83 protein-coding genes and 3 pseudogenes (2 of these 86 cut by a window edge) are annotated in these 115343 nt (G+C 69.8%); 46 read left to right on the top strand and 40 right to left on the bottom strand.

Annotated features, from left to right (window positions below):
- The 6 genes in view from CLV68_RS26125 to CLV68_RS26100 are tightly spaced (at most 35 nt apart) and all read right to left on the bottom strand, a layout consistent with a single transcriptional unit that may run on beyond the window.
- Nucleotides 1-518, bottom strand: partial view of a dipeptide ABC transporter ATP-binding protein gene (locus CLV68_RS26125; protein ID WP_121393549.1) — the start only. 1066 nt of this gene lie to the left of the window's left edge; the window shows 518 of its 1584 coding nt (coding positions 1-518); it begins with the start codon at nucleotides 516-518; its stop codon lies beyond the left edge, outside the window.
- Nucleotides 505-2793, bottom strand: coding sequence for an arylsulfatase (locus CLV68_RS26120; protein ID WP_121393548.1), 2289 nt, complete (start codon nucleotides 2791-2793; stop codon nucleotides 505-507). Before CLV68_RS26120 ends, CLV68_RS26125 begins: the two co-directional genes overlap by 14 nt.
- Before the next feature lie 16 nt (nucleotides 2794-2809).
- A complete protein-coding gene (locus CLV68_RS26115) occupies nucleotides 2810-3664 on the bottom strand; it encodes an ABC transporter permease (protein WP_121393547.1) in 855 nt (284 codons plus the stop codon).
- Nucleotides 3661-4620, bottom strand: coding sequence for an ABC transporter permease (locus CLV68_RS26110; protein ID WP_121393546.1), 960 nt, complete (start codon nucleotides 4618-4620; stop codon nucleotides 3661-3663). Before CLV68_RS26110 ends, CLV68_RS26115 begins: the two co-directional genes overlap by 4 nt.
- Nucleotides 4617-6185 (bottom strand): ABC transporter substrate-binding protein, encoded by a 1569-nt coding sequence (locus tag CLV68_RS26105; protein WP_121393545.1) that lies wholly within the window; start codon nucleotides 6183-6185, stop codon nucleotides 4617-4619. Before CLV68_RS26105 ends, CLV68_RS26110 begins: the two co-directional genes overlap by 4 nt.
- 35 nt (nucleotides 6186-6220) lie before the next feature.
- Nucleotides 6221-7420, bottom strand: a complete 1200-nt coding sequence (locus CLV68_RS26100) for an ROK family transcriptional regulator (protein ID WP_121393544.1) — start codon at nucleotides 7418-7420, stop codon at nucleotides 6221-6223.
- A 354-nt stretch (nucleotides 7421-7774) separates the two neighbouring features.
- Between CLV68_RS26100 and CLV68_RS26095 the strand changes: the two genes are divergently transcribed.
- Nucleotides 7775-8692, top strand: coding sequence for a TauD/TfdA dioxygenase family protein (locus CLV68_RS26095; protein WP_281274696.1), 918 nt, complete (start codon nucleotides 7775-7777; stop codon nucleotides 8690-8692).
- A gap of 19 nt (nucleotides 8693-8711) precedes the next feature.
- Here CLV68_RS26095 and CLV68_RS26090 read toward each other — a convergent pair whose 3' ends face one another.
- From CLV68_RS26090 to CLV68_RS26050, 10 genes are all read right to left on the bottom strand, one after another.
- A complete protein-coding gene (locus tag CLV68_RS26090; protein ID WP_121393542.1) occupies nucleotides 8712-8936 on the bottom strand; it encodes a hypothetical protein in 225 nt (74 codons plus the stop codon).
- A 478-nt stretch (nucleotides 8937-9414) separates the two neighbouring features.
- Entirely contained in the window at nucleotides 9415-9885 is a 471-nt protein-coding gene (locus CLV68_RS26085; RefSeq protein WP_121393541.1) for an RICIN domain-containing protein, read from the bottom strand.
- A gap of 90 nt (nucleotides 9886-9975) precedes the next feature.
- A complete protein-coding gene (locus CLV68_RS33515) occupies nucleotides 9976-10212 on the bottom strand; it encodes a hypothetical protein (RefSeq protein WP_147460172.1) in 237 nt (78 codons plus the stop codon).
- Nucleotides 10213-10287: 75 nt separating this feature from the next.
- The gene (locus CLV68_RS26080) at nucleotides 10288-10500 is read right to left on the bottom strand and encodes a phosphopantetheine-binding protein (protein WP_121393540.1); all 213 of its coding nucleotides are present in this window, start codon (nucleotides 10498-10500) and stop codon (nucleotides 10288-10290) included.
- On the bottom strand, nucleotides 10497-11138 hold the full coding sequence (locus CLV68_RS26075; protein ID WP_121393539.1) for an isochorismatase family protein: 642 nt from the start codon (nucleotides 11136-11138) through the stop codon (nucleotides 10497-10499). Before CLV68_RS26075 ends, CLV68_RS26080 begins: the two co-directional genes overlap by 4 nt.
- 2 nt (nucleotides 11139-11140) lie before the next feature.
- A complete protein-coding gene (locus CLV68_RS26070) occupies nucleotides 11141-12724 on the bottom strand; it encodes a (2,3-dihydroxybenzoyl)adenylate synthase (RefSeq protein ID WP_121393538.1) in 1584 nt (527 codons plus the stop codon).
- Nucleotides 12721-13845: an isochorismate synthase gene (locus CLV68_RS26065; RefSeq protein WP_246010113.1), complete on the bottom strand. Its 1125-nt coding sequence runs from the start codon at nucleotides 13843-13845 to the stop codon at nucleotides 12721-12723. The genes CLV68_RS26070 and CLV68_RS26065 overlap by 4 nt, the downstream gene beginning before the upstream one ends.
- A 68-nt stretch (nucleotides 13846-13913) precedes the next feature.
- Entirely contained in the window at nucleotides 13914-14750 is an 837-nt protein-coding gene (locus CLV68_RS26060; RefSeq protein ID WP_121393536.1) for a 2,3-dihydro-2,3-dihydroxybenzoate dehydrogenase, read from the bottom strand.
- Nucleotides 14751-14963: 213 nt separating this feature from the next.
- The gene (locus CLV68_RS26055) at nucleotides 14964-15767 is read right to left on the bottom strand and encodes an ABC transporter ATP-binding protein (RefSeq protein ID WP_121393535.1); all 804 of its coding nucleotides are present in this window, start codon (nucleotides 15765-15767) and stop codon (nucleotides 14964-14966) included.
- Complete coding sequence (locus tag CLV68_RS26050; RefSeq protein ID WP_121393534.1) at nucleotides 15764-16567, bottom strand: siderophore-interacting protein; 804 nt, start codon at nucleotides 16565-16567, stop codon at nucleotides 15764-15766. Before CLV68_RS26050 ends, CLV68_RS26055 begins: the two co-directional genes overlap by 4 nt.
- Nucleotides 16568-16683: 116 nt before the next feature.
- Between CLV68_RS26050 and CLV68_RS26045 the strand changes: the two genes are divergently transcribed.
- The 3 genes from CLV68_RS26045 (at nucleotide 16684) to CLV68_RS26035 (ending at nucleotide 18602) form a co-directional block, all read left to right on the top strand.
- Nucleotides 16684-17643: an ABC transporter substrate-binding protein gene (locus CLV68_RS26045; protein WP_121393533.1), complete on the top strand. Its 960-nt coding sequence runs from the start codon at nucleotides 16684-16686 to the stop codon at nucleotides 17641-17643.
- Between the two features lie 108 nt (nucleotides 17644-17751).
- Nucleotides 17752-18210 (top strand): MarR family winged helix-turn-helix transcriptional regulator, encoded by a 459-nt coding sequence (locus tag CLV68_RS26040; protein ID WP_121393532.1) that lies wholly within the window; start codon nucleotides 17752-17754, stop codon nucleotides 18208-18210.
- Complete coding sequence (locus CLV68_RS26035; RefSeq protein WP_121393531.1) at nucleotides 18207-18602, top strand: DUF5313 family protein; 396 nt, start codon at nucleotides 18207-18209, stop codon at nucleotides 18600-18602. The genes CLV68_RS26040 and CLV68_RS26035 overlap by 4 nt, the downstream gene beginning before the upstream one ends.
- Before the next feature lie 636 nt (nucleotides 18603-19238).
- Here CLV68_RS26035 and CLV68_RS26030 read toward each other — a convergent pair.
- From CLV68_RS26030 to CLV68_RS25955, 15 genes are all read right to left on the bottom strand, one after another.
- Complete coding sequence (locus CLV68_RS26030) at nucleotides 19239-20285, bottom strand: sporulation protein (protein WP_121393530.1); 1047 nt, start codon at nucleotides 20283-20285, stop codon at nucleotides 19239-19241.
- Between the two features lie 122 nt (nucleotides 20286-20407).
- Nucleotides 20408-34558: a non-ribosomal peptide synthetase gene (locus tag CLV68_RS26025; protein WP_147460171.1), complete on the bottom strand. Its 14151-nt coding sequence runs from the start codon at nucleotides 34556-34558 to the stop codon at nucleotides 20408-20410.
- Nucleotides 34559-34766: 208 nt separating this feature from the next.
- On the bottom strand, nucleotides 34767-43445 hold the full coding sequence (locus CLV68_RS26020; protein WP_170224587.1) for a non-ribosomal peptide synthetase: 8679 nt from the start codon (nucleotides 43443-43445) through the stop codon (nucleotides 34767-34769).
- Nucleotides 43442-62323 (bottom strand): non-ribosomal peptide synthetase, encoded by an 18882-nt coding sequence (locus tag CLV68_RS26015; RefSeq protein ID WP_121393527.1) that lies wholly within the window; start codon nucleotides 62321-62323, stop codon nucleotides 43442-43444. Before CLV68_RS26015 ends, CLV68_RS26020 begins: the two co-directional genes overlap by 4 nt.
- An 87-nt stretch (nucleotides 62324-62410) precedes the next feature.
- A complete protein-coding gene (locus CLV68_RS26010) occupies nucleotides 62411-63220 on the bottom strand; it encodes a siderophore-interacting protein (RefSeq protein WP_170224586.1) in 810 nt (269 codons plus the stop codon).
- Between the two features lie 2 nt (nucleotides 63221-63222).
- Nucleotides 63223-63450, bottom strand: a complete 228-nt coding sequence (locus CLV68_RS26005; protein WP_092774689.1) for an MbtH family protein — start codon at nucleotides 63448-63450, stop codon at nucleotides 63223-63225.
- Between the two features lie 109 nt (nucleotides 63451-63559).
- Nucleotides 63560-64297 carry an alpha/beta fold hydrolase gene (locus CLV68_RS26000; protein WP_342772811.1) on the bottom strand — a complete coding sequence of 246 codons (738 nt, stop codon included), beginning with the start codon at nucleotides 64295-64297 and terminating at the stop codon, nucleotides 63560-63562.
- Nucleotides 64298-64365: 68 nt separating this feature from the next.
- On the bottom strand, nucleotides 64366-66063 hold the full coding sequence (locus CLV68_RS25995) for an ABC transporter ATP-binding protein (protein ID WP_121393524.1): 1698 nt from the start codon (nucleotides 66061-66063) through the stop codon (nucleotides 64366-64368).
- Nucleotides 66056-67699 carry an ABC transporter ATP-binding protein gene (locus tag CLV68_RS25990; protein ID WP_121393523.1) on the bottom strand — a complete coding sequence of 548 codons (1644 nt, stop codon included), beginning with the start codon at nucleotides 67697-67699 and terminating at the stop codon, nucleotides 66056-66058. The genes CLV68_RS25995 and CLV68_RS25990 overlap by 8 nt, the downstream gene beginning before the upstream one ends.
- A gap of 142 nt (nucleotides 67700-67841) precedes the next feature.
- Complete coding sequence (locus tag CLV68_RS25985) at nucleotides 67842-68051, bottom strand: hypothetical protein (RefSeq protein WP_121393522.1); 210 nt, start codon at nucleotides 68049-68051, stop codon at nucleotides 67842-67844.
- 220 nt (nucleotides 68052-68271) lie between these two features.
- Nucleotides 68272-69312 (bottom strand): FecCD family ABC transporter permease, encoded by a 1041-nt coding sequence (locus CLV68_RS25980; protein WP_121393521.1) that lies wholly within the window; start codon nucleotides 69310-69312, stop codon nucleotides 68272-68274.
- Nucleotides 69309-70286, bottom strand: coding sequence for a FecCD family ABC transporter permease (locus CLV68_RS25975; RefSeq protein ID WP_121393520.1), 978 nt, complete (start codon nucleotides 70284-70286; stop codon nucleotides 69309-69311). The genes CLV68_RS25980 and CLV68_RS25975 overlap by 4 nt, the downstream gene beginning before the upstream one ends.
- A 25-nt stretch (nucleotides 70287-70311) precedes the next feature.
- Nucleotides 70312-70935, bottom strand: coding sequence for an HAD family hydrolase (locus tag CLV68_RS25970; protein ID WP_170224585.1), 624 nt, complete (start codon nucleotides 70933-70935; stop codon nucleotides 70312-70314).
- Nucleotides 70936-71437: 502 nt separating this feature from the next.
- On the bottom strand, nucleotides 71438-72655 hold the full coding sequence (locus tag CLV68_RS25960; protein WP_170224584.1) for a helix-turn-helix domain-containing protein: 1218 nt from the start codon (nucleotides 72653-72655) through the stop codon (nucleotides 71438-71440).
- Nucleotides 72656-72695: 40 nt separating this feature from the next.
- A complete protein-coding gene (locus CLV68_RS25955; protein WP_121393516.1) occupies nucleotides 72696-73157 on the bottom strand; it encodes a MarR family winged helix-turn-helix transcriptional regulator in 462 nt (153 codons plus the stop codon).
- Nucleotides 73158-73208: 51 nt separating this feature from the next.
- Here CLV68_RS25955 and CLV68_RS25950 point away from each other — a divergent pair.
- Nucleotides 73209-73490 (top strand): annotated as a pseudogene (locus CLV68_RS25950) (LLM class flavin-dependent oxidoreductase); the annotation flags it as partial.
- Nucleotides 73491-73736: 246 nt separating this feature from the next.
- Here the strand turns inward: CLV68_RS25950 and metG are convergent.
- Together metG and CLV68_RS25940 are read right to left on the bottom strand one after the other, a co-directional pair.
- Nucleotides 73737-75263: a methionine--tRNA ligase gene (gene metG, locus CLV68_RS25945; RefSeq protein ID WP_121393515.1), complete on the bottom strand. Its 1527-nt coding sequence runs from the start codon at nucleotides 75261-75263 to the stop codon at nucleotides 73737-73739.
- A 133-nt stretch (nucleotides 75264-75396) separates the two neighbouring features.
- Nucleotides 75397-76119, bottom strand: a complete 723-nt coding sequence (locus tag CLV68_RS25940) for a hypothetical protein (protein ID WP_121393514.1) — start codon at nucleotides 76117-76119, stop codon at nucleotides 75397-75399.
- A gap of 1064 nt (nucleotides 76120-77183) precedes the next feature.
- Here CLV68_RS25940 and CLV68_RS36045 point away from each other — a divergent pair.
- Together CLV68_RS36045 and CLV68_RS25930 are read left to right on the top strand one after the other, a co-directional pair.
- Nucleotides 77184-78061, top strand: a pseudogene (locus tag CLV68_RS36045) (helix-turn-helix domain-containing protein).
- A gap of 27 nt (nucleotides 78062-78088) precedes the next feature.
- Nucleotides 78089-78301 (top strand): DUF397 domain-containing protein, encoded by a 213-nt coding sequence (locus CLV68_RS25930; protein ID WP_121393513.1) that lies wholly within the window; start codon nucleotides 78089-78091, stop codon nucleotides 78299-78301.
- A 646-nt stretch (nucleotides 78302-78947) separates the two neighbouring features.
- Here CLV68_RS25930 and CLV68_RS25925 read toward each other — a convergent pair.
- Nucleotides 78948-79466: a hypothetical protein gene (locus CLV68_RS25925; protein WP_121393512.1), complete on the bottom strand. Its 519-nt coding sequence runs from the start codon at nucleotides 79464-79466 to the stop codon at nucleotides 78948-78950.
- 383 nt (nucleotides 79467-79849) lie between these two features.
- Between CLV68_RS25925 and CLV68_RS25920 the strand changes: the two genes are divergently transcribed.
- The 16 genes from CLV68_RS25920 (at nucleotide 79850) to CLV68_RS25850 (ending at nucleotide 90593) form a co-directional block, all read left to right on the top strand.
- The gene (locus tag CLV68_RS25920) at nucleotides 79850-80194 is read left to right on the top strand and encodes a hypothetical protein (RefSeq protein ID WP_147460170.1); all 345 of its coding nucleotides are present in this window, start codon (nucleotides 79850-79852) and stop codon (nucleotides 80192-80194) included.
- Nucleotides 80191-80649, top strand: a complete 459-nt coding sequence (locus CLV68_RS25915; protein WP_121393510.1) for a hypothetical protein — start codon at nucleotides 80191-80193, stop codon at nucleotides 80647-80649. The genes CLV68_RS25920 and CLV68_RS25915 overlap by 4 nt, the downstream gene beginning before the upstream one ends.
- Complete coding sequence (locus CLV68_RS25910) at nucleotides 80646-80897, top strand: hypothetical protein (RefSeq protein ID WP_121393509.1); 252 nt, start codon at nucleotides 80646-80648, stop codon at nucleotides 80895-80897. The genes CLV68_RS25915 and CLV68_RS25910 overlap by 4 nt, the downstream gene beginning before the upstream one ends.
- Nucleotides 80887-81930, top strand: a complete 1044-nt coding sequence (locus tag CLV68_RS25905; RefSeq protein ID WP_121393508.1) for a hypothetical protein — start codon at nucleotides 80887-80889, stop codon at nucleotides 81928-81930. Before CLV68_RS25910 ends, CLV68_RS25905 begins: the two co-directional genes overlap by 11 nt.
- Nucleotides 81927-82475: a zinc finger domain-containing protein gene (locus CLV68_RS25900; protein WP_121393507.1), complete on the top strand. Its 549-nt coding sequence runs from the start codon at nucleotides 81927-81929 to the stop codon at nucleotides 82473-82475. Before CLV68_RS25905 ends, CLV68_RS25900 begins: the two co-directional genes overlap by 4 nt.
- Nucleotides 82472-83344, top strand: coding sequence for a hypothetical protein (locus CLV68_RS25895; RefSeq protein ID WP_121393506.1), 873 nt, complete (start codon nucleotides 82472-82474; stop codon nucleotides 83342-83344). The genes CLV68_RS25900 and CLV68_RS25895 overlap by 4 nt, the downstream gene beginning before the upstream one ends.
- Nucleotides 83345-83602: 258 nt before the next feature.
- On the top strand, nucleotides 83603-83968 hold the full coding sequence (locus tag CLV68_RS25890) for a hypothetical protein (RefSeq protein WP_121393505.1): 366 nt from the start codon (nucleotides 83603-83605) through the stop codon (nucleotides 83966-83968).
- 170 nt (nucleotides 83969-84138) lie between these two features.
- Complete coding sequence (locus tag CLV68_RS25885) at nucleotides 84139-84936, top strand: DUF2786 domain-containing protein (RefSeq protein ID WP_121393504.1); 798 nt, start codon at nucleotides 84139-84141, stop codon at nucleotides 84934-84936.
- 240 nt (nucleotides 84937-85176) lie between these two features.
- Nucleotides 85177-85659 carry a hypothetical protein gene (locus CLV68_RS25880; RefSeq protein WP_147460169.1) on the top strand — a complete coding sequence of 161 codons (483 nt, stop codon included), beginning with the start codon at nucleotides 85177-85179 and terminating at the stop codon, nucleotides 85657-85659.
- Between the two features lie 95 nt (nucleotides 85660-85754).
- Entirely contained in the window at nucleotides 85755-86396 is a 642-nt protein-coding gene (locus CLV68_RS25875; RefSeq protein WP_121393502.1) for a hypothetical protein, read from the top strand.
- A 91-nt stretch (nucleotides 86397-86487) separates the two neighbouring features.
- Nucleotides 86488-87102: a hypothetical protein gene (locus CLV68_RS33510; protein ID WP_147460168.1), complete on the top strand. Its 615-nt coding sequence runs from the start codon at nucleotides 86488-86490 to the stop codon at nucleotides 87100-87102.
- A 665-nt stretch (nucleotides 87103-87767) separates the two neighbouring features.
- The gene (locus CLV68_RS34235) at nucleotides 87768-87923 is read left to right on the top strand and encodes a hypothetical protein (protein ID WP_170224583.1); all 156 of its coding nucleotides are present in this window, start codon (nucleotides 87768-87770) and stop codon (nucleotides 87921-87923) included.
- Between the two features lie 13 nt (nucleotides 87924-87936).
- Entirely contained in the window at nucleotides 87937-88575 is a 639-nt protein-coding gene (locus CLV68_RS25860) for a Mom family adenine methylcarbamoylation protein (RefSeq protein WP_483902896.1), read from the top strand.
- On the top strand, nucleotides 88568-88738 hold the full coding sequence (locus CLV68_RS34230; RefSeq protein WP_170224582.1) for a hypothetical protein: 171 nt from the start codon (nucleotides 88568-88570) through the stop codon (nucleotides 88736-88738). The genes CLV68_RS25860 and CLV68_RS34230 overlap by 8 nt, the downstream gene beginning before the upstream one ends.
- Nucleotides 88738-89886, top strand: a complete 1149-nt coding sequence (locus CLV68_RS25855) for a GNAT family N-acetyltransferase (protein ID WP_121393498.1) — start codon at nucleotides 88738-88740, stop codon at nucleotides 89884-89886. Before CLV68_RS34230 ends, CLV68_RS25855 begins: the two co-directional genes overlap by 1 nt.
- A gap of 11 nt (nucleotides 89887-89897) precedes the next feature.
- Entirely contained in the window at nucleotides 89898-90593 is a 696-nt protein-coding gene (locus tag CLV68_RS25850) for a formyltransferase family protein (protein ID WP_121393497.1), read from the top strand.
- 67 nt (nucleotides 90594-90660) lie between these two features.
- On the opposite strand, the gene CLV68_RS25845 is transcribed toward CLV68_RS25850, so the two are convergent.
- Complete coding sequence (locus CLV68_RS25845; RefSeq protein WP_147460166.1) at nucleotides 90661-91746, bottom strand: ATP-binding protein; 1086 nt, start codon at nucleotides 91744-91746, stop codon at nucleotides 90661-90663.
- Between the two features lie 85 nt (nucleotides 91747-91831).
- On the opposite strand from CLV68_RS25845, the gene CLV68_RS25840 reads away from it, so the two are divergent.
- The 22 genes from CLV68_RS25840 (at nucleotide 91832) to CLV68_RS25740 (ending at nucleotide 109618) form a co-directional block, all read left to right on the top strand.
- Nucleotides 91832-92344 (top strand): phage terminase small subunit, encoded by a 513-nt coding sequence (locus CLV68_RS25840; protein WP_121393495.1) that lies wholly within the window; start codon nucleotides 91832-91834, stop codon nucleotides 92342-92344.
- Nucleotides 92334-94010: a Terminase gene (locus CLV68_RS25835; RefSeq protein ID WP_121393494.1), complete on the top strand. Its 1677-nt coding sequence runs from the start codon at nucleotides 92334-92336 to the stop codon at nucleotides 94008-94010. Before CLV68_RS25840 ends, CLV68_RS25835 begins: the two co-directional genes overlap by 11 nt.
- 24 nt (nucleotides 94011-94034) lie before the next feature.
- A complete protein-coding gene (locus CLV68_RS25830) occupies nucleotides 94035-95396 on the top strand; it encodes a phage portal protein (RefSeq protein ID WP_121393493.1) in 1362 nt (453 codons plus the stop codon).
- On the top strand, nucleotides 95393-96085 hold the full coding sequence (locus CLV68_RS25825) for a VG15 protein (RefSeq protein WP_483902895.1): 693 nt from the start codon (nucleotides 95393-95395) through the stop codon (nucleotides 96083-96085). The genes CLV68_RS25830 and CLV68_RS25825 overlap by 4 nt, the downstream gene beginning before the upstream one ends.
- Before the next feature lie 77 nt (nucleotides 96086-96162).
- The gene (locus CLV68_RS25820) at nucleotides 96163-96693 is read left to right on the top strand and encodes a hypothetical protein (RefSeq protein WP_121393491.1); all 531 of its coding nucleotides are present in this window, start codon (nucleotides 96163-96165) and stop codon (nucleotides 96691-96693) included.
- A 20-nt stretch (nucleotides 96694-96713) separates the two neighbouring features.
- The gene (locus CLV68_RS25815) at nucleotides 96714-97640 is read left to right on the top strand and encodes a phage major capsid protein (protein ID WP_121393490.1); all 927 of its coding nucleotides are present in this window, start codon (nucleotides 96714-96716) and stop codon (nucleotides 97638-97640) included.
- 14 nt (nucleotides 97641-97654) lie between these two features.
- Nucleotides 97655-98638 carry a glycosyltransferase family 4 protein gene (locus CLV68_RS25810; RefSeq protein WP_121393489.1) on the top strand — a complete coding sequence of 328 codons (984 nt, stop codon included), beginning with the start codon at nucleotides 97655-97657 and terminating at the stop codon, nucleotides 98636-98638.
- A gap of 3 nt (nucleotides 98639-98641) precedes the next feature.
- The gene (locus CLV68_RS34225; protein WP_170224581.1) at nucleotides 98642-98803 is read left to right on the top strand and encodes a DUF7302 family protein; all 162 of its coding nucleotides are present in this window, start codon (nucleotides 98642-98644) and stop codon (nucleotides 98801-98803) included.
- On the top strand, nucleotides 98800-99207 hold the full coding sequence (locus tag CLV68_RS34220; RefSeq protein ID WP_170224580.1) for a Gp19/Gp15/Gp42 family protein: 408 nt from the start codon (nucleotides 98800-98802) through the stop codon (nucleotides 99205-99207). The genes CLV68_RS34225 and CLV68_RS34220 overlap by 4 nt, the downstream gene beginning before the upstream one ends.
- Nucleotides 99204-99542: a hypothetical protein gene (locus tag CLV68_RS25800; RefSeq protein WP_121393488.1), complete on the top strand. Its 339-nt coding sequence runs from the start codon at nucleotides 99204-99206 to the stop codon at nucleotides 99540-99542. Before CLV68_RS34220 ends, CLV68_RS25800 begins: the two co-directional genes overlap by 4 nt.
- The gene (locus CLV68_RS34215) at nucleotides 99535-99816 is read left to right on the top strand and encodes a DUF5403 family protein (protein WP_170224579.1); all 282 of its coding nucleotides are present in this window, start codon (nucleotides 99535-99537) and stop codon (nucleotides 99814-99816) included. The genes CLV68_RS25800 and CLV68_RS34215 overlap by 8 nt, the downstream gene beginning before the upstream one ends.
- Entirely contained in the window at nucleotides 99764-100243 is a 480-nt protein-coding gene (locus CLV68_RS25790; RefSeq protein WP_147460164.1) for a hypothetical protein, read from the top strand. Before CLV68_RS34215 ends, CLV68_RS25790 begins: the two co-directional genes overlap by 53 nt.
- A gap of 84 nt (nucleotides 100244-100327) precedes the next feature.
- Entirely contained in the window at nucleotides 100328-100873 is a 546-nt protein-coding gene (locus CLV68_RS25785) for a phage tail tube protein (protein WP_121393485.1), read from the top strand.
- A 35-nt stretch (nucleotides 100874-100908) separates the two neighbouring features.
- Complete coding sequence (locus tag CLV68_RS25780; protein ID WP_121393484.1) at nucleotides 100909-101271, top strand: phage tail assembly protein; 363 nt, start codon at nucleotides 100909-100911, stop codon at nucleotides 101269-101271.
- On the top strand, nucleotides 101235-101645 hold the full coding sequence (locus tag CLV68_RS25775; protein WP_121393483.1) for a hypothetical protein: 411 nt from the start codon (nucleotides 101235-101237) through the stop codon (nucleotides 101643-101645). Before CLV68_RS25780 ends, CLV68_RS25775 begins: the two co-directional genes overlap by 37 nt.
- 27 nt (nucleotides 101646-101672) lie before the next feature.
- Complete coding sequence (locus CLV68_RS25770; RefSeq protein WP_121393482.1) at nucleotides 101673-103967, top strand: phage tail protein; 2295 nt, start codon at nucleotides 101673-101675, stop codon at nucleotides 103965-103967.
- 37 nt (nucleotides 103968-104004) lie between these two features.
- Nucleotides 104005-104904 (top strand): phage tail family protein, encoded by a 900-nt coding sequence (locus CLV68_RS25765; RefSeq protein ID WP_121393481.1) that lies wholly within the window; start codon nucleotides 104005-104007, stop codon nucleotides 104902-104904.
- 19 nt (nucleotides 104905-104923) lie between these two features.
- Nucleotides 104924-105964 carry a carbohydrate-binding protein gene (locus CLV68_RS25760; protein WP_121393480.1) on the top strand — a complete coding sequence of 347 codons (1041 nt, stop codon included), beginning with the start codon at nucleotides 104924-104926 and terminating at the stop codon, nucleotides 105962-105964.
- Nucleotides 105965-106440: 476 nt separating this feature from the next.
- Entirely contained in the window at nucleotides 106441-107544 is a 1104-nt protein-coding gene (locus tag CLV68_RS25755) for a hypothetical protein (RefSeq protein ID WP_121393479.1), read from the top strand.
- Between the two features lie 15 nt (nucleotides 107545-107559).
- Entirely contained in the window at nucleotides 107560-108303 is a 744-nt protein-coding gene (locus CLV68_RS25750) for a hypothetical protein (protein ID WP_147460163.1), read from the top strand.
- 80 nt (nucleotides 108304-108383) lie between these two features.
- Nucleotides 108384-109340, top strand: a complete 957-nt coding sequence (locus CLV68_RS25745; protein WP_121393477.1) for a LysM peptidoglycan-binding domain-containing protein — start codon at nucleotides 108384-108386, stop codon at nucleotides 109338-109340.
- Nucleotides 109341-109360: 20 nt separating this feature from the next.
- Complete coding sequence (locus CLV68_RS25740) at nucleotides 109361-109618, top strand: hypothetical protein (protein ID WP_121393476.1); 258 nt, start codon at nucleotides 109361-109363, stop codon at nucleotides 109616-109618.
- Nucleotides 109619-109813: 195 nt separating this feature from the next.
- Here the strand turns inward: CLV68_RS25740 and CLV68_RS33505 are convergent, their stop codons facing one another.
- The gene (locus CLV68_RS33505) at nucleotides 109814-111379 is read right to left on the bottom strand and encodes a recombinase family protein (protein WP_170224578.1); all 1566 of its coding nucleotides are present in this window, start codon (nucleotides 111377-111379) and stop codon (nucleotides 109814-109816) included.
- A gap of 7 nt (nucleotides 111380-111386) precedes the next feature.
- On the opposite strand from CLV68_RS33505, the pseudogene CLV68_RS25725 reads away from it, so the two are divergent.
- Nucleotides 111387-112142 (top strand): annotated as a pseudogene (locus tag CLV68_RS25725) (LLM class flavin-dependent oxidoreductase); the annotation flags it as partial.
- A gap of 23 nt (nucleotides 112143-112165) precedes the next feature.
- On the opposite strand, the gene CLV68_RS25720 reads toward CLV68_RS25725, so the two are convergent.
- The 4 genes from CLV68_RS25720 to CLV68_RS35415 all read right to left on the bottom strand — a co-directional run.
- Nucleotides 112166-113194, bottom strand: coding sequence for a zinc-dependent alcohol dehydrogenase family protein (locus CLV68_RS25720; protein WP_121393475.1), 1029 nt, complete (start codon nucleotides 113192-113194; stop codon nucleotides 112166-112168).
- A gap of 364 nt (nucleotides 113195-113558) precedes the next feature.
- Nucleotides 113559-114545 (bottom strand): SGNH/GDSL hydrolase family protein, encoded by a 987-nt coding sequence (locus CLV68_RS25715; RefSeq protein ID WP_121393474.1) that lies wholly within the window; start codon nucleotides 114543-114545, stop codon nucleotides 113559-113561.
- Nucleotides 114546-114661: 116 nt separating this feature from the next.
- A complete protein-coding gene (locus CLV68_RS25710) occupies nucleotides 114662-115102 on the bottom strand; it encodes a DUF1501 domain-containing protein (protein WP_246010110.1) in 441 nt (146 codons plus the stop codon).
- Nucleotides 115033-115343, bottom strand: the end of a protein-coding gene (locus CLV68_RS35415) for a DUF1501 domain-containing protein (protein WP_246010109.1). The gene runs 664 nt beyond the window's last position; the window shows 311 of its 975 coding nt (coding positions 665-975); the start codon falls outside the window, past its right edge; the stop codon is at nucleotides 115033-115035. Before CLV68_RS35415 ends, CLV68_RS25710 begins: the two co-directional genes overlap by 70 nt.

The following is a 115343-nucleotide window of genomic DNA, read 5'->3' as shown; positions in this document are numbered from 1 at the left end:
ATCAACCGGGGGTTGTTGGCCAGTGCCAGGGCGATGACGACGCGTTGCTTCTGGCCGCCGGAGAGCTGGTGCGGGTAGTGCCGGACCCGCGTGCCGGGATCGGGGATGCCGACCAGGTCCAGCAGCCGCACGGCTTCCTTCAGGGCCTGAGCCTTGGACAACGGCTGGTGCGCGCGCAGAACGGCGGCGATCTGCCACCCCACGGTGTGCACGGGGTTCAGCGCGGTCGCGGGCTCCTGGAACACCATCGCGACCTGCCTGCCCCGCACCTGCCGCAGACTTTCCTCATCCGCGCCGACCAACTCCCGATCCCCGAGCCGCGCGCTCCCGCTGACAGAAGCCGTCCCCGGCAACAAACCCAGCACCGCGCGCGCCGTCACCGACTTGCCCGAGCCGGATTCCCCCACCAGCGCCAGGATCTCACCCTGGCCGACGGTGAAGTCGATGCCGCGCACCGCCTCCACCGCGCCGAAGGTGACCCGGAGACCCGCCACAGTCAACACATCAGTCGTAGACACGTTCGGCCTCCGCCCAGAGACGCGCGATGAGCTTGGGGTCGTAGTCGGCCTGCGGGCCCGGCTCGTACCGGACGTGCCGCAGGGTCCCGCTGTAGGGGAACGTCCCGGCGCGCTGGTGCAGGTCCCAGTCCACCGGGCCGCCCCGGTCGGCGCCGACGCTGATGCCGGTGAACGGGGCGAGGCCGATCAGCTGGGCGACCGGACCGACCTCGGCCGACCCCGCGCCGGTGTCCAGCACGAACGACCACTGGAAGTCCGGCAACGCCCTGGCGGACAACCGAATCACACCCGAACCCAGCGGTACGGCCCCGGACCGGTGCACGACGCCGTAAGCGTTGTAGCTCAGGTGCGCGGCGCCGTCCTCGACGTACACGACATAACCGCCGCCCTGGTCACCGTGCGCGAACAGCACACCATGACCACCACCGTCCACACCGGCCTCGACGACGAAGTCCCTGAACTGCACCAGCTGCGCCGACCGGTACCGCTCCAGCAGCGGCGTACCCGGGTACAGCGTGACCGGCTGCTCCAGGCGGTCGTCAGCGGGACGGCGGAGGTCGTTGGCCGGGCCGTGGTCGTTGAGCGGGAAGACGGCGTTGTTCCAGGCCGCGCTCTCCCACGCCGCCGCCAGTTCGGCCAGCTTCTCCGGGTGCTCGGCGGCCACGTTCGTCGTCTCGGCGGGGTCCGTGGCGACGTGGTACAGCTCCCACTCGCTGTCGTCGTACGGCTTGCCCGGGATGTGCCGGGTGACGATCTTCCACCCGTCGGCGTAGTACCCGCGGTTGCCGCCGGTCTCGGTGTACTGGCTCGTGTGTGGACTCTCCGCGGCCGAGTCGCGCAACACCGGGACCGCGCTGACCCCGTCCTCGTCGGCCGACGCCACCCCGTGCCTGGCGTCCAGCCTGGGCACCCCGGCCAACTCCAGCAGGGTCGGCGTCACGTCCGTCACGTACACGTACTGGTGCCGCAGACCCGCGTCCAGACCAGCGGGCCAGTGCACGATGAACGGCGTACGAACCCCGCCTGCGTAGGTGTCGAACTTGTAGAGCCGGAACGGCGTGTTCGACGCCTGCGCCCACCCGCGCGGGTAGTGGATCGTGGTCTGCGGTCCGCCAAGCAGGTCCAGCTCGCGGGCGACATCACGCTCCCAAGTGGACGGCACGCCGGGCACGTGCACGAACTGGCTGAAGTAGCTGCGCGTCCCCTCCGGCCCGCCCTCGGCCGTGGCGCCGTTGTCGGAGGTGAAGACGATGATCGTGTTGTCCAGCTCCCCGTGCTTGCGCAGGGTCTCCACGATCCGGCCGACGCTCTGGTCCACATTGTCCAATGACGCCGCGTAGACCTCCATGTACCGGGCGAACAGCTCCTGCTGCGCCACCGACAGCTCGTCCCACGGCGGCACGTCCTTGCCGGGCTCGCTGTTGCGCGGCGGCAGCGCGGTGTCGGCGGGGAACAGCCCCTCGGCGAGCTGCTTGGCGAAGCGCTGCTCCCGGATCGCGTCCCAGCCCTCGGCGTACCGGCCGCGGTAGCGCTGGAGGTCGGAGTCCTTGGCGCCCAGCGGTCCGTGCATGGCGTGGTGGGCGAAGTAGAGGAAGAACGGCTTGTCCGGGTCGTTCGCGCGCAGGGTGTCGATCATCCGGGTGGCGCGGTCGGTGAGGTCGTCGGTGAGGTAGTAGCCCTCGGGGAAGTCGCCGTCGTACGGGCTGTTGTCCCAGACCAGCCGGTGCGGGTGGTGCAGGTTGGTCAGGCCCTCCAGGCTGCCGAAGTACCGGTCGAACCCGCGTTGCAGCGGCCACGACGACCGGTCCGCGGCGTCGTGGCTGGCCGCGTCCCTGGTCAGGTGCCACTTGCCGACGGCGAAGGTGGCGTACCCGGCGGCGCGCAGCGACTCGGCCAGCGACGGCGCGTTGTCGGGCAGCTGGAACGAGTACGCCGGGTAGCCGGGGTCGGAGTTGGCCGGGAACGCGAACCCGGCGCGGTGCGGGTTGAGCCCGGTCAGCAGCGCCGCGCGCGAGGGCGAGCACAGCGGTGTCGTGTGGTAGTTGGTCAACCGCAGGCCACCGGCGGCGAGCGCGTCCAACGCGGGCGTGGCGATCTCGCCGCCGAACGGGCCGATGTCGGCGTACCCGAGGTCGTCGACGAGGACGACGACGACGTTGGGCCCCTTGGCGCGCCGCTCGACCGGCCACCCCGGGCGCGACTCGGCGAAGACCCGGCCGACGCGGCCGGTGAAACCCTCGTACCCGCGGGCGTTGTCAGGGAGAGATGGGGGCATGGTCTGGTCCTTCGGGTCAGGCGCCGCGTGCGGCGTTCGCGGCTTGGGCGATCAGCTGGAAGCCCAGCACGAGCACGGCTGTCACCGCTAGGGGGCCGATGGCGAAGAGCGGGTTGAGGTCGAGGTAGCGCAAGGAGGTCGTCAGCACCGATCCGATGGACGGGTGCGGTGGGCTCACGCCGATGCCGAGCACGCTCATGGCGCCCTCGATGAACACCGCGACCGAGAGCGACAGTGCCAATTGGACCAGGATCGGTTCCAGCGAGTTCGGCAACACGTGGTGACGCAAGACGTGGGCCTTGCCCGCGCCGATCACCTCGGACGCGGTGACGAACTGCGATTCCCGCACCCGCAGCACCGCCGCGCGCAGCAACCGGCCGAACACCGGGATCTCGACGCAGACGATCACGATGACCACCGAGGTGGTGCCCGGCCCGATCACCGCGGCCAATCCGATGGCCAGGATCAGCTGCGGGAAGGCCAGCAGCACGTCGAAGAGCCGCTGCACCGCGACGTCGAGCACGTTGTTGACCGTGGCCAGTGCCCCGACCGCGCAGCCGACCAGCGCGCCGATCGGCACCGCGGTGAACGCGATCAGCACGTCCACCCGGATGCCGGTGAGCAGGCGGGCGAGGATGTCGCGGTTGAGGTCGTCGGTGCCCAGCGGGTGCCCGGCGGTGGGGCCGAGCAGGTTGGCGCCGGGGATCTGCTGGTACGGGTCCCACGAGACCAGCAGCGGCCCGAGCAGCCCGGCGGCGATGACCAGGCCGACCAGCACCAACCCGACCAGGCCCTTGCCGCGCAGGAAGGTCCGCGGCCTGCTCGGGACGGCCACCTCGATCGGCTCGGGGGTCTCCAGGGTGGCGGTCATGCCTGCGCTCCCAGCCGGACCCGCGGGTCCAGGTAGGCGTGTACGACGTCGGTCAGCAGCTGGACCAGCACGAACACCGTGACCGAGAGCATCAGCAGCACCTGCACGACCGGGTAGTCGCGGCGGGTGATGCCCTGCTCGATCAGCAGGCCGAGCCCGGGCCAGGAGAAGATCGACTCGACCAGGACGGCGCCGCCGAGCAGGGCGCCGGTCTGCAGGCCGAGGGTGGTGATGGCCACCGGCAGCGCGCCGCGCATGGCGTGCCGCACGACGACCTCGCGCCGCCGCACCCCGGCCGCGCGGACCGTGGTCACGTAGTCCTGCCGCAGTTCCGAGCGCAGCGTCTCGGCGAGGAACCCGGTGAGCACCCCCGCCACCGGCAGCGCCAGGCACACCGCGGGCAGCACCAGGTACTGGGCGGTGATGTCGAGCCGGTCGAACATGCCCTTGGGCGGGACGCCGCCGGTGGGCAGCAACCGGAAGAACACCCCGAACACGATGATCAGCACCACGCCGGTGACGAACGGGGGCAGCGCCACCGCCGCGGTGTGGAAGCCGGTGAGCGCCCGGTCGACCCAGCGGTTGGTCGTCGCCGCCCAGATCGGGCCGAGCAGCAGCGCCACCAGCACCGCGACCACCAGCGCGGCCAGGGTGAGGGTCAGCGTGTTCGAGAAGCCCTCGGCCACCAGGTCGGCGATGTCGCCACCGACCAGGTACGAGCGGCCGAGGTCCCCGCTGAACAGCCCGCCGAGCCAGCGCAGGTACTGGGTGAGCACCGGCAGGTCGAGCCCGAGGTCGTGCCGGATGGCCGCGACGGCCTCCGGGGAGGCGTCCGGACCTGCCAACGCCGCGGCCGCGTCACCCGGGATCGCCCGGATGACCAGGAAGATCAGCACCGAGGCGAGCCAGAGCACGACCAGCGCCGACGGCGCGCGGCGCAGCAGGTACCTGGTCATGCCAGGAACGCCTTGGACAGGTCCAGCTCCCGCCTGCGCGACCAGTCGAGCCCGTGCAGGGTGTCGCGGGTGGCCGCCAGCTCGAACACGACGCCGATCTCGGCGAGGAACGCGCCGTCGAGCAGCTGGGTGGACAGCTCCTGGTAGGCGGCGGTGGCCTCGGGGCCGGTCGCCGATTGCAGTGTCCACGCCTTCTCCGCGGCGGCGGTGTAGGCGGGCGAGCTGTACTTGGAGGCGTTGCGGCGGGCGTTGAACGGGTAGGCGCTGACCGTCAGCGTCGCGGGCGAGAACTGCGCCCACGAGTGGTTGGTCGTCCACAGGCCGGGGAACTGGGCGCCGATCAGCTGCTTGACGAACTGGGTGGAGTCGACCGGGGTGAGGGCGACCTCGATGCCCACCTCGGCGAGGTTGTTCTGGATGATCTGGGCGATCGCGGTGTAGACGCCGTCGTTGCCGACGTAGGACAGCGGGATCTCCGGCAGCTGCTTGCCCGACTCGGCGATCAGCGCCTTGGCCTTGGTGAGGTCGCGCTTGTAGCGGCCGTCGAGCTCCTGGTCGTAGGCCGGGCTGGTGCGCGGCCACGGCAGCGACGTCGGGTAGCCCTTGTCCCGGAAGACCTCCTTGATGATCCGCTCCTTGTCCAGCGCGTAGGCGATGGCCTGGCGGACCTTCGGGTCCTCGAGCCCCGGCGCGGTGACGTTGAGGCCGACGTACGCCTGCAGCTCGGCGCCCTCCAGCGAGGTGACGTTGATGCCAGGGGTGGCGGCGAGGGACTCGGCGTCGCGGTAGCCGACCGCGCGGGCGAGTTGCACCTGGCCGGACTTCGCGGCGGCGGCCAGCGACTGGGCGTCGGGGATGACCCGCACGTGCACGCCGTCGAGGTAGGGCGCGCCGCCCCAGTAGTCGGGGTTCTTGCTGAAGGTGAGGTCGGTGTTGGGGCGCCACGAGTCGAACTTGAACGCGCCGGTGCCGACGAACTTCGTGCCGGTGGCGATGTCGGCGGCGGTCTCGGAGTCGACCAGCGGGACGGTGTCGAGCAGGTCGAACAGGTTGCTGACCGGGTGCTCCAGGCGCAGCACGACCTCGTCGGCCGCCGGGGTCTGCACGGCGGTGATGGTCTTGGCGGTGGAGAGCAGTTGGCCGTTCCACTTGGCGTCGGCGTAGTTGGCCAGCGCGAACTTCACGTCGGCGGAGGTGAGCGTGCGGCCGGTGTGGTACTTGACGTCCTTGCGCAGCTTGAGGGTGACCGTCTTGCCGCCGTCGGTCTGCTTCCACTCGGTGGCGACCCGCGGCTTGGGCTCCAGGGTCTTGTTGTCGTAGCGGACGAGGGTGTCGTAGACGAGCCCGACGACGGTGGTGATGGAGACGTTGCTGTTGGTGAACAGGTTGGCGGGCACCAGGTCGAGCGCGACGCCGATCTCGGCCACCCCACCCGGCTTCGGGGCGGCGGAGGTGCCTGCGGTGCTGGTCTGCGCGTCCACGGCCGACTGGCAGGCGGTCGCGGCGAGCAGCAGCGCGGCGGCCGCGATGGCCTTGAGCGTCTGGCGTCTGGACGGAGCGTTCATCGGGGTGGGGCCTTTCTGGCGGTCCGGGGTCGGGGTCAGGGGGCGCCGACCGGGGACCGGTCGGCGGCGGGGGCCTGGTCGAGCAGGTCGAGCGGGTGGTCGAACAGGCGGTTCAGCAGGCCCGTACAGGCGGCGGTGGCCTGGAGCGTGGGGCCGAACCTGGTGACCGACACGATGTCGGTGCCCGGCAGGGTCGTGGTGGTGGCGAAGGCCCTGAGCAGATCGGGCAGCCGCTCGGCCGGGTCGGTGATGGCCTGGCCGCCGAGGACGACGCGGTCGGGGTTGAGGGCGTCGCGCAGCAGGCCGACGGCCCGGCCGAGTGCGGCGGCGCGGTCGGCGAGCAGGGCGTTGGCGGTGGGGTCGCCCGCGGTGGCGGTGGCGCGCACGAGCCGGATGTCCGGCTCGGGGACGACGCCGGCGGCCACCGCCCGGTCGGCGACGGTGCGGTCGGCGACGGTGGCCTCCAGGCAGCCGGTGGCCCCGCATGGGCAGCGGGTGTCGCCGCCGATGGGCAGGTGGGCGATGCTGCCGCCCCCGCCGGGGCCGCGGTGCAGCACGCCGTCGACCGACAGCGCGATGCCGACGACCTCGCGGGCGTAGAAGTACAGCAGGCTCGACACCCGCGGCCCCCAGCCGAAGAGCAGCTCGGCGTTGGCCATGGCGGTGACGTGACCGTCCAGGTGCACGGGGTAACCGGTGGCGCGGCGCAGCAGGTCGGCGGCGGGCACCCGGTGCCAGCCGAGGCGGTCGTGGTCGAGCACCCCGCGCTCGGTGTCCACCAGGCCACCGCTGGCCAGGCCGATGCCGACCACCCGGCGGCGCGGCCGGCGGCGCAGGAACGCGCGGACCTTGCCCGCGATGTGCGCGAGGGCGTCCTCGGCGCTGCCCTGCGGCGTAGGGATCTCCTCGGAGTCGAGCAGGGTGCCACGCAGGTCAGCCAGCCCGTAGGTGGTGGTGCTCACGCCGATGTGCACCCCGCAGGCGGCGAAGGTGGTGTCGTCGAGGTGGATGGGCACCCTGGGGCGGCCGATCGCGCCGACCGGCACCAATTCGGGGAACTCGCGCAGCAGGCCCAGCTCGATGAGCACCCCGACCTGCCTGCTGACCGTGGGCATGCTCAACCCGGTGTGCTCGCCGATGGCGGCGCGGGAGAGCGGGCCCTCGCGGCGGATCACGGCCAACACCGCGGCAGCGTTGGCCGCGCGCACGCTGGGTCGGCGCGGGGAATCGGGCACGGGTGGGTTCCCCCTCAGGCGGGTGGGTAGGGCAGGTGGGGTCGCGGGTGGGCTGGGCAGGCGGGGGCGACCCGCTTTTGTTCGCGCGGGTAAAGAACTCAGGCGGAGACGAACCGGCCCGGCAGGCGGTGGCGGGCAGGCGGAAGTGGTCAACGACAGCGGCGCACCAGGGAAGAATCCGTTTGTCCACAGGGGATGTCAACGGCGTCCGGGATATGGAACCGGTGGTGCCCGGTTAATTTCAGTGCTTTCCGGAAGCTTGTTGGCGCGGCGGTGCCGTTCGTAGGTTCGGGGTGCGGGGCAGCCCGCCTCTCGCCGCGGTCGCGGCATCCGCAGCAGAAAGGAACCCCTACCGTGAGCCAGTCCGTGCAGACCGGGGTGTCGGTCGTCAAGCTCGGTTCGAACATCGGCGCGCGCGTCGACGGCGTGCGGCTCGGCGGTGACCTGTCCGAGGCGTCGGTCGCCGCGGTCCGCGCCGCGCTGCTGGCCAACAAGGTCATCTTCTTCCGCGGGCAAGACCACCTCGACGACGAGGGGCAGCTGGCGTTCGGCTCGTTGCTCGGCGAGGTGACCCTGGCGCACCCGACCGTGCGCGGGGTGAAGAACCCGAACGTGCTGCCGATCGACTCGGAGTACGGCAAGGCCAACAGCTGGCACACCGACGTGACGTTCGTCGACCGGATCCCGTCGGTGAGCATCCTGCGCGCGGTGCACCTGCCGCCGTACGGCGGGAACACGGTGTGGGCCAACACCGTCGCCGCGTACGAGTCGCTGCCGCTGTCACTGAAGACGCTTGTGGACGGTCTGTGGGCCGTGCACACCAACGCTTACGACTACGCGGCCAACATCGACGAGCTGCGCATCGGTGGCGTGGACGTCAAGACCGAGCAGTACCGCTCGGAGTTCCAGTCGGACCTGTACGAGACCGAGCACCCGGTGGTCCGCGTGCACCCGGAGACCGGCGAGCGCTCGCTGCTGCTGGGCCACTTCGTCAAGCGGCTCATCGGTGTGACCTCGGTCGAGTCGCAGACGCTGTTCCAGCTCCTGCAGGCCAGGGTGACCCGCCTGGAGAACACCGTCCGCTGGCACTGGCAGGACGGCGACGTCGCCATCTGGGACAACCGCGCCACCCAGCACTACGCCATCGCCGACTACGACGACCAGGCCCGCCGCCTGCACCGCATCACCCTGGCCGGGGACGTCCCGGTCAGCATCGACGGGACCCCGAGCGCCGTGCGCACAGGGGACGCGTCGCACTTCTCCGCCGTATGAGCTCCTGCCAGCCCTAGGTCTATTGTGGACCTGGGGCTGGCAGGCGTTCGCGGTCCCGGTGGGCACGCCGGAGGAGGTGCAGGGTTCCCAGGGACAGCCTGGGTTCGAGCTCGGCGATGGCCTGCTCGGTGAAGGGGATTCCTTTGAGGACTCTTCCTTCGTCGTTGGTGGTCGCGATGTCCTGGGGCAGCTCGTCGAGCACGGCTACGGTGAGATGGCCGACTCCCAGGGTCAGTGGGTCCATTGTGGTGCCGTAGTAGTAGAGACAACCACTCGAAACACCCGCTTCGCGCGCGCACGCCAGTCCTGCCCCAGCCCCCACCCTCTCCGGGGGGCGTCCCAGTGCCAGTCTATCGGTACCCCCCGACAGGCGATCTTGGAACAGGGGCCTGCAAGATCCAGATGTGGATAACTTCTGTCGCTGAACCGGGTGAAGAATCCGGTCCCCGTCAGTCAGGTTTCGCAGGCCCAGCCACCCTCGGCGTCTTGGACGCCTGCCGCGTGGAGCAGGTGGGCGACTTGGTGAACCTTCCCGGCGCCGCAAGCCCTTCCCGACGCAGCAGCCCATGCCCCCAAGCACATCAACGCCCCCAGCGCAGCCTCCCCAAGCAGCGCACCCGAATCCAGGACCTCGACCGCGTCAACACCCTGGGCCGCGACCTCTGTCCAAGCGCGCCCGAAACCGGGACGCCGACCGCGTCGACGCCCCGGCCAAGCAGAAGTCAGCCGCCGAACACGGGGAGTTGCCAGCGCTCCCCCGCGACCGCCCCGTCGCACGGTTGCAGTCCCACGTACTGGCCCTCGTCCGCGTGCCACAGGCACCACGGCACGCCCGCGTCGTCCTTGGCGGCCTTGACCCAGTAGCCGCCGTCCTGTTCCTGCAGGGTCCAGGCTTGCGGCTCGTCCAGTTCGTCGCACGCCTTGGTGACGACGTCCAGGTCGATGTGCGCCAGGCACAGGTCCGTCCCGGCGGCCGTGATCGCCACGCTCCGGTCCTCGTGCTCCGTCAACTGCCACGCCTGCCGGTCCAGCGGCGCGCACGCGTCGCCGAACACCACCCCCGGCACCTCCGGCCGGGTGAGGCACTGGTCGGTCGCCACCGACCGCACCCACACCTCCCCCTCCGCCGCCTCGGCCGCCGCCACCGCAGGGCTCAACACCAGCATCCCGACCGCCAGCACCAACGCACGCATCTGATCCTCCTGAGCCACACCACTGGTCCACTCAGGACATTGCCGCGCCCGGCCCGCCACCACCGGACGGGCCACCCGATCGAGTGGCGGTCAGCGGTGCGCGGCCCAGTGCGCCCCGACCCATTCCCGCTGCTGCGCCGTCAGCTCGACCTGCAACACAGCACCGTGCAGAGCCTTGTACGTCTCATACCCATGCAGCGCGTCGACCACATCGGCTCGCACCTCAGCACCCGCCCCATCCACTACGACACGGTCCGGGCGTTGCTCCGGCGACCTGTCCGACTTGCCGCAGCTCGGCCTGGTCGAAGCGAGGGTGCGGACGGTCACCGGCGGGCCTTTGTTCGACTGCGGATACCCGGCGGATTGGCCATCGAGTTCGCTGGGTGACGTGATCACCCAGAGCTACCGGACCAGGGTGGACCAGGCCGCGATGGTGGGGGTTTCGGCGAGGTCGGCGAAGGACAGGGCGGTGCCGGTGGTGCGCCAGGACTCGAGGAGGGTCATGACGCGGATGGAGTCGAGGCCGTGGTCGAGGAGGTTGTCGTCGTCGGCGATGGTGGTGGGGGGGACTTCGAGGAGGGCGGCTACCTGGGTGCGGATGTCGTCGGGGGTCATGGCCTGCCCTGGGTGAGGTGGGTGATGAGTCGGGACGTCGTCATCGTGGTGGCGCAGCGGGTGGCGGCGTAGCGCAGGGCCATGGCGTGGTCCTCGGCGGAGAAGTCGGCGACCGCGTCGGCGACCAGGAAGGTCTGGATGTCGCGCATGAAGGCGTCGGTCGCGGTCATCAGGCAGCCGATGTGGGCGTAGACCCCGGTGACGATGAGCTGGTCGCGGTCGCCCATGAGCGCGGTCAGCTCGGTGCGGTGGAAGGCGTTGTAGCGCCACTTGGTCATCAGCTGGTCGCTGCCGCCCGGGCGCAGGTCGGCGATGATCTGCTCGTCGGCCGGGTCGGTGCCGATGCCGCGGCCCCACATGTCCAGCTGCAGGCCGCGCTGCTGGGCGGTCTGGCCACCGGGCTGCGCCGAGAACACGACCGGCACCCCCAGCCGCCTGCACACCTCGCGCAGCTCCCGCAGGTTCGCGACCAGGTCGAGCATCGGCTGCGCCCCCGACGGGAACGCGCGCAAGAAGTGGTTCTGCATGTCGTGCACCAGCAGCACGGCGCGGTCCGGGTCGGGCGTCCACTCGACCCGGTTCTTGGGCAGTTCCGGCTCGGTCGGCATCGGGTACGGCGCGATGGCGGGCAGTCCCATGGTCAGACCTCCCTGGCGGCGAGCAGGGCCCGCAGGTCGCGGCGGCTGGTCTTGCCGACGCCGGTGTGCGGGAACTCGTCGACGAACTCGACCCGGTCGGGGATCTTGTAGGCGGCCAGGCCGCGCTCGCGCAGGAAGGCGCGCAGTTGGGGGCCGGTGATCTCGGCGGCGGCGACGACGAACGCGCAGGTCCGCTCGCCGAGGAACGCGTCGGGCACCGCGACGAGGGCCGCGTCGTGCACCGCGGGGTGCGCGATCAAGTGGTTCTCCACCTCTTCTGCGGCGACCTTCTCGCCACCGCGGTTGATCTGGTCCTTGGCCCGGCCCTCGACGACCAGGTGGCCGGAGGGCAGCAGCCGCACGAGGTCGCCGGTGCGGTAGTAGCCGTCGGTGAACGCGACCCGGTTGTGGTCCTCGGCCCGGTAGTAGCCGCGGATCGTGTACGGCCCGCGGGTGAGCAGGTGCCCCACCTCGCCCGGCTCGACCGGCCGGTCGTCCTCGTCGACCACGAGCAGTTCGTCGTCCGGGGAGATCGGGCGCCCCTGGGAGATGGCCACCAGGTCGTCCGGGTCGTCGAGGCGGGTGTAGTTGACCAAGCCCTCGGCCATGCCGAACACCTGCTGCAGCGCGCACCCCAGCTCCGGCCCGACCCGCCGCGCGGCCTCCTCGGCGAACTTGGCCCCGCCGACCTGCAGCACCTCCAGGCTGGACAGGTCCTCGGGTCGGGTGGCCGCGGCGGTCAGCCACAGCAGGGCGACCGGCGGCACGACCCCGGTGATCGTCACCCGTTCCCGCTGGATCAGTCCGAACGCGACATCCGGGCTCGGCGCCGACGCGAGCACGATCCGCGACCCGGCGTGCAGCGCGCCGAGCACACCCGGCGAGCTCATCGGGAAGTTGTGCGCGACCGGCAGCGCGACCAGGTACACCGAGGACGGCCCGAGACCGCAGATGTCGGCGCTTTCCCTGACGCTGTAGAGGTAATCGTCGTGGATGCGCGGGATCAGCTTCGGCACGCCCGTGCTACCACCGGACAGCTGGAGGAAAGCCAAGGCTCCAGAGTCCACAGTGGGCAGTTCGCCAGCTGGATCGACTGGCACGTCAGCGAGTGCGGTGTGCCGGCCTGGATCGCCGAGCACGAACACCTGCCGCACACCGACCTGCTCGGCCAACGTCCGGTAGTCGAACCCGCCGAACCGGTCCGCGACGACGTACGCCACGGCCTCGGTGTGCGAGCAGAAGTACGAGATCTCACTGAACCGGTGCGGCGGCAACGCGAACACCGGAACAGCGCCGGCGCGGAACAGTCCAAAGACGACGGAGAAGAACTCGGCGACGTTCGGCAGCTGCACCACGACCCGGTCGCCGGGCGAGATCCCCCGCGCCATGAACCCGTGCGCCATCCGCGTTGCCCGCTCGTCGAGCTCCCGGTACGTCCACCGCTGCCGGTCGTCGACAACCGCGACCTGGTCGGCGAACTTGGCGGCCCGATCGGCCAGGAACGCACCGAAGGTCTCCCCCGTCCAGTAGCCGCGCTCGCGGTACCGGGCGGCGAGGTCCTCCGGGTAGGGCACCCAGTCGCTCACGCCGACTCCTCCACGCCGAGCGCGCCGAGCAGGGTCCGCAGCTTCGCGCCGGTCTCGGCCAGTTCGGCCTCCGGGTCGGACCCGAGCACCAGGCCCGCGCCCGCGAACAGCCGCAGGGTCGCCCCGCGCACCTCGCCGCAGCGGATGGTGACGACCCACTCGCCGTCGCCGCGCGCGTCCGACCAGCCCACCACGCCGGTGTAGAAGCCGCGGTCGAACGGTTCGAGCTCGCCGATCACCCGGCGCGCGGCGGCCGTGGGCGTGCCGCAGACCGCGGGCGTCGGGTGCAGGGCGGTCGCCAGCTCGAGCACAGGCGTGTCCGGATCGGCCAGCACGCCGGTGACCTGCGTGGACAGGTGCCACATGGACCTGGTCGGCAGCAGCTCCGGCTCGCTGGGCACGGTCAGCTGCTTGCAGTACGGGGCGAGCGCGTCGGCCACGGCGGTGACCACGACGGCGTGTTCGCGGCGGTCCTTGGCCGAGGACAGCAGCGCGGTGGCGTTGCGGCCGTCGAGCACCGGGTCCTCCGCGCGCGGGCGGGACCCGGCCAGCGGGTTGGACGAGACGACGCTGCCCGTGCGGCGGATCAGCAGCTCCGGGCTGGTGCCCAGCAGGGTGCGGTCGCCGAGGTCGGCGGCGAAGGTGTGCCCGCGCGGGTCGCGGGCGGCCAGCGCGCGGACCAGGTCGAGCACGTCGACCGGTTCGGCGGCCACCAGGTCGAGCCTGCGGGCGAGCACGACCTTGCTCAGCGCGCCGGACTCCATCAGCTCCAGCGCGCGCCGCACCCCGGTGCGGTAGGCGTCGGCGTCGGTGTGCTGGGCCAGCCAGTGGGCGGACACCCCGGGCGCCTGCCGCGCGGCGGCGGGCAGCGGACCGGAGCGGCGCACCACCTCGGGGATCACCAGCCGACTGGGCGCGGCCGGGTCGAACGGGATCGCGCCGACGACGATCTCGTCGGCACCGAGCGCGCCTGCCGCCTCGACCGGGGAGGTGAGCACGGCGCGCTCCCCTTCAGCCAGCAGCACGCCCGCCGGTGAGGTGAACAGGAACGCGCCCGGCCGGTAGGCGGCGGGCAGGTCCTCGGGTCGGGCCTCGACGGGGAGGGTTCCCAGGGCAGGCACAGACTGCTCCGTTCTGATCGGTGTCCACTCGTTCATCGCCAACTCCGCTGGTGTCCGGAGTGGACACCTCAGCCGACCAGGGTCGCGCCGCCGTCGACGTAGAGGTTCTGCATGGTGATGTGCCGCGCCTGGTCCGATGCCAGGAACAGCACGGCGTCGGCGATGTCGGCCGGGTCGGCGATGCGGCCGAGCGGGATGCCGACCCGGAAGCTCTCCGGGGTGCCCTCGATCACCCGGCGGGCGCCGTCGCCGGTCCACAGCGCGCGCTGCATGGCGGTATCGGTCGAGCCGGGGGAGACCACGTTGCAGCGGATGCCGTGCTGGGCCAGTTCCAGACCGAGGCAGCGGGTGAACATGGTGGCGGCGGCCTTGGAGGCTGCGTAGGCGGCCATCTCCATCCTGGGCACGCCAGCGGCGTTGGAACCGACGGTGATGATCACGCCGGACGAACGGGGGACCATCCGGCGGGCTACCGCGCGGGAGGCGAAGAACACGCCGTCGGAGTTGACCGCGAAGGTGCTCAGCCAGTCCTCGTCGGTCGACTTGACCACCGCGCCCGCCCGCAGGACGCCCGCGACGTTGACCAGGACGTCGATCGGGCCCAGGTCGCCCTCGACCTGGTCGACGACCCGCTCGACGGCGTCGCCGTGGGAGACGTCGACGGGGTAGGCGCGGACGTGGGCGCCCGCCGCGCGGTGCTCGGTGGCGGTGGCGTCGACCCGGACCCGGTCGAGGTCGACAGCGGCGACGGCGGCGCCCTCGGCGGCCAGCGCGGCGACGACGGCGGCGCCGATGCCCTGGCCCGCCCCGGTGACCAGGGCGGTCTTGCCGGTGAACCGACCAGGGGCCTTCCCCTGATCACCACCCGACGCGGTGGCGCTGTCGGCTGTGCTGGTGCTGGGCATCAGGAGGCCCCCCGGGGTAACGGTGCCGGGACGACTGAGGCGCGGTGTGCCATGGCGGACCCCTTGCGGCGGCGATGACGCGGACCACGCGGACGATCATCAGGTGATGTGATCACCCGCGTCATTTAGGTTAGCCTAACTTACCTTTTTCCGGCAGGGGTCGGTCAAGCCGGTGTGGCCATCGTCGCGCGCCGAACAACCCGCGAGCGGGTCCTAGGTGGACACCGACTGGCGCGCCCTGGCCAGCGGCACGACCATCGGGGTGCCGGTCTCCGGGTCGTCGACCACGCGGCAGCGCAGGCCGAACACGTCCCCGACCAGCTCGGCGGTGATGATCTCGGACGGGTGGCCCTGCGCGGCGACGACGCCACCGGGGCTCAGCGCGATCATGTGGGTGGCGTAGCGGCATGCCTGGTTGAGGTCGTGCAGCACCGCGACCAGCGTGTACCCGTCGCGCTCGTGCAGCTCCGCGCACAGGTCGAGCACCTCGACCTGGTGGGCGATGTCCAGGAACGTGGTGGGCTCGTCGAGCAGCAGCAGCGACGTGCGTTGGGCGAGGACCATGGCGAGCCAGACCCGCTGCCGCTGTCCACCGGAGAGCTCGTCGACCATGCGGCCGGAGAGGTCCGCGACGCCCGTGCGCTCCATCACCTCCGTCACCACCGCTTCGTCGTCCGCAGACCACTGGCGCAAGAGGCCCTGATGGGGATAACGGCCGCGTGCGACCAAATCGCCGACTGTGATTCCACTGGGTGCGATCGAGGTTTGCGGCAAAAGGCCCAGCCTGCGCGCGACTTCCTTGGAGCGGTAGGAGGCGATGACCTCACCGTCCAAGTAGACCGCGCCCTTGCTCGGCTTCAGCACCCGCGCGAACGCCTTGAGGAGGGTGGACTTACCGCAGGCGTTAGGGCCGACGATGACCGTGAAGGAATCGTCCGGGATGGCGACTCCCAGATCGCTTGCTACTACACGGTTGTCGTAGGCGAGGGTCAGCTCCTCGGCGTGCAAGCGGTTCACAGTCCGACCTCCGCGTAGATGTCGTCCACAGCGTCGAAGTACTGCTCGTCGTCGGCGATCGCGTCGGCCGCGGCCAGCTTGGGATCGATGACGGCGGAAACCTGCTGGTAGCGCTGTTCCCACCGCTCGGCGTCGAAGCGCCAGTAGCCGATGGTGTCGTAGCGGTCGGCGGGCAGCCCGAGGGTGTGGCGCAGGTGGCGGCGGACGTCGCGGGTGGCGGCGGCCTCGCCCGCGACCCAGAGGTACCCGGGACCCTCGGGCAGTTCGCGGTCGCAGACGGCGCGGCGCAAGGCTTCGCCCGCTTCGCTCGAACGGGCGTACACCCATTCGATGGTCACGTCACCGCTGGTGTCGAAGGTCTGCCGCTCGTCCGGGTTGTCCACGATCGCCACGACGTGCACGACCGCGCCTGCCGGGAGTTCTTCCACCGCACGGCCGATCGCGGGCAGCGCGGTCGCGTCGCCGACCAGCAGTCGCCACGGGACCTCGGCTGCCGGGTGGTACTTGCCCGCCGGGGCACCGCTGATCGTGATCTCCGCGCCCGGGGAGACGGTGGCGGCCCAGTCGGACGCGATCCCGCCGTCGTGCAGGACGAAGTCGATGTCGAGCTCGGAACTGGTCGGTTTCCTGCGCCGGATCGTGTAATTTCGGGTGAGGTCACCGGGGAAGGCGATCCGGCACGACTCATCCGGCAGTCCACTGCCCTCGTAGTCGCGCAACGCGTCCCCGCCCAGGGTCACCCGCCGCATGAGCGGGGTGATCGCGACGGTGCTGCGGACCGTCGCGCGGTATGCGGTCATGTGGCCGGACTCCCTCTTGTGACGGCAGACGCGTTGTCAACGTAGGATAGCCTCACCTAATCTCCGCGTCATGGCCGCCCGTTCGGGCGAGGCAAGAGTTCACTTGGAGTAGCCACATGAGAGCGAAAGCCCACTCGCGCCTGATCGCCCTGGGTTCGGCGGTCCTGCTGGCACTGGCCGCGTGCGGATCAGCCGAGCAGTCACCCGGCGCGGGCGGGCAGTCCAGCACCGCGGCGGCTCCGGCCAAGCGCACGGTGCAGACCCCCAAGGGGCCGGTCGAGGTTCCCGGCGACCCGAAGAAGATCGTCGCCATCGACTTCCAGATCCCGTACATCCTGCTCGACCTCAAGGCGAACCTGGCAGGCGCGATCGACCTGACCGCGGCCAAGGACGGCGAGCCGTTCACGCAGCTGACGATCATCGGCACCGACACCGGCGAGCTGAACTTCGACAAGATCGCCGAGCTCGACCCGGACCTGATCCTGGCGGCGGACTACCAGGAGCCGGAGTACGAGAAGCTCAAGGACCGCTACCCGACCGTGCTGATCCCGGCCGCCGGTGACCAGCCGGGCTGGAAGCCGCAGGTCAAGGCGGTCGCCGAGGCGATCGGCAAGGCGAGCGCGGTCGACGAGCTGGAGAAGAAGTACCAGGGCCGGGTCACCGAGATCAAGGACAAGCACAAGGACAAGATCGCGGCGGGCAAGTGGGCCACGCTCGGCACCTACGACGGGTCCGGCTGGTACCTCTACGACAAGGTCGGCGGCCCGTCCACCGCGCTGGCCGACCTCGGCATCGCCTTCGACGAGGCCACCACCAAGGTCGCCGACGGCAACGTCGCGCAGTACTCCATCGAGCAGCTCAACCAGCTCAACGGCGCCACCGTGCTGCTCTTCGACGACCTCGGCCCGCCGGTCACCGCGCCGGGCGCGGGCGACAAGCTCAAGGCCAACCCGCTGTTCACCTCCATCACCGCGGTCAAGGCGGGCAAGGTGTACGACGGCGAGTTCAACATCCTCGACTACGGCGACGCGCTGCGCGTGCTCGACCAGATCGAGTCGGTGCTCGGCAAGATCTGATCTTCCGCGGGTCGGAGCGGGGCGGTCCACTGTGGACCGCCCCGCTCTTTTGCCGTGCGCGGGCTCTCAGTACCGGTGACGGCCCGGATCGGTTAACATGGTGCCCTAATGATTAGCGCACAAAGCAACCATGAGGACGACCCCCTGGCCCTGGAGCGGCAGGTCTGCTTCGCGCTGGCCATCGCCTCCCGCAGCGTCATCGGCCTGTACCGGCCACTCCTTGAGCCGATGGGGCTGACGCACCCGCAGTACCTGGTGATGCTGGCGCTGTGGGGCCGCACCCCGCTGTCGGTCAAGGAGCTCAGCGGCATGCTCGCGCTCGACCCCGGCACGCTGTCGCCGCTGCTCAAGCGCCTGGAGGCGATCGGCTACCTGCGCCGCGACCGCGCGGTCACCGACGAACGCCAACTCGCCGTCCGCCTCACCCCGACCGGCCAGGCCCTGCGCGAGCAGGCACTGGCCATCCCGGCCGCGGTCATCGAACGCCTCGGCGTGCGCGTCGACGACCTGCGACTGCTGCACGAGTCCCTCACCCGCGTCATCGAGGCGGCAGGAGAAGCCACATGACCAAGCCCGGTCTCGTCCACCGCTGCTGGTACCTCCTCGGCGGCCGCCTGCCGTCCCACTACCGCGACTGGGTGCTGGCCGACGCCGCCCGACCGTCCTGGCTGGCGTGGTTCACCCTCCGCACCCTCCTGCGAATGGTCCCCCTGACCACGGTGATCACCCTGGGCCTACTGCTCGGCCTGGACGCCTCCCCCGGCCTAGCCCTGGCCTGCGGCGGTTTGGGCCTCGTGGTGGGCGTGTACTTCATGCTCTCTTACGCCATCGAAAGCACCGAGTACCGCATGACCAGGTACGGCTACCCGCACGGCGCGGCCGCACAGGCCCGGAGGGCGCGTACGGCGGATCGGGACCGGGCACGGGAAGAGCGCTACACAGCCGCTTGGCGGCAATAAGCGGGTTGCCGGGTGCTCGGTATGGGAGCTGGTTGTCCACAAGGGTCCCGCTCGCTGTGCCTGTACTGTCGGTGCCTGCCGGTAGGCTGTGTATCGGGGGCTGCTTTGCGCGGTTTGATCATGAGCTGGGGGTTGTCCGGCTCTCGTGCTCGCCTGCGGCGTCGACGGTGAACGCCTCGCCTGCGGCATTGGCCTGGGCGCGAGAAAGCGAAGAGCTCGATGCGGCGAACTTATTTTGCGCGGGGCCCCGACAGCACCCGTGGCAGAACCACAAAGCAGGGGCCCAAAAGCAGGCCCTGCCGCGTGAACGACGCTACGGGCACTGCTCCCCCACACAAAACAAGTCCGCCCCATCGAGCCGGCCTGGCACCAGCGGATCCGAGGAGCGCGTGGGGGCCAACGATGTTTGGGGGCGCGTGGATGGCCAACGTTGTTCGGGGGCATGTTGGGGCCAACGCCTGGGGTGGGTGATTCGCAGTGCCTGGGTGGGCGGGGTGGCGTTGCTGCGCTGGCGGTCTGTCCATCGTGGACGTTGGTGGGCGCTGCTGAGGCAGGCGCGGGTCGCGGTGGGGGTTCGGGGTGGTGTTGGAGTGAGGGAAAGCGGCCCGCCGAGGGGGCGGTGGGCCGCTTTCCTGGTCATTCCTCGCCTGCGAAGTCCTCGCCGCCGTCGCCGTCGATGAGGCCGCCGTCGAGCATGTCGCCGAGGATCATGCCGCCGACGATGCCTGCGGCGGCGCCGCCGACCACGGCGCCCATGCCGGGGCCGCGGCGGTGGCCGTGGTGGTCTTGGTGGCCATAACCCTGGTGACCGTAACCGGGCTGGCCGTAGGCGGGCTGGCCATAGCCCTGCTGGCCGTACCCGGGCTGGCCGTAGGGCTGCTGGTGGCCGCCGCCGAAGGCCGCGTTGCCAGCGGAGCGCTGGGAGACCTGCTCCAGCCACTGGCCGATGACCGGCGCCCAGTCGGTGTTCTCCGCCTCCTGGTGCGGCACCGCGAACCGGCCGAAGGCATCCCCACCGCCACCGAAAACGCCACCGCGGCGGTCGGCCTCCAGGATGATGTGCAGCTCGTGCGGCGTAGCCACGAAAGTCAGCTCTACCTGGCTGATCCGGCCCGAGAACTGCGGCGGCGCGTAGAACTCGATCTCCTGGTACACCGGCAGTTGCTGCGGCACGCCGTGCAGCCGCCCGACCTCGAGGTCGGCCTTGGCGAAGCGGAACCCGAGCGCGCCGAACGCGTCGAGCACGCGGTCCTGGGAGGGCAGCGGGTGGATCACGACCGGGTCGAGGTCGCCCTTGTCCGGGGCGCCCGCGATGACCAGGTCGGTGCGCAGGCCCAGGTTCATCCCGGGCAGCGGGCTGCCGCCGACCGCGGTGATCGGCGCCTCCCACGGCACCGGCAGCTGGAACGGCACGTCCAGGTCCTGGTTGGCCGAGACCCGCAGCCGCTCGGCGACGACGAAGCGCAGCAGCTCGCCGGTGCCCGCCGCCTCACCGCCGTGGTGCTCGACCTCGACGCGCCCCTGCAGCGCGAGCACGGCCTGCCCGATCTCGACGTCCGCGCTGCCGCCCTTGACGCGAACCCGACCGGTGAGCGTGCCGCCCGGTCCGACGTGCGGCGAGTCCAGCACGGTGTCCACCGAGGGCCCCCCAACGCCGAAGGCCGAAAGCATCCGCTTGAACATCTGGCGACTCCTGGATCCAGGTCAGAGAAAGGGGCAAATCCGACACTAGCACACAGTGCCCGACTGCCTCCGCCCCGTGGCCGGACCGTACCCCGATGGGCAACCTGTTGTACCCCAACGGTTTACAGCAGCCGGGAGAGCACCTCCCCCAACGCGGGCAGCATCTTGGGCGAGACCACCTGCGCGTGCCTGCACGCGAACTCGACGACGTCGAGAGACGGCGCCAGGTCGCGCCAGTCGTCAGCGGCCGAGTAGTGCGCCGCTTCAAAACCGGGTTCGGGTACCAGCGCGTCGACTAGAAGCAGAGGGCCGTCGTAGGACGGGTACTCGGCGGTCGCGAGTAAGCGCTGACTGGTCAGGTAGCTGGTGACCACGGCCTCTACCGCGGCGGTGTCGAACTCCGACATGACGTCACCGCGGGCGTGGATCGCGGCAACGGCGGAGTCCATGGTCACCACGTCCGGCAGCGGGTAGTCCAAGTCGGACAGCAGACCTTCCAGGGCTTCCTGCTGGTCAGCGGGGACGGTGTCGAGCACGGGGTCGAAATGGCGGGAGTCGAGCAGCGCCAACAGCGACACCTCGTGGCCCCCCGCGCGAAGAGCGGCCGCGACCAGGTAGGCGACGTTGCCGCCGAAGGACCAGCCCACCAGCCGGTACGGGCCCTCCGGTTGGCGTCGGGTGATCTCTGCGGCGTACCGCTCGGCCACCTCGGTAAGGCTGTCGAACGTCGTGGCCGGTTCGGTGAGCAGCGGCGACTGCAACCCGAGGAGGGGAACGCCGTCCGGTAGCCATGCCTTGAGCGGCGCGAACTGCCACGCGAGCCCGCTCGCGGGGTGCACCACGAACACCGGCACACCGGATCCAGCGCGGAGTTCGACCATCGGGTCAAGCGCGTTGGCGGCGGTCCCCCCGTCCAGGTGAGCGGCAAGAGCGGCTGGAGTGGGCGCGGTGAACAGAGTGGTGATCGGCAGTCTTACGCCGGTGTGTGACTCAAGCGCAGCGCTGAGGCGGACTAGAAGCAGCGAATGGCCACCTAGGACGAAGAAGTCGTCGTCGGCGCCAACGCTGTCGAGTCCGAGTACCTCCGCGAAGAGGTCACAAAGCAGCCGTTCGCGGTCTGTTGCCGGTTCGCGGCCGATAGAGAGCGCCGTGAAGTCGGGTGCAGGGAGTGCGCGACGGTTCACCTTGCCGTTCGCGGTCAGGGGGAACGCGTCCAAGGTGACGTATGCGGACGGAACCATGTACTCCGGCAGGCGAACCGACGCGGCGACCCTCAACGCCGCCGGGTCGACCGAGGCGGGCGTGACGTAGGCGACGAGTCGTGAGTCGCGGGCAACCACGACCGCGCGGGTCACCTCGTCCACAGTGGAGAGAACTGACTCCACTTCACCGAGTTCGATGCGGAAACCGCGGACCTTGACCTGGTCGTCGACGCGACCCAGGTATTCGATCCCGGCGGCGGTACGGCGAACGAGGTCACCTGTGCGGTAGAGCCGACCGGCGCCGTACGGGTTCGCAACGAACCTGGACGCGGTCAGGTCGGGGCGACGGTGATAGCCGCGGACCACGCCGTGTCCGGCTAGGTACAACTCGCCCACTACGCCGTCAGGAACCAGCCCTAGCGCCGAATCCAGGACATAAGCCTGGGTGGCGCGGATCGGGTGCCCGATCACGACCCGCGCGTCGACGACCTCCGCCGACGTCGACCAGACCGTGGTCTCGGTCGGGCCATAGAGGTTGACGACGCGTCGAGCGCGGCCCGCGAGCGCACCGGCCAGCGACGACGGCAACGCTTCGCCGCCGACCAGCACCGTCGTGGCACCGAGGTCAACGCCGGTGTCCAGGACCGCCTGCCACAGCGACGGGGTGGCCTGCACGTAGTCGGTGACCGACCCGGAGAGCAGCCTCGGGTCGAGAACCTCCTCGCGGGAGGCCACCCGCACGGTCACCCCGCGCGTCAACGGCACCAGCAGCTCCAGCACGGCGATGTCGAAGGACAGCGTGGTGACCGCCAACAACCGATCACCGGGGCCGAACCCGACCAGCTCGCCCATGGCCTCGGCGAAGTTCGCGACCGCGCCGTGGGGGACGACAACGCCCTTGGGGCGTCCGGTAGAGCCAGAGGTGTGGATCACGTACGCCGGGCTGTCGACGTGCGGCAGCTCGGCCGGAACAGCGCCGTGCCACGTGTCGGCGAAGGTGACCGTCTCGGCAATCGGCGGCAGGACTGACCTAAGAGCGTCGGTCGTCACCAAGAGCGCGGGATCGGTGTCCGCGACCATGTACTCCAGCCGGTCGGCCGGGAACTCCGGGTCGAGCGGCAGGTACGCGGCACCGGAGCGCAGCACCGCGAGCATCGCGACAACCATGTCCACGGAACGCGGTAAGGCCAACGCGACGATTCGCTCAGGACCAGCCCCACGCCGGACAAGCTCACCGGCCAACGCTTCGGCTCGTGTCAGCAGCTCGCCGTAGGTGATAGAGCCGTCGCCTGCTTCCACGGCGATGGCATCCGGTGTGGCAGCGGCTTGGGCCGCGAACCGGGCTGGGATCGTGTCGGTGACGACGGGGTCCGCCGGAAAGTCGAGCAGCGAGCGGCGTTCGTCGCCAGTGAGCAGGTCGACCGTGCCGATCGGGTCTGCCGGAGCGACCGCGACCGCTTCGACGAACCGAACGAGGCGTTCGGCGAGCCGTGCGGCGGTGGCCCGGTCGAACAGGTCGTCGGCGTACTCCACGGTGCCGGTGATGCCGTCGGCCAGCTCGGTGAAGGTGAACGTCAGGTCGAACCGGGCCGTGGTGACCTCGATGTCCAGACTCGCGCTATCCGGCTCGGCAGCGGTGACACCGGGCAGGCCGAGGTCGCGGTCGTCGGCGTCGTGGAAGATGACCATGGTCTGGAACAGCGGGTGCCTGGCCATCGACCGGGCCGGGTTGAGGATCTCCACCAGCCGCTCGAACGGCACGTCCTGGTGCGCGTAGGCCGCCAGGTCGGTCTCCCGGACTCGGGCGAGCAGCTCGGCGAAGGTCGGGTCGCCGGAGACGTCCGTGCGCAGCACCAGCGTGTTGAGGAAGAAGCCGACAAGGTCGTCGAGCGCCTCGTCGGTGCGGCCCGCGATGGGTGAGCCCAAGGGGATGTCCGTGCCCGCGCCGAGCCGCGACAGCAGGGCGGCGACGGCGGCCTGGGTCGCCATGAACAGGGTGGCGCCGTTGGCCCGTGCGGCGGCGCGGAGGCCACGCAACGCGTCACCACTGAGGTCGAAGGTGACTTCCCCGCCCCGGTAGGACGCAATGGGCGGCCTCGGGCGGTCGACCGGTAGCGCCAACTCCTCGGGCATGCCCTCTAGCGCCGATTGCCAGTAAGCGACCTGGTTCGACACAACGCTGTCTGGGTCGTCCTCAGAGCCGAGCAGGTCTCGCTGCCAGAGCGTGTAGTCCGCGTACTGCACCGGAAGCACTGCCCACTCAGGGGCAGCCCCAACGCGCCGGGCAGCGTAAGCCACACCAAGGTCTCCGAGAAGCGGCGGCGTCGACCACTCGTCGGCGGCGATGTGGTGCACCAGCAGCACGATCACCGACTCGCCCGCCTCGCGGAACAGCCATGCGCGAACCGGGATCTCCCGCGTGAGGTCGAAGGTGTACTCCGTGGCCTCTTGAACGCCGCCGCCGTCTACGACCTCGAACGGAACCTCTACGTCCGACAACACCGACTGGTACGGAACCCCATCGTGGTCAGGGAACACCGTCCGCAGACTCTCGTGCCGAGCAACGACGTCATTGAGCGCGGTCTGCAACGCGGCAGCGTCCACGTCGCCCGTGAGGCGGGTAATCAGCGGGATGTTGTAGGTGGAGCTGGGCCCTTCCATCCGGAACAGGAACCACAGTCGCTGCTGTGCGAATGACAGCGGCAACCGCTCCGGCCGGTCCGACCGCGTCAAGGTAGGCCGGGCAACACCGGATAGCGGAAGGCGAGACACAAGCCCCGCGACCGTGGGTGCCTCGAAGACATCCCGAATGGTCGGCTCGACTCCTAGCACCGAGCGGACTCGGCTGACCAGCTTGGTCGCCAGCAGCGAGTGACCGCCCAGGTTGAAGAAGTTGTCGTCGGTGCCTACGTTGTCCAGCCCGAGCAGGTCGGCGAAGATCCCGGCAACAAGCTCCTCGCGCGGGGAACGCGCGGCGCGCTTCTCCCCCGTTTCCACTGCCGGGTCAGGTAGGGCCTTCCGGTCAACCTTGCCGTTAGCGGTGATCGGCAGCGCTTCCAGTTCGACGAACGCCGACGGCACCATGTAGTCGGGCAAGGTGTTGCGCGCCCACGCTGCCAAGTCGGACAGGTCAGCGCCACCGTCGGCGACGACGTACGCGGCCAGGTAGGCGCTACCGGTAGGAACCGTGACGACTGCGGATCGAACGCCGGGGTGGGCGAGGAGCGCGGACTCGACCTCTTCCAATTCCAGGCGCATACCCCGGATCTTGACCTGGTTGTCGGCACGGCCGACGAAGTCCAGCGACCCGTCGCCTGCCCAACGGGCCAGGTCGCCGGTGCGGTAGAGGCGCGTTCCCAGGGCGCCGAACGGGTCCGCGACGAATCGGGACGCGGTCAGGTCCGGTCGGTTCACGTAACCGCGGCCGAGGAGATAACCACCGACATACAGCTCACCCGCGATACCGGCTTGCACCGGGTTAAGAGCATCGTCGAGTACATAGAGCTGGGTGTTGGGGTTGGGCCTACCAATCGAGGTCGCGATGCGGTCGGAACCCTCGCGGTAGACGACGTGGGAGACGCCGATGGTGGTCTCCGCGGGGCCGTAACCGTGGTACATCGTGGTGTCGAGCGCGGCGCGGAACCGGTCGAACAGGTCCGGCGTCAGGACCTCCCCACCGCACCACACGTGCCGCAGACCGCGCAGTGACTCCGTTCCCGCCGCCAACTCCAAGAGCGCGTCCAGCATGGACGAGGGCAGGTAGACGAAGGTGACCCGCTCGTTGTCGATGAGGTCGAGCAGATAACGCGGGTCGCGCTCCCCACCCGGCTCGGCGATGACCAACCGACCGCCGGTGACCAGGGGAAGGAGGATCTCGTTGACGGAGATGTCGAACGAGAGCGGCGCCTTGAACAGCGACGCGTCGCCTTGTCCGAACCCGAGCAGCCCGCTCTGCCAGACCAACCGCGCGCTGATGGCCTCGTGCCGGATCATCGCGCCCTTGGGCGTACCCGTGGAGCCTGAGGTGAACATGACGTAGGCGAGTTGAGCGCCGTGTGTGTGGTCAGACTGGGCGACCGGATGCCCGCCGAATGACCAACTCGTGAGGTCGACATAGAGGTCGGACTCGGCGACACCGCCGGGGCCGGTCACAGTCAGCACCGCGCCGGACTCCGCCAACACGGTCTCGCGACGAGCAGCCGGCCAGGTCGGGTCTAGAGGGACGAACGCTCCCCCCGCGCGCAGGATCGCGAGCAACGCGATGACCATCTCCGCGCCGCGTGGCAGACCGATCGCCACTACGCGCTCGGGTCCGACACCTCGCTGGTTCAGCTCGGTGGCAAGCTGCCCGACAAGAACGTCCAACTCCTGGTAGGTCAACCTGGCCGTGCCCGAAACAAGAGCGATCTCGTGCGGGAAGGACGCGAAGGCAGCTGTCAGCAACTCCGGGAGCGTGCGGGTCACCTCGGGCTCGGCGGTGTCGTTCCAACCGCGCAGCACCAGGTCACGCTCGTCGGCAGCCAAGAGGTCGACCGTGCGGATTGACTGCCCCGGGTCAGTGGCAACGGCCGTGAGCAGTCGGACCAGCCGGTCGGCGATGTCGGCGACGGTGGACCGGTCGAACAGGTCGGTGGCGTACTCGATGGAGCCCGCCATCCCGGCGATTCCCTCAATGCCCGCCGGGGTGTCCGAGAAGCCGACCGACAGGTCGAACTTGGCCGTGGTCGTGGCCAGGTCCTGCGCGGCGGTCTCGGTGCCGGGCAGGCCGAGGTCGTCGGCGTCGAGACCGGTGTGGGTGACCATGACGTGGAACAGCGGGTGCCTGGCCATGGACCGGGCCGGGTTGAGGATCTCCACCAGCCGCTCGAACGGCACGTCCTGGTGCGCGTACGCCGCCAGGTCGACCTCGCGGACCCGGCGGAGGAGTTCGGCGAAGGTCGGGTCGCCGGAGACGTCCGTGCGCAGCACGAGGGTGTTGACGAAGAACCCGACCAGCCGGTCCAGGTTCTCGTCGGTGCGGCCCGCGATGGGCGTGCCGAGCGGGATGTCGGTGCCCGCGCCGAGCCGCGCCAGCAGCGCGGCGACGGCGGCCTGCACGACCATGAACGTGGTCACGCCCTCGCGGCGGGCGAGGTCCCGCAGATCGGCCGCGACCTGGGCCGGTAGGTCGAACCGGACGTCGTCGCCCCGGTAGGACGCGACAGCCGGGCGCGGTCGGTCCAGCGGCAGCGCGATCTCCTCGGGCGCGCCCGCGAGGGTGTCCCGCCAGTAGGCCACCTGCTTCGACACGAGGCTGTTCGCGTCATCCTCGGAACCGAGCAGGTCTCGCTGCCAGAGGGTGTAGTCCGCGTACTGCACCGGTAGTGCTGTCCACTCAGGAGCGGTGTTGGCGCGGCGGGCGGCGTAGGCGGCGCCCAAGTCGCCAAGCAGCGGAGCCGTGGACCATTCGTCGGCGGCGATGTGGTGGACGAGCAACACGATCACGGACACATCGGCGGACTCACGGAACAGCCACGCGCGAACCGGGATCTCGCAGGACAGGTCGAAGGCGTATTCGGTGGCCTCTTGGACGCCACCACCATCTACGACCTCGAACGGAACCTCTACGTCCGACAACACCGACTGATACGGCACCCCGCCGTGGTCAGGGAACACCGTCCGCAGGCTCTCGTGCCGAGCAACAAGATCGTTGAGTGCGAGCTGAAGCGCGGCAGGGTCAACGTCACCGGTGAGCCTCGCGACGAACGGGATGTTGTTGGTGGAGCTAGGGCCTTCCATCCGGAACAAGAACCAGAGCCGCTGCTGCGCGAACGACAGCGGCAACCGCTGCGGCCTTTCAACGGCCGCTAGTGCCGGGCGGGCATCGCCGGTGCTACCGACGAGGGCAGCGATACCGGCGACGGTGCGCGCGGTGAAGACGTCGCGGATCGCCAGTTCCGTGCCCACGGTCGCGCGGAGGCGGGAGACGAGCCTGGTCGCCAGCAGCGAGTGACCGCCGATGGTGAAGAAGTCGTCGTCCGGTCCCACCGAGGGCAGGTCCAGCACCTCGGCGAACAGGGACGCGACGATTTCCTCGGCCGGGGTGCGTGCGCGACCTTGCCCAACGGCATACTCGGGCGACGGAAGGGCCTTGCGGTCGACCTTGCCACTGGGAAGGGTCGGGTACTCGTCGAGCACTACGACTGCGGCAGGCACCATGTGCTCAGGCAGGACAGCCGCGAGCTGACTACGCAGACCAGTCGGACTCGGCGTTTGCCCTGCCGCCGCGATGACGTAGGCCAGGAGTTGGTTGTCCCGGGCGATGACGGTCGCGCGCGCCACTGACGGATCGTCGGTCAGCGCGGATTCGACCTCGCCGGGCTCGATGCGGAACCCGCGGACCTTGATCTGGTCGTCGACACGCCCCAGGAACTCAAGCTGACCGCTCTGATTCCACCGCACCAGGTCACCCGTGCGGTAGAGCCGCCCGGCGCCGGAGAGGAAGTCCGGGATGAAGCGGGACGCGGTAAGACCGGGCTGGTTCAGGTAGCCGCGGGTGACACCGGCGCCACCGATGTACAGCTCGCCTGGCACACCAGTCGGCGGCTGGCCAAGACTGCGGTTGAGGACGTAGACCTCGGTGTTCCCGACAGGGCTGCCGATGACAGGTGCCCCTGACTGGATGCGGGCGAAGGTAGCGTCAACTGTCGTCTCAGTCGGGCCGTAGAAGTTGAACGCGGTGACGTCAGATGCCGCGAGCTGGTCCCACAGGGTTTCGCTCACCGCCTCGCCGCCAGTACCGACGAAGGCGATGTCAGTGTCCAACAGACCTTCTTCGACCAGCAGGGCCAACAGGACCGGCGCGGCGTCGAGGTAGTTGATGCCGTGCTCACGGACATACGCCACTAGTGCGGTCGGATCCGGCCGGACGATGTGCAGCTCGTGTCCGGCCACCATCCACAGCAGACCGTCCACGGACGCGTCGAACGCGAATGACGCCGCGTTGATGACCCGCTGGCGTTGCTCCGGCATCACGGTCGCGCGGTGCGAGGCAAGCAAGTTCGCCAAGTTGGCGTGTTCGACGACCACACCCTTGGGCCTACCGGTCGAGCCTGAGGTGTAGAGGACATAGGCGGCGCCAAGAGGCGCAGCGGAGTCGTAGGTGCCAGTGACGTCGATGCCATCGAGGACGACGGTGGGCTGGGCGTCAGCGAGCATGTAAGAGATGCGTTCAGCCGGGTAGGTCGGGTCCAGCACTAGATAGGCCGCACCGGCCCGCCAGACGCCAAGGATGGCCGCGACAAGATCGGCCGACGATGCCATCGACAGGCCGACGACATCCCCCGGCCTTACGCCACGGTCGACAAGGTGCCCGGCGACCGCACGGGACAAGAGGTCGAGTTCAGCGAAACTCAGCTCTCGCCGCTCGTCGACAACCGCCGTGGTGTCCGGCGTAGTGGCGACCTGGCGGTCGAACACGGCGAGCACGGACTCCGTTGCGGTGACTCGCGGCCCGGTGCCCACGTCCTTCTGGGCGGCCAGGTCCGGCACGGTGGCGAGGGTGATGCCGCGAACGGGGTACCTCGGGTCGTCGGCGATCGTGTCGAGCACGCGGACGAGGCTGTCGGCCAGCCAGGTCGCGGTGTCGCGGTCGAACACGTCCGGCCGGTACTCCAGAGACAACTCCAGCGTCTCCCCCACCTCGGCGGTGAGCGTCAACGGGTAGTCGGTCGCGTCGGTGCCGGACACGCCGGTGACACGCAGCCCAGCGGCCTGTTCGGCCCGTCCTAGCGCGTCTGTGTCGACGGGGTAGCTCTCGAACACGGTAAGGGTGTCGAACAGCTCGGTCAGGCCGGTAGCGCGACCGATGTCGGCCAGACCTAGGTGTTGGTGCTCGATAAGGGCGGACTGCTCTGCCTGCACGCGGCGCGCGGCTTCGGCCACGGTCTCGGCTGGGTCGAGCCGCACGCGAACCGGCACGGTGTTGATGAACAGGCCGATCATCGACTCGACGCCGGGCAGGTCAGCGGGGCGGCCGGAGACGGTGGCGCCGAACACCACGTCCTCACGGCCGAGGTGGCGGGCCAGGACCAGGCCCCAGGCCAGCTGGATGGCGGTGTTCATGGTGACGCCGAGCGCCCTGGCGCCCTCGGTGAGGCGCGCGGTGAGGGTGCGGGCGCGCTCGGGCGCGACCAGCGCGCGGGTGAGGTCGAAGTCGACCTTCTCGGGGCGGACGGTCGTGGTGCTCGGTCCGGCGAGCAGGGTCGGCTCGGCGCCGTCGAGCGCCTTCGCCCAAGCGGTCCGCGCCTGGTCGGTGTCCTGCGCGGCCAGCCAGGTGAGGTAGTCGTCGAACGGGCGGGGTGCGCTGAGCGCGACACCGCCGTAGAGCTCGAAGAGTTCCTGGCCGAGCAGCGGGGTCGACCAGCCGTCGAGCAGCACGTGGTGGTTGGTGATGACCAGCCGGTGGCCGCCGTCGGGCAGGTGCAGCAGCAGGAACCGGATCAGCGGCGAGGTCGCCGGGTCGAACCGGGTGTCGAGGTCGGCGGCGATGACGGACTCGTCGCCGGTGACCTCTTGCCACGGTGCGCGGACGTTGTCGAGGACGAGTTGCACGAGTTCGCCGTTGGCGCGTTCGCGGAAGCAGACTCGCAGGTTCGCATGGCGGGCGAGCAGTGCGTCAGCGGCAGCACGGAGTCGGGCAGCGTCAACGGTGCCGTCTAGGTGCAGGACTGTCTGCACGGTGTAGACGTCGGCGCCTTCGAGGCCGGAGAGGAAGAGCAGGCCAGCTTGCAGTGGTGAGAGAGGCCAGATGTCGACCACGTTGTCGACGAGCAGCGCATCGACCTCGGCTTGGTCGAGCGTGACGAGAGGGAAGTCCGAGGGCGTGCGGCCACCTGTGGCGCTGGCAAGTTCCGCGAGGGCGTCGCACCAGTGGTCGCTGATGGCGTTGACTTCGGCGTCGGTGAACACGCCATCGGGCCAGGTCCAGTCAACGATGAGCGTGGACCCGATAGCGACGATGTCGATCTGGAGCGCGTGGTCGAGCGGCATGTCCTTGTCGGCGCCACCGGCGATGCCCGCCTCGACCGGGGACCACGGCGCGGCATCGGTGGTAGTGGGTTCGAACCGGCCGAGGTAGTTGACCAGCAGCTGCGGCTTGGTGGTGAGCTGGTCGGCGGTGTCGGGGTTGAGGTGGCGGAGCAGGCCGAAGCCGGTGCCGGTTCCCGGTGTCGCGCGCAGGCTCTCCTTGACCCGCTTGAGGGTCGTGGCGGCGTCACGCGGGTCGATCCCGCCGAGGCGTACGGGGTAGAGGCTGGTGAACCAGCCGACGGTCCGGTGCAGGTCGGCGCCGGGGACCAGGTCCTCGTCGCGGCCGTGGGCCTCGCGGTCGAGCAGCACGGAGGTCAGGCCGCGCCACCGGCCGAGGGCCACGGACAGGCCCGCGAGCAGGACATCGTCGATCTCGGCGGTGAACCGGGCCGCGACCTCGGTGGGCAGCGCGCCGATCTCGGTGCGTGCGGTCTTGGCCGTCGCCAGCGTGTCAGCGGCCGGGTCAAGCGCGCGGGAGCCGAGCAGCGGGTCGTCACCTGCAAGAGTCTTGTTCCAGTGCGGGAGTTCGCTGGCGCTCGCGGCAGCCTTTACGACGCCCTGCGCCCAGCGGCGGAACGACGTGCCGATCGGTTGCAGGTCCGCGCCCTCGTAAGCCTCGACGAGGTCCGGTAGCAGGATCCGCCACGAGACACCGTCGACCACGAGGTGGTGAGCGGCGACCACGACCGCGCCCGCATCCGGGAACCACGCGACGCGGAGCACTCGGGACGCGGCAGGGTCAAGAGTGTCCAAGACGCCGTCGACGTCGAGGACGCCAGAGACGACCGCGACCGCATCGGCGGCATCTGCGGTGGTGGGGATATCCAGTCCCTCTTGCGTCAGGCGGGCCCGGAGGATGACGTGAGTGTCGAGGAGCTTCTGGACGGTAGTCGTAAGACGAGCCTCGGTGAGGTCCGTGGGCGCGACCAGCACCTGCACCTGGGCGTAGCGGTTGATGGGGCCGCCGTTGGCCAAGAGGTCGTGCATGATCGGGGTCAGCGGAACGATGCCGACCGCAGCCCCCTCCTCCTCGACCACTACCGGCTCGCCCTTGGCGTCAGCGACTGCGGCTAGGGCGGCGACCGTGCGCTGCTCAAACACATCGCGCGGAGACAGCGTCACCCCGGCCGCGCGGGCACGACTGACGAGCTGGATGGAGACGATGCTGTCGCCACCCAGGGTGAAGAAGTCGTCGTTCATACCGACGGCCGGTAGACCTAGGACGCCCGCGAACAGGTCGTGCAGTACGGATTCCGTGGGAGTGCGCGGTTCCCGGCTTGCGGTGACGAGCCCGCTGAGGTCCGGGTCGGGTAGCGCTGCCCGATTGATCTTGCCGCTGGGGAGCAGCGGGAACTCGTCCACGACTACGACCGCAGACGGCACCATGTGCTCGGGCAGTACTGCCTTCGCGTGTTCGCGGACTGTCTCGGCGGACACGCCCACGACGTAGGCGACGAGTCGAGAGTCTCGGACCACAGCCGTGACGCGGGGGGCGACCTCGGCGAGCACGGCTTCGACCTCGCCCAGCTCGACGCGGAACCCGCGCACCTTGACCTGGTCATCCGCACGGCCGAGGAACTCCAACGACCCGGACGGGTTCCACCGAACGAGGTCGCCCGTCCGGTAGAGCCGCCCAGCCCCGAACGGGTTCGCCACGAACCGGGACGCCGTCAGCCCCGGCTGCTCCCAGTAGCCGCGCGCCACACCGGCGCCACCGACGTACAGCTCACCCACGACACCGGGCGCGACCAGCGACAACGCCGGGTCGAGGACGTAGGCGGCGGAGTTCGCCACGGGCCGCCCGATCACGACGTCCGTGCCCGCGATCGGCGCCACCACGGCATCCACAGTGGACTCGGTGGGACCGTAGAAGTTGAACGCCTCGACGGTGCTCGTAGCCAGGTCGCGCCACAGCGCGGCGCCGACTGCCTCACCGCCGGTGCCCACGACGGACACACCGGAGTCCAGCAGGCCATCCGCGACGAGTTGCGTCAGCAACGACGGTGCGGCATCGAGGTAGGTGATGTCCCTGGTACGGACGTACTCGACCAGCACGCGCGTGTCCCGCATCAGGTCGCCGTCGGCGATGTGCAGGGTGTGCCCGGCGAACAGCCAGAGCAGCGGGTCGAGCGAGGCGTCGAAGGAGAACGACGCGGCGTGCAGGACCGGGCCGGGGCGCATGACCACACGGTGCGCGGCGAGCAGATTGACTAGACCCGCGTGCTCGACAACGACGCCCTTGGGCTTACCTGTCGAGCCGGACGTGTAGATCATGTAGGCAGCGCCGGTAACCGGGACTGGAGTGAGCGCGGCCGACATGTGGTCCTCTATGGAGGACAGCACTAACGCGGGACGGGCGTCTTCCAGCATGTAGCGGATGCGCTCTGCCGGGTACCCGGGGTCGACCGGTAGGTGTACCGCGCCCGCTTTCCAGATGGCCAGCAACGCGATGACAGCGTCAGCGGTGCGCGGGAGCATCGACGCCACTACGGCTTCGGAGGTGACCCCCTGGGATTGCAGCCACCCAGCCAGTAGATCCGAACGGGCGTCGAGTTCCGCGAAGGCCAACGAGTCGGTTGTGTCAACGACCGCGGGTGCCTCGGGGGCGGCGGACACCGAGGCGGCAAACGCTTGCAGCACCGAGGTTCCGCCTACGCCGATGGTGACACCGCGCGATAGGGCGGCGAGCGTCGTGCGTTCCTCGGCGGTCAGTAGGTCGAGTTCGCGAACGGGTGTAGCCGAGTCGGTGACGAAAGCGGTCAGCGCGGCCACGAGCCGGGTCGCGAACCTGACGGTCTCCGCGCCGGAGATGACGTCCGGGCGGTGGTCGATCCACACGTCGAGCCCGCCGGATGCCTCGGCGGTCAGCGTGAGCGGGTAGTTGGTGTCGTCGGTGCCCTGGACGCCGACCACGCGCAGCCCGGCGGCGTTCTCCGCGCGGCCGAGCGCCTCGGTGTCGACCGGGTAGCTCTCGAAGACGGTGATCGTGTCGAACAGCTCGGGCAGGCCGGTGTGCCGCTGGACGCGGGACAGGCCGACGTACTGGTGGTCCATCACCCGCGCCTGCTCGGCCTGCACGCGGGCCAGCAACTCGGCGGCGGTCTCGGCGGGGTCGAGCCGGACGCGGACCGGCACGGTGTTGATGAACAGGCCGATCATGGACTCCGCGCCGGGCAGGTCGGCGGGGCGCCCGGACACGGTGGCACCGAACACGACGTCGCCGCGACCGAGGTGACGGGCGAGGACGAGCCCCCACGCGGTTTGCAGGAGGGTGTTGACGGTGACGCGGAGCGCGCGGGCCACCTCGCCGAGCCGCGCCGCGAGGTCGGGGGCGATCCCCACGGGGACGCGCCGGGTCAGCGCGCCGGAGTTCGCCGCGCCGGGCGGGCCGACGAGCGTGGGCTCGGTGACCCCGTCGAGCGCCTCGGCCCAGGTCTTCTCGCCCAGGTCGCGGTCCTGCCGGGAGAGCCAGACGAGGTAGTCGCGGAACGGCCGCACCCGGCGCAGACCACCGGTGTCGCCGCGCGCGCCGTAGATCTCGAACAACTCGCCGAGCAGCAGCGGGGTGGACCAGCCGTCGAGCAGGATGTGGTGGTTCGTCACCAGCAACCGGTGCCGGTCGGGGCCGATCCTCGCCAGCAGGAACCGGATGAGCGGCGGGCTGGCCAGGTCGAACCTCGTCGCGCGGTCGCGTTCGACGATGGCGGGCCACTCGGCCTCGGTGGTCTCGATCTCGGCCCACGGCACCGCGACCCTGGCGGGCACCAACTGCACGGGCCGATCGGCGTCCTCGGTGCTGAAGCAGACCCGCAGATTCGGGTGCCTCCGCAACAACGCCCCCACCGCCTCCCGCATCAACCCGGCGTCGAGCGGCCCCTCGACCTCGAGCACGGTCTGGACCGTGTAGACGTCCACCTCGGACTCGTCGTAGCCGGAGAGGAACAACAGCCCCTCCTGCAACGGCGAAAGCGGCCAGATGTCCTGCAGACCCGCGCGGCTCACGAGGTCCTCCCATTCGCCTCGAACCAACCAACACGCGCCGAACCGACGCCGGACAGGCAGGTGTTCCTGGTCATTTCCCGGCTCGTCACCGGTCCCGGACCAAGCCGGACACCGACGACATCTCTCGGCTCGGGCTTTCCTGGGCTAGAGGCCGCGTGGCGCACGAGGTCCTCCGTTCGGGGTTCGGTGCGGTGGGCTCGCGTCGTGGTCATAGGTCGCGCCACTTGGCCTCGAAGCGGTCGATCTGGTCTTGGCCGAAGCCGGTGACCAGGAGGTCGGACGGGGTGAGGCCGCCCGCGCCTTCCTCGGCGCCGTGTTCGGTGATGGCGCGGAGGGCACCGGACACGCAGGTGGCGAGGTCTCGGACCGCGCGTTCGGTGAAGACGCCGTCGGGGTAGGTCCAGGCGATGTGGAACTCGGGGCCGTCGACGGTGGTGATGTCCACCTGGAGCGGGTATTCGGCGGGCATGTCGGCGTCCGCGCCGCCGCCGATGCCGGGTAGGGGGGACCAGGGGCCGGTCGGGGCGGCGGTGTCGAAGCGGCCCAGGTAGTTGAACAGCACCTGGCGCCTGCCGGTGAGGGCCTGCTCGGTGTCGGGGTTGAGGTGGCGCAGCAGGCCGAAGCCGATGCCGCTGCCGGGGGTCGACCGCAGGCACTCCTTGACCTGCTTGACCGCCCGGCCCGCGGCCGGACCGCCCTCGACGGCGTCGGCGATGTCGATGCCCGCCAGGTCGATGCGGACCGGGTGGACGCTGGTGAACCACCCGACCGTGCGGTGCAGGTCCGCGCCGGGGAAAGCCTCCTCGTCGCGGCCGTGCGCCTCCAGGTCGACGGTGATCGCCGTCCGCCGCTGGTCCTGGTGGCGCGCCGACCACCGCGCCACGCCGAGCGCGAACCCGGTCAGCAGCACGTCGTCGACCTCGGCGTGGAACAGCTCGGGCACCGGCCCCAGCAGCGACTCGGCCACATCGGCGGCGACGGTCGTGACCACCCGCCGCAGCCCGGACACGGTGTCCCCGGCCAGCAGCCGATCCCCCAGCGGGGCCTCGTCGGCAGCCACCACGGACGTCCAGTGCGCGAGTTCGTCGACCCGGGTGCGCGCGGCGTCGACCAGCCCCAGCGCCCACCCCCGGAACGACGTCCCCACGGCCTGGAGCGCCTGCCCGTCGTAGGCGGCGACCAGATCCGGTACCAGGATCCGCCACGAAACCCCGTCCACGACCAGGTGGTGCGCCGCGAGGACGACGACCTCCGCCGTGGGGAACCAGGCGACGCGGACGGCTGTGGCCTCGGGGTTGAGGGTGTCCAGGACGCGGTCCACGTCCAAGGGTCCGTCCAGTTCCAGGACCAGGTCCTCGGCGGGGAGCGCGGGTGGGACGAGGAGACCCTCGGGGGCCAGGCGGGCGCGGAGGATGTCGTGGGTGTCGATCAAGGTCTGCACGGCGGCGACCAGTCGCGGGCGGGTCAGGTCGGCGGGGGCGCGCAGGACCTGGGTCTGGGCGAAGCGGTCGAGCGGGCCGCCGAGGTCGAGGACCGTGCGCATGATGGGGGTGAAGGGGACGAAGCCGGTGCCGTCATCTGTTGCGACGGCGGGCTTGTCGGTGACGGCGACGAGGGCGAGTGCCGCAACGGTGCGCTGCTCGAAGACGTCGCGGGGCGAGAACCGCAGACCGGCACCCCGCGCGCGGCTCACCAGTTGGATGGACACGATGCTGTCGCCGCCGAGCGCGAAGAAGTCGTCGTCCACGCCCACAGTGGGGAGGCCGAGGACAGCGGCGAAGATCTCGACGAGGACGGCCTCGATGTCGGTCGTCGCGGCGCGGGTGGAGACCAGCGACGCGAAGTCGGGATCGGGCAGTGCCGCGCGGTCCACCTTGCCGTTGGGCAGCAACGGGATCTCGTCGATCGCAACGAAGGCCGAGGGCACCATGTGGTCCGGCAATCGGGACGCGGCGTGCGCACGCAGGTCCGTGGCCCCGATGACGTGCGCCACGAGCCTGCCGTCGCGCACGGTGGCGATGGCGGCGGTCACCCCCGGGTGCTCGCACAGCACCGCCTCGACCTCGCCCGGCTCGACCCGGAACCCGCGCACCTTGACCTGATCATCCGCACGGCCCAGGAACTCCAACGACCCGGACGGGTGCCACCTCACCAGGTCACCCGTCCGGTACAACCGGCCTGCACCGAACGGGTTCGCCACGAACCGGGACGCCGTCAGCCCGGGCTGGCCGAGGTACCCGCGAGCCACCCCGGGCCCGCCGACGTACAGCTCACCGACCACACCGGGCGCGACCAACCCCAGCGCCGGGTCCAGCACGTACGCGACCGAGTTCGCCACCGGCTGCCCGATCACGACATCCGACCCGACAACCGGGGCCACCACAGTGTCCACAGTACACTCGGTGGGACCGTAGAAGTTGAACGCCTCAACGGAACTGGACGCCAACTCCCGCCACAGCACGGCACTCACGGCCTCGCCGCCGGTCCCGACCACCGACACACCGGAGGTCAGCAGGCCATCGGACACGAGCTGCCCCAGCAGGGACGGCGCCGCGTCGACGTAGGCGATGCCGTTCGACCGGACGTACTCCACGCCCGGCTCCGCGACGATGTGCAACTCGTGCCCGGCGACCAGCCACAGCAGCGGGTCGAGCGAGGCGTCGAAGGAGAACGAGGCCGCCTGCAACGCGGGACCCGGCCGCATCACCGCCGCCTGGTGCGACGCCAGCAGGTTCACCAGTCCGGCGTGCTCGACGACGACGCCCTTCGGCCGCCCGGTCGACCCCGACGTGAAGATCACGTACGCCGCGCCCGACACCGGGCCACCGGTGAACGAGTAGCCCGACACCGCGTCGATCTCCACCGCGCCGGGCATGCCGACAGCGGCGATGGTCAACGTCACCGCGGGCCGCGCCTGCTCGACCATGTACGCCAGCCGGTCCGCCGGGTACTCCGGGTCGAGCACCAGGTACGCCGCGCCCGCCTTCCACACACCGATGATCGCGGCGACCAGCCCGGCGGACGACGGCAACGCCAATGCCACCACATCGCCCGCACGAACCCCTTGGGAGACAAGGAGCCCCGCGATCTGGTCCGACCGTTCGGCCAGTTCGCCGTAGGTGAGCACGGCGTCGGGTCCGACCACCGCGCGCGCCGAACGGTCCTGCCGGGCCAACGTGTCCAGCACCGACGAGTCCGAGACCTCCACAACCGGCCCGCGCGAGGCAGCGAGCAGCGACTCGCGCTCCACATCGGACATCAGGTCCAGGTCCCGCACCACCGTGTCCGGCTCGGCGAAAGCCTCCAGCGCACGGACGAACCGCCGCGCCCAAGCCGACACGACATCGTCCGACACCAGGTCATCGCGCACGTCCAGCCACGCGGACAGACCGGCCCCCACGGTCAACGTGATCGGGTAGTGCGTCGCGTCGGCACCGGTCACGCCGCTCACCTGGAACCCGGCGGCGGTCTCGGCCCGGTCCAGCGCGGCGGTGTCGATCGGGAAGCTCTCGAACACCGTCAGCGTGTCGAACAGTTCACCGACGCCGACCGCACGCTGGATCTCGGCGAGCCCGACGTGTTGGTGGTCAAGCAAAGCGGCCTGCTCGGCCTGCACGCGCGACAGCAGCGACGCCACCGACTCGGCCGGGTCGAGCCGGACCCGCACCGGCAGCGTGTTGATGAACAGGCCGATCATCGACTCGACGCCGGGCAGGTCAGCGGGGCGGCCGGACACGGTGGCGCCGAAGACGACGTCACCCCGGCCGAGACCGCGCGCCAACGTCAGTCCCCAGGCGGCCTGCACGAGTGTGTTGAGGGTGACTCCGCGTTCCCGCGCGACCTTCGGCAACCCCTCCGGCAGCGTCAGCTCGACCTTGCGCGGCAACGCACCCGACTTCGCGGCACCCGCCGGTGCGACCAGGGTCGGCTCGGCAACGCCCGCGAGGGCTTGCGCCCACGGCTGGACCCCGACGTCCCGAGTGGACAGCCAGGCGAGGAAGTCCCGGTACGGCCGGACGGCGGGCAGTGCGTTGCCCGCGTACAGCTCGAACAGCTCCCGCACCAGCAACGGCGTCGACCAGCCGTCGAGCAGGACGTGGTGGAACGAGAACAGCAGCCGGTGCCGCTCAGGACCGCCGCGCCCGAGGGTGAAGCGAACCAGCGGTGCGGCGGCGACATCGAACCGGGTGCGCTGGTCGTCGGCGACGAGTTGATCCCACCCGTCGAGGTCGACCTCGCGCCACGGCAGCTCGACCTGTTCACTGACAACGAGAACGGGATCGCCGGTGCCGGTGCTGTCGAGCGCGGCGCGCAGCGTGTCGTGCCGGGCGATCAGCGCTTCCGCCGCGGCACGAAGCCGTGCGGTGTCGAGCGGTCCGGTCAGCTCGCAGGCGAACTGCACGGTGTAGACGTCGGTGGCGTCGTCGTCGAAGCGGGACAGGAAGGCGATGCCCTGCTGCAGAGCGGTCGGCTGCCAGAGGTCGACCAGGCCGGGGTGCGCGGCGACCAGCGAGTCCACATCGGACTGTTCGAGGTCGACCAGCGGGAAGTCCGACGGCGTGAACCCGCCCGCGCCGGTCGCGGCGTGCCGGTCGATGGCGTCGAGCGCGCTGACCCACGCGGCGGCCAGCTCGTCGACCTCGGCCTGCTCCAGCAGCGCGGCGGGCCACGAGAAGGTGGCGGTCAGCTCCCCGTCCGCGGTGACGGCGTTGATGTCGAGCGCGTGCCCGACCGGCAGATCAGCGTTGGCGTCGCCGCCGAGCGCGCCCGCCTCCGGCGCCCCCGACCAGGGGCCGGCGGCTCCCGTGGTGCCGAAGCGGCCCAGGTAGTTGAACAGGATCTCGGGGGTGGTCGCGGGCAGGGAGTCGCGCAGCAATCCGAATCCGAGGCCCTCCCCCGGCACTGAGCGCAGCTGTTCCTTGACCAGTTTCAGCGCGAGTCCGGCCGCGGCGCCACCGGCGAACGCGTCGGCGACGTCGACTCCGGTCAGGTCGAGGCGGACGGGGTGCAGCGAGGTGAACCAGCCGACGGTGCGGTGCAGGTCGGCGCCGGGGACGGCGCCCTCGACCCGGCCGTGCCCCTCGCGGTCGACCACCTGCCACGACACGCCGTGGGTCCGCGCGACGGCCAATGCCAACGCGGCGAGCAGGACGTCCTCGACGCCCGCGTGGTAGGCGGCCGGGACGGCTCCGAGCAGTCTGGACGTGGTCTCCTTCGACACCGCGACTCGGACGGATCGCACGGTGGACACCGTGTCCCGCGCGGGGTCGATCCGGCGCCCGGTCACGCCGTCGAGGGTCGCGCGCCAGTGGTCGAGCTCGGCGGTGCGGTCCTGAGTGGACAGCGCGGTCGCCCAGTCGCGGAACGAGGTGCCGATCGGCGCGAGCGGCTTTCCGGCGACGGCGTCGGCGAGGTCGGGCACGATGATCCGCCACGAGACGCCGTCGACGACCAGGTGGTGCGCGACGATGAGCAGCCGGTCAGGCGCGAACCACACAATCCGCAGCATCTCCCCCGCCGCCGGATCGAGCTCGGCGTACGCGCGGGCCGCCTCGGCCGCGAAGTCAGTGCCCTCGACCCGCCGCACGACGGCGTCGGCACGCACCGACCCCGCCGGGCGCACGTCGAGCGCATCGCCGGTGAGCCTGGCGCGCAAGATGTCGTGAGTGTCCACAACGGACTGAATGGCCGAGGTGAGCCCGTCGGGGGTCAGCCCGTCCGGGGCGACCAGCAGCCGCGCCTGGGAGACCCGGGTGATGGGGCCGCCCCGGCCGAGCAGCTCGCGCATGATCGGCGTCAGGGGGACCTGGCCGGTGCCGGTGGAGACGACGGCGGGCGCGGGTGCGGCGGCGACCTCGGCGATCCTGGCCACGGTGCGGCGCTCGAAGACGTCGCGGGGAGAGAACCTGAGGCCCTCCGCGCGGGCGCGGCTGACCAGCTGGATCGAGATGATGCTGTCGCCGCCGAGGGCGAAGAAGTCGTCGTCCAGGCCGACCGTCGGCACACCGAGCACCTCGGCGAACACCGCCGCCAGGGCCCGCTCGGCATCGGTCTCGGGCTGACGAGAAGTGGTGAGACCCGCGAAGTCCGGCGCGGGGAGGGCCTTGCGGTCCACCTTGCCGTTCGGGGTAAGAGGAATGCGGTCAAGCACTACGACTGCGGCGGGCACCATGTGCTCAGGTAGGTCTCGCGCTGCCCAGTCGCGCAGGTCGATGCCTTCGAGCGTCGCAGCCGTCGCGGGCACGACGTAGGCGACGAGCCGGGTGGTGCGGTCATCGCGGACCACCGCCACGGCGTCGGCGACGGAGGGGTGTGCGGAGAGGACTGACTCGATCTCTCCGAGTTCGATGCGGAACCCGCGCAGCTTGACCTGTCCGTCCGCGCGTCCGAAGTACTCCAGGGTGCCGTCAGCGCGCCAACGAGCAAGGTCGCCGGTGCGATAGAGGCGGCCCTGTCCGAACGGGTTGGCAACGAACCGGGTTGACGTCAGCCCGGGGCGGTTGAGGTAGCCGTCTGCGAGACCCGCACCGGCGACGTACAGCTCACCGACGACGTCCGGTGCGGCGAGACCGAAGCCGTCGTCGAGGACGTAGGCGCGGAGGTCGGGGATGGGGATACCGATGTCCGGCAGGCCGTCTGTGGCCGCTGCGCGCGTCAGCGGGAGGTAGGTGACGTGCACGGTGGTCTCGGTGATGCCGTACATGTTGACCAGGCGCGGGGCGTCGTCCGCGTGACGCTCGTACCAGCCTGCGAGCTTCCGGGGCTCTAGCGCCTCACCGCCGAAGATGACGTACCGCAGCGCGAGGTCCACCCCGCCCCGGGCGGCGTCAGCGGCGTCGAGTTGGTTGAACGCCGAGGGGGTCTGGTTGAGGACGGTGACGCGTTCGCTCTCCAAGAGGTCGAGGAACGCCTCGGGGGAACGGCTGGTGGCGTGGTCGACGACGACGAGAGTGCCGCCGCGCAGCAAGGCGCCCCACAGCTCCCAGACGGAGAAGTCGAAGGCGTAGGAGTGGAACAGGGTCCACACGTCGTCGGGGCCGAATCCGAACCAGTGGTCGGTGGCGGTAAGAAGCCGGTCGACGTTGCGGTGGGGTACCAGGACGCCCTTGGGGGTTCCGGTGGAGCCCGAGGTGTAGATGACATAGGCCGGGTGATCAGGCGTTAGCGCTACCGGCTCCAGCGGCCCGTCGGCGCCCTCGGTCGGTGCGACGGTGGGCACCTCGAAGTCGGTGAGGTCCGTGATGAGCAGTGTCGGCTTGGCGTCGGCGAGCATCAGGTCGAGTCGCGCGCGCGGGTAGCCCGGGTCGAGCGGCAGGTAGGCAGCGCCGGACTTGAGCACGGCGAGCACCGCGACCACGAGATCAGCCGACCGGGGCAGACCGATCGCGACAATCCCACCCGGCCGTGCACCCCGCTCGACCAGGACACGCGCTAGGCGGTTTGAGCGGGCGTCCACCTCGGCGTAGGTGAGTCGCTCAGAGCCCGCGATCAGCGCTAGAGCTTCCGGGCTACGGGTGACCTGCTCGGCGAACCGAGCCGGGATAGTGGCGACCTCGCCCGGCTCACCGGTCGGGTTCCAGCCACGAGAGAGGTTGTCGCGCTCGGCGTCGGAGAGACCGTCGACCTTCGCCACGGCAGCGTCAGGAGCAGCCACGAGGGCGGTCAAGACCCGGACCAGGCGGGCCGACATCGCGTCCGGGTCGACCAGGCCGGGCCGGTACTTGAGCAGCAGCGCGCCACCGGTCGCGACCAGGGTGGCTGGGTAGTGCGTGGCGTCGCGGGTCTCCCCCGCGCGGACCCGCAGCCCGGTCGCGGCCTCGGCCTGGTCCAGGGCGGCGGTGTCGACGAAGTAGCTCTCGAACACGGTGAGCGTGTCGAACAGCTCGCCGATGCCGACGGTCCGCTGGATGTCGGCGAGCCCGAAGTGCTGGTGGTCCATGACCCTGGCCTGCTCGGCCTGGACGCGGGCCAGCAGCGCGGTCACGGTCTCGGCCGGGTCGAGCCGCACCCGCACGGGCACGGTGTTGATGAACAGGCCGATCATCGACTCGACGCCCGCGAGGTCGGCGGGGCGACCAGACACGGTGGCGCCGAAGACGACGTCCTGACGGCCCAGGGTGCGAGCCAGCAGCAGGGCCCACGCGGCCTGCACGACGGTGTTCAAGGTGACCCCGGCAGTGCGGGCCAGCGCGGTAAGGCCGTCGAGGAGACCGTCCGGTAGCGCGATGGGGGTTTGCTCGGCTGAACCTGACGGGTCGGCGCCAGGCGAGACCAGGGTGGGTTCCTCGACGCCGCGCAGCGCCTCACTCCAGGTAGCGCGGGCGGCGTCGGCGTCCTTCGCGCGCAACCAGGCCAGGTAGTCCTTGTACGGACGGACGGTCGGTAGCTTCGACGCGTCGCCCTTGGCGGTGTAGAGCTGGAACAGCTCCCGCGCCAGCAGTGGAGTCGACCATCCGTCGAGCAGGATGTGGTGATAGGTCAGCAGCAACCGGTGCCGGTCATCACCGAGCTTGGCCAGGACTACCCGCAGCAGTGGGGCCTGCGCGAGGTCGAACCGCTCGGCGCGGTCGGCGGCCAGGACACCGTCCCAGTCGGACTCGTCCAGCTCCAGCTCACGCCAGGGCAGCTCTACCTCACGTGGGACCGGGGCGAGTACCTCGCCACTCTTACGGCGACGGAAACAGGCTCGCAGGTTGGCGTGGCGGTCGATGAGTGCCTGCGCGGCCACCCTGAGCACGGCGGCGTCGAGCGGCCCGTCCAGGTCGAGCACGAACTGGACCAGGTAGGGGTCCTCGGCCTCGGTCCCGTACTCGCTGTGGAAGAGCAGGCCCTGCTGCAAGGGCGAGAGGGGCAGGACGTCTTCCAGTCCGGACTTGCGCGTGTTCACTGGTTCCACTCCGACTCGAACTCATCGAGTTCGTCCTGCGACAGGTCACTGAAGGTGAGGTCCGACGGGGTGTGCCCACCGCTGCCGGACCGGGCGATCGCCCGAAGCGCCGCGAACCATGCCTCGGCCAGTTCGCGTACCGCGGTCTCTTCGACGACAGCGCCGCCCCACGCCCACGTGGCGGCCAGCTTGGGGCCGTCCGGGGTGTCCACCGTGACGGCGTTGACCTGGATGGCGTGCGTGATGGGCATGGCCGGGTCGACCCCGCCGCCGAGCGCGGCGGCCTCGGGGGCGGCGGTCCACGGTCCGGTCTCGGTCGAGGACCCGAACCGGCCGAGGTAGTTGACGAGGACCTCGCGGCGGGCGATCCCGGTGTCACCCAGCAGGCCGTGGCCGATGCCGTTGTCCGGCACGGTCCTCAGGTGTTCCTTGACCCGCTTCACCGCGGCGTCCACCGCCGCTCCCCCGGCGAACGCGTCGGTAGCGTCGATACCCGCCAGGTCGAGCCGGACAGGGTAAACGGTGGTGAACCAGCCGACGGTTCGGGAAAGGTCCGCGCCGGGCACGGCCTGCTCTTCGCGGCCGTGGCCTTCGACATCGACGACGCGCGGGACGTTGCCCTTGGTCGCGGCGGCGGCGATGGCGAAACCGGCGAGCAGGACGTCGTTGACGGTGCCGTGGAACAGCTCCGGCAAGGTCGTCAGCAGCGGCAGCGTCTCCTCCGGCGATAGGGACAACCGGAGTTCACGACCGGTCGCGACCGTGTCGTCCGCGCCGATCTCGCGGGTGGCGATCAGCTCACCGGTGCACTCAGCCAGGGCACCCCAGTGGTCGAGTTCGGCCTTGCGGTCGGCCTCGGCGAGCCCGAGGGACCAGCGTCGGAACGAGGTGCCGACCGGGTCGAGGTCCTCGCCGCGGTACGCCGTGACCAGATCGGGCTCCAGGACGCGCCAGGAGACGCCGTCGACGACGAAGTGGTGGGCGACCACCAGGAGCCTGCCCTCACGGGCGCCACGGTCGAACCAGACCACCCGCAGCACCACGCCTGCCGCCGGGTCGAGCTCGTCGGCGACGGAAGCGGCCACTGACGCGAGTTCGGCGTCGGTGCGGGCACTGGCGTCGACCCGCCGCACCACATCGGCAGGCGCCATGTCCGGGACGAGCAGGCCGTCGTCGGTGAGCCGGGCGCGCAGGACGTGGTGCTTGGCCCGGAGGGCGTCGACCGCGCGGGTGAGCCGGTCGATGTCGAGGTCCGCCGGGGCGCGCAGCAACCTGGCCTGCGAGAACCGGTTGAGCGGTCCACCGCGGGCGAGGGTGTCGCGCATGATCGGGGTGAACGGGACGAGGCCGATGCCCTCGCCCTCCGCCTCGGACTCGCGGCGCTCGACAGTGGCGACCAACGCGATCCCGGCCGCTGTCCGCCGCTCGAAGACGTCGCGAGGGGAGAACGTGATCCCTGCCGCGCGGGCCCGGCCGACGAGCTGGATGGAGACGATGCTGTCCCCACCTAGCGCGAAGAAGTCGTCGTCCACACCGACGGCCGGGAGACCGAGAACGGTCGCGACCAGGTCGACGAGGGTCCGCTCGATGTCGGTATCGGCTTCCCTGTCAGTGACCAGGGCAGCGAAATCGGGCCTGGGTAGGGCTTTCCTGTCCGTCTTACCGCTAGGGGTCAGCGGGACACGCTCAAGGCTGACGAAAGCGGACGGGACCATGTGGTCGGGCAGCGTCTTGCCGAGTTCCGCGCGTAGTGCGTCGGTGTCGACCTCGCCCACGAAGTAGCCGATGAGCCTGTCGTCGATGACAGCGGCAACGGCGTGGGTGACGTGCGCGGCCATCGCGGCTTCGACCTCGCCGAGTTCGATGCGGAACCCGCGCAGCTTGACCTGGTCGTCCGCGCGGCCGAGGTATTCCAGGACACCATCGGCCCAGCGGGCGACGTCACCGGTGCGGTAGAGCCTTCCGGTTCCGAACGGGTTCGCGACGAACCTGACGGATGTCAACTCGGCGCGGTTGAGGTAGCCCCACGCGAGTTGGTCACCGGCGAGGTAGAGCTCCCCTGGATTGCCCGGTGCTACTGGGCGCAGGAACGAGTCAAGGACGTAGGTCTGCGTGTTCCAGACCGGGCGTCCAATCGGGACTGCGCCCGTGTCGGCTACCTGGATCGCCGTGACGTCGACCGACGCCTCGGTGGGCCCGTAGAGGTTGTGCAGCTCAGCCTGGGACACCTGGCGGAACTCGTCGCGCAGGTCAGCGGGGAGGGCCTCACCCGAGCACAGAACCCTGCGCAGGGTGGTGACCTCGCGCGCGGCGGGGTCGGCCACGAAGGCGCGCAGCATCGACGGGACGAAGTGCACCGTGGTGACGCGGTTCCGCTCGATCGCCTCAGCCAGGTAGGTGGGATCGCGGTGACCGCCAGGCTTCGCGAACACCAGCGTCGCGCCGGTGATCAGCGGCCAGAAGAACTCCCAGACCGACACATCGAAACTCGCCGGGGTCTTCTGCAGCACCCGCTCGCCCGGTGTCAACGCGTACTCGGCCTGCATCCAGAGCAGGCGGTTCACGATGCCGGAGTGCGGCACAACGACGCCCTTGGGGCGGCCGGTCGATCCCGAGGTGTAGATGACATAGGCGGCGCGGTCGCGGTTGGTGACCTCGTCTGCGAGCGGTAGCGCCCACTCCCCTGGCGCGCCGTCAGCGTCAACGACGAGGTCGCCGTCATCCGGATCGCTGGCGATCACCACCGTCGGGGCGGCGTCGGCGATCATCATGGCGAGTCGATCGGCCGGGTAGTCCGGGTCGAGCGGCAGGTAGGCACCGCCCGCTCGTTGCACCGCGAGCAGCGAGACGATCAGGGCCGCCGACCGCTCCAGCCGCACACCGACGACCGAGCCCTCTTGAACACCTCTAGCGGCCAGGACACCCGCGAGCGTGGCGACCCTCTTGTCCAACTCGGCGTAGGTGAGAGTCGCTCCGCCGTCCACCACGACAGCGGTCGTGTCAGGGCTGTCGACGGCTCGCGCCTTGAAGAGGGCGGGCAACGTGGTGGCGTCAACCGCGACCGGTGAGCCCTGCCAGGCGGTGAGGGCGTTGTAGCTCTCTTCGAAGGTGAGCAACGAGATGGCGCTCACCGGGGCGGTCGCCTGGTCGGCGATGGTCTCCAGGGCACGCTCGACGCGTCCGAGCAGGGCGTGCGCGGTGAGCTCGTCGATGACGTCCGGGCGGTAGCGCAAGGTGAGCGTGGTCTGGGTGCCCGGTAGGACCAACAGCGTCAGTGGGTAGTGGGTGGCGTCGCGTCCCTCGACCTCCGTGACACGGAAACCGGCCGCGTTCTCGGCCCGCTCCAACGCGTCGGAGTCGACCGGGTAGCTCTCGAACACGGTGAGCGTGTCGAACAGGTCCCCGCGGCCGCGCTGGATGTCGGCGAGGCCGAGGTGCTGGTGGTCGAGCAGCGCGGCCTGTTCGCCGTGCAGCCGGGTCAACAGGGCGGCCAACGACTCGGCCGGGTCGAGCCGGACCCGCACCGGCACGGTGTTGATGAACAGGCCCACCATCGAGCCGACACCGTCGAGGTCGCCGTCGCGGCCGGAGACGGTCGCGCCGAAGACGATGTCGTCGCGGCCGGTGTGGTTGGCCAGCACGAGCGCCCACGCGGCCTGCACGGCGGCGTTGAGGGTGACCCCGATGCCGCGCACCGTCGAGGTCAGCGCGGTCACCGTCTCGGCGGGCAGGGTCAGGTCGAGCTGGTCGGGCAGCACGCCGGTGCGCGGCGCGTCCGGGGCGACCAGGGTCGGTTCGTCGAGACCGGCGAGCGCGTCACGCCACGCGGCCTTGGCGGCGTCGTGGTCGCGCGAAGCGAGGTCGGTGAGGTGCTCGCGGTAAGAGCGGACGGTAGGGAGTTCCTGTCCGGCGTAGCGGGTGAACAGTTCGCGAGCCAGCAGCGGAGTGGACCAGCCGTCGAGGATCGCGTGGTGGTTGGTGAGCACCAGTCGCGCCTCGTCGCCGGGCAGCCGCACGAGCAGGAATCGGATAAGCGGAGCCGTCCCGAGGTCGAACCGGATAGCGCGGTCCGCGGCGATCAAGACCTCCGCCTCTTGCGCGGAACCTGCGGCGACCTCGCGCCACGGCACGTCGACCCGGCGAGCGACCACCTGGACGACCCGGCCCGTTGACAGCGTCGGGAACGCGGCCCGCAGCGTGTCGTGCCGGTCGACAACGGCCTGCGCGGCGGCGCGCAAACGATTGCCGTCCACGTCGCCGCGCAGGGTCAGCACCTGCTGGGTGGTGTAGACGTCCACTTCGGACTCGTCGAACGCGGTGAGGAACAGCAGGCCCTCTTGCAGCGGCGTGGTCGACCAGACATCGGCCGGGTCGTGGCCCTCGTCGATCTCGTCGACCTCGACCTGGGTGAGCGCGGCCAGCGGCCAGTCCGAGGGCGAGTGCCCGCCGCCGTCGACTCGGGCGAGGTCGGCCAGCGCGGCGGCCCACCGGGCAGCCAGGTCGTGCACCGTCTCGTCGGGGACAGCAGCGACCCACGCGAAGTGCGCGGTGAGCGTGTCGCCCTCGGCGAGGATGTTGAGCGCGACCGGGTGTCCGACGGCCATGGCGGCGTCGGCGCCGCCTGCGAGCGCGGCGGCCTCGGGCGCGGCCGACCAGTCGCCGGTCTCGCCCGCGCCGATGCGGCCCAGGTAGTTGACCAGGATGTCGCGCGGCGCGGCGGGCAAGTGGTCGCGGAGCAGGCCGTGGCCGAGCCCGTCTCCGGGAACGGCGCGGACGGCCTCCTTGACCAGCTTGAGCGTCGCGGCGGGAGTGTCGCCGGGGGTGAGGCGGACCGGGTGGATCTCGGTGAACCAGCCGATGGTGTCGGTGACCTCGTCGGAGCGGCCGTGGCCCTCAAGGTCCACCACGATGGGCCGGCCGACGGCGGTGGCGAGCGCGGCGAGCAGCACCTCGGTGGGCCCGGTGTGGAACGCGGCGGGGATGGGACCGAGCAAGGTCGTCGCGTTGGGGATCGTGACGGTGTGGGTCTTGGCGGTGCCGACTGTGTCGACGACGCCTTCTAGCGGCCGCGAGGCCAGCCTGTGCGCTGGAGTGGCGATCTCCTGCCACACGGGCAGTTCCGCTTCACGATCCTGCTTGTGGAGTGCGGTAGCCCAGCCTCGGAAGGACAGGCTTGTCGCGGTCGGACGTTCACCGTTGACGGCGCCAGCGAGTGCGGGCACGAGGATTCGCCACGAGACACCGTCGATGACGAGGTGGTGCGCGACGATCAGGACTCGGCCCGGCTCACCCTGGCCACGGTCGAACCAGACGACGCGGAGCACAACGCCTGCGGCCGGATCCAGCTCGCTGATGGCCCGCTCGGTCGCGTCCAGCAGGGTCTTGTTCCACTGCGGGCCGTAGTGCCCGGCGGCGTCGACATGGGCGACGACGGCGTTCGCGCTACCGACGACAAGTGCGTCATCCACCAAGCGAGTGCGCAGGACCGGGTGAACGTCGACCACGGCGTTGACGGCGGCGGCAAGTCGGTCGAACGTGAGCGTGGCAGGAGCCAGAAGAAGCCTGGACTGGTGGAAACGGTTGATGGGACCGCTTCTGCCAAGAAGCTCACGCATGACCGGGGTCAGCGGGATCTCGCCGATGGCGTTGTCCGGCTGCGCTTGCGCTGTCGTGCCGAGTTCGGCGACCGCGGCTAGAGCGGCGACCGTGCGGGTCTCGAACACCTGGCGGGTCGTGAACCTGATCCCGGTCGCCCTAGCGCGTGCGACGAGCTGCATCGAGATGATGCTGTCGCCGCCGAGCGCGAAGAAGTCATCGTCCGCGCCGACCTCGTCCAAGCCGAGGACGTCCGCGAACAAGCTGACGAGCGCGGCTTCGACAGCGGTCGCGGGTGCACGGGTGCCCGTGGTGACGCGCTCGGGCTCCGGGAGGGCTGCCCGGTCGACCTTGCCGTTGACGGTCGTCGGTAGCGCGTCCATGAGCACGAAGGTGGACGGGACCATGTAGTCGGGCAGGACAGACCGCGCCCAGTCGGCCAGCTCGGTCACGGTGACCGAGCCATCAGGAACGACGTATGCGACTAGGGACGACCTGCGCACGGTCACCACGGCACGCCGGACGGCCGGGTGCGTGGATAGGGCTGACTCGACCTCTTCGAGTTCGAGGCGCATACCTCGGATCTTGACCTGGTTGTCCGCGCGACCCACGAAATCGAGCGAGCCATCGACGTTCCACCGCGCGAGGTCGCCCGTGCGATAGAGGCGCTCACCTGCGGGACCGAACGGGTCCGCGATGAACCTGTTGGAGGTCAGACTGGGTGCGTTGACGTATCCGCGGCCGAGTAGGTAACCGCCCGCGTACAGCTCACCCGACTGCCCCACGGGAACCGGACGTAGATGCGGGTCGAGGACGTAGAGGCGCGTGTTCGGGTTGGGCTTGCCGATCGAGGTCGCGATCCGCTCGGCGGAAGCGCGGTACACCACGTGCGAGACACCGATGGTGGCCTCAGCAGGCCCGTAGCCGTGGTACATCGTGGTGTCGAGCCTGCGGCGGAACCGGTCGAACAGGTCCGGGGTGAGGACCTCGCCACCGCACCACACGTGCCGCAGGCCCGCGAGGGAGCCGGATTCGGTGGCCACGGTCAGCAGCGCGTCGAGCATCGACGAGGGCAGGTAGACGAAGGTGACGCCCTCGGTGTCGATCACGTCGAGCAGGTAGTTCGGGTCGCGTTCGCCCCCGGCGGCGGCCACCACGACCCGGCCACCGGCGACCAGCGGCAGGAAGATCTCGTTGATGGAGATGTCGAACGCCAGCGGCGCCTTGAACAGCGTGGCGTCGTCGGTGCCGAAGCCCAACAGGCCCAACTGCCAGTGCAGGCGGGCGCAGATGGCCTCGTGGCGGATCATGGCGCCCTTGGGGACACCGGTGGACCCGGACGTGAAGATCACATAGGCCAGGCCGAGCCCGTCAGCCGCAACGGGCTCCGGGGAAGCGGCGGGGTGCGGCCACGCATCAAGGTCGACGGGCACAGTCGGCACAGTTAGCTCCACCGCGTCCGGACCGGTGATCGCGACAACCGCGCGGGAGTCTGCCAAGACCCGCTCACGGCGGTCGGTGGGCCAAGCGGGGTCGACGGGGACGAACGCACCACCGGCGCGGAGTACGGCCACGAGCGCGACCACCATCTCGGCGGAACGCGGCAAGGCGATGCCAACGGTCTTCTCCGGGCCGACACCTTCGGCTCGCAGCTTCGCGGCTAGAGACGCGGTGAGGTCGTCCAGTTCGCGGTAGGTGAGCCTGCGATCGCCGTCGACAACGGCGATCGAGTCTGGGGCGGCGGCCATCTTGTCGGTGACCATGGCGGTAAGAGTGCGGGTGACCTCGGGCTCGGCGGTGTCGTTGAACGCTTCGAGGATCGTGGTGCGCTCGGCGTCAGTGAGAACGTCGATCTGCCCGACCTTGTCGGCGGTGGCGAGGTTGTCGAGCACGATCGCGAACCGCTCGGCGAGTTCACCGATCTCGCCGTGGTAGCGCAAACGCAGGTCCTGCCCGGGGTGTGCCACTACGGCCACCGGGTAGTGCGTGGCGTCGTGGCCGACGGCGCCGGTAACCCGGATCTCGGCGTCGGGGGCCTCTTCGGCGATCGGGTAGCTCTCGACGACCATCAGGGTGTCGAACAGCTCGCCCAAGCCTGCCTTGCGCTGGATCTCGGCGAGGCCGACGTCGTGGTGGCCGATGAGCGTGGCCTGCTCGTCCTGGACGCGGGCGAGCAGCGCGGCAGGTGTCTCCGCCGGGTCGACGCGGACGCGGACGGGCACGGTGTTGATGAACAGGCCGACCATGTCGGCGATGCCGTCGACGGCGCCGGAACGACCGGACACGGTGGCGCCGAACACGATGTCGTCGCGGCCGAGCAGCCTGGCCAGGGTCAGGCCCCACGCGACCTGGATGACGGTGTTCGCGGTGACCCGGTGGGCGCGGGCGATCTCGGCCAGGTCTTGCCGGACCGGGACGACGACCTCGTTCGGCTGGCCTGCGACCGCCACGTCGGGGGCGAGGATCGTGGGCTCGGTGAGCCCGGCCAGGGCCGTCTGCCAGGGCGCGCTGTCGCGCTGGGCCAGGGACGCCAGGTAGCGGCGGTAGTCACCGGGCTCGGTGAGTTCGGTACCGGAGTAGAACGCGATGAGGTCGCGGACCAGGAGCGGACCGGACCAGCCGTCGAGCACCAGGTGGTGGTTGGTCACTACGAGCCGGGAGCCGACGAGAGTGAATCGCACCAACGGGCCCGCCGCGATGTCGAACCCGCGCGCCCGGTCCTCTTCCAGGAAGGTACCCAGGTCGTCGGCGGTGGCGAAGGGGACGGTGGTGAGCGGTGTGACTACCTGGACGGGAACGCCTGAGTCCGTTGTCAGGAAAGACGTCCGCAGGTTGGCGTGCCTGTCGAGGACAGCTCCAACTGCCGCACGCAGACGGTCAGGATTGACGTTACCTTCGAGGTCGAGCACCAACTGGACGGTGTAGATGTCGTCGACCTCGGCGAGGTAGAGCAGACCGGTCTGGAGCGGGCTCAGGGGCCAGACGTCCGTCAAAGTTGGGTAGGCCGCAACTAGTGCGTCCACATCGGACTGCGGTAGCGCCACCAGTGGGAAGTCGGACGGGGTGTGCTCGACAGCGTCAGACGACTGGGCGTCGACAGCGAGTGCCTTGACCGCAGCAGCCCAGTCCGAGGCGAGTGCCACGACATCAACGTCCGCGCACGCACCAGGCGCGTAGGTCCACTCCGCGACGAGGACAGCGCCACCTGCTCGGTCCTCCACGGCAGCGTTGACCGCGATGGCGTGGCTGACCGGCATCTGCGGGTCGACACCCCCACCGAGCGCGTTCGCGTCGGGGGCTGGTGACCAGGGCCGACCGTCGAGGGTGAACCGACCCAGGTAATTGACCAACACCTCGGAGGTAGGGCCACCGATGAGCCCGTAGCCAACTCCGTTGTCCGGCACGGCGCGGGACAGCTCCTTGACCTGCTTGAGTCCACCATCGAGGCGCAGCGGGTGCAGCGAGGTGAACCACCCGACCGCGCGGGTCAAGTCGGCGCCCGGGACGGCCTGTTCCTCTCGGCCGTGCCCCTCGATGTCGACCCGCGTCGGGCCGCCCGCCGCCTGCGCCAACCCGGTCAGGATGGCCTCCCGGACGCCGGCGCCGAAGCGCCTGGGCAACGTCGTGAGCAGGGTGGCGGTGGTGTCCGGGTCGAGTTCGACGCGTTCGGTGCGGGTCGAGGCCGCGGTGTCGCGCGACGGGTCCAGTGGAGCGGTCCCCCACGGCTGGACGGGTTCGGCGAGCAGGTGGCGCCAGAAGTCGCCGTCAGTACGGGGACGGGTCATCAGTTCCCGCGCCCACAGCCGGAACGCGGTCGACTCCTGCGGCAGGTCGCCCTCGCACGCGGCGGCGAGGTCGCCTGCCAGGACACGCCACGAGACGCCGTCGACCACGAGGTGGTGCGCGGCGATGAGGAGTCGGCCGGTGCCGTCCCAGCGGAACGCGATCATCGCGCCCGCCCGGGGGTCCAGCGCGTCGAGTGCCTCGGTCACGTCCCACGGTCCGACGCGCAGCACGTCCGACACGGTGGGGGCGTCGCTGATGGTGACGCCGGTGTCGGTGAGGCGAGCGCCGAGAACGCTGTGGGTCGCGAGGACTCTCTGTAGCGCCAGCCGAAGGACGTCCTCGGTAAGACCCTCGGGTGTGACTAGGACGGTCGTCTGAGCGAATCGGCGGATAGGGCCACCGCGCTCGACCAGGTCTCGCATGACAGGGGTGAAGGGCAGGTCGCCGGTGGGCGAGCCGACGATGCCTGTCGAGACGGTAGAGCTATGCGCTGCGAGGGCCTTGACCGTGCGCAGTTCGAACACGTCTCGGGGAGCGATTCCAACCCCGGCGGCGCGTGCGGCGGTGACCAACTGGATGGACATGATGCTGTCGCCGCCGATGGCGAAGAAGTCGTCCTCGATGCCGACGGACGGTAGGCCCAACACGGTCGCGAAGACCTCGGCCAAAGCGTGCTCGGCTGGCGTGTCGGGCTGGCGGGACGACACGATGGCGGTGAAGTCCGGCTCAGGCAGGGCGGCGCGGTCTACCTTGCCGTTGACGGTCAGCGGCAACGCGTCGAGCGCAACGAGTGCGCCGGGCACGGCCTGTTCGGGCAAGACGTTCTGCAGGGATGCACGCGCGGCGGTGACGTCGACCGCGGCAGGGGTGACGTAGCCGACCAGTCGTCGATCGCGGAGCACGACAGCGGATGCGCGGACGCCGGGAAGCGCAGATAGTGCCGCCTCGACTTCACCCAGCTCTACGCGGAAACCACGGATCTTGACCTGGTCGTCGGTGCGCCCGGCGAACCGCAGAGACCCGTCACGTCCACGACGGACCAGGTCACCTGTGCGGTAGAGCCTGCCTTCACCGAAGGGGTTGGCCACGAACCGCTCGGCGGTGAGCGCGGGCCGGTTGAGGTAGCCGCGCGCGACCTGCGCTCCACCAACATAAAGCTCGCCGGTGACACCGGTCGGGACAGGCCGCAACCACTCGTCGAGTACGTAAGCGGTCGACCCAGCCACGGGACCACCGATGTTGGGCGTGTCGCCGTCGATAGCAGCCATCGTGACCATGACCGTGGCCTCGGTCGGGCCGTAGAAGTCGAACGCGGCGATGCCGGTCAGACGCTCCCAGAGCGCGGTGGGCACCGCTTCCCCGCCCATGCCGATGCCCTTGACGCCGGTGTCGAGCAGACCCCGGTCCACGAGCATGCCAATGGTGCTGGGGGTGGCCTCGACGAAGTCGACAGCGCGGTCTGTGACGGCCTTGAGGTAGGCGGCGGGGTCGGCGTACTCGTCCCGGGTGAGCAGGTGCAGCTCGTGGCCGTCCAGGAGCCACAGCAGCTGCTGCCAGGACGCGTCGAACGCGAACGAGAACCCGTGCGACACCCGCAGCCGCCGCCCACCGGACACCGGGCCGAACACAGCGGCCTGGTTGGCCTGGAACAGCGAGGTGATCTGGCGGTGCGCGACGGCGACGCCCTTGGGCAGACCGGTGGAGCCGGATGTGTAGATCACATACGCGGCCGAGTCCGGGTGCGGGAGGACGTCGAGCGGGGTGTCCGGCTGGGCGTCGATCGCAGGGTCGTCCGGCCGCAGGGTGGGCTGGGTGGGCAGGGCGGGGTGAATAGGCAGAGTGGGCGGGTCCGCGGTGAGGGTGTCGGTGATCAGCAGCGTGGGCTTGGCGTCGGCGATGAGGTGGTCGAGGCGGGCGCGCGGATAGTCCGCGTCGAGCGGGAGGTGCGCCGCTCCTGCCTCGATGACCGCGAACAGGGCGATGACCAGGTCGACGCCGCGCGGCAGGGCGACGGCGACGATGTCCTCGGCGCCGATCCCGAGCTCGACGAGGTGCCGGGCGAGCTTGCGGACGCGGGAGCCCAGCTCGCCGAAGGTGAGGGTCTGGTCGGCGACCAGCGCGATGTCGTCGGGGCGGGCGGTGATCTGCGCGGCGAGGAGTTCGGGCAGGGTGCGCGGGCCGTCCTGGAGCGGGGGCGACTGGCGCCAGGCGAGTTCGCGCGGCGTGCGGATGTCGATGGCGGACAGGCGGGTACGCGGGTCGGTCGCGATCGCGTCGAGCAGTGTGGTGAGCCGCCAGGCCAGGTCATCGGCGGTGTCGCGGTCGAACAGGGCGGTGGCGTAGTCGACGGAGACGTCGATGCCGCCCTCGGCGCGTTCGGCCAGGGTGATCGTGAGGTCGACCTTGGCGGTGGTCAGCTCGACCGGCTCCGCGACGCCGCCGTGGCCGGGCAGGCCGGGGTTCGCGGTGGGGGCGGCGCGGTGCACCAGCATGGTCTGGAACAGCGGGTTGCGGCCCAGCAGGCGCGCTGGGGCGAGGTCGTCGACGACCCGGTCGAACGGCACGTCCTGGTGCGCGTAGGCGGCCAGGTCGGCGGCGCGGGCGCGGGCGAGCAGGTCGGTGAACCCCGGGTCGCCTGCGGTGTCGACGCGCAGGACGACGGTGTTGACCAGGAAACCGATGAGGCCGTCGAGCCGGTCGTCCACGCGGCCCGCGACGGGGGCGCCGAGCGGGATGTCGGTCCCGGCGCCGAGCGCGGTGAGCAGCGCCGCCACGGCGGCGTGGCCGACCATGAACAGCGACGCGCCTTGTCCGGCGGCGAGGTCGGTGAGCGCGCGGTGGGTGTCGGCGCTGACCACGGCGCGCACGCGCGCGCCACGGTGGTCGGCGGCCGCGGGGCGGTGGCGGTCCGTGGGGAGGGCGATCTCCTCGGGGAGACCGTCGAGTGCCCGGCGCCAGTAGGCGAGTTGGGTGTCGGCGACCGTGTCGAGGAGCGCCCGCTGCCAGACGGCGTAGTCGGCGTACTGGACGGGAAGTGGCGCGAAGTCGGGCTCTTGTCCTGTCTTGCGGGCGGTGTAGGCAGCGCCAAGTTCAGCCCACAGGGTCGCCTCGGACCATTCGTCGGCGGCGACGTGGTGGACCAAGACCAGCAGCACCGACGCGGTGGGCGTAGTGAACAGCCACGCGCGGATCGGGATGTCGGTCGCGAGGTCGAACGCGTGCTCGGCAGCCTCGGTGACGAGAGCAGGTAGTGCTTCCTCGGTGGTCTCGACGACATCGAGGGTGGGCTTACGGTCGGTGATGACCTGGTGGGTGTCGGTGAGGACCGTGCGCAGGCTCTCGTGCCTAGCGACTAGGTCGTGCAGCGCCGCAACGAGAGAGGTGACATCAACGTCGCCGGTGAGGCGAGAGGTGAAGGGGATGTTGTAGGTCGGCGAGGGACCTTCGACGCGGTAAGCGAACCAGAGGCGTTGCTGTGCGGCCGAGAGCGGGACCAGTTCCGGGCGCGGAAGCTCGCCAGGGACCGGGCGTGGGGCGGTGGTGATGTCCGTGCGCGCGGCTAGGCCCGCGACGGTGGACGCCTCGAAGACGTCGCGTACCGAAAGTTCGGCGCCGAGGCCGGTGCGGACTCGGTTGACCAGACGGGTCGCGAGCAGCGAGTGGCCGCCTAGCGCGAAGAAGTCATCGTCTACGCCTACCGCGTCGAGCCCCAGCAGATCGGCATAAGCGGCGCAGAGGAACTCCTCCACAGCCGTTTTCGGAGCGCGATCGGTGTTCGCTTGAGCCTGCGGCTCCGGAAGGGCCTTGCGATCAGTCTTACCGCTAGGGCTCAACGGGATGGCGTCAATACCCACGATGACCGATGGCACGAGATGAGCGGGCAGGGTCTTGGCCAGCTCGTCCTTGACGCGCGCGCTGGCCTCGGGCGGGACTACGTAGCCGATGAGCCTGTCTTGCCGAACGGTCGCCACCGCGTGGATGACACCGTCGACGGACGTCATGGCGGCCTCGACCTCGCCGAGTTCGATGCGGAACCCGCGCAGCTTGACCTGGTCATCCACACGACCCAGGTATTCCACCGCGCCGTCGTTCCACCTGGCGACGTCACCGGTGCGGTAGAGCCTGCCTTCGGCGAAGGGGTTCGCCACGAACCGCTCGGCCGTCAACCCTGGCCGGTTGAGGTAGCCCCAGGCGAGTTGCACACCGGCCAGGTAAAGCTCACCGGGGACGCCTGGGGGGACCGGGCGCAGGTCGCGGTCCAGGACGAAGGTGTCGGTGTTCCACACGGGCCGTCCAATAGGGACGGTTCCCGTGTTGGCGACACGGATAGCGGTAACGTCGACCGAAGCCTCGGTAGGCCCATAGAGGTTGTGCAGCTCAGCGGTGGAGACTACGCGGAACTCGTCACGCAGGTCTTCCGGGAGTGCCTCGCCCGAGCACAGAACTCGCCGTAGTGCGGACACGCGCTTGGCGGCCGGGTCTGCGACGAAGGCACGCAGCATCGACGGCACGAAGTGCACCGTGGTGACCTGGTTGCGCTCGATCACCTCGGCCAGGTACGCCGGATCTCGGTGACCGCCAGGCTTCGCGAACACCAGCGTCGCACCGGAGATCAACGGCCAGAAGAACTCCCACACCGAAACATCGAAACTCGCCGGGGTCTTCTGCAGTACCCGCTCGCCCGGGGTGAGCCCATACTCGGCCTGCATCCACAGCAGACGGTTCACAATCCCGGACTGCGGCACCACCACGCCCTTGGGCCGCCCGGTGGAACCCGACGTGTAGATCACGTACGCGGCCCGGTCGCCAGCAGGCTCGACGATACCCAAGCCTGCCTCTCCGCCGTGATAGGTGCCATCGGGGTCGAGGACCAAGTGCGGAGTGCCTACTAGAGCGCTGCCTTCACCCGCGATGACCACCGTGGGGGCAGCGTCAGCGACCATGAAGGTCAAGCGGGCCAAGGGGTAGTCAGGGTCGAGAGGGAGATAGGCGGCTCCCGCGCGCTGGATTCCCAGCAGGGCGACGATAAGAGCGGCTGAGCGCTCCAAGAGCACACCGACAATGGAGTCAGGGCCGATGCCGCGAGAGCGTAGTTCGGCTGCCAGAGCCCAGACACGGGTGTCGAGTTCGGCGTAACTCAGGCAGGCTCCGCCGTCGACGATGACCGCAGGGGCCTCGGGGTGTGCGGCGACCTGCGCGGCGAACAGCGCGGGGATCGACTCGCCGCGCACCGGGACCCGTGCGCCCTGCCACAGCGAGGTCACCGCAGCGCGCTCTGGGGCCAAGAGCACGTCGACCAACTCCACCGACGCCTCAGGCGCGGCCACCACAGCACGCAGGAACGCCACGAACCTCGCAGCGAACGCTTCGACGGTCGTAGGCGAGTACAGGTCGAGCGCGTACTCGACGAAGCCCCGGAGGCCGTCCGACTGCTCCGACAGGTCGACGGTCAGGTCGAACTTGGCCGTGTCGGTGTGCACCAGTTCCAGCGAGCGCGCGAACCCCGACGGCAACTCGGGGTGGTAGGCGAACAGCACCTGGAACAACGGGTGCCGACCGGCCGACCGGCGCGGCGACAGGGCCTCCACCATGCGCTCGAACGGCGTGTTCTGGTTGTCGAACGCCGCGAGGTCGGCGGCGCGCACCCGCGCCAGCAGCTCGGCGAACGACGGCGCCCCGGAGATGTCCGTGCGCAGCGGGACCGTGTTGACGAAGAAGCCGATCAGCGGGTCCACCACGGGGTCGACCCGGCCCGCGGTGGGCGTGCCGATCACGATGTCGGTGCCCGCGCCCAGCCGTGACAGCAGCGCGGCGAGGGCGGCGTGCACGACCATGAACACGCTCGTGCCGGACCGCACGGCCAGCTCCCGCACGGCGGTGTGCAGGTCGGCCGGGATGTCCAGTGGGACCGTGCCGCCACGGTGCGACGCGCGGGCCGGTCGCGCGTGATCGGGGCGTAGACCGACCTCGTCCGGTGCACCGCGCAGGGTCGTCGACCAGAAGTCCAGCCCGTCTTCTTCCAGACCCCGCTGCCACAGCGCGAAGTCCGCGTACTGCAACGGCAGTGGTGTGAACGACGGCGCTGTACCGGCCAACCTGGCCTCGTACGCCACGCCTAGGTCCGCGACCAGTGGCCCTAGCGACCACTCGTCACCCGCGATGTGGTGCAGCACCAGCAAGACAGCACTACCGAGCACGTGAACGCGGAGCGGCGAGTCGGCGCGAAGGTCGAACGGGGCACGCGCGGCTGCATCCACCGTGCCGCCTTCTAGGACGGTGGGCCACACGTGGCCAATGACCTGGTATGCGATCCCGTCCGCGTCCGTGGCGACGACCGTGCGCAGCACCTCGTGCCGTTCCGCGACATCGGCGACCGCAGCGCGCAAGGCGGCCACATCGACCTGGTCGTCGAACCGCAGCAGCAGCGGGATGTGGTAGGTCGGGTCAGGCCCATCAAGCTCGTGCACGAACCACAGTCGCCGCTGCGCGAACGACAACGGCACCCGCTCAGGCCGTTCCACAGCCCTAGGACCCGCCACCGCCGCTGCCGTCGTCAGGTGCTCCACCAGCCCGGCCACGGTAGGCGCGTCGAACACCGACCGGATGGACAGCTCGACACCTAGCTCCACCCGCGCCCGCACGCTCAACCGGGTCGCCAGCAGCGAAGTCCCGCCTAGCGCGAAGAAGTCGTCGTCGATACCGACATCGCGGACCCCGAGTACCTCGCCAACAAGGTCACACAGCGCTCGTTCGCGGGGATTGCGCGGAGCACGCCCGCCACCAACAAGGTCCGGTGCAGGCAACGCGCGCCGGTCGACCTTGCCGTTAGGGGTCAGCGGAATCTCCGGTAGCCCCATCAACGCGGACGGGACCATGTACTCCGGTAGCGCTGCCCGTGCCCAGTCAGTCAGGTCGTCCGGAACCGACGGGACGACGTAAGCGACGAGCCTCTGCTCGGCCAGGCTCGCCCCGTGCGCCACAACCACGACGCGCTCAACATGGGGATGCCGCGCGAGGACGGTCTCGATCTCCCCTAGCTCGATCCGGAAGCCACGCACCTTGACCTGGTGGTCGACCCGGCCGAGCACGTGGAGCAGCCCGTCAGGCCCACGGCGCGCGAGGTCGCCGGTGCGGTACATGCGCGACCCGGCGGGCCCGTAGGGGTCCGCTGTGAAGCGTTCGGCGCTCAACCCCGGACGAGCGTGGTAGCCCCGCGCGAGACCGTCACCGGCGATGTAGAGCTCGCCAGGAACGCCAACGGGGACCGTCTTAAGGGCGCCGTCCAGCACATAGACGGTTGTGTTGGCGATAGGCAGGCCGATGGAGACGCCTTCGCCGTTCAGGTCATGTGCGGTCGACCAGATGGTGGTCTCGGTAGGTCCGTACAGGTTGGTGACACCACGAGACCGCGCGAGCTCTAGCGCGAGATCTGCGGGCAATCCCTCCCCACCCACCAGCACGCGCAGGCCATGGGCAGCGTTCGGGTAAGCGGCCAGAAGCGCCTGCCACAGCGAAGGAGTCGCCTGCATGACGGTGGCGCCATCGGCGATGACAGCGGCCAGCAGGGCCGGATCGCGCGCCGTGTCGCCGTCCACCAACCGGACTGTGGCACCGGACAGCAGCGGCACGAACAACTCCAACCCGGAGATGTCGAACCCGACCGTCGTCACGGCGACCAACACGTCGTCGGCACCGAGCGCGAACCGGTCGACCATGTCCAGCAGGAAGTTGACCAACGCGCCGGACGGGATCACCACGCCCTTCGGGCGCCCGGTAGAGCCCGAGGTGTACAGCACGTACGCGGCCTGATCAGCACGCACCGAGACAGGGCTGACCATCCCGGTCCTCACCTCGTCGAACTGCAAGCCGTCAGCGCCAACAACCAGCACCGGCGCCGCGTCGGCGAGCATGTACTCCAGCCGATCGGCCGGGAACCCCAGGTCGAGCGGCAAGTAAGCCGCGCCGGTGGACGCCACCGCCAGCAGCGTCGCGACAAGGTCAACGGTCCGAGGCAGCGCTACCGCCACCACCGTCTCCGGACCAGCCCCCCGCTCACGCAAGGTCGCAGCGATCGCACCAACGCGTTCCACCAACTCGCGGTACGTCACCGCCCGCGCCCCGTCCCGTACCGCAACCCGGTCCGGCGTCCGTTCAGCCTGCGCCACAACGAGTTCAGCAAGACTCAGTGCCGGACGAGCGGGCTGTGGCCCGACCACCGAGACAGGCTCGTCCAGCAGCCCCAATCGCCCGGTCGGGAGGTCGGCGGCAGCATCAACGAGGCCCCGCAGCACGGTCACGAACGCGTCGAGGTAGCCGGAGAGGTCCGCATCGCTGTACCGAGCGGGGTTACCGTCAACCTCAATCTCCAGCGACCCCTGCGCGTTGTAGACCGTGAACGACAAGTCCTCTGCCGGGCCAGCCGACAGGTAGTGCACGGCAGCGTCCACCCCGCCGAAGTCCAGCTCGGCCCGGTACGGCTTCAGGTTCACCCACGGCCCGACCAGCCGCCGCCCCGCCGCGAGCAGGTGCGCGTCCCGCCGGACGTCTTCGCCCCGGTAGGTCTGGTGTGGACTGACCGCGCGCAACTCGGCCCGCACCGCCGCGAGCAGGTCGCCCACCGACGTCCCCGGCGTCACCGCGACCCGTAGGGGTACGACGTTGACCGTCGTCGTCGGGATCCGCGCGGACACCGAGCCGAGCCTGCCCATCATCGGCAACCCCAACACGACCTCGTCGGCCCCGGTAGCCCGGTGCACCACAAGCCCCACGGCAGCGGAAACCAAGGCAGGTCCGTGCAACGGCTCCAGTTGGAGGTCAGCACTCCCCCGCACCCGCCGGAAGCCCACGACCGACTCGGTGGAGTTCGAAGGTGACACAACTTCGGGCAGGTCCGCGACCCGCTCCGCCCACCACACCCGGTCCGCGGCGAACTTCTCCGACGCGCGGTAGACGTCCTGCTCCGCCACATACGCCGACACCGGCGCGAAGGGCGACGGTCCGACCTCGGTGTCACCGGCCAACGCGCGGTACACATCCGACACCCGCCGCGCGACCAGGGAGAACCCGTACCCGTCGAGCACGATGTGGTGCGCCCGCAGGTACCAGAGGTGGTGCTCGGGCCCGAGCACGAGCAGTGCCTGCGCCGCGACCGGGCCCGCCAACAGGTCGACCGGACGCGCGCGGTCGTCGTCCATCCAGCGCGACGCCGCCGCCATCGGGTCGACCACGTCGCTGAAGTCCACCAGTGCCACCGGTACCGCTACCGCGCCGGGCAGTTGCGAGACCTCGTCGCCATCGGTGGTGAAGACCGTGCCGAGCGCCTCGGCCTCGGCGCCGACCGTGGTCGCCGCGCGCAGGAACGCCTCGACCACGAGGGGTCCGCGCAGCTCGACGGCCTCGGCCGTGGTGTACCCGGCCCCGGTGCCGTCGAGCCGCTGGGCGAACCACAGCGCCTGCTGGGCGGGCGAGAGACCCACCGGAACCACTGGCACAGACATCTCCGCTCACCCTCTCCGGCACGGCGTTCACCCGCACCGGGACCACGACGCGGGCCCCGGCGCGCTGGTACAGCTGGAAAACCCGGCTCAGTCGTCCTCGGCGTGCCCGCGCCGCCAGTAGCCGCTGAAGTACACCCGCTGCTTGGTCAGGTCCCGCTCCAGCACGAGCAGCGCCCGGATCGACTGCACGGCCGCGGACTCCCCCGCCACCCACGCGAACACGCGCTGGTCGATCGACTCGGCGCGGACCGCGTCGAGTAGCCCGGTCCCGGTGCCCGGCTCGGCACCGTCTCGGTGCAGCCAGGTGACCGAGAGATCTGCCGCTGACTCCAACGGCTGCTCTTCTGCTACCGAGTCGACCTCGACGATGACCCGCACGGGTACTCCGGCGGGCAACGACGCTGCGATACCCGCGATGGCGGGCAGCGACGTCTCGTCGCCAACCAAGAGGTACGCGGTGGTGTCGGTAGGCGGGGCAAAGCTGCTCAGACAGCCATAGAGGCCAACCGAGTCGCCAGGACGCGCGGACCCCGCCCAGCGCGAGGCCGGGCCGGTATCACCGTGCAGCACGAAGTCGATGTCGATCTCAAGGTCGGCGGGACGGGCCGCTCGCACGGTGTAAGTCCGCACGATTGGGCGCACGCTCTCCGGTAGGTCCGCCAACGCGTCCCAGAACGGGACGCCGTCCGGCACAACAACATCTGTGTCCGGAGTGGGCGGTAGCAGTACCTTGCACCGCGGCTCCGGCCCGACCTCGGTGTAGTGGGCCAGATCCGGACCGGTCAGCGTCACCCGCAACGTGTGCGGGGTGACGCGTTCGGTCCTGGCCACGGTGAGCCGATACGGGCGCAGCGTGTCGCGCCCCGCCGGACCGCGGCGGGCGACTGGCGTGGCCACGGTCAGGCGCCTGCCTTGTCGGCGTCCATCCGGGCGGCCAGGCTGCGCGGGCGCATGTCGGTCCAGTTGGCCTCGATGTGGGCCAGCGTGGCGGCCCGGGTGTCCGGGCCGAACACGACCTGCCAGCCCGCCGGGACCGCCACGAACGTCGGCCACAGCGAGTACTGGCCCTCGTCGTTGACGAGGGCGTGGAAGGTGCCGTTCTCGTCGTCGAACGGGTTGGTCGACATCGCGCGCACTCCTCAGGGGGACCGGATTAACCGTTGGTTAGGCTAACCTAATTCGGTCAGGTGGAGAAGTGGTAGCCGATCTCGTGCGGGTTCGGTCACACCGGCGTGATCACCGCGCGGCGAGGAATTCCAGCAGCAGGGCGTTGACCGCCGCGGGCTGTTCCAGATAACCGTAGTGACCGCCGTCGGCGACCCGCGCGAACCGGGCTCCGGCGATGGCGTCAGCGACCTCGCGACCCAGGTGCGGCGGGGTCACCACATCGTCGGCGAAGGCGATGACCAGCGTGGACGCGGCGATCCTGGCGCAGATCGCGAGCAGGTCGGGGTCGTCGGCGATGGCCATCTGCGCGATCACGCCCGCGCTCGGCGGCTGGGTGCCGAACTCGAGCACGTCAAGCCATTCCCGCGCTTTCCCGGCGTCGAACAGCGTGCGCGGGGAAAGGTTCCACAAAGCTGTAGAAGCTGCGTGGAAGCGGGCCGGAAGTCGAATTCCCGCTTTCGCAAGCTCCAGCTCACCGGCGTCGAACGCGGCGTGCAGCGCTTCCTGCCGAGACCGGGTCGCCATCAGCACGAGCCCGCCGACCAGGTCGGGCCGGGTGGCCGCGACCTCGATGGCGATCCGCGCGCCGAGGGACGTGCCGACCAGGTCGAAGCGCGGGAGGTCGAGGTGCGCGGCGAGCGCGGCGACGTCAGCGGCCATGTCCGCCACGGTGATGCCGTCCGCGCACTCTGACGACGGCGCGATGCCGCGGTTGTCCACCGTGATCACGCGGTACCCGGCGGCGACTAGAGCGGGTTGCTGGTGCAGGTGCCAAACACGGCCGGAACTGCCAGTGCCCATCAGCATCAAGACAGGGTCGCCGGTGCCCTTGTCGTGGTAGCTCAAACTGATGCCGTTTACCTCGACAAGCGGCACTAACCTGCCCTCTCCTCCTGAACAACCCGCCCTCCGGCGAGTGTGACAACCCGCGGTAGCCGCTCGATGGTGGCCTCGCGGTGCGCGATGACGATGAGCGTACGACCGGTGTGCAGGCGGTCGACCGCGCGCTCCAACCGGGCGGAGGTCTCCGGGTCGATGTCGGCGGTGGCCTCGTCGAGGATCAGCACCGCCGGGTCGACCAGCGAGGCCCGGACCAGGCCGATGATCTGCCGCTCCCCCGCCGACAACCGGTCGCCACGACGACCGACGACCGTGTCGAGCCCCTCGGGCAGCGACGCCACCCAGTCGTCGAGCCCGAGAGAGTGCACGGCGGACACCATGTCCACGCGGGTCGGCGCGGTAGGCGCTAGAGCGAGATTGTCGGCGATAGTGCCATCGACCAAGTGGACCTGCTGCGGGACCAGGACGAGCTTGCCGCGCAGGTCCGCCTCGTCGAGGTCGGCCAAGTCGACACCGCCGTAGGTGACCTGACCACGGTCTGGGGCGTAGAGGCCGCTCAGGAGCTTGGCCAGGGTGGTCTTACCGGAGCCTGTTTGGCCCACCAGGCCGGCACGGTCGCCTTCGGCGAAGGACACCGAGACGCCGTGCAGCACCTCGGAACCGTTGATGTAAGCGTATTCGAGGTCCGATGTAGACAGATCCGCGCGCGTGGGAGCAGCGGCCGCAGTCGCTTGCTTGATCGGGCGCTCGGTAGCGTCAAGCAGGTCGAGCAGCCGGGCCAGGCCGACCCGGGCGAGTTGCAGCTCCGCCAGCAGCTCGGAGAGGTTGAGCACGCCCTCGAACAGGTTCTTGGTGGCCAGCACGAACACCACCACGGTGCCGACGCTGATCTGGCCGGAGGTCACGAACCAGACGCCGAGCAGCAGCAGCACGGCGGTGGAGAGCCCTTCGAGCAGGCTCATGGTCTCCAGCCGGTTCTGCACCGCGACCGTGCGGTTGGCCGCGCGCAACGCCTCGTCGTTGGACTTGCCGAAGCGGCGCAGCCTGGCGCGCACCCCACCACCGAGCCGCAGCGTCTCCCCCGCGGCGACGAACTCGGTGAACTGGGCGGCCATGGTGGCCTCGGCCGCGGCCTGGTCGCCGAAAGCGTCGTCCGCGTCGCGGTCGAACCAGCGCAGCACCAGCACCGCGGCGGGCAGGAACACCGCCAGCAGGATGACCGTGAGCAGCCAGGAGTACACCAGCAGCACGATGACCGTCATGCTCAGCGAGATCGCCGCGCCGAGCAGGTCGGGCAGACTGGAGCGGACGAACTGGGCCAGCTCGGCGACCTCGCCGGTGCTTCGGCGCAGCAGGTCACCGGTGCGGTGCGCCTCGATGAACCGCAGCGGCGCGCCCGCCAGCCGCTCGACGACCAGTTCGCGCAGGTGGCGCACCACCCGCTCACCCACCGAGGTCAGCTGCAGCTCCGCGGCGGCGAGCAGCACGAGCCGGGCCAAGGTCAGTCCGATGAGGACGAACACGGCGGTCCACAACCCGCCGGAGTCCCTGCCGAGCACCGCGTCGACACCGGAGCCGATGACCGGCGCGATGCCGACGACGGCGGCGGTCGCCGCGGCGGTGGTGAGCATCGCGGCACCGATGCGCCAGCGGTGCGCGCGCAGGTGCGGCCAGAACCGGCGCAGGACACCCTTCGTCGACGGCGCCTCGTCGAGCGTGCGGATCTCAGCCACCGACGACCTCCATGTCTTCCCGGTCAGCGGCGAGCGTGATCAGCCGGTCGGCCGCGGCGACCACGGCGGGGCGGTGCGAGACGAACACGATGGCGGTCTGCGGGGACCAGTCGCGCAACCGGCGCAAGATGGTCCGCTCGGTCTCGGCGTCGACCGCGGAGGTGACGTCATCGAGCACCAGCACCGGTGGCTTGTCCAGAAGCCCCCGGGCTAACGCGAGCCGTTGCACCTGTCCGCCGGAGAGAGTCTCACCGCGCTCACCGACCACGGTGTCGTAACCGTCGGGCAAGTCTTGGATGAACTCGTCGAGCGCGGCCACCCGGCACGCCTCTCGAACCAGGTCCTCGTCGATGTCGCGGTCGAGGGTGATGTTGTCGCGCAACGTCCCGGACAGCACTACCGGCCGCTGCGGCACCACACCGATCCGCCGCCACACCTGCTCGGGGTCGGCGAGCCGCAGGTCGATCCCTCCGAAGTGGACGGTTCCGTGGTCCGGGTCGTCGAGCCTGCACAGCAGGCGCACCAGCACGGACTTGCCGGAGCCGGTCGGGCCGGTCACCACGACGAGTTCACCGGGCGCGGCCAGCAGGTCCACCGGGCCGAGCACGGTCCTGCCGTCGCGCACGGCGGTCACCCCGACGGCCGAGAGCATCCCGGAGTCGGGCAGCGGGCGCGGGTCGTGCGGGGCGGCAACGGCGGGCTGGGCCGCCAGGACCTCGGCGACCCTGGCCGCGGCGACCCTGGCCTGACCGCGGTTGACCAGCAGGTCGACCAGGACGGTCACCGCCACCGTCATGGTGATCATCCAGGAGGTGAAGGCCACCAGCGAGCCCACGGTGATCCGGCCGTCGATCGCGGCCAGGCCACCGACCGCCAGACCGATCGCGACCGCGAGCCGCAGCAACGCGGGCGGCGCGGAGACCCACCACGCGGAGATCCTGGCTACACCCAAGGTGTGCCGGGTGACGTGCGCGCTGACCTCGCCGTGGCGGCGGACCAGCACCTGCTCGCCACCGAGGCCACGCACCGCGGCACTGGCCGAGAGCAAGTCCTCCACCGCGTCGGCGCGGTCGCCGTGGGCACCGGAGAGCCGCTCATTGGCGGCCCGGTACCGACCGGGGAACTGGGCGTTGAGCAGGCCCAGCAGCGGCATCGCGACGAGAAGCACGGTCAGCAGCACCGGGTCGAGCAGCGCCACCGCGGGCACCACGACCAGCACCGTCACCACGACCCGCGACCACCTGGTCAGCCCCTGCACCCAGGCGTTGATCATCTCGGTGTCCCTGGTCACCCGCATCGCGAGGTCACCGCGGCCGAACGGCGCCAGAGCGGCCCGGTCGAGCACCCCGACCCTGGCCGCCAGGTCACCGCGCAGCGCGTGCGCGATCCGGTTCGCCGCGAGGTTCGACCACCACTTGCCCGCCACCGCCGCGACCAGCATGAGCGCCGCGACGAGACAGGTCGTGACCGACCAGAAGACCGTCCGCCCGGAGTCACCCGGCGTGATCCCCTCGTCGAGCCCGTGCTGGACGCACCACGGCAACGCGAGCAACGCGGCCTGTTGCACCACCGTGGCGGCCAGGCCCGCTCCGAGCACGGCCCGCTCCCCCCGCAGGCCGCTGCGCAGCAGATCCACCCCGGTGTCCTCCCTGTGGCCGCGCGCGAGTCAGTGCGCGCTAACAAAGTTAGGTCATCCTTACTTGCGACCCACCAGGGTGTCAATGTGACGGACCAGCCGCCCGCTTTCACGAGTACGGAACCATTTCGCGGTCCCGGCCCTACTTGATCCAGATCCGCAGGACCGCGGCGAGGACCGCGACCAGGACACCGGTGGCCAACGCGCCACTGCCGAGCGCACGCGCCTGACGGAGGACCCGCCCCTGCGGCGACCGGGTCCGGAACCGCGCGGCGGGCGCGAACTGCGTGTGCGGGACCGACCTGTCATCGACGATCGCGGTGACCAGGTCGGTGAGGTGCGAACCGAGCACAGGGCGCCGTCGCCGATCACCCGGGCTCTCCGAGCGCCACGCGTTCGATGTAGGTGCTGACTATGAGCAGACGCCCTCTTATCCGCACACGGCGCGTTGCTGACCTTGGACGATTCCAGCGGCGCTGTGGTGGCATGCCGAACGCCATCAGTCACTGGTGCCTCGGCGGCCCGGCCTATCGCACCTGGCGCCACATCGGACTCCGGACCACCAGCCCCGGTCAACGGCGGCCGGAGCGCCATTCTGTGGCCAGGAGCCAGGCGAGGTAGAGGCCGCCGATGGCGGCGGTTGCGACGCCGACGGGGAGGGCGTTCTGGCCGAAGACCCGCTGGGACAACACATCCCCGCCCAACAGCAGGGTCGCGCCCATCGCCGCGGCTGGGAGCAACGCGACTCCGGATGAGCCCGCGAGGCGTCGTGCCAACTGTGGCGCGGCGAGTGCGACGAAGGCGATGGGTCCGGCGCAAGCGGTCGCGACGGCGGTAAGAGCGACGCTGATCACCACGAGCGAGAGTCGGGTCGGCTCCGTGCGGATACCGAGCATGGTCGCCGTCTCGTCGCCCATCTCCAGGATGCCGAGCCTGCGCCCTAGGACTATCGCCGCCGGTAGGAGTACCGCCATGGCTATGGCCATCGGCAGCACTTCCGACCACCCGCGACCGTTGAGGCTGCCGACGAGCCATACCTGGGCCGCCTGTGCCTGGCGCAAACCGGCCCTGGTGAGGATGTAGGTGTTGAGGGAGCCAAGAACCGCCGTGACACCGATGCCGATCAGGATCAGCCGGTAGCCCTGGACGCCGGTGCGGTAAGCGAGGCCGTAGACGGCGATCGCCGCGACGACCCCGCCCAGGATGGACCCGAGGGCGATCTGGGTCATGCCGCCGCCGAAGACGATCAGCACGAGGATGGCGCCGGTGGCCGAGCCGGTGGAGAACCCGATGATGTCCGGGCTGCCCAACGGGTTGCGGGACAGGCTCTGGAAGATCGCGCCGCTGACCCCGAGCCCGGCGCCGACCAGTACCGCGGTGGTGACCCTGGGCAGGCGCAGGTCGAACACGATGTACTTCTGGCCGCCGGTGCCCGCGCCCTGCAGGGTGTTCCACAGCTGGGTCAGGTTCAGCGCGAAGTCACCGGTCAGCAGACCGAGCAGCGCCAGACCCACGACCACGAGCAGGAGCGCGACGACGACGATGACCGCGCGCGGGTGCGCGCGGAAGGACAGCGCCCCGACCCGGACGGGGAGACCGGACACGACGCTCACAGGTGCGCCAGCTTCCTGCGCCTGCACAGCGCGATGAACACCGGGGCGCCGACGAAGGCGGTGATGATCCCGACCTCCATCTCCCGCGGCGCGATGATCAGCCGTCCTACTACGTCCGCGCCGAGCAGCAGCACCGGCGCCAGCAGCGCGCTGACCGGTAGCACCCACCGCTGGTCTGGCCCGACCATCGCGCGCGCCATGTGCGGCACGGTCAGCCCGATGAACGCGATAGGCCCAACGGCGGCGGTCGCGGCCCCGCAGAGCAGCGTGATGGCCACCGCGGAACTGATGCGAACCGTAGTCAGGTTCACCCCAAGCACCCGGCCGGTTTCGTCACCGAGGGCGATGGCGTTCAACGGAGAGGCGAGCCCGGCAGCGACAACGAGTCCAGCTAGCACGAACGGCGCGATGTCGGCCACGACGGTCATGTCACGCCCGTCCAGCGACCCGATCTGCCAGAACCGGAACTGCTGGAACGCGGCCGGGTCGAGCACGATGGTCGCCGCGACGAACGCGCCGAGGGTCGCGCTGATCGCCGCCCCGGCCAGCACCATCCGCTCCGGGGTGACCGTGCGGCCGGTCGACCCGAGGACGTAGACCAGCACAGAGGCGACCGCGGCGCCGAGGAACGCGAACCAGATGTAGCCGCTGACGGTGGTGATCCCGAAGAACGCGATGGAGGCCACGACGGCGGTCGACGCGCCGATGTCGACGCCGAGCAGCGCCGGGTCGGCCAGCGGGTTGCGGGTGAGCGACTGCATGAGCGCCCCCGCCACTCCAAGAGCGACGCCGACCAGCAGCCCGATGAGCGTCCTGGGCACCCGGCGGTCCCAGATGATGGTCGCCTCGTCACCACTGGGGATCACCCCGGTGAGCACGTCCCAGACCGTCGAGAGCGCGATGGTCCGCGACCCGACGGCCACACTGAACAGGCACACGAGGACCAGCCCCGCGCCCAGCAGCCCCAACCGCACCCACGCCTCCCAGGTTAAGTGAGCCTTACCTTAACTCCGCGAGGTCGGCCACCCACAACTCCCCCAGCCCCGGTCCCACCCCGACGAACCCGAACCCGGCGCCCTCGGCCGCCACCCGGTCCATGGGGGCGTCACCGATGTAGACGGTGTCGGCCGCGGTGACGCCGTGAGCCTGGAGGACGCGCTTGGCGTCGTCGAACACGGCGGGGTCCGGCTTGTGACTGGCGGTGAGATCGGCACCGTGGACGAACGCCAGCCGGTCGACGGGGAAGCCGGAGAAGTCGAGGTCGGCGCGGGTGGGACCGGTGTTGGCCGAGGTGACGACGCCGACGTGGGTCCCGTGGTCGAGCAGGGCTTTGACCAGCTCACGCGCCCCGACGGCGGCGGACTTGCGGTAGAGGTGCTCCAGGCTGAGGTTGGCAGCCTTCATGTCCGCGAGGGACGCGGCCCCCCGGTAGAGCACGGTGATCAACTCGTCGTACGGCTTGCCCCAGTGCTCCCGCAGGACGTCCTCGGTGAGATCGATCCCGTAGAACCTCGCCGCCACAGCCTGGTGGTGCGCCCACTTGACCACTCGCGTGAGCAACAAGGTGTCATCCAGGTCGAACACCACCGCCCGCGCCCCCCACACCACACCCCGCGCGTCCACACCGGCCCCTTCCGCCACCCACACCATGACACGCCGGGAAAGACGCACCCGTGCCCAGATCACTGACACCCGCGCACAAATCGAGAGCAGTCGAAGTCACACGCAGCCCGCGAGGAACCAGTTGCCAGCCGGGGATCCACCAGTCGCGGACGCCTAGCTCGCCGACACAACCTCTGGCGCCCCTTCGATGGCGGCGAGCGCCAGCAGGTTCATTCGGTGGAAACTTTCCAGGGTGAAAGCCAGGTCCACCTTGTCACCGAGCACGATGGTCACGCACTCGCCCTGGAGGCTCACCCGGATCGGGCAGTCGGATCCGACACTCGCCCAAGACCCGCCGACCACTGACTCCTGCACGCTTCCTCCACGTCACTCGCCTGCCGCGCCCGACCATCGGGCGATTCGACTCAAGAGTGACGTTCCCGGCGGCAACTCGGAAGTGACGCGGTGTCATAGGGCGATTGCCGGAAAAACGCAGACCAGGACGGCATGTCCCAGTTCGTCGTCAGAGGTCGATCGCCAGTCGGTCGGCGAGTTGCTGGATCGGCGCTCGGCGGCGACGGGCACGTTCGGCGAGTTCGCGGACGGTGTGCCTGCTGAGGGTGTGGTAGCGCATCCACTCGGGGGCGGCGTGTTCTGCGCGCAGCAGGCAGGTTGTCGCCTGGTCGTCCTGGTCGAGTTCGCTGTGGGCGATGGCGACGTCGAGGTGGTGTCGGGCCTGCCAGGTCGGTGGCACCCCCGCGGGGTCGAAGTCCGCCGCGAGGGTGACGGCGCGGTCGAAGTCCTCGCTCTCGACGGCGGCGTTGATGGCGGCGATTCCGGCGTTCGTCGGACCGAATGGCGTGTTGTAGATCGTGCGGTCTCGGCCGACCCGCGCGGCCGCCGCTTGGGCGAGGCTCATGTGTTCGACGCACCGCTCGGGCGCGTTGTTGCGAACCGCCGCACTGGCGGCGCGAAGCATGAGGATCCCGGAGATCGCGAGGCGTTGCGGCGGATCACGGCGGAAGTCCGGGTCCATTACCGCCACTTGGCGAAGGGCAGCGGCCTCGGCGTCGTCAAGGCGCCCTTGCTTGAAGAACACCCACGACAGCGCGGACACGTTCATCGCGCTCAGGTGCTCGTCCGAGGCTTTCGCGGCGGATTCCTGGGCCTGGATGAGGCCGATGTATCCGATATCGGGCCTGCCCAACCCGGTCATCATGGTGGACGCGATCTGCAACACCTCGGACAGCACGCCGAACGCGGCCGCGCGATCGGCCGCCGGTGCGGTATCCGCCGCCGCGCGCGCTTCGGCGATCAGCCCGGGGAGAACCGCGCCGAGCCTGGCGAACTCGCCTTCCTGCCGGATCTGGTCCGCTTGGCGCAATGCCGAGCGAACCCGGTCGACGGTCGGCGGGTCCGCGTCGAACGCGTTCTCCACAGCGAGGCCGGGGAAGTAGTCGAGCGCGGTCAACGCGTCCCGGATGGCGAGGACACCCACGGCCTCTTCGTCCACCGGCGCATCGATGGTCGTCACCTGCCCGAGCAGGTGAGCCACGTCGATGTCGAGCGCGTGGGCCATGCGCATCAACGAACTCATGCTGGCCGTGTGCCGCACCTCTTGCTCCAGCTTGCGGACGAGGTCGACGCTCACCTCGGCCTTCTCCGCGAACTGCTCCTGGGTGAGCTGCCTGCGCTTGCGCGCCCGCTTCACCCGTGCGCCCAAGCTGGTGTCGTCTGCCATGAGACCCACCTCCGAACCGGAACCGGTGCGGGTACTAACGCTACAGGTCGGACTCCTCGGCGAGGACTGCGCGGAGGCGGGTGTAGATGTCGTCGAGGGAGGTGAGGTCGGCGGGGGTGAGGTGGTCGATGAAGGTGCGGCGGACATCGGCTACGTGGGTGGGGGCGGCGGCGGTGATGGCGGACATGCCGTCGGGGGTGATGCGGACCATGGCGCCGCGGGCGTCGTCGGGGCAGGTCTCGCGGGCGATGAGGCCGCGGCGTTGCATGCGGGTCAGGTGGTGCGAGAGCCTGCTGCGCTCCCAGCCGACCGATGCCGCCAGGTCGCGGGCGCGGACCACGCCGTCGGGGGACTCCGAGAGCGGGACAAGCAGGGCGTAGTCGGCGAGGGACAGGCCGGAGTCGGCGAGCAGCCTGCGTTCGAGGACGGCTTGCAGCTCGGTGTGCAGCGCCAGGTGCGCCCGCCAGACCCGGGACTCGCGTTCGTCGAGCCAGCGCGGCACGGTGGGCCTCCCTCGGCGCGGGTTTTTTGTTGATGTGTCATCATAAGCGGTATGGAACTCGGCATCTACAGCTTCGCCGACCGCCACCCCGACCCGGGCACCGGCGAGCAGGTCTCGGTCGCCGAGGCGCTGGCGAACACGCTGGAGCGCATCAGGCTCGCCGACGAACTGGGCCTCTCCTTCTACGGCCTCGGTGAGCACCACCTCGACACCTACGCCATCTCCAACCCCGGCACCGTCCTGGCCGCGGCCGCGTCGATCACCGAGCGGATCACGCTGAGCAGCGCGGTGACCGTGCTGAGCACCGAGGACCCGGTCCGGGTGTACCAGCAGATGCGACGCTAGGGCAATACCTCTGACCAGCAGAAACGCAGAAGACGTGGTCGCGACCCCTCAAGGTCGAGCCAAAAAGTGCCACATGTCACAAGCTAGAGGGTTGACAATCCCGCAGAGTCTCAGGGTGCGACGAAGACACCCGGTCTGTTGCATCTGCCAAAACCGAGGCGATCACAGCCATCCGTAGGCTGCGGCTAGGGCGGGTGGGTGACACCGCGATACACCCACCCCTACCCCTTCGAACTACTGCGAGACGAGGAGGGTGGACTCCTCGATGCGGGGGAACAGAGGTTGCGGGGCCGGCAGTCGACCGTCGACCGCACGCACTTGAGCGGAAACGCGTTCGGCGGCGTCCGGCAAGAAGGGCACCAACTCATCGGCAACCACGCGGATTGCGTGCAGAAGCACCGCCAACGAGTGGCCGAGTTTGACATCAGCGTCTGCGTCGCCAGCCTTGGCGGCCTTCGCCAGGTTCCACGGCGAAACCTCTACCACAAAACGATTGGCCTCATCTACAACGGCCCACAGCGCGCCGGTAGCACGGCGGAAGTCAAAGTTATCCAATGCTGCATCGACGGCGGATGCCACAGTAGAGATGACGTCCGCCAAAGGGCCATCAGGCAACTCGTCAGGTAGTTGCGGTTCAAGCCCTTCGCGGTACTTGTGGATCATGCTCACGGTTCGGTTGACTAGGTTACCCAAGCCGTTGGACAGGTCCTCATGGTACCGATTCACCAGGCGCTCGACTGTGAAGTCCGCATCCCCTGTACGCGGAACCTCACGCACCAACCACCAACGCAAAGAATCTGCGCCAAACTGATCCACAATGGCCACAGGGTCAATTGCATTGCCGAGACTCTTGCCTAGCTTTTTCCCTTCAACAGTCAAGTAGTCGTGAACAAAGATCGTAGTGGGCAATTGCTCGCCAGCACTCATGAGCATGGCGGGCCAATAGACCGCGTGAAATCGAACGATCCCCTTGCCAATGACATGCGTGCGAACGTCGGACTCGGTCCACCAGTGTCGGTACGCGGCACCGCCCGCGCTATAATCGAGCGCGGTGATATAGTTGCCGAGCGCATCCCACCACACATAGATCACCTGGTCATGATCATCGGGAACTTCGATGCCCCAACCGCGCGCCCTCTCCGTAGAGCGGGAGATCGAGAAGTCCTGCAAGCCGCCTTTGATGAAGCCTAGAACTTCATTTCGACGGCCAGGAGGTTCAATACGAAGGCGCCCAGACTCAATCAGTTCCCGAAGCTGATCCTCGTACCGCGAAAGCTTGAAGAACCAATTCTCCTCATTGACCAATTGTGGCGCGGTGAGATGTTCAGGACATAGGCCGTCGGCCAGTTCGCTCTCGGTATAGAACTGCTCGCATCCCACGCAGTACAAACCTTGGTAGTGCTTTCGATAGAGATCACCGGCCGCCGCTGTCGCCCTCCACAAGCGCTCGACACCCGCCTTGTGGCGAGGGTCGGCACTCGTACGAATGAAGTCATCGAAGCTGATTTGCAGAGGTCCCCGCAGGTCGTAGAATGCCGCCGCATTTCGCTCGACCAATTCCTCAGCGGGAATGCCTTCCGCTTCGGCGGCAATCGCATTCTTCAACGAATTGTCATCTGTGCCGGTCAGGAATCGCACGTCGTGCCCCCGGTGACGCCAGTGGCGCGCCATGACGTCCGCTTCGACCAGTTCCATTGCAAAGCCCACGTGCGGCTTGGAGTTCACGTAGGGAATGGCGGTCGTGATGTAGCGAATCGACATCAGGTTGCTCCTGTGATCCGGGTGTGGTGAAAGCCCAGACAGACGGTTGTGGTGTACCCAGCAGCGTATCGGGTCAGGGAAACGGTCGAGCGGCGGCAGGCAGTTGCCTACCGCCGCTCGACTGGCCGCTACGTCACGCGGAGATCGAGGTCATCCGCTCGACGGCGGCCGAGACGGCGTCCTCGGCAGGCGGCGTGAACGGCAGTACGCGGGTCGTCACCTCCGAGTGGAGGTCCCGCCCGTCGAACTCCTGGACCACCGACTCCACACGCAGGAGCTGGTAGTACGGCAACTCCACCGCCTGCTGGGGCAGGTAGTGCGGGTAGTTGGTCGTGCCGTGGACGGTGGAGCCGTCCTCCAGCTCCACGGCGAACCTTGTGGTGACGACGATCAGGTTCGGTCCTGCCTGCATCATCACACCGTCGAACGCGGGGATGTTGGCGACGCCATTGACCCCTCGCCGGAGGTTCGAGAACCCTCCCTCGACGCGCGAGCTGTCGTAGAGGCTCTCGGCCCGGAAGTCGGTCATCGACGACGCGCGGACGTGGGCCAGGACGTTGCCCGCGGCGTCGCGGATGAAGCTCTCGCGGTCGTTGCCAGGCACGTCACGGCCGATCGACAGCAGACCGCCGGACGCGCGCAGCATCCCGACGGTACCCGGCGCCTCCTGGGCGGCCATGACCAGCGCTCGGTCGCAGCACATCAACACGATGGTGCGCGGGTCCCAGCCTGCGGGCATCTGCTCGAACGTCACGTCCATCGTGCTGACACCGGTGTCGGGGTCGATCTCCCCCGCGCCCTTGCCCAGGATTCGGCCGCCGTTGACGTGGCCTTCGATACGGTAGTCGTGTTTCACTGATTCACCTCGTTGTCAATCAATGGGGAATGATCCTGCATCCAACCTAACCGCGCCGATACATTCCGGCCACGGTCGAATGTGTGGCCGCCACGTACTGGCGGCACAATTGGGGCGCGCCACGGTCAACAAGAGGCACCAGCGGGCATGAACTCATCCAGAGGACACACCACGGAGAGCGGGCTCGACCGCTTCGAGCGCCCCGATAAAGTGCGAGCCAGTCTGTTGCATGTCGTCCGAGTAGCACTTTTCAAGGAACCCGTTGACAACAACGTCAACACGGCCACTTGCGCGCCACAACTCGGCTCCAGCACTCGCGAAAGGTGTCGCTTGTGGACTGTTTCGCACTCGAACAGCGGAAGCGCGACCATCGTCGCCGATCTGAACCACATCTACATACACACCACGGGCATGAAATCGGTGCAAGTGCGTTCCGGTGACGCGGCCGTCCGATCCAGCCATTGGCAGAGCCAAGAATTCGAGCTGACGTAGGCGCGCAATAAATTCGAGTACCACCGCATCGCCGGACCGACGAATGTCACCCTCTCCCGCCTCGGAGGGCCGGACCCGCGCGGCAAACTGGGGGGCGGTCTGCCCGCGCGGGTCCGGAGGCTGGACGCACGTTGACGACCGGTCGTCACACACTCGGAGCGTCCTGCAGGTTGCACAGCGGCCGGGAGTGTCGCCGTGGTGGTCGGCGCTGACCACCTGCGCTGTGCGGGTCTGATCGCCGGAAGGCCCAAGGGCCGTCCCCGGCGAGGTGGCACCCGGCGAACAGGCAGTCGCTTGGACATCCCTGCCCGCCGGAAACTTGCATGGCCGACGGTCTGATACCGACACCGAGGCGTTCCCACTCATCGCTTGCCTGCGGCTAACTTGATCAACATGTCGGCCCCCATGCCGTGTCTGCTGCCCGAGCCCTCTCTAGGTTGGGCCGCAAGCTGTTACGGCGTAAGTTACACGTAACTTACGCCGTAACGTTCCGGCAAACGGGTGAATCGCGCTGTGACGGTTCGTTACGCTTGGGGCGGCTCCCGCCATCACCAGCGACCAAGGAAGGCCGCATGACGCCCGATGACCCCGTGGTCGCCCAGATCCAGCTCGGCATCCTGCTTCGGGAGCTCCGCGGCCACGCTGGGCGCACAGCCGCCGAGGCCGCAAGTCACATCGGGATCTCCACAGGCAGCTTCAGCCGCATCGAGAACGGCAAGCAGACCATCAAGGCCGAGGACGTGTCTGCGCTGCTGGACTTCTACGGAGCCGATGATCAAGCGTCGGCGGAGGCGTTGAAGCTCGCCTCGGTGCCACGCCCAACACGCCGCCGACGCAGCACGTCATACCGAGACGCGGTCCCGAACTGGTTTCGCCGGTTCCTCGTGTTGGAGTCAGAGGCCAACGACATCTCGATCTACGAGAACGAGATCGTCACGGGGCTCTGCCAGACCGAGGAGTACGCCCGGGTCCTCCTACGAGCCGGGCCCCGCTGGCTGGAAGCGCCGAACTTGACCGGCAGGTCTACATGCGTACCAGTCGTCAACAGATTCTCGAGCGCAGCGACCCTCCGCCGCCCGTGCTCGATGTGATCTTGCATGAGGCGACCTTGCATCGGTTCATCGGCAACGAGTCGATCATGCGTGGCCAACTTCAACGCCTGCTCGAACTGAGCGAAGCCCCGGCCGTCGAGCTTCGGGTGCTGCCGTTCCGGCCGATACCGACGCGAACTTACGACGAGGCGTTCACTGCGACCAGCAGGTTCACGCTGCTCAAACTGCCAGAACGCGGAACAGTCCTGTACTTGGAGGACTTCGCAGGAGCCACGTACCCCGAGGACCTTCTTCTAATTCAGCAATACGCCAACGCCTACCAGCGGCTCCACGCTGCATCGGCAGACCCCCGGACTTCCCGCGATCTGATCGCCAAGGTTGCCCGGCAGTACATGTGATACACATCCAAGTAGAAGGAGCCGGCGATGGCTACCAAGAACCTAGGGCAGTACCGCTGGCGAAAGAGCAGTCGCAGTGGCAATCAAGGCCAGTGCGTCGAGGTCGGCATCAGCGCGCCCGAACCGGACGGCGTCGCCATTCGCGACTCAAAGGCCCCGCAAGCTGGCGTGCTTTGCGTGGGGGTCCACGGCTGGGCCAGCTTTGTTGCCACGTTGCGGCTCGCTCGATCAGCGCGTTGATCGAGGTCTTCGGCTTAGGGGAAGGTGACGTGAACCGCGAGGGAGAGCCGCAGACCAAGTAGGCCAGACCGTATGGCGGGGAGTGCGACCAGCCCTCATGCTCGCGTGAGGACACTCGTGCTCCCCGTCATCGCTCGACAACTGGATGGTCAGCGTCAAGGGAGCCCGGCGCCGCCGGCTCGTCTCGTTGTCGAGGATCTGGGATACATCCAAGAGCTGCGTACCGGAGGCGTTCTGATCGCCGAACGCTCTCCTCGCAAGCGATGCGGCCTTCTTCCGTAGCAAGGGCTTCGTCAAGACGCTGGTGGTGCAGATCGTTGATGACAGTGGACAGTGCCCCCACTGAAACGCCCGGACCCGCGAAGATCACGTAAGTCCCATCAGGTCGTTCCACCAGTTGGGCCGAGTCGCCTAGATGGTCGTAAATCTTGATCAAGTCGAGGTCTATTGGCACGCCTGTCTCCCTACGCACAACCCCCCAGGTTGCGCTGTGCTCCGGGTGTCACCAGGTCCCGGCTAGGCCCCGCGGGCGAGGTGTCGCCCGCGAAGTCGGCGAGCGTAGCGGCTCTCAAGCTTCCGCGCACGCCACCTAGGTAGACCTGATGCACAACCATCTTAGGATCAAGACACCTAGGTCGGATGTGATCTAGATGTTGGGCGTGATGCTGATCTCTGGAGCGATCGAGTTCGCCCGATGCTGTTCAGCCGTTGCTTGGTCCGCTTCCAGCACCCCTAGCAGACCGTCAGCGATGCGCTGTCGGCTCGGCGTGAGGCGCGAGTAGCGCACTCCGAACTGCATGGCCTGTGGCGTAAGCGGCACACCAGCTCCGGCCTGGTCAACGGGATCATGCACACCCGCGTCCGCGAAGAAGGCACTTGACACCTCGGACAAGGGCGCGCCCAACGCGTCCCTGAACCGCTCAAGCACCTTGACGCCAACGCCACGGCCAAGCTTGCTGGGTTTCACGTGCTGCGCCAGCAATCCTGGCCTCAACCCGGCCTCACGTTCGATCTCGGCCACCGACTTGCCTGGGCGGTATCGGCGCAAGAGGGCTTCGACATGGCTCTTGGCTTGCTCCAAAGCATCCCCCTTGTTCACAAAGCCGCCAATGACTTGTGCGTACTCCGTACCGACATCCAACAGCCTAGACGCGGCCAACGTCACCCGGGGACACCGTAGGACGCGAATCCCCACGGCGCACGAGAGGTTGCCAGAACGCAACTGCTTACACCAGGTGACTGTCAGATCACACCCACCGGGACGGTTCATCGAACTTTCTTGACAGAGATGGTTCGGTGATCCACTGTGGAAGGGCCCGCCGGGATGGGTTGTCAATCCTCCGGTCGGCGGGTTTCGCCTCTGGGGGAGGTTTGCTGTGTCCTGGCGATTAGCGCGCCTGTTCGTCGGCGTGTGCGCGGCGTTGCTGTCGCGTTGGCTGGCGATGTTATCCACGGTGCCGAGTGGACGGTTCTGCTCGGCGCGTTGACACCTCTGGCCTTCCTGTGTCCTTCCGAGGTCTTGTCGCGCCGCTGGGAGGCGGCTTCGCCATGTCCACAACAGCTTTGGCTATGCCCGAACCGGACCCGAGCAGCGCGGGTTCGGCGTTGTCTCCGGTCTCGCTAGATCGGATCGCGGACGAGTTCGCCCAACTCGAACGATTGGTCCCGCGTCTGGACAAGCTCGCCGCCCGGCAGAGGCACTTGCAGCGGGTGATCAAGGCCGTCCTGGGGGACGGTGAGATCGGCACGATCGGGAACGTTCCGGTGGTGTCGTGGAAGAAGACGCTGCGGGTCGCGGTGTCACAGAAGCTACTCAAGGAGCGGTACCCGCACATCGTGTCGGAGGTATCCGATATCACCGAGGTGCGCCGGTTCCTGCTGCTCGACCGGTGAAGGCCGCCACGGCATCCCGCGAGCTCGACGTTCGGGAGCTGGTGGGCGAGATCGCGCGGCGCGCGATCTCGCTCCCCCCAGCGACGGGTGACCCGGTCGCGGCGGTGGCCGCGTTGCTGGTGCTCGACCCGCGCAACACCGACCACGTCGAGGCGGTCACCACGGTCATCGTGTGCGACGCGTTGGGCGACCCGTGGCGGGAGACCACCGCCAACCAGTGGCGCGCGGTGCTGCCGACGTGGATCCGGCCGCAGGTGATCGGGGCAACCGTGCAGCGGATGAGCGCCGCCGGGGTCCTGGTCCACACCGGCCGCTGGGTCCGCTCGACCGACACGGCCGGGGGCAACGGCGGCAAACCGCAACCGGTGTACCGGGTGATCGTCCCTGGGGAGGACCAGCCGTTGCCGTTCGCGCGGCTGGGAGACGTGGGGCCGGTTGGCCCCGACAGGACGTGATACCGGCTGACTGCCACGCCGACGCCGAGTCGGCTCGCCGATGCGTCAACGGCGAGCTGGTCGCCGAGGAGCTGACCACGACGGCCCGCGGGCTGGTCGTGGCGTGGCTGCACGCCCGAGGACTGCCCGACACCGAGATCGCCCGGCGCGCCCGGATGTCGACCTACACCGCTTTCCGCATCCGCTCGCGCCTGGGACTTCGGGCGCACACCGCAGACTGTTCAAGGAGCAACGCACGTGGCGCGTGATCACGCCCGCATCTACTGCACCATCTGGGACGACGACGACTTCCTGTCCTTGTCCACGCTGGCGAAGTTGGTCTACATCCACCTTCTGTCACAGAAGAAGCTGAGCTATGCCGGGCTGCTCGACCTGGCGGCCAAGCGGTGGGCGCGCGCCCACCCCGACCACGACGTGGCGGAGGTCCGGGCCGCGTTGGCCGAGCTGGCCGCCGCGCGCATGATCCTGGTCGACCACGACACCGAAGAGGTGTTGATCAGGACCCTGATCCGCAACGACGGCATCGCCAAGCAGCCGCAGGTGCTCGCCGCCGCGCTGCGGCAGGCGTATGCCATCGAGTCGCCGATCCTGCGCGCCGCGTTGGCGGCCGAGCTGCGCCGCCTGCCGATGGAGGTCTGCGGGTCCGCGCCGTCGATCATCGCCGCGTCGCTCGAGCGCGGCGACACCGTGCCGCCGATCGAGATCAAACCCGCGCGCCGCCGCCAGGCCCGCGCCGCCGGGGAGGACGTCGACCAGGTCGCGGCCGACACGGCCGACCCTGCGATGGACCCCTCGGCCGACCCTGCCGGGAAGGGTTCCGCGCGCCCTCTGGGGGAAGGGGGTAGGGGGAAGGGGGAGTCTTCCCGTCTCACCTTGCGTTCTTCTTCTAGGCGCACGCGCGCGAAACCACGGGATCGGGAGCTGGCCGCGCGCCTGGTCGCCGAGCACATCCCGGCACAGCCGCGTCGGGTGAGCGACCGGCTCACCGCCGAGGCCGCCGCGTTGCTGGCCGAGGGCATCGCGCCCGACCGGGTCGGGGCCGGCCTGCGGCGCTGGTCCCAACGACGGGTCGGGGCCGGTCTGCTCCCCGAGTTGGTCGGCGAGGCCATGCGCACCGCCGCACCCGCCGGGGCCGCGGGCAACCCCTTGGTCGCCGCGCTGGAGCTGGCGCGCCGGGTCGCGCACGAGGACCAGGACGACTCCGAGCTGGGACGCATCCTGCGCACCGCCGACGACGACACCGCGCTGGCGGCGCTGCTGTCGATGGGGGCGGCGGCATGAGCCAGGCCCCCGCGACCGACCAGGCCGCGCCGCGCATGTCCCGCACCGAGGTCAGCGGCCTGTTGGCCATGATGGCGGCGTTCCGCTCCCGCACACCCAGCGACACCGAGCTGACCTGGTGGCAGCACCAACTCGCCGAGTACAGCGGCGCTGAATGCCAGGCCGCGCTCCTGGCCCACTCCAAGACCAGCCCGGACAGCGTCACCCCTGCGCAGATCATCCGGCGCATCCGCGACGCGCGCCAGCGAACCGAGACCCAGCGCCGACGACTGGCCCGCGACCCGGTCGCCGAGCAGGCCCGCAGTGCCGCCGCAGCGCGGCGAGGGATGGCCGCCGTCTACGCCGAGACCGGCTGGACCCGACTGCCCGAACAGCACACCGCGCTGCGGGTCCCGTGCCCTGAACCGGGATGCGAGGTACCCGCCGACGTGATGTGCCTGACGGTCGGCTTCCGCGACCGCCGGGACCCGGCCACCCGCGTGCACCGGTCCCGGCTGGCCGCCGCCCAGGCGCGACCAGAGCACCCCGAGGAGGCGACCCGATGACCGGGACCGACGACCTGGACATCTACGCGCCGACCCCGTGTCTGCTCGGCTGCGTGGCCCCGGGCGGGGAACCGTTCCCGGCCCAGCACGGGTACCGCACGTGCGACCTGTGTGCCGATCGGCTGCGCGCCACGCTGACCGAGCTGGTCGAGCTGTACGCGCTCGTCGATGACGCCGTAGTCCCGGGCCGCGGTGGGTCTGCGGCGCGCGGAGCACCCGGTCACGGGTCCCGTTCCCCCGCCCGCGACAGCGTGATCGTGCTGACCGACCCGCGCACCCACGCTGTCGAGGACGGCGACCCGCACTCCGTGCTGGCGGTGCTGTCGAGCTGGGCGGACAACGTCCGCTCCGACACCGGCCAGGACCCGCGCACCGGAGCGGCCACTGTGTCGGGCGAGGTCGCCTTGCTGGTGCGCTGGATGGACTGGATGACCCGCCAGTACTGGATCGGCGACCTGGGCCAGGAGGTGGACGAGCTCGCGCACCAGCTCCGCGCCGCACTCGGCCTCCAGGAGCGCACCATCCCGGTCGGGCCGTGCCCGAACCGGGTCACCGACCCGGACACCGGTCGCACGGTCACCTGCGGCGCACCGCTGCGGGCGCGGCTATCGGTCGAACGGATCAGGTGCCGACGCTGCCGCGCGAGCTGGCCACGCGAACGCTGGGACGAACTCGGCGGCGAACTGGGCGTTCCGGTGTCGGACTTCGCCTCGCTGTCGGCATGGCTGGCGACCCCGACCGGCACCTTGCGCCGCTGGCGCCACGAGGACCGGTGGGCCAACCACGGCACCAAGGCCCGGCCCGTGTTCGCGCGGACGGACGCGCTCGCGTCCTGGCGGCGCAGACACGCCCCGGCGGCCCCGGTGTGACGGGTGCGGGACCGGTGACCACTCGAAGGCGGTTGGAACCACCGGTCCCGCGATGTCCCGTTGCGCTCGGCCACGAAGGCCGAAGAAAGGACACGCTCAGTGTAGGCGAGCGGCCTTCTGTGTCGCCAGGTGGCGTCGTGGATCACCTTCACTAGCTCCACTCCATACATTGCCGATAGAGTTATTGATGTGAGGGGGACGGGATGGAACCCCACCCCACGCGGAAGGAAACCGTTGCGCCACAGAGAAAGGGACACCATGGACTTCCCCGAACCGACCAGGATCGGCCACTTCAAGGAGGTGAACGTGCTGGCGGTATACCGCTGGCTGGTCGAGCCCGAGCGCCCCCTGGTGCCGCGAGTCGCCGACGACCCGGCGCCCCTTGTGGACGCCTTGTTCAGCGATGACCTTTGCTACTGCGGCCGATGCACCCTCCTGGCGACCGACATGCGTCCCTGTCCTGCCATTGAGGAGCGGGCGGGCATCGCCCGCCAGCAGTTTCAGGAGCTATACCCCGACTTCAGTGTCCAAACGGGATGGTTCACCATGCCCGCCTACTTCACCGAAAGGTGGAGGGCGAAGGAGGTGGTCAACCGGCTGATCGACCTGGCGCCGGAGGACTGAGTGGACCGGGATGGGGGCGCCAGCGCTCCCATCCCGCCTCGAAGTGGCGTCGTGGATCACCTTCGCTAGCTCCACTCCATGCATTGCCGATAGAGTTATTGATGTGAGGGGGACGGGATGGAACCCCGAAGCCAACACAGAACCGTTGCGCTGAAACGAAAGGATCTCCGATGACCACCGCCAAGAAGACCTCCGTCGAGACGACGCGAGAGCAGAAGGCCAAGATCAAGCAGAAGGTCGCCGCCCTTCTGGCCAAGGCCGAGAGCACCGAGTTCCCCGCTGAGGCGCAGGAACTCGCCGCGAAGGCCGCCGAGCTGATCGCCCGGTACAACTTGGACGCCGCGGCGGCCCGCGACGACAAGGGTGCCAAGCCGGAGCCGATCTCGACGGTGGACTTCACCGTGAGCGGCCAGGGCTGGCACGGCAAGGCGCGGTCGGCGTTGTACTGGGCCGTTGCCGAGGCGACCGGCTGCAAGGCCGTGCACATCAACAACAAGATGAACGGCGAGGACCGCCTGGTGACCGTGGTCGGCGCCGCCTCGACGATCGACGGCCTCAAGATGCTCCTGCCCTCCATCCTGTTGCAGGCGGAGTCTTCCGGAGCCAAGGCCGCCAAGGAGCACATGGCCGAGGTCGGCCCCAGGATCGACACGGCCGCCGACAAGAACATCGAGCGCAGGTCCTACTTCCGGTCCTACCTGGAGGGTTACGGCAAGGGCGTGGCGGAGAAGATCCGCGCCACCCGCCAGGGCATCGTGGAGGAGATGCAGGAGGACCCCAAGGCGCTGATCCTTGTCAGGGATGAGGACCGGGTCAAGGCCGAGTTCGCACGCAAGTTCCCCCAGACCAGGCTCCTGCCCACGGACAAGAAGAACGCCGCCGGGAACGCGGCCGGCGTCCGCGACGGCCGACTGGCTGACACCGGTCAGACCAAGGTCAAGACCAAGGGCGCCAAGGTGATCGGCTAGGTGACCGGGGTGTCCCGACTCAGGTCGGGACACCCCGCTCGCGTCGTGGATCACCTTCCACCCTCCACTTATTACCGATAGAGTTAGTGACGTCCGAGAGTTGGGACGGAACCCCGCTGTCGGACGAGAACCCGTTGCAGAGAAAGGCAAACAATGTCCACGCGTGACTGGACGTTCGATCTGGCCCTACCGCTCCCGCCGATGCGGGTCTCGCTACCCCCCAACACCTACGACGCGATCGTGATCGACGGCGACACCTGTGCCTCGGTGGTCATGGAACCCGACACGCTGTTCCGGCACATGCTGACGATGGTCTCCGACCCGGCCGCGACCTGTCTACAGGTCAACGACACCATCGGCTTCTGGGTCGGCAAGGACAGCGCGGATCACTTCGACCGCTCCCCGGCCGCGAACTACGTGCTGGAGCGGATGCTGTCGGATATCGCTGTCGGCGCCTACCCGGACACCGAGGAAACCCGGCTGGCGGCCGTGGCCCGATTTGCAGGACCCGGCGTGCCCGTGCTGCACGGTCCTTGCGTGATCACTGGAATGGGCTTGGACGAACGCGTTCTGGCTCCTTTGTCGGCGGTGTTCTGGGACTGGTTCGAGCCCGTCCAAGAGGTGATGGACCAACTGCGCGCCGGACACCAGTTCGCTGGTTTCCTGCGAGACCAAGAGATTCCCGTCCGCTCGATCGTCTCGGTGACCATCCGGAGCGAATGACAGACCCGCGCCCCGGCTCGACAGGGCCGGGGCGCGCCCTGGGGGCGCACGGCGCGTGCTGCCCGCAACCCGTAGCGAGAACGAGAGGAACACCCGTGAACGACACCCTTCCCCCCGAACTGACCCGCCTGCTGGAGCGGATCAGCGACCTGTTCGGCCAGCCGGTCGACCAGTCACCGGACGCCGCGACGTGGTCAACGGGCCGCCCGGAGGGCAGCGACATGTCCGGCCGGTTCGGCGCCGTGATCATCGGCGGTCCCAACGGGCTCGTCACGCGAATGGCTCTGACCGAGGACAACGCCTTGGACCGGATCAGGAACGCCGTCGGGCAGACCACGGTGGCCCCCCTGGACCTGGTGTCCGGGGTCGGCTTCTGGCGAGGTGTGGACGATGCGCGCGTGGGGTTGAACGTCCCCGCGATGCACACGATCACGAAGCTGGCACGGGACGTGGTCAGCGGGGCTTACGCCGCCAGCGACCGGGACACGGCGCAAGTCCGGCGCGCGTTCGCCGACGGCGCCAACACCCCGACCGTGCACGGCCCCTGTGTGGTGACCGGCCTCACCGCCGACGGCAAGCCCGCCCCGTTCGGCGAGCGCCTGGCCGACTGGGTTGACGACTACATCGCCGAATTGAACTACATGTCCCTCGGTACCCAGATCGCCCAACAGCTCCGCAGCGCCGGGATCCCGTTGAGCGACATTCGTGGGCTGACGCTCGGCGTGGTCACCGACTGATCCGCCGGCAACGTCGCCCCGGCCCCCGACCGGGGTCGGGGCGACGGCCACAATGAGGTAGCCGACCAGCGCAGGAAGGAGCCGACCGACCGTGATCCCCGCCGGACGCGCCGCCGTCGACCGACGCGGTATTGCCGCCCTTCATGGCCTGTCGGAGGCCACCGCGCACAAGACCCGTCCCTGGGCACACCCCAGTCATCCCGCCCCACTCACCCCGGGCAAGCCACGACGTGGGCACCCTCGCCTGTGGGACGAGGAACAGGCCGAGGCATACGCGGCGGGCCGGCCCATCCCGCCGCTTCCCCAAGGGCAGGACCCTCGGGACCTGCTGAACCAGGATGAGGCCGCGGCGCTGGCGGGAGTCCAGCCCGCGACCTGGGCTCGCTACCAGTACACCGAGCGCACACGCGCCAAGGCCCGCGACGGTGGCCCCCTGATCCCACCTCCGGACGAGACGGTGTGCGGGGCCGACCACTGGTACCGCGCCACCATCGAGCACTACATCAATGAGCGAGACGCACGCGCGGGCCAGGCCCTCGGCGGCCGCCCCGTGAACACCGACATCGCCACCGCCGTCGCCGAGCTGGTGCACGCCGCACAAGCCGACGGCGGCACGGTCAACATCGCCGAGGTGTCACGGACAGTGGGAATCGCCTACAACACCGCCCGCTCCCACATCCGCCGCATCACCGGCGACACGCGATAGGTGGTTGCGCCTGACCTGCGGCGAACGTAGAGTGATCAACAGTGGTGTCGTGTACCCACCGCACGACACCCTGACGCGGTCGAGAACCCCGGGAGCCTGACGCCACGGCCCCGGGGTTCTCCCGTTCCCGCACTCCCCGCTCATCTCCGCAGGCCGGGGGTGGGGCGTGGGTGCCTGGTCGGGCAGCGACCGCCGTGCACGTCTTCCCGTCGACTGGCACCGGCGCCGCGCGCTGGTGCTGGCTCGGGACCCGGTGTGCCGGTTGTGCGGGGTGTGGCCCTCCACCGAGGCCGACCACGTCATCGCGGGCGACGACCACTCGCTGTCCAACCTGCAAGGCGTGTGCGGCCCGTGCCACCGGGCCAAGAGTTCCAGCGAGGGCGGACGCGCGGCTGCTGCACGACGCCCCGCCCGCCTTCGGCCGCCGGAACCCCATCCCGGTGAGCTGCCCCGGCCGACAGATCGACCCGACCGTCAACCCTGAACCGTCGACAGGTCGGCCCGGGGCGGCCCCACCCGCACGCCGGACCCCAGGGGGCGTACCCCCTGCCCCCGCCACCGCCGAGCACCGGTTGGTCATAGCGACTCGCGGTCCGTACGAAACTCCCCGACCGCCGCACGCGGCGCGCACCCCGTCTCGCACCCGCGCTCACCTGGGAGAACGCATGTCCACAGCTCGGCCGCCAGCACGCGCACCGCAGCGCCGGAAGGGGGTGGTCGGCGATATCGACTTCACCCCCCAGCCCGCCACGAGCCTGCCCAGACTCGACCAGCTCTCGCCCATCACCCAGCGCCGCCACGCCCGCACCACCGCACGCTGACCCGACCGTCGCGCTGCTGGTCGCACCCTGCACGCGGGCCGCCGCCGACCACGCGATCAGCCGCTGGCACTACAGCGCCAAGACCCCGCGCGGCAAGCTCGCCTGCTTCGGCGTGTGGGAGCACGGCGTGTTCGTCGGCGCGATCGTCTACGGCCGAGGCGCGTCCAACCACCTGGGCCGTCCCTACGGCCTGGACCAGACGCAGGTGGCCGAGCTGGTGCGCGTCGCGCTCACCGACCACGCCGCCCCGGTCACCCAGATGATCGCCGCCACCCTGCGCCAGCTCCGCGCCGCGTCACCGGGCCTGCGGCTGGTGGTGTCGTTCGCCGACACCACCCAGGGCCACCACGGCGGCATCTACCAGGCCGGGAACTGGATCTACACCGGCACCACCGACCCGCACACCCTGTCCTACGTCGTGCACGGCCGCGAGATCCACGGGCGCAGCCTGCGCCACCTCGCGGTTGCCCGCGGCCCCGGCGAGACCGCCGAGGAGTTCGTCCGCCGCACGATCGACCCGCACGTCCGGTCGATCACGACGCCCACGCTCAAGCACCGCTACCTCTACCCGCTCGATCGGGCCATGCGCCGCCAGCTCCTAGACCGCGCCCGCCCCTACCCGACCCGCCTGGAGGTGAGTCCCCGTGCCTGAGCGCCAGGTGCCCGGTTCGGCCGACGTGCTGACCAAACCCGCCGTCCACGACTACCGCGAGCGCCACGGGATCGTGGTCATCTGCCGCGACTCGCGCCACCAGGAGCAGGTCTACGCCCAGCTCCGCGGGCTGGGCCTGCGCTGCCGGGTGGTAAGCGTCTGATGCTGATCAACGTGCGTCACCAGGTACCGGTGGCCGAGTCCTACAGGGCCGCCAAGGTGCGCGGCCTGTTCAACGCCACCGACGAGCAGGCCACCCGGTTCGAGCTCGACGCCGACCTGCCCATCGATGACGACCGTTGGCGGATCGGGGTGGTCGTCGGGCCGTCCGGGTCGGGCAAGTCCAGCATCGGCCGCACCCTGTGGGACGGCTCCGCGTTCTACCCCGGCGACGACTGGCCCGCCGACGCGCCGATCATCGACGCGATCGACCCCGGCGGCGACTTCGAGGCGGCCACGGCCGCGTTGAGCGCGGCCGGACTCGGGGACGTGCCGGTGTGGCTGCGCCCGTACCGGGTCCTCTCGACCGGGCAGCGCTTCCGCGCCGACCTGGCCCGCGTGATCGCCGAGCAGCCCGACCGGGTCGTGATCGACGAGTTCACCTCGACCGTGGACCGCCAGATCGCCCGCGTCGGGGCCGGGGCGTTCGCCAGGGCATGGCGACGCGGTAGCGGCCAAGCGGTCCTGCTCACCTGCCACCACGACGTGCTCGACTGGCTGGAACCCGACTGGGTCTACGACACCGGCACCGCCACGTTCACCAGGGGGTCGGTTCAATTCCGGCGCCCCAGGATCGACGTGGAGGTCCGGCTGGGCGGCTGGAACCTATGGCCGGCCTTCCGGGCACATCACTATCTAGACCTGCCCAAGATGGTCGCCGCGCGCGCCTATGTCGGTTTCGTGGACGGCGAGCCGGTCGCCCACGTCGGCATCACCACCAAGTCGCTGACGACCGGCCCCCACGCGGACCGGATCGTGTCGGTGGAGGCCCGCGCGAGCCGTCTGGTCGTCATGCCCGAATGGCAGGGCGCGGGCGTCGGTACCCGCTTCCTCAACCACGTCGCCGAGCTGCAACGCACCGGGAACGGCACCCTGCAGGGCCGCCGGATGACCACCTTGTTCCACACCAGCCACCCCAACCTCGCCGCAGCACTGCGCCGTGACGACCGGTGGCGACAGATCACCGCCCGACTCACCGGCCACAAGACCGGCAGAAGCGAACGCGACTGGCCCCAACGCGACAAGTCGTTGCCGCGCACCGGCTACGGCGGACACTTCCGCGCCCTCCAGGGATTCCGCTACTACGGCTGAGGAGGTGCCCCGTGCGCCTGTTCCTCTCCGGTCAAGGCGGCTTCGCCCTCGCCGTCGCCGAAGCGGCCACCGACCGCGGGCACACCCTCGCCGGGATCGCCACCCCCGCCACCCGCCGCAACCGCGCCGACGACGGCGACCCGCTGAACTGGGACCGGGTGCGCGCCTGGGCCTACCCCCGCCGCGTCCCCTGGGTCGACGCCGACCAGCTCCGCGCCCACCACGTCCCGACTGACACCGACGTCATCCTCGCCGCCCACTCCCACGCCTTCATCGGCCGCGCCACCCGCGCCCGCGCCAAGGTCGCCGCGATCGGCTACCACCCCAGCCTGCTGCCGCTACACCGTGGCCGCGACGCGATCCGCTGGACCGTCCGCGACCGCGACAAGGTCACCGGCGGCAGCGTCTACCACCTCACCGAGCACACCGACGCCGGGCCACTCGCCGCCCAGGAACACATCCTGGTCCCCCCGAACGCCACCGCGCGCACCCTCTGGCGCGAACACCTCGCCCCGCTCGGAGTGCGGCTGATCCTGCGCGTGCTCGACGACCTCGCGGCCGGACACCGTGTCGAGGTACCCCAGGACGAGGCCCGCGCCACCTGGGAACCATCCTGGTCGCGGCCACCCTTGGTGAAGCCCGAACTCCCGCAACTACCCGGAACCACTGCGATGCACACCCATCCGGACGCGCTGTACCGCGACTAGATCGACCGCTGTCCAAGGTGACCGGAACAGGCTGCACCAGGCGACCTCGTATGTGCCGATAAGGGTCCTATCCGAGGCCACTCAGGACAACCTGGATGGCGCTGAGCACGCCACGTTCGGCGGCGTCAATGAGCGGCCGGACCGGACGATATGTACCGCTACCTGCGGTCTTGCCGTTCCAGTAGCCATCGAGTTCGCTCTGCGGTACGAGCGTCTGCGCCACCTGGCGCAAGTACAGGTCGGGGGAGCCATCGTCCATGCAAGTCCAGGACACGAAGATTCCAGCGTCACGTTGGCGTAGCGCCTTCATATGCATCCTCCCTACAAGCGTGGCACAGTTCCTGTACTGCTGATACAGGTTCTGGGGGATGTGCGGCCTGACCATGCTCACACGTAGCTGAAGACGGCCGATTTCCTCAGCGTGCCGTCCCTCCGTCAAACCGCCAAGGGAAGCAGCGAGATCAGGTCGCGCAAAGACTCCCGAATACTCGGAGTCGATCAGGAGGTCGTACAAGACCTCGACGCCTCCCACAAGGCGCCGTTGCTCGACAAGGCAGCTCCACACCTCGTTCACCGCCCTGACACGTTCCTCATGGACGATACTGTTCGTAAACAAACGCCTCACATCGCCGGAATTCGCCCTGATGCTGGCCGCACCCCGGCGAATGAGGATATCGCCCGAGCGGAAAACCACGGGCTTGTCGCTCCTGATCTGGCCGTCTAGCGCCGCCAGTACGGGCTGAGAGAAGCGGCGTCGGAAATAGACCATCCCGTATCGCCGCTCCTCATCCGTGCCGGGCTCGATCAGTATGTGCTCAGCCGCCACGACAACAAAGTCGCCGTCAACGTATTTCTCGATGGCCCGACGGATGGCCGTGGTGTCGATCTTCTCCGTGGCAGTCAAGCCAACGTGCTCAAACTTGTCTGTTACGCCGACGATGATTGTTCCCCCGTTCGGCAGATTGCAGAAGGCGAGCGCATCCTTGGCGAGGTTGACCCTGGCGGAGGTGCTAGTAAGGTCGTTCAGCGTCTCCTTGAAGTCCCATTCATCGCCTTCTCCGCGCACGGACACCAATTGCTCGAACATTCGGCGCGAGATCGGATCCTGTTGGTCGGCATCAGCCCGATGTGGCTGGCCGGACGGACTGGTCACGGAATGGCCCGCTCTCTGTAGTCGTTGGCTCAGGCGAACAGTTCACGGCTGTAAAGCAGGTCGAGAACGCCTGCACCTTAGCCGGATGTCGACCCTCCGTCTCTACCCCGATCACCTCGGTGACCAGGCGATCAAGGCTCGGAGGTGGGCTGTGCCGCTGGCTGGACGCTCGCCCTCGGCGAACCCCCGGAACCGCAACGCCAAGACCTACGACTGGACCACGGTCGAGGCCACTGCCTACGACGGGCCGTCGCCGGAGCTTCCGGCCAAGGGCGGGCGTCAGCGTTGGCATCGGGAGACGCGGGCGTGGTGGGAGGCGGTGCGCCGGATGCCGCACTGTCGTCTGTGGACTGACACCGACTGGCGGTTCGCCATGGAGACCGCGGTGCTGGTCGAGGCGTTCTGGCGTGATTCGCCGTCGGTGGCGGCCGAGCTGCGGTTGAGGTCGGCCAAGCTGGGCCTGACCCACGAGGACCGGCTGAAGCTGCGCATCCGCTACGCCGCCCCCGACGATGGGGACCAGGTGCTCACGCAGACCCCGGCCGCCGTGGCGCGTCTGGACGAGCGGCGCAAGAGGCTGGTCGACGGTGCCTCGTGAGCTGGTCCACGCACCAGGCCATGACCGGACCCGCTCGCTCGGATGGCTTGCCACGGCGTGGATCGAGCACTGGTGCGTGCACGGCCCCGGCGACGTGCAAGGCGACGAGGTCGAGCTCGATGACGAGTTCGTCGGGTTCCTGGTCGACGCCTACGCGCTCGACGCGGACGGGCGGCGGCTCTACTCCCGGGCCGCGCTGGTGCGTCCCAAGGGCCGCTCCAAGTCCGAGCTGGCCGGTTTTGTCGGCCTGTTCGAGGCGCGCGGGCCGAGTCGCTTCGCCGGGTGGGCCACCGGCGGCGAGGTCTACCGGTGGCGGGACTTCGTCTACCACTACGCCCCCGGCGAGCCGATGGGCCGTCCGCTGGTCTACCCCTACATCCGGTGCCTGGCCACCGAGGAGACCCAGACCGGCAACACCTATGACGTCATCCACTTCAACCTCGAACAGGGGCCGCTGGGGGACGACCTCCCCCGGGATGCGGTCGGCCTGACCCGGGTCCTGCTCCCCGAGGGCGGGGAGATCGTCCCGTCCACCGCCAGCTCGTCGTCCAAAGACGGCGGGAAGGAAAGTTTGGCGATCTACGACGAACCCCACCTGTACGTGACGCCGGAGTTGCGCCGAATGTTCAAGACGGTGGACCGCAACCTGCGCAAGCGGCGGCGGGCAGAGCCGTGGGCGCTGCTGACCTCCACGATGTACCAACCCGGGGAAGACTCCGTCCTGGAGGCGGTCGACCGCCAGGCCCAGGCCATCCGCGAGGGCCGCACCCGCGCGGCCAGGCTGCTGTGGGATCACCGCCAGGCCCCGGCCGGGGTCGACTTGACCGACATCGACGCCGTGGTCGCCGCGCTGGCCGAGGCATACGGACCGGCGGCGGCGTGGATGGACCTGCCCGGGATCGTCCACAATGAGTTCTGGGACCTGACCAAGGATCCCGAAGATGCCCGCAGGTACTTCTTCAACCAACGCACCGCCTCGGCGACCGCATGGGTCACCGCGCTGCAATACGCCAGCGGCACCGTGCCCGACCTGCCGCCGCTGGCGGACGGCGAAGAGACCGTGCTGTTCTTCGACGGCTCGGCCGGGGACGACGCGACCGCGCTGCTGGCCGTCGCGATGGACGACGGCCGCCCCGAGCTGCTGCACCTGCAAGAGCGCCCACCCGGGGCCGCGGGCAAGACGTGGCGCGTGGACAAGGCGGCGGCCGACCTGGCTGTGCGGCAGGCGTTCGAGCGGTTCGACGTGCTCGGCTTCGCCGCCGACGTGCGCGAGTTCGAGAACTACATCGACACCTGGGCGCTGGAGTTCCGCGACCGGCTGCTGATCGAGTCCACCACCGGCCGACACCGCCACGCCGTGGCCTGGGACATGCGGGGACGGGTCGCGGAGTTCACCAACGCCGCCGAACGCACCCGCGCCGACATCCGCGCGCACGAGCTGCCCCTCGGTGAGGACCTTCGTCTGCGCCGACACGTCCTCAACGCGCGCGCGGCCCCCAACCGCTACGGGGTCAGCATCGCCAAACCCGGCCGCGACAGTCCACACAAGATCGACGCCGCCGTCTGCCTCATCGGCGCCCGCATGGTCCGCCGCTGGGTGCTGGCCTCGGAGAAGTACCAACGCCGCCACCGCAACCGAGACCGCCGCGTGGTCGTCCTGCGCTGACCCACAGGGCGGAGGTGGTGCCGCGTGCCCGACGACGATCTCTCTGTCCTGCACCACCTCCGCCAACGACTGTCCACGACGGCCTCCCGGCTGCGGCGGTCGGACGCCTATTACGACGGCGCGCAGCGTCTCGCCGCGCTCGGGCTCGGGTTGCCGCCGGAGATGCGCCGTCTCCAGGTGATCGTCAACTGGCCGCGTTTGGTGGTGGACAGCCTGGAGGAGCGGCTGGACCTTGAGGGTTTCCGGCTGGCGGGCGCGGCCGAGACCGACGAACGGCTGTGGTCGTGGTGGCAGGCGAACAACCTCGATGACGAATCCGGCCTGGCCCACCTGGAAGCCCTGATCACCGGCCGCGCCTACATCACGGTCGGCCCGGGGGACAACGGGTCGGACACACCGGTCATCACCCCCGAGTCCGCCCGGTCGATGATCACCGACGTCGACCCGCGCACCCGCGCCGTGCGCTCGGCGCTTCGGCTCTACACCTCCCGGTACGGCGGCGAGCTGGCCGCGACCTTGTACCTGCCCGACCGCACGGTGTTCTACGAGCGGGGCCGGTCCGGGTGGAAGGTCACCGACACCATCGCCCACAAGCTCGGCGTCGTGCCGGTCGTGCCGATCATCAACCGATCGCGGATCTCCGACCGGCACGGCCGCTCGGAGATGGCCGACGTGATCGGCCTGACCGACGCCGCGTGCCGGACGCTGACCAACCTGCAAGGCGCGCAAGAGCTGTTGGCGGTGCCGCAGCGCTACGTCCTGGGAGCGACCCGCGCCGACTTCGTTGACGAGGCGGGCGAGCCGATCCCCGCCTGGGAGGCGTACATCGGGCGGATTCTGGCCCTGGGCAACGAAAATGCCCGGGTCGGACAGTTCAGCTCGGCCGACCTGCGCAACTTCACCGAGGTCATCAACGCCTACGCGCGCATCGTCGCCGCGCTGTCCGGGATGCCGCCGCACTTCCTGGGCCTGTCCACCGACAACCCCGCCAGCGCCGACGCCATCCGCAGTGCCGAGACACGGTTGGTCAAGCGCGCCGAGCGCAGGACCCGCGCGTTCGGTGCGGCCTGGGAACAGGCGATGCGGCTGGGGATGCTCATCACCGACGGCACGGTGCCCACCCAGGCCGCCCGGCTCGAATCCATCTGGCGCGACCCCGCCACCCCCACCTACGCCGCCAAGGCGGACGCCGTGGCCAAGCTGGTCGCGGCCGGGATCCTGCCGGTGTCGGTGGCGTGGGAGGAACTGGGCTACAGCGCCGAACGGCGCCGCCAACTCGCCGCCGCGTCGGGCGACGACCCGCTGGTGCGGTTGCTGGACACCGTCGGCGCCGGTCGCGTCGCCGACCCGCAGGTGCCCGCGGTTCCCGGCGGTGATCGCCGCTGAACCTCACCGAGTACCGCCAGGCCCAGGACCGGGTGGCCGCGCCGGTCGTGGCCGTCACCGTGTCCACTCTGCGCGGGCTGGCGGGCAGGCCGGTCACCCCGTCCGGGTGGCGGCTGCTGCTGGATGTGCTGTTCCCGGTCGTTCTGCAAGGCCGCGCCTCCACCGCCGAGCTGGCGGCACGGTTCTACATCGAGCAGCGCCCGGCCCTGGACCGACCCGCGCCGCCGCTGGACCCGCCTTCCTATCAGCGGGACGCGCTCGACCGGGCCGTTGCCCGCACCGCCCGCACCCGTCTGCGTGATCGCGCCAGCTCACGGGCCGCGATCAGCGACACCGCCGCCGTGGTGACCCGCCACGTCATGCAGGCCGGGCGCGACGTCCTCGTCACCGCCGCCCAGACCGACCGGGTCCGGTGGGCCAGGGTGCCCACCGGCCGCGAGACCTGCGCGTTCTGCTGGCTGCTCGCCTCCCGCGGTCCGGTCTACCGCTCCGCCGACATGACCCGCTGGCACGACCGGTGCGACTGCCTGGTCGTGCCGGTGCACAACCCCGACGACTGGGAAGGGCGCGCCACCTTCCTTGCCGCACAACGACTCTGGCGCGACTCCACCGAGGGCAAGTCCGGTCGCGACGCGCTGAACGCGTTCCGCCGCGCCCTCACCCGCTCACCCGATCCCACCGCGACCTAGACGGTCCACCCCTTGTCCCGCGCTGGCCAGGCCCAGGTGGTCCCGGCTGGTGCACCCATGCCCCAGGAGGGCCAGCCGTGACCATCACCGAACCCACCAACCCCGCTGAGCCGACCGAACCGGCGCCGACCGGCGACACCGACAACGGCACCACGTCGGCGGCCGGGTCGCTCGACGAGCTGCCCGAGTGGGCACAGAACGAGATCCGCCGCGCCCGCACCGAGGCGGGCCGCTATCGGCGCGAGCGCAACGCCGCCCAGCAGGCCCTGACCGCCCGCGACACCACCACGGCCGATCCGGACCAGGCCGCCGAGGTCGAGCGACTCAACACCCAGCTCGGCGCGGCCCAACGCGACGCCGCCCGCCTGCGCGCGGCCATCGCCACCGGGGTCCCCGCGGACTACGTCGCCGACTTCGCCGCGCGCCTGGTCGGCGACACCGACGAGGAACTGGCGGCCGACGCCACGCGGCTGCGCGAACTGCTCGGTCTCCCGGACCCCGACCGCAAGCGCCCCGACCCCACCCAGGGCGCGGGCCTCGACAGCGCCACCACCGCCAGCACCCCCGCCGAAGCGTTCGCGGCGTTCGTGCAGGACCGCCTCAACTGACCCCTTTGGAGTGATCCCCGATACCGCCCGTCACCCTGGCCAACCTCCCCGAGCAGCTTCTGCCGCGTGAGGTCACGGCCCCGATCTTTGAACGTGCCCAGCAGCGCAGTGTCGTCATGCGCCTGGCCGGAACCGTCCCGGTCGACCTGGGAGAGAACTCCGTCCCCACCACCACCCAGCGCCCCGAGGTCGGCGTGGTCGGCGAGGGAGAGGCCAAGCCGGTGTCCAACACCGGATACGCCGTGAAGGTCTTCAAGCCGGTCAAGCTCGCGACCATCGTCGTGGTCAGCGAGGAGTTCGCCCGCAAGAACGTGGGCGGCACCTACACCCAGATCACCGACGACCTCGCCTTCGCCATCGCCCGGGGCGCGGACCTGCTGACCATGCACGGCCGCTCCCCGCTGACCGGCGCGCTGGTCGAAGGCAAGCAGTACATCAACCAGACCAGCAACCGCGTCGTCCTCGGCTCCACACCGCAGGAAGAGGGCGGCATCGCCGGGGACCTGGTCGCCGGGTACGAGCTGGTCGTCAACGACGACACGACCGACGACTTCACCGGGTTCGCCGCGGATCTGCGGCTCAAGCCTCGGCTGATCGGCGCGACCGACCGACTCGGCCGCCCGCTGCTCCAGACCACGACCAACCTCGCCGACGGCATGGACGTCATCCTGGGCCTGCCCGCCGGATACGCCCGCTCCGTGTCGGGCCGTATCGGTGCCAGCGTCGACACCGGTGTCCGCGCGTTCGGCGGCGACTGGAACCAGATCCGCTACGGGTTCGCCGACGAGATGAGCATCCGGGTCAGCACCGAGGCCACGGTCATGATCGACGGCCAGCTCGTGTCGCTGTGGCAGCACAACCTGGTCGGCCTGCTCGTGGAAGCCACCTTCGGGTGGGTCCTGGGCAACGTCGATTCCTTCGCCGCCTACGAGGTCGCCGGAAGCTGAGGGGAGCCGACACCGTGCGCGTGGTCGCGCTCATCCACTTCTACCTCCCGGCACACCGGGCCGGGTCGGAAACCATGCTGCACGCCTTGCTCCGTGCCCTGGTCGACGCCGGGCACGACGCGCACGTCGTGGTCACCTCCCAACCCGAGGGCGACGACGAGTACACAGTGGACGGCGTCCGGGTGCACCGGGCGGGCGCGGGTGAGCGCACCGTGCCCCGCCTGGTCGCCTCCCTGGACCCGGACGTGCTGCTCACCCACCACCAGGAGACCCCGCACGCCTCCAAGCTCGGCCGCGACCTGGGGGTACCGGTCGTGCACGTGGTGCACAACAACATGCACCACACCACCCTGTGGCTGCACAAGCGGCCCGACCTGGTCGTGTTCAACACCTGGTGGATCCGCCGCTACTACGCGACCCGGCACCGGGGCCTGCGCTCGGTCGTCGTGCACCCCCCGGTGTGGGGCGAGCAGCACGCAGCCACCCCCGGTGACCGGGTCACCCTGGTCAACCTCAACCGCGACAAGGGCGGCCTGCACTTCTACGAACTGGCCCGCCGGATGCCCGACGTGGACTTCCTCGGCGTCGTCGGCGGACACGGCGCACAGGTCATCGACTGGAGCGTGCCGAACCTGGAGATCCAGCCGCAGACCCCGGACATGCCCGGCGACGTGTGGTCCAGGACCCGGGTGCTGCTCATGCCCTCGATCTACGAGTCGTTCGGCATGGTCGCCGTCGAGGCCGCGCACTCCGGCATCCCCACCATCGCCCACCCCACCCCCGGCCTGCTCGAATCCCTGTCCTACGCCGGGACGTTCATCGACCGCGACGACACCGACACCTGGGTCCGCACCATCCGGTCCGTGCTCGAGTCCGACACCTGGGGGCCGCTCTCGGCGGTGGCCCGCCGCCGTGCCGTCGAGCTGGACCCCCGCGTCGAGCTGGCGGCGTTCGTCGCCGAGCTCGAATCCCTGCACACCGACCACCAGAGGCGTTGACCCATGGAGCTGATCAACACCGTGGGCACCCGCGTCCACGTCCGCGACGACGTCGCCGCCCGCCTCATCGCCGCCGGATACCGCGTGCCCGCCGACTCCGCACCCGCGACACCGGCCCGGCGAGCGACCACCCGCGCCAAGCGCACCCGGGACCGCGGGCAGTGACCTACGCCAACCCCGACGACGTCCGCGCCCGGCTCGGCCGCCCGCTCACCGATCCCGAACGAGAGCTGGCGGCCGTGCTGCTCGGCGACGCCGAGACCAAGATCCGTGCCCACCTGCCCGACCTGGACGCCCGAGTCACCACCGGCCGTATCCACCGCGACGTGGTCGTCATGATCGAGGCCGACGCCGTCGCCCGCGTCCTGCGCAACCCCGGCGGCTACACCAGCGAAACCGCCGGGGACTACTCCTACACCGTCGATGCCCGCGCCGCCGCCGGATACCTGACCATCCCCGACACCGACTGGCGCGACCTCGGCGTCAACCCCGACGGCGGCCCTTTCACCATCACCCCCGCGATCACCCTGCCCACCTGGCCCAGGCCCTGGGAGGCGGGCCGCTGGTGAGCCTGCTCGACCACGGCCCCGACCAGGTCGTCATCCACCCCTCGGTCTGGGCAGCCGACGACGACGGCAACCACGCCTGGCGACCCGGCCCGACCGGGATCACGGTCACCGCCCGCGTACAGCCGATCAGCTCGGCCGAACTGGTCGTCAACGGCCAAGCCATCGTCACCCTCGCCCGCGTCATCGCCCGCGACGCACCCGCCGGTCCCTGGGATCGGGTCGAGTGGGACGACCGCACGTGGGACGTGATCGGCGAACCCGAGCACCGCGGCGACAGCCCCGCCACCCGCCACACCACCATCGTCATCCGCGCCCGGGGGGTGAACCGTGGCTGAGGTCCACCGCCGAGCCGCCGACATCGTCGCCCACCTGCCCGAGGTCCGCGCCGCCGTCCGCGACGCCGCCGACCAGGTCGCTCAACGCGCCCGCGCCACCCTCGCCGCACACCGCGACACCGGCACCGCCGCCATCGAGACCACCCGAGGCCGCACCGACACCACCGTATCCCTGGTAGACGACGCCGCACTGTCCATCGAGTACGGCCACCACGCCCCCGATGGGACACCGATCCGCGGGCTACGCGTCCTGCGCGACGCCGCCGACCTCTAGCAAGGGGGCGACGAGCATGGCCCGCCTGCTGCCCTACGTCGACGGCCTGGTCCTGTTCCTGCTGCGGGCCGCGCTACCGACGTCGGTCACAGTCGAATCGGAGCTGTCCGAGCCACTGCGTCGCGCGCCCTACGTGTTCATCGACGTCGTCGGCGGCGACGAGCTCCACGCGGCGCAACTCGGTGTCCCCGTGGTCGAGGTCGACTGTTACGCACGCGGCTCCAAACGGGCCGCCGCCGACCTGGCCGAGGCCGTTCGGGCCGCGCTCTACACCGCCTGGTTCGAGCAGACCGTGACCCCGTTCGGGCACCTGGCCTCGTTCCGGACCGTGTCCTACCCACGCGCGCTGCGCCTCACCGGCCAGCCTGCGGAGATCCATCGTTACACCGGGACCTACGCCCTGGGCGTCCGTCCCCCTCGCGCCTAACCAGCGGCGCGCTTTCCCCCAATTCGCAAGGCGACTTGCGGGGAAGGCGCACGTGGGTCGCCACGTCCCTGTGGAGACCTGTTCTTGGCGCTCAACGACTCCGCTGTCCTGATCCCCGGCACCGGTCGCGTCTACCTCGCGGCCCCCGGTCAGGCGGCCCCGCCCGATCCACGCAACCCGGTCGATCCCTGGTCGGTGGTCGGGCACACCTCCCGTGACGACGGGCTCACGATCACCCGCGACAACGGCGACTCCGAGGTGAAAGGCACCTGGGAGAACCCGGCACTGCGCGAGCGACGCGACCCCGCCACCTGGGCCATCACCTTCCAACTGCACCAGCTCGACAACAACACCATGGAGCTGTTCTTCGGCGCGGGCGACGTGGACACCGTCGGCGTGTTCGGCGTCCAGGGCTCGGCGCCCCCGGTGGAGCGCGCGCTGTTCGTGCGCATGATCGACGGCTCGGCCGAGGCCGGGCTGTACGTGCCCCGGGTGTCGGTCGGTTCCGATGACGACATCTCGGTGGATGTGGAGAACTTCCTGGCGTTCCCCGTGCGCGCCCAGGTCCTCCAGGTCACCGGCTCCAACGTCATGGAGTGGTACGCCGCCGGTCTCGGCAAGCCCGCCTGACCGCCCCTTCCCCTGACATGTAAGGAGATTCGTTCGTGTCCACTGTGATCGGGCTCGACCAGATCCGCGCCGAGACCCACCGCAGCATCCAGGACCTGACCGTGGGCCTGGCAGGCGGCAAGGCCGTGTGCCTGCGCAACGCGCTACGCCTGTCGAAGAAGGACCGCGACGCCCTCAAGTCGCTGGGCGAGCGGATCGCCGCCGTCGCCGAGGCCGGGGACGACGAGGACGAGCTGGTCGCCGCGCTCGCCGACGTCGTGCTCCTGGTCGCCGAGTCCAAGCCCACCGGCCGCGCGCTGCTCTCGGAGATCGGCGGCGACCTGCTCACCCTGACCGGGCTGTTCCGCAAGTACCAGGAGGTGTGCCAGCTCCCGGAAGCCTCGGGCTCGACCAGCTAGCCGACAAGGTCGGCGGGGCCACCCTGTACGCCGACCTGCGGCGCTACTACGGGATCGACCTCGCCGACCTGTGGCACGGCACCCTGACCCCGCGTCGGGTGCTGTGGCTGATCGAGCACCTACCCGAGGACTCCGCCACCGTCGCCGCGCTCCGCGGTGGCCCCCAACACCGGGCGTGGACCACCGCCGCGCACCTGCTCGCGACTGTGGCCGACGCCGTACAGCTCGGCACCTGGACCACCATCGCCGCCCACGCCCGCCGCCGCCCCACCCCACCCAAACCGCTGCCCCGTCCGAGCTTGCCGCGCAGGCAGGCGGCGCGGGTGGTGACCGTGGCCGAGATCGCCGCCCGACAGCAGAACGGCACAGCATGATCAGGTAGTCGAGGGGGTGCGCCCCCTTTGGCGGACCCCGGTGGCCGGGAGATCGGTCGTCTCAAGGTCCGGGTCCTGCCCGGTACCGACGCGTTCGGCGCGCCGTTTCGGCGCTTCCTGGAGCGCATCGAGCGGACCAACGTGGTCCGCGTCGCGGCCGAGCTCGACGGCGGCGAACTCGTCGCCGACGCGCGGAAGATCGCGGCCACCGCCGAACGCGCGGCCGGCGTCACCGTCGCGGCCGAGCTGGACGAGGCGACCGTCCAGGCCCGGTGGCGTGCGCTGGTCGCACGGCTCGGCGGGGACACGGTCCACCTGTCGGTGGAGGTCGACAAGAAGGCGCTCGACCAGGTCCGCGAGCTCGGCCAGGGCTTCACCCGGCTGGCCGGGACCACCCTGGCCATCGGCAACGCCGCCGCGACCGCACAGTCCCTCGTCGGGATCACCAGCGCGGCGGTCCAAGCCTCCGGCGCCCTGCTGCTGCTCCCCGCCGCCGGAGTCGCCGCCGGAATCGCGATCGGGACCCTGGTCCTGGGCTTCCAGGGGCTGGGCGACGCGCTGTCGAACCTGGACGACCCGGAGAAGTTCGCCCAGGCCCTGGCCACCCTCGCGCCGTCGGCGCGGGAGACCGCCCAGGCCGTCAAGGACCTGCAACCTGCCTTCGGCGCGCTGCGGCTGGACGTCCAGCAGCGGTTGTTCACCGGCATGGGCCAGGTCGTCGCCCAGCTCGGTGGCTCCTACCTGCCGGTCCTGCGGTCCGGGCTCGGCGGGGTCGCCTCCGAACTCAACACCGGCGCGCGGTCCTTCGCCGACTTCCTGACGTCCTCGCAGTCGCTGGCCGACACCGGGACCATCCTCGACAACGTCCGCGCCGCCCTGGCCGCGCTGTCCCCGGCCGGGACCTCGGTCGCCCAGGCGTTCCGCGACATCGCCGCAGTCGGGTCCGGGTTCCTGCCCGACCTGGCGAGCAAGATCAGCGACGCCGCGCGGCGCTTCGCCGAGTTCATCGCCAACGCGCGCGAAAGCGGCCAGCTCAAGACCTGGATCGGCGAAGGGCTCTCGGCGCTGTCACAGATGTGGCAGTTGCTCCGCAATCTGGGGTCGATCGTCAAGACCGTCTTCGGCGCGCTCGACGACTCCGGCGGCGGCTTCCTGGCGTTCCTGGTCGACGCCACCGGGCAGCTCTCCGCGTTCCTCAAGAGCGCCCAGGGCACCGAGGTGCTGAGCAAGTTCGCCGAGTTCGCCGCGACCGCGGGCGAGGCCGTCTCGGGCGTCCTGGGTGAGGCGCTGACCCAACTGGCCCCGGTGCTGATCAACCTCCTGCCCGCCCTGTCGACCTTCGCGGCCCAGCTCGGGGGCGCCTTGGTGTTCGGCCTCCAGCTCGCAGGCCCGCTGCTCGCCCAGCTCTCGTCGTTCCTGGCCCAGAACGCGGGCTGGCTGGGGCCGCTGGTCATCGGGCTGGGCACCCTCGCGGCCGTGGCCGGTCCACTAGTGAGCGCACTGTCCTTTGTGGTCACAACGGTGCGGGCCGTCACGCTCGCGTTCAACCTGATGAAGCTCGCGTTCCTGTCCAACCCGTTCACGGCGATCGCGTTGGCGATCACGACCTTCGTCGTCCTGTTGATCACCAACTGGGACACCGTGAAGTCCTGGACCACCAACACCTTCCAGGCGATATGGGACTTCGTGTCGAACATCTGGCGCTCGGTGTCGGACTGGGTGTCGGCGCGGGTCCGCGACGTCCTGGCCGCCGTGGGCTGGCTGGGTCAGCTCCCGGGTCGTGTCGCGGGCTGGTTCCGTGGCGTGCGCGACGGCGCCGTGAACGCCGTCGGCGACCTGCTGTCGTGGCTGCGTGGCCTGCCGGGTCGGCTGCTCGATGCGTTGGGAAACCTGGGAAACCTGTTGCTCCAAACAGGACGCGACATGATCCAGGGGTTGCTGAACGGGCTGCGCCAAGCCGCGTCGGCGGTCGGCAACTTCCTCCTGAAGATCGTGAAGGACGCGGTCGGTGGCGTGTTGTCGTTCCTGGGCATTGCCAGCCCGTCGCGGCTCATGCACCAGATCGGCGGCAACACCGCGCTGGGGTTCGCCAACGGCATCGCCGACGCTACCCCCTTGGCGGTGCGTGCTGCTGACCGGCTCGCCTCGGCCGCGACGTTCGACCCCGTGCGGTCTGATTTCGACTACGGCGCAACAGGTTCGGGTGCGGGGCTGACGGTGAACCAGACGATCAACACCCAGCCCGAACAGTCTCCGTGGTCGATCGCCACCGCGGCCAACCGCCAGCTCGGCTACGCGCTGCGCACCGGCGGCGGCCCCTAGGCCCTGTGAGCGCGGGCACCGGGGGAGGTGCGAGTCGATGCCGCCTTCGGGACTTCCACTACGCGTCCGCTGGACGGTCGACGGCCGCGAGTTCAACGGACCACCCGACCAGCTCGGCCGCGACTGGGTGATCGACAAGGTGACCGGCTGGTCCTCATCCCCGGGCGTGCGCGACTCGCAGGCCGCGCCACGCACCGGGGCGCACGGGTCCTGGCCGGGCACCGTCTACCGCGAGGCACGGACCATCCGGCTGGACGGCTGGGTGTACGCGCCGACCTGGGAAGCGCGACGCGACGCCGAACACCGCCTGGCCGCGCTGTGCTCCGACCCCGAGGGCCATTACGAGCTGCGGTGCACCGAGGAAACCGGCGACCTGGTCGCCGGAGTCGTCCAGGACGACGCGACCCTGGTCACCGTCCGCCCCGGCGGGCTCTGGCTTGACTTCTCCCTGCAGCTTGTCGCGGCCGACCCGCGCAAGTACGCCGCCACCGAGCAGACCACCACGACCCGCCTCCCGATCTCCTCGACCACCGGCCTGGACTTCGTCACCGGCGGCGGCCTCACCTTCACCGGCGGACTGGACTTCGGGCCACAGGCGTTCACCGGGCGCGCCAACGCCACCAACACCGGCACCGCGGACACGGCGCCCGTGTTCGCCCTGGCCGGGCCGCTCACCCCGCCCATCACCATCACCCGCCGAGGCGGGTCGACCCTGACCTACCTCGACCCCGTCACCGCCGAACAGCGCCTGGTCATCGACACCCGCGAACGCCTCGTCCTGCTCGACAACGTGCCCGCCCGCACCCGAGCCGTGGTGACCGACTGGGACGCGCTGACCATCCCACCCGCCGCGACCGGCCTCTACGTGCTCTCCCACGCCGACAACCCCAACCCGACCGCCACCCTCACCATCACCTGGCGCTCGGCCTGGTGGTGACCGACCCGAAAGGAGCCCCGTGCCGGTAACGCTCGACGGACTCGACCCCTGGGCGGTCAACCTGCGCGTCAGCGAACGAGAAGCCCGCTACGCCCTCGGCGCCATCCTCGGCCCCGCCCCCGGCCGCCTCATGGGCTGGTCCTCCGGCGTGCTGCCCACCCGCACCGACGGCACCGTCATCGCCGACCTCCGCCCCGTCCTGCGCACCAACGACGGCCTGGGCGTGACCATCAGCGTCGGCCAATGCGTGATCGAACGACCAGGCCAGGGACCTTACATCTGCACCTTGGATGAAACCGGCCGCGTTGAACTCGACACGGCCGACCCCTCCAACCCCAGGATCGACCTCATCGTGGCCCGCGTGTACGACTCCCGACTCGGCGACGCGCGTACCGGGTTCGTCGTCGAGCCCATCACCGGCAAGGCCGCCCCCGAGCCCGCTGCCCCCGCGCTCCCACCCGGCGCCATCCCGCTCGCCACCTTCGCCCTTCCCCCCGCTACCCGCCAGCTCAGCACCGCCATGCGCACCGACCTGCGCCGCGCCGCCGGAACCCGCGGTGGCGTCGGCGTCCTGCTGCCCGGCGACGCACTCACCGACCCCGGCGCCTACCCCGGCCACACCCGCTACCGACCCACCGGCCTGGAAACCTGGGACGGCGAACGCTGGCGCGGAGCACAACCACAATGGGCAGGCGAAGGCGTCAACTGGGTCACCCGAACCGGCATCCGCGACAACGCCGACATCAACTCCCTGGTCGTCCCCGACCCCGGCTGGCCCTACCGCATCACCGGCCAAGGCTCCGCCGAACTCGCGACGGTCGGGTGCCGCGCCGACCTGTTTCTCCGCCTCGACGCCGCCGACGGGCCGATCTTCGCCGTCGGCGTCGGCCCCTTCAACCAAGGCGGCTGGACCCAGACCCAGATGCGCAGCACCGGCATCCTCACCGGCACCCACGCCATCTACCTGACCGCGACCCGCATCTTCGGCGACGGCACCTGGAGCAACACCCCGTACAACACACACCTACGGGTAACCCGCGACCCGGTCGGACCGGCTTAAGCCCGTTCATCGCTGGGTGGGTCTGCGCGGGTGCCACGCCATGGCGGCAGGACGCTCGATCGATGTTCGGCGCGAAGCAGCGGAGCTAGCGCGCGAATGATCGCCGGCTTGTCCTTCGACGGAACATCTCTGATGGCTAGCCAGAACATAGCGAGTTTGATCAACCCGCCGATCACGACTGGCGATGCCGCAACCATGAACAAGATCCCCACATCCACCGTGCTGTCTGTCCTTTGTCCCGAGTGGTCAAGCGGACTGCTCGCAGACAGCCTCAACCTGACCAGTGACCTGGTCCTGTTGAGTCCGCTGCCGGAACAGAGGGCTCGTGCCCTGACGCCTGCGGCGTCTCATCAACCCGGTGGAGGATCGCCGGAGTCCTCATGGACTCCAGGTGGCGCTGTTGGTCGTTTCCGGCGACCTTCAGCCCTGTTGTGGTGAATGCCGAGCACCCTAGCAGGGGAGGGAGGCGGTCTGACGTGCCTCCCCACCTGCTGCTTGGCCACCTGCGCACCGGTGAGATCGTCGCCGAGCTGGACGCACCTGCCGACTTCACCGATCAACTGTCTGCCGCCGGTTCGGCACGCGCCACGATCAGCTTGGATGCGGTGCCCGTCGATGTCGATCTGCTTGCGGTCACCGCACCGTGGCGGCATTTCATGGCCGTTTCCGAGCAGGACACGGTCTTGTGGGCCGGGCCGCTGGTACCCCGTACCCGTCCACCGGCCGCCGGTGAGATCACGCTGTCGGCGGCTGGCCTGTGGGCGGTGTTCGACCACCGGGTGCTTGCGCGGTACGGGTCGTGGGGGTTCACCGATCCGCGCGCCGACCTGGTCCTGACCTTCCGCTCGTTGCCGGGGGTCGCCCTGGACATCGTGCGGACCGCCCTGGACCGTCCGCACGGCGAACTGCCTCTGGTCTTGCCCAACCTCAACAGCTCCGGCGACGAGACCCGCTCGTACTACGGGTACGAGCTGGCCACCGCCGGGGAGCGGCTGACCCAGCTCACCCAAGCCGAGACCGGGCCGGACCTGCACTTCATGCCCAGGTTCACCGCCGACCGGTCCCGGATCGAGTGGGTGCTGCGCGTCGGTACACCCGTGCTCTCGCAGCGTGGCGTCGACTTCCACTTCGATGACGGCCGCCAGCTCGTGGCCTACGGCTGGGATGAGGACGGCTCGGTCATGGCCGACACCGTCCTGGTCCCCGGTGACGGAGTGGAACGCGGGCGACTGATCGGCCGCGCGAGCAACGACGCGTTGCCCCGGGCCGGATGGCCCGCGCTCGACACGGTGATCACCAGCCACAGCAGCGAACGGCAACCCGACGTGCTCGACGCGCACGCCCGCGCCTACCTCGACGTCGTGCGCACCGGCATCACTCGCGACAGCGCCATCGTGCGCACCGACACCACCCCCACGCTCGGGTCCTACCTCGTCGGCGATCACGTCGTCCTCACCCCGCGCGCCGATCGCGCCACCCCCGCGGGCCAACGTCGCCGCCGGATCACCTCCATCACCTACCGAGCCAGCACACCCACCACGGCGGAACTGGGCCTGGCCCCGGTCCCCGCGACCACCTGACGGAGGACACGCCCATTGCCTGTGACCCCCAGCCCGGACGACCTCGCCAACCGCATTACCGCGCTGGAGCGCCAGGTGGACGAGCTCGCGCGCGGCACCCTGTCCAACGCCGTGATCAGCAGCGGCGGAATCCAGATCCGTGACCTCGGCGGAATCCAGCTCACCGACCAGGACGGCCAGACCGTGTTCTTCGTCGGCGGCCTGGGCGGCCGGATGGCACGACCCGACCTCACACCCCAACCGATCACCGCGATCAGCGACGATCGCGGAAAGTGGCGCATCACCGTCTTGGACGACAACCCCGCCGCCAAGGGATACCGCCAGTACGTCGCCATCTGGGACTACAGCGGCAACATCATCCTCGGCGACGACGTCGACAGCGGCTCCGGCCTGGCCCGCCCCTACATCCCGCACACCGTCACCCGCGCCCGCTACTACGACTGGCCCGGCTCCACCAGCGGCGACTGGGAAGCAGTCGAAACCGCCCGGTTCAACCGCCAACACCCCTACCTCGACGCCCGCATCCTCTGCACCACCGACAACCCCGACACCCTCGGGGAAGTCCGGCTACGCGAGGAACCCAGCGGCGTGACCTTCGCGACCGAACCCGTTGCGTTCCAACAGGAACTCAAGTCCTGGCGCGTGCCCGCACCCGGGGTGTTCAACGAGACCCGAGGCGTGCACCTGGAGGTCCGCCGCACAGCCGGTACCGGGAACGTCCGCGCCACCTTCGCCTACGTCTACGGCGTCCAATCCTGACCTGACCGATCCCCACCTCAAGCCCGTCACCACCCGGTGGCGGGCTTCTTTCGTATGTCCACAGGAGACCCGAACAGCACATGACCGACTACGGCATCGACCTATCGCACTGGAACCGCGTCACCGACTTCAACGCGGTGCGCGGCAACGGCATCAGCTACGCCTCGGTCAAGCTCACCGAGGGCGTCGACTTCATCGACAACGCCTCGGTCAGCCACACCAACGGCGCCAAGGGCGCGGGCCTGCGCGTTGGCGGCTACCACTTCGCCCGCGACCTCACCATCAACGGCCAGGTCGACCACTTCGCCGGGCAGCTCCGCGCCCGCGGCCTCCTCGGTAGCGGGGCGCTGGCGCCGATGCTCGACATGGAGCACGCCGACCTGCGCGACAACGCCAACCCGTTCGTCGCCGCGTTCATCGCACGCCTGCGCGCGGTCACCGGCGTCCGCAAGGTCCTCGTGTACGCGAACCTCGACTGGTGGACCCGCGTCCTACGCCCCGACGAGTGGGCCGACGCGGACGTGCACCTCTGGATCGCCCGCTACAACGGACTACCGGGCAAGCCCGATTGGTCCCACCCCCGGCTGGCACTGCACCAGCACACCGACAGCGGCGTCGTCCCCGGCATCCCCGGGAAGGTCGACCGCAACGCCACCGTCGGCGGGTTCACCCTCGACCACCTCACCCTCGACGGCACCCCTGCCCCGGCACCGCCGCCCCTACCCAACCCGGCACCACAGCCGCAGACCTACACCGTGCGCGCGGGCGACACCCTGTCCGGCATCGCCCAGCGCCACGGCACCACCTGGCGCGAGCTGGCCCGCATCAACGGCATCAGCAACCCGGACCGGATCTTCCCCGGCCAGGTCCTCACCCTCACCGGCCCCTCGGCGGGCCGCTTCCACACCGTCCGTACCGGCGACACCCTCTCCGGCATCGCCCAGCAGTACGGCACCACCTGGCGCGACCTCGCGCGCATCAACGCCATCCACGACCCCGACCGGATCTTCCCCGGCCAGGTCATCCGCCTGCCCTGACCGAACCCGGAGGCACAACCATGACCAACCCCGCCACCAACCGACCGCGGCCCCTGCGCGCCGCCGCCCGCATCTTCGGCGGCATCACCGCACTCATCGCCGGACTCGCCAACAGCGGCGTCATCACCGCCACCCAGGGCAGCGCCATCCAGGGAGTCATCACCGCCGTCCTGGTCCTGCTCGGCACCCTCGGCATCGTCACCGTCGCCGAGCCCAAGGTGACACCGCTCGCGGACCCGCGTGACGTGCAAGGCCGCCCGCTGACGTCGAGCGACTGACTCGCACGACCGTTAAACCTCAAACCCCGTGCAGGGTCGGACTGAACTTCAGTCCGACCCTGCACGGTTCCTATTCTCAGAGAGTCCGAATGACACCGAAAGAGTGGGGCCGGATACAGGCCGCGAATTCCCCCCAGTGGGACGGTTCGATGTGGGAACGAGTAGGACTCATCTTCGGCGTTGAACTGGAGATACTTAGACCGCCACAAAGCCCGTTGCTGGAATATCCGAGCGCCATCGAAGCTCCAAACGATCCGGATTGAAGCGACCTCCCCGTCCGGCCGGGTGAACCATAACGGCGTTGAGCGCTAGCCGCATGTAAGTACGTTTCTGCGAAATGTCCAGCGACGTGTCGGGATCATCCGAGAACCACCGTTCGCGAATGTCGGCAACTCCCTCCAAAGCGGTCCGACCAGACAGTAGGAATTTCCGCCGTTCGACTCGCAGACCTCTCAGTTCGTCTTCGAGCGAGCGCACTGCGGAAAAGAAGAAGTCGTCCGAGATTCCGCCCCGCGTCCACTCGGTCTTCATACGCGCCAACTTGGCCTCCTTCTCCTCGTACTCGCCCGCACTCTCCCACACTGCTTCGGTAACATCAAAGGCGATCACCTCTTCGAGCTTGGCAAGCACCGCCTCGGTGACGTACTCCTCCAGTGCCGCACCTTTGACGGACACTCCACCGCATCCGCCATTTTGCTTGCCGGGACAGTTGTATGTGTGCCAACCATGCACCGAGGACCAACCGATACGCATTATTGCGCCACACGGATCCCCTTTTTCGTTCGGCTTAGCACATCGAGCTCGACCCGTCAGAATGTACTTGGGCGCGCGCCTATCAACCTCGGGAATGACTTCGCCATCACGCCCAATCGTGTTTCCCGAACGCGCCTTGAACATGGCGTCCAAACCCTCCCAAACCCAGGGCTCAACCAGCGCGTCCCACTCTCCCACCACCGGTTTTCCATGCTCGTCACGAATCAGATCGCCGCCGTTGATGCGTCGCCACCCGCAGATCCGAGGATCCCTAAGAGCATCCCGAACGCTTGACACTCTATGGTCGTTCCCCATCACGGTGCGAATGCCCTTTCGCTGCCATTCGAGCGCAATAGACCCCATTCCACGACCACCAAGAACCTCCTGTGCAGCCTTCGCAATAGCAGGTCCGTTGATCGGGTGCGCGTCAATCTTGTTGTCCATCCAGCCAAATCGCTTGCGACCACGAGGAACTTTGCCATCCTCGGCGCGCCGCCTGTGGTTGTTGCGCGCCCTTTTCCGCATCTTCCTGGTTTCGGCTTTCGAGATCACCGCCCCCATCAATCCCAGTGTTTCCACGTCTTCCGAGTAAAGGTCTTTCGTGCCTCGCTCATCGGCATAAACCCGACCATCTACGTGGGTGACTGCTTCTACGAAGCGCTCGTAATCGCCCGGCCGCCGGATGAGGCGATCCTCGTGCACCACGATCACCCCGCGAATCTCGACGCCGTCGTCGGTGCGCCCACGGGTTACTGCCTTCAACATGGCTTCAAAGTCGGGACGTACAACGTCCGGCTTGCTGGCAGAGCGATCGTTGTCCTCGAACTCGTACACTACGACCATCGAGTAGTTCGCGGCGTTTCGCCGGTTGTCGCGGCGTTGGTCGTTAACTCCATGCCGATCGCGTTCGTCATCCTTGCTGATCCGCGCGTAGCCGCAGACAGGTATCAGCGTCCCGTCAAGAATCGCTTGCACCTGCTCGGCGGTTAGAGATACAGGATTGCCCATAGAACACATCTACCAGCAGTTCACCACCCTCGACCAGCTCAGCCGCGGCCGGGCCGAACTGCTGGCCGGTCGCGGCTCGTTCACCGAGTCGTTCCCCCTGTTCGGCGCCGACCTCGGCGACTACGAGGACCTGTTCGACGAGAAGCTGGCGCTGCTGCTGCGCCTGGACCGCGAGGACCCGATCACCTGGTCCGGCCGGTTCCGCCCGCCGCTGGACAACGCCCACGTGCTGCCCCGGCCCTACGGCGAGCACCTGCGCGTCTCCATCGGCACCGGCGGCAACCCGCAGTCCTCCGCCCGCGCCGGCCTGCTGGGGCTGCCCGTGGTGTACGCGGTCATCGGCGGCCAGCCCGAGCGGTTCGCGCCATTGGTCGACCTGTACCGCCGCGCCGGGGAGAGCGCGGGCCAGACCGGCCTGCACGTGACCATGGGCGCCATCGGCTTCATCGCCAAGAAATCCCAGGAAGCCAAGGACACCTTCTACCCGTACTGGCTCGAGACCATGAAGTACGGCGCCCGCGCCCGAGGCTGGACCATCCCCTCCCGCGCCGACTACGACGCCTACACCCACGACGCCCAGGCCATCTTCGCGGGCAGCCCCGACGAGATCGCCGACCGCCTCATCACCGTCGGCCGCCTCCTCGGCGCCGACCGCTACGCCATGCAGATGGACTGGGCAGGCGTCCCCCACCACCACGTCATGTCCGCCATCGAACTCCTCGGCACCGAGGTCCTCCCCCAGGTCCGCGCCGAACTGGGCTAGGCCACCGCACGGCACGAGCCGGGTCAGGGCTCGATCATGGTGACGCCGTTGCCGGGGGTGTTGCCCATGGCGGTGAGGGCGGTGGGGGCGGCGTCGAGGGGGATTGTCCTGGTGATGAGGAGGTCGGGGCGGAGGGTGCCGGTGGTGACCATGGACATCATCTCGGGGTAGGCGTGGGCGGGCATGCCGTGGCTGCCCAGCAGTTGCAGCTCGTAGGCGATGACGCGGGACATGGGGACGGGTGGGTCCTTGGGCAGCAGGCCCACCTGGACGTGACGACCGCGGCGGCGGAGGCTGGTGATGGAGGCGGCGCAGGTGGCGGGGCTGCCGAGGGCGTCGAGGGACAGGTGGGCGCCGCCGCCGGTGAGGTCGGTGATGGCGGCCGGGATGTCGACGGTGGTGACGGGGTTGAGCGACGCCACCGCGCCGAGGGACGCGGCCATCTCCAGGGCCGCGAACGAGATGTCGACGGCGATCACCCTGGCACCGGCCGCCGCGGCGACAGCGACGGCGGACAGCCCGACCCCGCCGCAGCCGTGGACCGCGACCCACTCCCCCGGCTTGACCCGCCCCTGCGCGATCACCGCCCGGAACGCCGTCGCGACCCGGCAGCCCAACCCGGCGGCGGTCGCGAACGGCATGTCCCCGGCCAGTCCGATCAGGTTGACCTCGGCGTCCTCCACGGCGACGTACTCGGCGAACGACCCCCAGTGCGTGAACCCTGGTTGCGTCTGCCGCTCGCACACCTGCTGGTCCCCCGCCGCGCAGGACGGGCACCGCCCGCACGCGCAGACGAACGGCACCGTCACCCGGTCCCCCTCGCGCCACCGCGTGACACCGGTCCCGACCGCGGCCACGGTCCCCGCCAGCTCGTGCCCCGGCACGTGCGGCAACCGGATGTCGGGGTCGTGCCCGATCCACCCGTGCCAGTCGCTGCGGCACAGCCCGGTCGCCGACACCCGGATCACCACCCCGCGCGCCGACGGGCACGGGTCCGGCACCGTCTCGACCCGCGGGTCCTCACCAAACCGCTCGAACACCACGGCACGCACCGACGGCCTCCCTCCACACCCCGACCCGCCCAGCATTCGGCGGCGGACCGCGCACGGTCAAGGCCAGTACCTCGTCAAGTCCACTAGCCCGGAGTCAAGTCCACTAGCCGGGGTCGAGTCCAGCAGCCCGGAGTCGAGTCCAGCAGCCCAGGATCAAGTCCACTAGCGCGGAGTCAAGGCCAGCAGCCCGAGGTCAAGTCCAGCAGCCCAGGATCAAGTCCACTAGCGCGGAGTCAAGGCCAGCAGCCCGGAGTCGGGTCCACTAGCCCGGGCCAAGTCCAGCAGCCCAGAGTCGGGTCCAGTGGCCCGGGCCAAGTCCGGCAGCCCGGTCCGCCCCGCGACCACGGGACGGACCGGGCGCGGGCTAGTCGCGGGCCAAGACGGCCTCCAGTGCGTCGGCGACCCGCTGGTGGCCGGAGGCGTTGGGGTGGATGAGGGCCCAGCCGCCGGTGCGGTCGAGGAGGCCCTCGACCCAGTTGACGCCGTCCGGTTGGCAGGCGTCGTGGCCCTCGGTGGCGGCGAAGGCGTTGACGTAGAGGGCGTTGTGGGTGGCGGCCTGCTGGGCGATGACGTCGTTGAGCCGGATCAGCACGTCGGAGCGCAGCCAGGCCAGGTCGGGGTAGGTGGCGGTGGCGAAGTTGCGCAGGCCCTCGGCGCTGAAGCCGTACGCGCAGGTGGAGACGTCCTCGGGGATGATCGACGGGTAGCCGATGGCGACCACGGTGACGTTCGGCGCCTGGGCCTTGATGGCCTCGATCAGCTCGCCGTACTCCTGGCTGACCAGGGCGAGGCGGTCGTTCACGGTCGGCACGCCGTCGCCGCCGGTGGTGAAGTAGTCGGCGCAGGGGTGGTCGGTGTCCTTGTCGGCGGAGGCGCCCAGCTGCAGGCAGGCGTAGATCACCTCGGCGAACCCGAAGGTGTTGCCGCCCGCCCCGATGGTCACCAGGTTCGTGCTCTCGGTGACGGCGTCGAGCTGCGGCGGGACCGGCCCGAACGGGAAGCCCGGGTCGAGCACGTCGAAGAACGGCAGGTGGTAGCCGGTGGGCTCCTGCGACTGGTTGTAGAGGTTGGCCAGGGTGGCGCCGCCGCAGGAGACGTTCCTCAGGTCGTACACGTCGCCGAGGCGGGCGCGCAGCACCTCCGGGTACGACCCCGCGGTCCGCGAACAGCCGTCGCGGCCACCGGGTACGGGCACCTCGACGCCCGCGGCCGGGATGGCCCCGGCGGTGTAGGAGTCGCCCAGCGCCGCCCACTGGAACGGGGCGCGCGGTGCCGCCTGGGCGGGGACGGTCGCGGCGCAGAACAGCGCTACCAGGACGGCGGCGACTCTGGTGACGTGGGCACGCCTCATCGGATCTGCTCCTCGGGGAAGGACCGCCGCGCCGAGCGGCGCGGCACCCAGAGTCGTACCGTCCACAGAGGGCGGAAGCCAGCAACCTCACCCACCCCGGTGGGGGAACCGGGCGGCTAGCGGAACGCGCCGAGCGGCCGGAAGTCGTGGCCGGGGAAGACTTTCGCCACGCCTGCCGGGGACAACCCCAATCGGGTGGAAACCAGCTCGCCGAGCAGGTCGCGGTAGTCGTTGCTGCCCGCGACGTCGCCGTGGTCGAGCGCGTCGGGCGCCAAGCCCTCCCAGGCGCCGGGCACGGTCTTGCCGCGCAGGCCGCCGCCGAGCAGCAGGGCGACGCTGCCGTGGCCGTGGTCGGCGCCGCCGCTGCCGTCCTCCTGGACGCGGCGGCCGAACTCGGTCATGGTCACCAGGGTCGTGGTGTCGAGCGCCTGGCCGAGGTCGGTGGCGAACGCGTCGAGCGCGGCGGCCAGCGCGGTGCGGGCGCGGGTCATGTCGCCGCCGTCGAGGGTGCCGAGGTCGGTGTGCATGTCCCAGCCGCCGAGGTCGACGCACGCCACGCGCAGCCCGACGTCGGACTTGACCAGGCGGGCGATGTCGGCGAGTGCCTTGCCGAACGCGCCGTCCGGGTAGGTGGCGGGCTGGTGGTCGGCCGCGGTGAGGTCGCGCGCGGTGGGCAGTGCGCCGAGGATGGTCGCGCCTGGGCGGCCAGCGGGTGGTCGATTCCGGTGTAGAGGGTGCTCAGCGCCTTGGTGGTCTGCTCGTGCAGCGCGTCCCATACGGCGATCTTGAACGCCTCGA

The sequence above is a fragment of the Actinokineospora cianjurensis genome, assembly GCF_003663795.1.
Taxonomy (GTDB): domain Bacteria; phylum Actinomycetota; class Actinomycetes; order Mycobacteriales; family Pseudonocardiaceae; genus Actinokineospora; species Actinokineospora terrae.
The sequence above is the reverse complement of the archived record's forward strand: the minus strand, read 5'-3'. Positions and strand labels throughout refer to the sequence as shown.

Excerpts from the sequence above, each read along its gene's own strand:
- CLV68_RS26105 (WP_121393545.1), bottom strand. The coding sequence starts at position 6,185 with ATGAACGCTCCGTCCAGACGCCAGACGCTCAAGGCCATCGCGGCCGCC.
- CLV68_RS25890 (WP_121393505.1), top strand. The coding sequence starts at position 83,603 with ATGGACTTCCCCGAACCGACCAGGATCGGCCACTTCAAGGAGGTGAAC.
- CLV68_RS26090 (WP_121393542.1), bottom strand. The coding sequence starts at position 8,936 with ATGGACCCACTGACCCTGGGAGTCGGCCATCTCACCGTAGCCGTGCTC.
- CLV68_RS26040 (WP_121393532.1), top strand. The coding sequence starts at position 17,752 with ATGATTAGCGCACAAAGCAACCATGAGGACGACCCCCTGGCCCTGGAG.
- CLV68_RS25960 (WP_170224584.1), bottom strand. The coding sequence starts at position 72,655 with ATGGCAGACGACACCAGCTTGGGCGCACGGGTGAAGCGGGCGCGCAAG.
- CLV68_RS26015 (WP_121393527.1), bottom strand. The coding sequence starts at position 62,323 with ATGTCTGTGCCAGTGGTTCCGGTGGGTCTCTCGCCCGCCCAGCAGGCG.
- CLV68_RS34225 (WP_170224581.1), top strand. The coding sequence starts at position 98,642 with ATGGAGCTGATCAACACCGTGGGCACCCGCGTCCACGTCCGCGACGAC.
- CLV68_RS26120 (WP_121393548.1), bottom strand. The coding sequence starts at position 2,793 with ATGCCCCCATCTCTCCCTGACAACGCCCGCGGGTACGAGGGTTTCACC.
- CLV68_RS26060 (WP_121393536.1), bottom strand. The coding sequence starts at position 14,750 with ATGCCCAGCACCAGCACAGCCGACAGCGCCACCGCGTCGGGTGGTGAT.
- CLV68_RS34235 (WP_170224583.1), top strand. The coding sequence starts at position 87,768 with ATGTCCACAGCTCGGCCGCCAGCACGCGCACCGCAGCGCCGGAAGGGG.
- CLV68_RS25920 (WP_147460170.1), top strand. The coding sequence starts at position 79,850 with ATGTCCACAACAGCTTTGGCTATGCCCGAACCGGACCCGAGCAGCGCG.
- metG (WP_121393515.1), bottom strand. The coding sequence starts at position 75,263 with ATGTCGATTCGCTACATCACGACCGCCATTCCCTACGTGAACTCCAAG.
- CLV68_RS26000 (WP_342772811.1), bottom strand. The coding sequence starts at position 64,297 with ATGCTGATGGGCACTGGCAGTTCCGGCCGTGTTTGGCACCTGCACCAG.
- CLV68_RS25930 (WP_121393513.1), top strand. The coding sequence starts at position 78,089 with ATGGCTACCAAGAACCTAGGGCAGTACCGCTGGCGAAAGAGCAGTCGC.
- CLV68_RS26005 (WP_092774689.1), bottom strand. The coding sequence starts at position 63,450 with ATGTCGACCAACCCGTTCGACGACGAGAACGGCACCTTCCACGCCCTC.
- CLV68_RS26035 (WP_121393531.1), top strand. The coding sequence starts at position 18,207 with ATGACCAAGCCCGGTCTCGTCCACCGCTGCTGGTACCTCCTCGGCGGC.
- CLV68_RS25855 (WP_121393498.1), top strand. The coding sequence starts at position 88,738 with ATGCTGATCAACGTGCGTCACCAGGTACCGGTGGCCGAGTCCTACAGG.
- CLV68_RS26085 (WP_121393541.1), bottom strand. The coding sequence starts at position 9,885 with ATGCGTGCGTTGGTGCTGGCGGTCGGGATGCTGGTGTTGAGCCCTGCG.
- CLV68_RS25885 (WP_121393504.1), top strand. The coding sequence starts at position 84,139 with ATGACCACCGCCAAGAAGACCTCCGTCGAGACGACGCGAGAGCAGAAG.
- CLV68_RS26030 (WP_121393530.1), bottom strand. The coding sequence starts at position 20,285 with ATGTTCAAGCGGATGCTTTCGGCCTTCGGCGTTGGGGGGCCCTCGGTG.
- CLV68_RS26110 (WP_121393546.1), bottom strand. The coding sequence starts at position 4,620 with ATGACCAGGTACCTGCTGCGCCGCGCGCCGTCGGCGCTGGTCGTGCTC.
- CLV68_RS33505 (WP_170224578.1), bottom strand. The coding sequence starts at position 111,379 with ATGGGCAATCCTGTATCTCTAACCGCCGAGCAGGTGCAAGCGATTCTT.
- CLV68_RS25745 (WP_121393477.1), top strand. The coding sequence starts at position 108,384 with ATGACCGACTACGGCATCGACCTATCGCACTGGAACCGCGTCACCGAC.
- CLV68_RS25765 (WP_121393481.1), top strand. The coding sequence starts at position 104,005 with ATGCCGCCTTCGGGACTTCCACTACGCGTCCGCTGGACGGTCGACGGC.
- CLV68_RS26075 (WP_121393539.1), bottom strand. The coding sequence starts at position 11,138 with ATGGGACTGCCCGCCATCGCGCCGTACCCGATGCCGACCGAGCCGGAA.
- CLV68_RS26050 (WP_121393534.1), bottom strand. The coding sequence starts at position 16,567 with ATGACCGCATACCGCGCGACGGTCCGCAGCACCGTCGCGATCACCCCG.
- CLV68_RS26045 (WP_121393533.1), top strand. The coding sequence starts at position 16,684 with ATGAGAGCGAAAGCCCACTCGCGCCTGATCGCCCTGGGTTCGGCGGTC.
- CLV68_RS25740 (WP_121393476.1), top strand. The coding sequence starts at position 109,361 with ATGACCAACCCCGCCACCAACCGACCGCGGCCCCTGCGCGCCGCCGCC.
- CLV68_RS25840 (WP_121393495.1), top strand. The coding sequence starts at position 91,832 with ATGTCGACCCTCCGTCTCTACCCCGATCACCTCGGTGACCAGGCGATC.
- CLV68_RS25715 (WP_121393474.1), bottom strand. The coding sequence starts at position 114,545 with ATGAGGCGTGCCCACGTCACCAGAGTCGCCGCCGTCCTGGTAGCGCTG.
- CLV68_RS25900 (WP_121393507.1), top strand. The coding sequence starts at position 81,927 with ATGAGCCAGGCCCCCGCGACCGACCAGGCCGCGCCGCGCATGTCCCGC.
- CLV68_RS26080 (WP_121393540.1), bottom strand. The coding sequence starts at position 10,500 with ATGACCCCCGACGACATCCGCACCCAGGTAGCCGCCCTCCTCGAAGTC.
- CLV68_RS25790 (WP_147460164.1), top strand. The coding sequence starts at position 99,764 with ATGGGACACCGATCCGCGGGCTACGCGTCCTGCGCGACGCCGCCGACC.
- CLV68_RS26115 (WP_121393547.1), bottom strand. The coding sequence starts at position 3,664 with ATGACCGCCACCCTGGAGACCCCCGAGCCGATCGAGGTGGCCGTCCCG.
- CLV68_RS25895 (WP_121393506.1), top strand. The coding sequence starts at position 82,472 with ATGACCGGGACCGACGACCTGGACATCTACGCGCCGACCCCGTGTCTG.